The sequence below is a fragment of the Paraburkholderia sp. MM5482-R2 genome, from assembly GCF_050436125.1.
GTDB classification, from domain to species: domain Bacteria; phylum Pseudomonadota; class Gammaproteobacteria; order Burkholderiales; family Burkholderiaceae; genus Paraburkholderia; species Paraburkholderia tuberum.
The window spans coordinates 1,548,480-1,660,220 of the sequence record NZ_JBNDLP010000003.1; the positions used below are offsets into that span (position 1 = coordinate 1,548,480).

At 63.4% G+C, this 111,741-nt stretch carries 104 protein-coding genes, 1 tRNA gene and 13 pseudogenes (2 of these 118 running past the window's edge); 75 read left to right on the top strand and 43 right to left on the bottom strand.

The annotated features are described in order from the left end of the window. The 5 genes from OKW37_RS29185 to OKW37_RS29205 form a co-directional block, all read right to left on the bottom strand. A protein-coding gene (locus OKW37_RS29185) for an ABC transporter permease (RefSeq protein WP_184068798.1) crosses the window boundary here: on the bottom strand, window positions 1-759 show its 5' portion. Its footprint begins 138 nt before the window's first position; the window shows 759 of its 897 coding nt (coding positions 1-759); the start codon lies at window positions 757-759; the stop codon falls past the left edge of the window. Next, the gene (locus OKW37_RS29190; RefSeq protein ID WP_184068795.1) at window positions 759-1,703 is read right to left on the bottom strand and encodes an ABC transporter permease; all 945 of its coding nucleotides are present in this window, start codon (window positions 1,701-1,703) and stop codon (window positions 759-761) included. The genes OKW37_RS29185 and OKW37_RS29190 overlap by 1 nt, the downstream gene beginning before the upstream one ends. Before the next feature lie 6 nt (window positions 1,704-1,709). Next, window positions 1,710-3,212: an ABC transporter substrate-binding protein gene (locus tag OKW37_RS29195; RefSeq protein ID WP_184068793.1), complete on the bottom strand. Its 1,503-nt coding sequence runs from the start codon at window positions 3,210-3,212 to the stop codon at window positions 1,710-1,712. A 102-nt stretch (window positions 3,213-3,314) separates the two neighbouring features. Next, window positions 3,315-4,448: an ABC transporter ATP-binding protein gene (locus tag OKW37_RS29200; RefSeq protein ID WP_429402991.1), complete on the bottom strand. Its 1,134-nt coding sequence runs from the start codon at window positions 4,446-4,448 to the stop codon at window positions 3,315-3,317. Beyond that, window positions 4,445-5,467, bottom strand: coding sequence for an ABC transporter ATP-binding protein (locus OKW37_RS29205; protein WP_429402992.1), 1,023 nt, complete (start codon window positions 5,465-5,467; stop codon window positions 4,445-4,447). Before OKW37_RS29205 ends, OKW37_RS29200 begins: the two co-directional genes overlap by 4 nt. A 129-nt stretch (window positions 5,468-5,596) precedes the next feature. Here OKW37_RS29205 and OKW37_RS29210 point away from each other — a divergent pair, with 129 nt between their 5' ends. Together OKW37_RS29210 and OKW37_RS29215 are read left to right on the top strand one after the other, a co-directional pair. Continuing rightward, window positions 5,597-6,505, top strand: a complete 909-nt coding sequence (locus tag OKW37_RS29210) for a LysR substrate-binding domain-containing protein (RefSeq protein WP_429353535.1) — start codon at window positions 5,597-5,599, stop codon at window positions 6,503-6,505. 71 nt (window positions 6,506-6,576) lie between these two features. Further along, window positions 6,577-6,807: pseudogene (locus tag OKW37_RS29215) on the top strand (transposase); the annotation flags it as partial. 85 nt (window positions 6,808-6,892) lie between these two features. On the opposite strand, the pseudogene OKW37_RS29220 reads toward OKW37_RS29215, so the two are convergent. From OKW37_RS29220 to OKW37_RS29235, 4 genes and pseudogenes are all read right to left on the bottom strand, one after another. Further along, window positions 6,893-7,300, bottom strand: a pseudogene (locus OKW37_RS29220) (IS6 family transposase); the annotation flags it as partial. Between the two features lie 46 nt (window positions 7,301-7,346). Then, window positions 7,347-8,914 (bottom strand): IS3 family transposase gene (locus tag OKW37_RS29225; protein WP_429402993.1). Its coding sequence is split into 2 segments (ribosomal slippage): window positions 7,347-8,476 and window positions 8,476-8,914, totalling 1,569 coding nucleotides; the frame shifts between segments, so codons are not numbered across the junction. A 349-nt stretch (window positions 8,915-9,263) separates the two neighbouring features. After that, complete coding sequence (locus tag OKW37_RS29230) at window positions 9,264-9,494, bottom strand: hypothetical protein (protein ID WP_221309100.1); 231 nt, start codon at window positions 9,492-9,494, stop codon at window positions 9,264-9,266. A gap of 122 nt (window positions 9,495-9,616) precedes the next feature. Beyond that, a complete protein-coding gene (locus tag OKW37_RS29235) occupies window positions 9,617-10,072 on the bottom strand; it encodes a winged helix-turn-helix transcriptional regulator (RefSeq protein WP_184050443.1) in 456 nt (151 codons plus the stop codon). Window positions 10,073-10,139: 67 nt separating this feature from the next. On the opposite strand from OKW37_RS29235, the gene OKW37_RS29240 reads away from it, so the two are divergent. The 4 genes from OKW37_RS29240 (at window position 10,140) to OKW37_RS29255 (ending at window position 14,332) form a co-directional block, all read left to right on the top strand. Next, window positions 10,140-11,216 carry an aldo/keto reductase gene (locus OKW37_RS29240; protein WP_429402994.1) on the top strand — a complete coding sequence of 359 codons (1,077 nt, stop codon included), beginning with the start codon at window positions 10,140-10,142 and terminating at the stop codon, window positions 11,214-11,216. A gap of 16 nt (window positions 11,217-11,232) precedes the next feature. Then, the gene (locus OKW37_RS29245) at window positions 11,233-11,544 is read left to right on the top strand and encodes a high-potential iron-sulfur protein (protein ID WP_429402995.1); all 312 of its coding nucleotides are present in this window, start codon (window positions 11,233-11,235) and stop codon (window positions 11,542-11,544) included. A gap of 71 nt (window positions 11,545-11,615) precedes the next feature. Next, window positions 11,616-12,068 (top strand): (2Fe-2S)-binding protein, encoded by a 453-nt coding sequence (locus OKW37_RS29250; RefSeq protein ID WP_429402996.1) that lies wholly within the window; start codon window positions 11,616-11,618, stop codon window positions 12,066-12,068. Next, window positions 12,068-14,332, top strand: coding sequence for a xanthine dehydrogenase family protein molybdopterin-binding subunit (locus OKW37_RS29255; RefSeq protein ID WP_184059821.1), 2,265 nt, complete (start codon window positions 12,068-12,070; stop codon window positions 14,330-14,332). Before OKW37_RS29250 ends, OKW37_RS29255 begins: the two co-directional genes overlap by 1 nt. Here OKW37_RS29255 and OKW37_RS29260 read toward each other — a convergent pair. From OKW37_RS29260 to OKW37_RS29270, 3 genes and pseudogenes are all read right to left on the bottom strand, one after another. Continuing rightward, a pseudogene (locus OKW37_RS29260) lies at window positions 14,332-14,928 on the bottom strand (ankyrin repeat domain-containing protein); the annotation flags it as partial. The gene OKW37_RS29255 and the pseudogene OKW37_RS29260 sit on opposite strands and share 1 nt — an antisense overlap. A gap of 49 nt (window positions 14,929-14,977) precedes the next feature. Continuing rightward, window positions 14,978-15,292 (bottom strand): annotated as a pseudogene (locus OKW37_RS29265) (catalase-related domain-containing protein); the annotation flags it as partial. Window positions 15,293-15,373: 81 nt separating this feature from the next. Continuing rightward, on the bottom strand, window positions 15,374-16,786 hold the full coding sequence (locus OKW37_RS29270; protein WP_429404307.1) for a DHA2 family efflux MFS transporter permease subunit: 1,413 nt from the start codon (window positions 16,784-16,786) through the stop codon (window positions 15,374-15,376). Between the two features lie 592 nt (window positions 16,787-17,378). On the opposite strand from OKW37_RS29270, the gene OKW37_RS29275 reads away from it, so the two are divergent. The 12 genes from OKW37_RS29275 (at window position 17,379) to OKW37_RS29330 (ending at window position 28,023) form a co-directional block, all read left to right on the top strand. After that, the gene (locus tag OKW37_RS29275; protein WP_429402997.1) at window positions 17,379-18,251 is read left to right on the top strand and encodes an FAD binding domain-containing protein; all 873 of its coding nucleotides are present in this window, start codon (window positions 17,379-17,381) and stop codon (window positions 18,249-18,251) included. Window positions 18,252-18,258: 7 nt separating this feature from the next. Next, the gene (locus tag OKW37_RS29280) at window positions 18,259-18,747 is read left to right on the top strand and encodes a (2Fe-2S)-binding protein (protein ID WP_429353603.1); all 489 of its coding nucleotides are present in this window, start codon (window positions 18,259-18,261) and stop codon (window positions 18,745-18,747) included. Beyond that, window positions 18,740-21,094: a xanthine dehydrogenase family protein molybdopterin-binding subunit gene (locus OKW37_RS29285; RefSeq protein ID WP_429402998.1), complete on the top strand. Its 2,355-nt coding sequence runs from the start codon at window positions 18,740-18,742 to the stop codon at window positions 21,092-21,094. Before OKW37_RS29280 ends, OKW37_RS29285 begins: the two co-directional genes overlap by 8 nt. A 14-nt stretch (window positions 21,095-21,108) precedes the next feature. After that, window positions 21,109-21,990, top strand: a complete 882-nt coding sequence (locus OKW37_RS29290; protein WP_184059829.1) for an NAD(P)-dependent oxidoreductase — start codon at window positions 21,109-21,111, stop codon at window positions 21,988-21,990. A 9-nt stretch (window positions 21,991-21,999) separates the two neighbouring features. Continuing rightward, window positions 22,000-22,449: a CoxG family protein gene (locus OKW37_RS29295; RefSeq protein WP_429402999.1), complete on the top strand. Its 450-nt coding sequence runs from the start codon at window positions 22,000-22,002 to the stop codon at window positions 22,447-22,449. 44 nt (window positions 22,450-22,493) lie between these two features. Further along, a complete protein-coding gene (locus OKW37_RS29300) occupies window positions 22,494-22,805 on the top strand; it encodes an NIPSNAP family protein (RefSeq protein WP_026226227.1) in 312 nt (103 codons plus the stop codon). A 110-nt stretch (window positions 22,806-22,915) separates the two neighbouring features. Then, entirely contained in the window at window positions 22,916-23,770 is an 855-nt protein-coding gene (locus tag OKW37_RS29305; RefSeq protein ID WP_184060291.1) for an SDR family NAD(P)-dependent oxidoreductase, read from the top strand. Further along, window positions 23,716-24,186, top strand: coding sequence for an SMP-30/gluconolactonase/LRE family protein (locus tag OKW37_RS29310; protein ID WP_429509993.1), 471 nt, complete (start codon window positions 23,716-23,718; stop codon window positions 24,184-24,186). The genes OKW37_RS29305 and OKW37_RS29310 overlap by 55 nt, the downstream gene beginning before the upstream one ends. A 107-nt stretch (window positions 24,187-24,293) precedes the next feature. Continuing rightward, complete coding sequence (locus OKW37_RS29315; protein WP_311541672.1) at window positions 24,294-24,704, top strand: putative quinol monooxygenase; 411 nt, start codon at window positions 24,294-24,296, stop codon at window positions 24,702-24,704. A gap of 410 nt (window positions 24,705-25,114) precedes the next feature. Next, window positions 25,115-25,687, top strand: a complete 573-nt coding sequence (locus OKW37_RS29320) for a TetR/AcrR family transcriptional regulator (RefSeq protein ID WP_429509994.1) — start codon at window positions 25,115-25,117, stop codon at window positions 25,685-25,687. A gap of 112 nt (window positions 25,688-25,799) precedes the next feature. After that, window positions 25,800-27,155: a methyl-accepting chemotaxis protein gene (locus tag OKW37_RS29325; RefSeq protein WP_429403002.1), complete on the top strand. Its 1,356-nt coding sequence runs from the start codon at window positions 25,800-25,802 to the stop codon at window positions 27,153-27,155. A 121-nt stretch (window positions 27,156-27,276) separates the two neighbouring features. Then, complete coding sequence (locus OKW37_RS29330) at window positions 27,277-28,023, top strand: GntR family transcriptional regulator (protein WP_429403003.1); 747 nt, start codon at window positions 27,277-27,279, stop codon at window positions 28,021-28,023. 233 nt (window positions 28,024-28,256) lie between these two features. On the opposite strand, the pseudogene OKW37_RS29335 reads toward OKW37_RS29330, so the two are convergent. The 5 genes and pseudogenes from OKW37_RS29335 to OKW37_RS29355 all read right to left on the bottom strand — a co-directional run. Beyond that, window positions 28,257-28,565 (bottom strand): annotated as a pseudogene (locus tag OKW37_RS29335) (DUF3772 domain-containing protein); the annotation flags it as partial. Window positions 28,566-28,602: 37 nt separating this feature from the next. Continuing rightward, complete coding sequence (locus tag OKW37_RS29340) at window positions 28,603-28,989, bottom strand: nuclear transport factor 2 family protein (protein WP_184059839.1); 387 nt, start codon at window positions 28,987-28,989, stop codon at window positions 28,603-28,605. Window positions 28,990-29,064: 75 nt separating this feature from the next. Further along, window positions 29,065-30,411, bottom strand: a complete 1,347-nt coding sequence (locus tag OKW37_RS29345) for an MFS transporter (protein WP_429333756.1) — start codon at window positions 30,409-30,411, stop codon at window positions 29,065-29,067. After that, on the bottom strand, window positions 30,333-32,036 hold the full coding sequence (locus tag OKW37_RS29350) for a bifunctional 3-(3-hydroxy-phenyl)propionate/3-hydroxycinnamic acid hydroxylase (RefSeq protein ID WP_429509996.1): 1,704 nt from the start codon (window positions 32,034-32,036) through the stop codon (window positions 30,333-30,335). Before OKW37_RS29350 ends, OKW37_RS29345 begins: the two co-directional genes overlap by 79 nt. A 56-nt stretch (window positions 32,037-32,092) precedes the next feature. After that, window positions 32,093-32,944 (bottom strand): fumarylacetoacetate hydrolase family protein, encoded by an 852-nt coding sequence (locus tag OKW37_RS29355; RefSeq protein WP_429403004.1) that lies wholly within the window; start codon window positions 32,942-32,944, stop codon window positions 32,093-32,095. A 148-nt stretch (window positions 32,945-33,092) separates the two neighbouring features. On the opposite strand from OKW37_RS29355, the gene OKW37_RS29360 reads away from it, so the two are divergent. The 3 genes from OKW37_RS29360 (at window position 33,093) to OKW37_RS29370 (ending at window position 35,953) form a co-directional block, all read left to right on the top strand. Continuing rightward, complete coding sequence (locus OKW37_RS29360) at window positions 33,093-33,659, top strand: VOC family protein (protein WP_184059845.1); 567 nt, start codon at window positions 33,093-33,095, stop codon at window positions 33,657-33,659. 118 nt (window positions 33,660-33,777) lie between these two features. Continuing rightward, on the top strand, window positions 33,778-34,590 hold the full coding sequence (locus OKW37_RS29365; protein ID WP_090809648.1) for an IclR family transcriptional regulator: 813 nt from the start codon (window positions 33,778-33,780) through the stop codon (window positions 34,588-34,590). A gap of 301 nt (window positions 34,591-34,891) precedes the next feature. Further along, window positions 34,892-35,953 (top strand): FUSC family protein, encoded by a 1,062-nt coding sequence (locus tag OKW37_RS29370; protein WP_429509998.1) that lies wholly within the window; start codon window positions 34,892-34,894, stop codon window positions 35,951-35,953. A 49-nt stretch (window positions 35,954-36,002) separates the two neighbouring features. Here the strand turns inward: OKW37_RS29370 and OKW37_RS29375 are convergent, their stop codons facing one another. Further along, window positions 36,003-36,665, bottom strand: a complete 663-nt coding sequence (locus OKW37_RS29375) for a TetR/AcrR family transcriptional regulator (RefSeq protein WP_429403006.1) — start codon at window positions 36,663-36,665, stop codon at window positions 36,003-36,005. A gap of 135 nt (window positions 36,666-36,800) precedes the next feature. On the opposite strand from OKW37_RS29375, the gene OKW37_RS29380 reads away from it, so the two are divergent. From OKW37_RS29380 to OKW37_RS29405, 6 genes and pseudogenes are all read left to right on the top strand, one after another. Next, window positions 36,801-38,096: an NAD(P)/FAD-dependent oxidoreductase gene (locus OKW37_RS29380; RefSeq protein WP_429403007.1), complete on the top strand. Its 1,296-nt coding sequence runs from the start codon at window positions 36,801-36,803 to the stop codon at window positions 38,094-38,096. Window positions 38,097-38,179: 83 nt separating this feature from the next. Next, window positions 38,180-38,329, top strand: a complete 150-nt coding sequence (locus OKW37_RS29385; protein WP_429403008.1) for a DUF3331 domain-containing protein — start codon at window positions 38,180-38,182, stop codon at window positions 38,327-38,329. A gap of 422 nt (window positions 38,330-38,751) precedes the next feature. After that, entirely contained in the window at window positions 38,752-39,531 is a 780-nt protein-coding gene (locus tag OKW37_RS29390) for an acetoacetate decarboxylase (protein ID WP_184059853.1), read from the top strand. 28 nt (window positions 39,532-39,559) lie between these two features. Further along, window positions 39,560-40,342: a 3-hydroxybutyrate dehydrogenase gene (locus tag OKW37_RS29395; RefSeq protein WP_184059855.1), complete on the top strand. Its 783-nt coding sequence runs from the start codon at window positions 39,560-39,562 to the stop codon at window positions 40,340-40,342. A gap of 11 nt (window positions 40,343-40,353) precedes the next feature. Further along, window positions 40,354-41,703, top strand: a complete 1,350-nt coding sequence (locus tag OKW37_RS29400) for a DUF3734 domain-containing protein (RefSeq protein WP_429403009.1) — start codon at window positions 40,354-40,356, stop codon at window positions 41,701-41,703. Window positions 41,704-41,922: 219 nt separating this feature from the next. After that, window positions 41,923-42,036 (top strand): annotated as a pseudogene (locus OKW37_RS29405) (ubiquinol oxidase subunit II); the annotation flags it as partial. A gap of 287 nt (window positions 42,037-42,323) precedes the next feature. Here the strand turns inward: OKW37_RS29405 and OKW37_RS29410 are convergent. The 4 genes from OKW37_RS29410 to OKW37_RS29425 form a co-directional block, all read right to left on the bottom strand. After that, window positions 42,324-42,399: transfer RNA gene (locus OKW37_RS29410), tRNA-Lys, on the bottom strand. 48 nt (window positions 42,400-42,447) lie between these two features. Then, window positions 42,448-43,011, bottom strand: a complete 564-nt coding sequence (locus tag OKW37_RS29415; protein WP_429404313.1) for an Hsp20/alpha crystallin family protein — start codon at window positions 43,009-43,011, stop codon at window positions 42,448-42,450. 285 nt (window positions 43,012-43,296) lie between these two features. After that, window positions 43,297-43,704, bottom strand: a complete 408-nt coding sequence (locus tag OKW37_RS29420; RefSeq protein ID WP_184059859.1) for an Hsp20/alpha crystallin family protein — start codon at window positions 43,702-43,704, stop codon at window positions 43,297-43,299. Between the two features lie 28 nt (window positions 43,705-43,732). Then, on the bottom strand, window positions 43,733-44,176 hold the full coding sequence (locus tag OKW37_RS29425) for an Hsp20/alpha crystallin family protein (RefSeq protein WP_187610814.1): 444 nt from the start codon (window positions 44,174-44,176) through the stop codon (window positions 43,733-43,735). 244 nt (window positions 44,177-44,420) lie between these two features. On the opposite strand from OKW37_RS29425, the gene OKW37_RS29430 reads away from it, so the two are divergent. The 4 genes and pseudogenes from OKW37_RS29430 to OKW37_RS29445 all read left to right on the top strand — a co-directional run bounded on the left by OKW37_RS29430 (window position 44,421) and on the right by OKW37_RS29445 (window position 46,360). Beyond that, window positions 44,421-44,804: a hypothetical protein gene (locus OKW37_RS29430; protein WP_090809669.1), complete on the top strand. Its 384-nt coding sequence runs from the start codon at window positions 44,421-44,423 to the stop codon at window positions 44,802-44,804. Between the two features lie 320 nt (window positions 44,805-45,124). After that, window positions 45,125-45,569: pseudogene (locus OKW37_RS29435) on the top strand (3-keto-5-aminohexanoate cleavage protein); the annotation flags it as partial. 3 nt (window positions 45,570-45,572) lie between these two features. Next, window positions 45,573-45,863 (top strand): 3-hydroxyacyl-CoA dehydrogenase NAD-binding domain-containing protein, encoded by a 291-nt coding sequence (locus OKW37_RS29440; protein WP_429403010.1) that lies wholly within the window; start codon window positions 45,573-45,575, stop codon window positions 45,861-45,863. Window positions 45,864-46,048: 185 nt separating this feature from the next. Beyond that, window positions 46,049-46,360: a DUF4148 domain-containing protein gene (locus OKW37_RS29445; protein WP_184059863.1), complete on the top strand. Its 312-nt coding sequence runs from the start codon at window positions 46,049-46,051 to the stop codon at window positions 46,358-46,360. A 165-nt stretch (window positions 46,361-46,525) separates the two neighbouring features. On the opposite strand, the gene OKW37_RS29450 is transcribed toward OKW37_RS29445, so the two are convergent. Next, entirely contained in the window at window positions 46,526-47,104 is a 579-nt protein-coding gene (locus tag OKW37_RS29450) for a TetR/AcrR family transcriptional regulator (RefSeq protein ID WP_429403011.1), read from the bottom strand. Window positions 47,105-47,234: 130 nt separating this feature from the next. On the opposite strand from OKW37_RS29450, the gene OKW37_RS29455 reads away from it, so the two are divergent. The 3 genes from OKW37_RS29455 to OKW37_RS29465 all read left to right on the top strand — a co-directional run bounded on the left by OKW37_RS29455 (window position 47,235) and on the right by OKW37_RS29465 (window position 48,882). Next, the gene (locus OKW37_RS29455) at window positions 47,235-47,969 is read left to right on the top strand and encodes an SDR family NAD(P)-dependent oxidoreductase (RefSeq protein ID WP_187616615.1); all 735 of its coding nucleotides are present in this window, start codon (window positions 47,235-47,237) and stop codon (window positions 47,967-47,969) included. A gap of 102 nt (window positions 47,970-48,071) precedes the next feature. Then, window positions 48,072-48,269: a hypothetical protein gene (locus tag OKW37_RS29460; RefSeq protein ID WP_409259309.1), complete on the top strand. Its 198-nt coding sequence runs from the start codon at window positions 48,072-48,074 to the stop codon at window positions 48,267-48,269. Between the two features lie 13 nt (window positions 48,270-48,282). Continuing rightward, window positions 48,283-48,882, top strand: coding sequence for an NADPH-dependent F420 reductase (locus tag OKW37_RS29465; RefSeq protein ID WP_429403012.1), 600 nt, complete (start codon window positions 48,283-48,285; stop codon window positions 48,880-48,882). Here the strand turns inward: OKW37_RS29465 and OKW37_RS29470 are convergent. Then, window positions 48,846-49,130 carry a DsbA family protein gene (locus OKW37_RS29470; RefSeq protein ID WP_429403013.1) on the bottom strand — a complete coding sequence of 95 codons (285 nt, stop codon included), beginning with the start codon at window positions 49,128-49,130 and terminating at the stop codon, window positions 48,846-48,848. The two genes, OKW37_RS29465 and OKW37_RS29470, sit on opposite strands and share 37 nt — an antisense overlap. A gap of 411 nt (window positions 49,131-49,541) precedes the next feature. Here OKW37_RS29470 and OKW37_RS29475 point away from each other — a divergent pair, with 411 nt between their 5' ends. Further along, window positions 49,542-50,333 (top strand): AraC family transcriptional regulator, encoded by a 792-nt coding sequence (locus OKW37_RS29475; protein ID WP_429403014.1) that lies wholly within the window; start codon window positions 49,542-49,544, stop codon window positions 50,331-50,333. Between the two features lie 54 nt (window positions 50,334-50,387). On the opposite strand, the gene OKW37_RS29480 is transcribed toward OKW37_RS29475, so the two are convergent. Next, window positions 50,388-51,989, bottom strand: coding sequence for a DHA2 family efflux MFS transporter permease subunit (locus OKW37_RS29480; RefSeq protein ID WP_184059875.1), 1,602 nt, complete (start codon window positions 51,987-51,989; stop codon window positions 50,388-50,390). A 293-nt stretch (window positions 51,990-52,282) separates the two neighbouring features. On the opposite strand from OKW37_RS29480, the pseudogene OKW37_RS29485 reads away from it, so the two are divergent. From OKW37_RS29485 to OKW37_RS29515, 7 genes and pseudogenes are all read left to right on the top strand, one after another. Beyond that, window positions 52,283-52,946, top strand: a pseudogene (locus OKW37_RS29485) (alpha/beta hydrolase). Between the two features lie 189 nt (window positions 52,947-53,135). Then, on the top strand, window positions 53,136-54,188 hold the full coding sequence (locus OKW37_RS29490) for a rod shape-determining protein (RefSeq protein ID WP_429403016.1): 1,053 nt from the start codon (window positions 53,136-53,138) through the stop codon (window positions 54,186-54,188). Between the two features lie 199 nt (window positions 54,189-54,387). Beyond that, window positions 54,388-54,540 carry a hypothetical protein gene (locus OKW37_RS29495; RefSeq protein WP_184059881.1) on the top strand — a complete coding sequence of 51 codons (153 nt, stop codon included), beginning with the start codon at window positions 54,388-54,390 and terminating at the stop codon, window positions 54,538-54,540. A gap of 60 nt (window positions 54,541-54,600) precedes the next feature. Next, window positions 54,601-54,897, top strand: a pseudogene (locus OKW37_RS29500) (hypothetical protein); the annotation flags it as partial. 53 nt (window positions 54,898-54,950) lie between these two features. Then, entirely contained in the window at window positions 54,951-55,262 is a 312-nt protein-coding gene (locus OKW37_RS29505; RefSeq protein WP_184059885.1) for a hypothetical protein, read from the top strand. A gap of 291 nt (window positions 55,263-55,553) precedes the next feature. Further along, a pseudogene (locus OKW37_RS29510) lies at window positions 55,554-56,054 on the top strand (alpha/beta fold hydrolase); the annotation flags it as partial. A gap of 13 nt (window positions 56,055-56,067) precedes the next feature. Then, window positions 56,068-56,346, top strand: coding sequence for an alpha/beta fold hydrolase (locus OKW37_RS29515; protein ID WP_429510070.1), 279 nt, complete (start codon window positions 56,068-56,070; stop codon window positions 56,344-56,346). A 62-nt stretch (window positions 56,347-56,408) separates the two neighbouring features. Here the strand turns inward: OKW37_RS29515 and OKW37_RS29520 are convergent, their stop codons facing one another. Then, window positions 56,409-56,810, bottom strand: coding sequence for a hypothetical protein (locus OKW37_RS29520; protein WP_184059890.1), 402 nt, complete (start codon window positions 56,808-56,810; stop codon window positions 56,409-56,411). Window positions 56,811-57,191: 381 nt separating this feature from the next. Here OKW37_RS29520 and gltA point away from each other — a divergent pair, with 381 nt between their 5' ends. The 4 genes from gltA (at window position 57,192) to OKW37_RS29540 (ending at window position 62,456) form a co-directional block, all read left to right on the top strand. After that, window positions 57,192-58,490: a citrate synthase gene (gene gltA, locus OKW37_RS29525; RefSeq protein WP_184059892.1), complete on the top strand. Its 1,299-nt coding sequence runs from the start codon at window positions 57,192-57,194 to the stop codon at window positions 58,488-58,490. A 330-nt stretch (window positions 58,491-58,820) separates the two neighbouring features. After that, complete coding sequence (locus OKW37_RS29530) at window positions 58,821-61,100, top strand: amylo-alpha-1,6-glucosidase (protein ID WP_184060303.1); 2,280 nt, start codon at window positions 58,821-58,823, stop codon at window positions 61,098-61,100. Beyond that, window positions 61,097-61,723 (top strand): DUF429 domain-containing protein, encoded by a 627-nt coding sequence (locus OKW37_RS29535; RefSeq protein ID WP_184059894.1) that lies wholly within the window; start codon window positions 61,097-61,099, stop codon window positions 61,721-61,723. The genes OKW37_RS29530 and OKW37_RS29535 overlap by 4 nt, the downstream gene beginning before the upstream one ends. Before the next feature lie 22 nt (window positions 61,724-61,745). Continuing rightward, a complete protein-coding gene (locus tag OKW37_RS29540; protein WP_429403018.1) occupies window positions 61,746-62,456 on the top strand; it encodes a hypothetical protein in 711 nt (236 codons plus the stop codon). A gap of 133 nt (window positions 62,457-62,589) precedes the next feature. Here OKW37_RS29540 and lhpH read toward each other — a convergent pair whose 3' ends face one another. After that, complete coding sequence (gene lhpH, locus OKW37_RS29545) at window positions 62,590-63,597, bottom strand: trans-3-hydroxy-L-proline dehydratase (protein ID WP_184059898.1); 1,008 nt, start codon at window positions 63,595-63,597, stop codon at window positions 62,590-62,592. A 29-nt stretch (window positions 63,598-63,626) separates the two neighbouring features. Beyond that, window positions 63,627-64,748 (bottom strand): branched-chain amino acid ABC transporter substrate-binding protein, encoded by a 1,122-nt coding sequence (locus tag OKW37_RS29550; RefSeq protein ID WP_429403019.1) that lies wholly within the window; start codon window positions 64,746-64,748, stop codon window positions 63,627-63,629. Between the two features lie 92 nt (window positions 64,749-64,840). Between OKW37_RS29550 and OKW37_RS29555 the strand changes: the two genes are divergently transcribed. From OKW37_RS29555 to OKW37_RS29575, 5 genes are all read left to right on the top strand, one after another. Continuing rightward, window positions 64,841-65,581 (top strand): haloacid dehalogenase type II, encoded by a 741-nt coding sequence (locus OKW37_RS29555; RefSeq protein ID WP_429403020.1) that lies wholly within the window; start codon window positions 64,841-64,843, stop codon window positions 65,579-65,581. A 63-nt stretch (window positions 65,582-65,644) separates the two neighbouring features. Then, a complete protein-coding gene (locus OKW37_RS29560) occupies window positions 65,645-66,499 on the top strand; it encodes a MurR/RpiR family transcriptional regulator (protein WP_429403021.1) in 855 nt (284 codons plus the stop codon). Between the two features lie 224 nt (window positions 66,500-66,723). After that, window positions 66,724-66,954: a hypothetical protein gene (locus OKW37_RS29565; RefSeq protein ID WP_429403022.1), complete on the top strand. Its 231-nt coding sequence runs from the start codon at window positions 66,724-66,726 to the stop codon at window positions 66,952-66,954. Between the two features lie 5 nt (window positions 66,955-66,959). Continuing rightward, a complete protein-coding gene (locus OKW37_RS29570; protein WP_187610799.1) occupies window positions 66,960-68,288 on the top strand; it encodes an aspartate aminotransferase family protein in 1,329 nt (442 codons plus the stop codon). Window positions 68,289-68,320: 32 nt separating this feature from the next. Beyond that, window positions 68,321-68,875, top strand: coding sequence for a carboxymuconolactone decarboxylase family protein (locus tag OKW37_RS29575; protein WP_184059908.1), 555 nt, complete (start codon window positions 68,321-68,323; stop codon window positions 68,873-68,875). Window positions 68,876-69,016: 141 nt separating this feature from the next. Here OKW37_RS29575 and OKW37_RS29580 read toward each other — a convergent pair whose 3' ends face one another. Next, window positions 69,017-69,325, bottom strand: coding sequence for a DUF4148 domain-containing protein (locus OKW37_RS29580; protein ID WP_184059910.1), 309 nt, complete (start codon window positions 69,323-69,325; stop codon window positions 69,017-69,019). A gap of 320 nt (window positions 69,326-69,645) precedes the next feature. On the opposite strand from OKW37_RS29580, the gene OKW37_RS29585 reads away from it, so the two are divergent. The 4 genes and pseudogenes from OKW37_RS29585 to OKW37_RS29600 all read left to right on the top strand — a co-directional run bounded on the left by OKW37_RS29585 (window position 69,646) and on the right by OKW37_RS29600 (window position 73,261). Beyond that, window positions 69,646-70,071 (top strand): OsmC family protein, encoded by a 426-nt coding sequence (locus OKW37_RS29585; RefSeq protein ID WP_429403023.1) that lies wholly within the window; start codon window positions 69,646-69,648, stop codon window positions 70,069-70,071. A gap of 192 nt (window positions 70,072-70,263) precedes the next feature. Further along, the gene (locus tag OKW37_RS29590; RefSeq protein ID WP_429403024.1) at window positions 70,264-70,893 is read left to right on the top strand and encodes a TetR/AcrR family transcriptional regulator; all 630 of its coding nucleotides are present in this window, start codon (window positions 70,264-70,266) and stop codon (window positions 70,891-70,893) included. 58 nt (window positions 70,894-70,951) lie between these two features. Next, entirely contained in the window at window positions 70,952-72,499 is a 1,548-nt protein-coding gene (locus OKW37_RS29595) for an MFS transporter (protein WP_429403025.1), read from the top strand. 488 nt (window positions 72,500-72,987) lie between these two features. Beyond that, window positions 72,988-73,261: pseudogene (locus tag OKW37_RS29600) on the top strand (YodC family protein). Window positions 73,262-73,352: 91 nt separating this feature from the next. Here the strand turns inward: OKW37_RS29600 and OKW37_RS29605 are convergent. Next, entirely contained in the window at window positions 73,353-73,664 is a 312-nt protein-coding gene (locus tag OKW37_RS29605) for a superinfection immunity protein (RefSeq protein ID WP_184047290.1), read from the bottom strand. 168 nt (window positions 73,665-73,832) lie between these two features. Between OKW37_RS29605 and OKW37_RS29610 the strand changes: the two genes are divergently transcribed. Beyond that, complete coding sequence (locus OKW37_RS29610; RefSeq protein WP_184060305.1) at window positions 73,833-75,293, top strand: M20 family metallopeptidase; 1,461 nt, start codon at window positions 73,833-73,835, stop codon at window positions 75,291-75,293. A 123-nt stretch (window positions 75,294-75,416) separates the two neighbouring features. Continuing rightward, window positions 75,417-76,520: a malate/lactate/ureidoglycolate dehydrogenase gene (locus OKW37_RS29615; protein WP_429403026.1), complete on the top strand. Its 1,104-nt coding sequence runs from the start codon at window positions 75,417-75,419 to the stop codon at window positions 76,518-76,520. Window positions 76,521-76,538: 18 nt separating this feature from the next. Here the strand turns inward: OKW37_RS29615 and pdeR are convergent, their stop codons facing one another. Next, the gene (gene pdeR / locus OKW37_RS29620; RefSeq protein ID WP_187610803.1) at window positions 76,539-78,545 is read right to left on the bottom strand and encodes a cyclic di-GMP phosphodiesterase; all 2,007 of its coding nucleotides are present in this window, start codon (window positions 78,543-78,545) and stop codon (window positions 76,539-76,541) included. 205 nt (window positions 78,546-78,750) lie between these two features. Next, the gene (locus OKW37_RS29625) at window positions 78,751-83,430 is read right to left on the bottom strand and encodes a DEAD/DEAH box helicase (RefSeq protein ID WP_429403027.1); all 4,680 of its coding nucleotides are present in this window, start codon (window positions 83,428-83,430) and stop codon (window positions 78,751-78,753) included. Window positions 83,431-83,701: 271 nt separating this feature from the next. Between OKW37_RS29625 and OKW37_RS29630 the strand changes: the two genes are divergently transcribed. Then, window positions 83,702-84,757: an aldo/keto reductase gene (locus tag OKW37_RS29630; RefSeq protein ID WP_018425310.1), complete on the top strand. Its 1,056-nt coding sequence runs from the start codon at window positions 83,702-83,704 to the stop codon at window positions 84,755-84,757. 170 nt (window positions 84,758-84,927) lie between these two features. Here the strand turns inward: OKW37_RS29630 and OKW37_RS29635 are convergent, their stop codons facing one another. The 3 genes from OKW37_RS29635 to OKW37_RS29645 form a co-directional block, all read right to left on the bottom strand. Next, the gene (locus OKW37_RS29635) at window positions 84,928-86,265 is read right to left on the bottom strand and encodes an AAA-associated domain-containing protein (protein ID WP_429403028.1); all 1,338 of its coding nucleotides are present in this window, start codon (window positions 86,263-86,265) and stop codon (window positions 84,928-84,930) included. Between the two features lie 10 nt (window positions 86,266-86,275). Next, window positions 86,276-88,027, bottom strand: coding sequence for an ABC transporter permease (locus tag OKW37_RS29640; protein ID WP_429403029.1), 1,752 nt, complete (start codon window positions 88,025-88,027; stop codon window positions 86,276-86,278). 214 nt (window positions 88,028-88,241) lie between these two features. Then, window positions 88,242-88,382, bottom strand: a complete 141-nt coding sequence (locus OKW37_RS29645; protein WP_184009884.1) for a hypothetical protein — start codon at window positions 88,380-88,382, stop codon at window positions 88,242-88,244. Window positions 88,383-89,441: 1,059 nt separating this feature from the next. Between OKW37_RS29645 and OKW37_RS29650 the strand changes: the two genes are divergently transcribed. Continuing rightward, on the top strand, window positions 89,442-90,938 hold the full coding sequence (locus tag OKW37_RS29650; protein ID WP_429403030.1) for a carbohydrate porin: 1,497 nt from the start codon (window positions 89,442-89,444) through the stop codon (window positions 90,936-90,938). A 141-nt stretch (window positions 90,939-91,079) separates the two neighbouring features. On the opposite strand, the gene OKW37_RS29655 is transcribed toward OKW37_RS29650, so the two are convergent. Continuing rightward, window positions 91,080-91,421, bottom strand: coding sequence for a carboxymuconolactone decarboxylase family protein (locus tag OKW37_RS29655; RefSeq protein ID WP_184009880.1), 342 nt, complete (start codon window positions 91,419-91,421; stop codon window positions 91,080-91,082). Between the two features lie 117 nt (window positions 91,422-91,538). Here OKW37_RS29655 and OKW37_RS29660 point away from each other — a divergent pair, with 117 nt between their 5' ends. Next, window positions 91,539-92,519 carry a cupin domain-containing protein gene (locus OKW37_RS29660; protein WP_429403031.1) on the top strand — a complete coding sequence of 327 codons (981 nt, stop codon included), beginning with the start codon at window positions 91,539-91,541 and terminating at the stop codon, window positions 92,517-92,519. A gap of 25 nt (window positions 92,520-92,544) precedes the next feature. Here OKW37_RS29660 and OKW37_RS29665 read toward each other — a convergent pair whose 3' ends face one another. Together OKW37_RS29665 and OKW37_RS29670 are read right to left on the bottom strand one after the other, a co-directional pair. After that, window positions 92,545-93,117: an FUSC family protein gene (locus OKW37_RS29665; protein WP_429403032.1), complete on the bottom strand. Its 573-nt coding sequence runs from the start codon at window positions 93,115-93,117 to the stop codon at window positions 92,545-92,547. A gap of 71 nt (window positions 93,118-93,188) precedes the next feature. Continuing rightward, window positions 93,189-93,614 (bottom strand): annotated as a pseudogene (locus OKW37_RS29670) (PLP-dependent aminotransferase family protein); the annotation flags it as partial. A gap of 16 nt (window positions 93,615-93,630) precedes the next feature. Here OKW37_RS29670 and OKW37_RS29675 point away from each other — a divergent pair. The 4 genes and pseudogenes from OKW37_RS29675 to OKW37_RS29690 all read left to right on the top strand — a co-directional run bounded on the left by OKW37_RS29675 (window position 93,631) and on the right by OKW37_RS29690 (window position 98,560). Further along, window positions 93,631-93,939, top strand: a complete 309-nt coding sequence (locus OKW37_RS29675) for a hypothetical protein (RefSeq protein WP_429404425.1) — start codon at window positions 93,631-93,633, stop codon at window positions 93,937-93,939. Between the two features lie 119 nt (window positions 93,940-94,058). Beyond that, window positions 94,059-94,462: pseudogene (locus OKW37_RS29680) on the top strand (YadA-like family protein); the annotation flags it as partial. Between the two features lie 387 nt (window positions 94,463-94,849). After that, the gene (locus OKW37_RS29685; protein ID WP_184059936.1) at window positions 94,850-95,635 is read left to right on the top strand and encodes a response regulator transcription factor; all 786 of its coding nucleotides are present in this window, start codon (window positions 94,850-94,852) and stop codon (window positions 95,633-95,635) included. A 159-nt stretch (window positions 95,636-95,794) separates the two neighbouring features. Further along, complete coding sequence (locus OKW37_RS29690; protein ID WP_429403033.1) at window positions 95,795-98,560, top strand: LuxR C-terminal-related transcriptional regulator; 2,766 nt, start codon at window positions 95,795-95,797, stop codon at window positions 98,558-98,560. 38 nt (window positions 98,561-98,598) lie between these two features. Here OKW37_RS29690 and OKW37_RS29695 read toward each other — a convergent pair whose 3' ends face one another. After that, window positions 98,599-99,012 (bottom strand): DUF3175 domain-containing protein, encoded by a 414-nt coding sequence (locus OKW37_RS29695; RefSeq protein ID WP_429403034.1) that lies wholly within the window; start codon window positions 99,010-99,012, stop codon window positions 98,599-98,601. 62 nt (window positions 99,013-99,074) lie between these two features. After that, entirely contained in the window at window positions 99,075-99,578 is a 504-nt protein-coding gene (locus OKW37_RS29700; RefSeq protein ID WP_429403035.1) for a PRC-barrel domain-containing protein, read from the bottom strand. 300 nt (window positions 99,579-99,878) lie between these two features. Between OKW37_RS29700 and OKW37_RS29705 the strand changes: the two genes are divergently transcribed. Further along, the gene (locus tag OKW37_RS29705) at window positions 99,879-100,190 is read left to right on the top strand and encodes a hypothetical protein (protein WP_187616656.1); all 312 of its coding nucleotides are present in this window, start codon (window positions 99,879-99,881) and stop codon (window positions 100,188-100,190) included. 87 nt (window positions 100,191-100,277) lie between these two features. Beyond that, on the top strand, window positions 100,278-100,574 hold the full coding sequence (locus OKW37_RS29710) for a hypothetical protein (protein WP_429403036.1): 297 nt from the start codon (window positions 100,278-100,280) through the stop codon (window positions 100,572-100,574). 27 nt (window positions 100,575-100,601) lie between these two features. Here OKW37_RS29710 and OKW37_RS29715 read toward each other — a convergent pair whose 3' ends face one another. Further along, window positions 100,602-101,909: a DNA topoisomerase IB gene (locus OKW37_RS29715; protein ID WP_429403037.1), complete on the bottom strand. Its 1,308-nt coding sequence runs from the start codon at window positions 101,907-101,909 to the stop codon at window positions 100,602-100,604. A 172-nt stretch (window positions 101,910-102,081) separates the two neighbouring features. On the opposite strand from OKW37_RS29715, the gene OKW37_RS29720 reads away from it, so the two are divergent. The 6 genes from OKW37_RS29720 (at window position 102,082) to OKW37_RS29745 (ending at window position 105,583) form a co-directional block, all read left to right on the top strand. Next, complete coding sequence (locus OKW37_RS29720) at window positions 102,082-102,426, top strand: chemotaxis protein (RefSeq protein ID WP_429403038.1); 345 nt, start codon at window positions 102,082-102,084, stop codon at window positions 102,424-102,426. A gap of 202 nt (window positions 102,427-102,628) precedes the next feature. Continuing rightward, entirely contained in the window at window positions 102,629-103,180 is a 552-nt protein-coding gene (locus OKW37_RS29725) for a type 1 glutamine amidotransferase domain-containing protein (protein ID WP_429403039.1), read from the top strand. 60 nt (window positions 103,181-103,240) lie between these two features. Continuing rightward, on the top strand, window positions 103,241-103,813 hold the full coding sequence (locus tag OKW37_RS29730; protein WP_429333800.1) for a DUF4142 domain-containing protein: 573 nt from the start codon (window positions 103,241-103,243) through the stop codon (window positions 103,811-103,813). Next, the gene (locus OKW37_RS29735) at window positions 103,810-104,154 is read left to right on the top strand and encodes a DUF1488 domain-containing protein (RefSeq protein WP_090809747.1); all 345 of its coding nucleotides are present in this window, start codon (window positions 103,810-103,812) and stop codon (window positions 104,152-104,154) included. The genes OKW37_RS29730 and OKW37_RS29735 overlap by 4 nt, the downstream gene beginning before the upstream one ends. Before the next feature lie 97 nt (window positions 104,155-104,251). Then, window positions 104,252-104,833 (top strand): hypothetical protein, encoded by a 582-nt coding sequence (locus OKW37_RS29740; protein WP_184059954.1) that lies wholly within the window; start codon window positions 104,252-104,254, stop codon window positions 104,831-104,833. A 297-nt stretch (window positions 104,834-105,130) separates the two neighbouring features. Further along, entirely contained in the window at window positions 105,131-105,583 is a 453-nt protein-coding gene (locus OKW37_RS29745; RefSeq protein WP_090809752.1) for a PA2169 family four-helix-bundle protein, read from the top strand. A gap of 94 nt (window positions 105,584-105,677) precedes the next feature. On the opposite strand, the gene OKW37_RS29750 is transcribed toward OKW37_RS29745, so the two are convergent. After that, on the bottom strand, window positions 105,678-106,016 hold the full coding sequence (locus OKW37_RS29750; protein ID WP_184059957.1) for a BON domain-containing protein: 339 nt from the start codon (window positions 106,014-106,016) through the stop codon (window positions 105,678-105,680). Between the two features lie 509 nt (window positions 106,017-106,525). On the opposite strand from OKW37_RS29750, the gene OKW37_RS29755 reads away from it, so the two are divergent. Both OKW37_RS29755 and OKW37_RS29760 read left to right on the top strand, forming a co-directional pair. After that, window positions 106,526-108,013, top strand: coding sequence for an RNA polymerase factor sigma-54 (locus OKW37_RS29755; protein ID WP_187613571.1), 1,488 nt, complete (start codon window positions 106,526-106,528; stop codon window positions 108,011-108,013). Window positions 108,014-108,230: 217 nt separating this feature from the next. After that, complete coding sequence (locus OKW37_RS29760) at window positions 108,231-109,406, top strand: pyridoxal phosphate-dependent aminotransferase (RefSeq protein ID WP_429403040.1); 1,176 nt, start codon at window positions 108,231-108,233, stop codon at window positions 109,404-109,406. A gap of 86 nt (window positions 109,407-109,492) precedes the next feature. Here OKW37_RS29760 and OKW37_RS29765 read toward each other — a convergent pair whose 3' ends face one another. Further along, window positions 109,493-110,482 (bottom strand): ferritin-like domain-containing protein, encoded by a 990-nt coding sequence (locus OKW37_RS29765; protein WP_429403041.1) that lies wholly within the window; start codon window positions 110,480-110,482, stop codon window positions 109,493-109,495. A 215-nt stretch (window positions 110,483-110,697) separates the two neighbouring features. Between OKW37_RS29765 and OKW37_RS29770 the strand changes: the two genes are divergently transcribed. Then, on the top strand, window positions 110,698-111,741 hold the 5' portion of the coding sequence (locus tag OKW37_RS29770) for a S10 family peptidase (RefSeq protein WP_429403042.1). 771 nt of this gene lie beyond the right edge of the window; only the first 1,044 of its 1,815 coding nucleotides appear in the window; it begins with the start codon at window positions 110,698-110,700; its stop codon lies beyond the right edge, outside the window.

A 111,741-nucleotide genomic window follows, 5' to 3' on the forward strand; every position in this document is an offset into this window, starting at 1 on the left:
CATCGAACCCCACGACGGCGCGGGCGGCAGCTGGCCGAGCCCGAGGAACGACAGGCTCGCTTCGGCGATGATCGCGGTCGCGATCGTCAGGCTGGTCTGCACGATGATCGGCGGCAGCACGTTCGGCAGGATGTACCGCACGATGATCCGTGCGTGGCCAAGGCCGATTGCCCGCGCGCCTTCGACGTATTCCTCGGCCTTCACGGTGATCGCCTGGCCGCGCGTCAGCCGGACGAAGCGCGGCATCGCGGAGATGCCGATCGCGGCCATCGCGTTGGTCAGGCTCGGTCCGAGGAACGCGGCGAACGCGATGGCGAGGATCAGGAACGGAATCGACAGCAACGCATCGGCGATTCGCGAGATCACGCCGTCGACGAGCTTGCCGAAATAGCCCGCCAGCAAGCCGAGCGGCACGCCGATCACGACCGCGATGCAGACCGACACGACGCCCGCCAGCAGCGACGCGCGCGCGCCCCATAGCAGACGGCTCAGCACGTCGCGGCCGAGTTCGTCAGTGCCGAACCAGTGCGCGGCCGAAGGCGCCTGCCGCACGGTCATGAAGCTGGCCTGCACCGGGTCGTAGTGTGACAGCCACGGCGCGAATACCGCCATGAAGACGATGAGCAGCACGAGCGCCGCGCCAAACACGGCGGCGCGATTGCGCATGAATTTCACGAGTCCGCGGCGCTTGCGGCGCGGCAGTACCGTCGTCTGCGACGCAGCGGCCGATGCGTGAACGGGGGTGGCGGGAGTAGCCATCAGCTGCGTCTCAGTCGGGGATTGAGAAGGACGTACAACACGTCGGCGCACAGGTTCACGACGATGAAGCACAGCGCGGTGACGAGCACCACACCCTGCACGACCGCGTAGTCGCGATTGAACACGGCATCCACGATGAGCTTGCCGAAGCCGGGGATCGTGAAAACCTGCTCGGTCAGCACCGCACCCGCAAGCAGTTCGCCGAACAGCAGCGCGAGCACGGTGACGATCGGAACCAGCGCGTTGCGAAAAGCGTGCTTGATGACGACGGTGCCGCGCAGCAGCCCTTTGGCACGCGCGGTCCGGATATAGTCGGTGCGCAGCACGCTCAGCATCGCGCTGCGCGTGTGGCGCATCAATTGCGCGCCGAGCGAGGCGCCGAGCACGAAAGCGGGCATCAGCATGGTCTTGATGCTGAGCCAGAAGTTTTCGGTCGGCGACACGTAGCCGGACGACGGCAACAGATGCCAGCGCACCGACACAATGAAGATCAGCATGATGCCGAGCCAGAAGTTCGGAATCGACATGCCGGATAGCGCGAAGATATTCGCGCCGTAATCGAGCGCGCCGCCGCGGCTTGCGGCGGAGATGACGCCCGCCGGAATACCGATACCGATCGCGAAGGTCATCGCCATCGCCGCGAGCTGTAGTGTGACCGGCAGCTTCTGCGCGATCAGCGACGTCACCGGCACGTCGGTGCGCAGCGACGCGCCGAGATCGCCATGCACGACGTCACGGACCCACAGCGCGTACTGCGTCGGCACCGGCTCGTCGAGGTGGTACTTGACGCGCAGCGACGCGATCAACTGCGGATCCTGATCTTCGCCGGCCATGGCCGTCACCGGATCGCCAGGCAGCAGCTTTTGCAGGCCAAAGATCAGCATCGACACGAGAATCAGCGTCGGAATGGCGACCAGCACGCGATTTGCAATGATCGGCAGCATGATCGGTCAGCCCTTGATACTGACGCCGCGCAGGCGGATCAGGCCGTCGGGATAGGGCGTGAAGCCTTGCACCTTCTTCGACAGCTCGAACGGCCACGGCTGGTTATAGACATAGATGATCGGATCATCGTCGGCGAGCAGCTTCGACGCCGCGTCGTACTCTGTTTTGCGGTCCGCGGTGGTCAGTTTCACGCGCGCGGCGTCGAGCAACTGGTCGACTCCGGGGTTGCAGTAACGCGCGTAATTGAGGTTGCCGGCGCACGTGTTGAACTGATGCAGGTTGCCGTCCGGATCGACACGGCCCGACCAGCCGAGATACATCGCCTCGAAGTCGCCGGTGTGCGCGGCATTGAGTTCGGTCGCATAGTCGGTCGGCCGCAGCTTCAGGTTGAAGCCGGCTTCGCTGACCATCGCCTGCATCATCTGCACGATCTGGCTCGACACCGTGTTGTTCGGGTAAGTGAACTCGATGTCGACGTGCTCGTGGCCCGCCGCCTTCAGCAGCGCCTTCGCCTTCGCGATGTCGCGATGCTGCATTGGGAGCGACGCGTTGTAGTACGGGCTCGACTTCGGCACCGCCTGATTCGCCGGCGCGAAGATACCCGCGCCGATCACCTGGTTGATCGCGTCGCGGTCGATCGCGAGTTCGAATGCCTGCCGCACGCGCTTGTCTCTCAGCACCGCGTTGCTGCGCTTGCCGTTACCGATGTTGAACGTAACGTAGTAGTAGCCGAAGCCGCTGACCGGCGCGAACTTGAAGTTGGTGTCGCTCTTGACCGACGCCACATCGGACGGCGCGAGGCGCTCGAGCATGTCGAGCGAACCCGAACGCAGATTGGCGAGGCGCACGGTGCTGTCCGGAATCGGCAAGAAGATCACGCGCTGGATCGGGTATTTGTCGGCGTCCCAGTAGCCAGGGAATTTCTCGAGCACGACGCGATCGTTCTGCACGCGCTGAACGAACTTGTACGGACCCGAACACACCGGATGCGCGGCAACGCCGGCCGGATCGGCGAACGTCTTCGGCGCGAGCATCATGCCGGCGCGGTCGGTCAGCGTCGCGAGCAGCGCGGCGTCCGGCTGCTTCAACACGATTGCAACCGTGTAGTCGTCGATCACGTCGACGTGATCGACCGACGCGAGTTCGCTCTTGCGGTTGCTCGTCTGCAGCGTGCGGTCGCGGTCGAGGTTTGCCTTGACGGCGGCCGCATTGAACGGCTCGTCGTCCTGGAACTTCACCCCTTGACGCAGCTTGAACGTCAGCGTCTTGCCGTCGGCGCTCGTCGTCCACGACGTTGCCAGCATCGGGACGATCTTCAGATCGGGCGTGATATCAACCAGCGCGTTGCACATCGACGCAAACACGATCCGGTCGACGAGCTGCACGCTGCGAGCGGGGTCGAGCGAACCGATGTCGTCCTGCAAGCCGATCCGTATCGTCTGACCGGTCTGGGCCATCGCGGCGCTGGCGCTGAGTGCGAGCGCTGCGGCAATCAACATTCTTCGCATGAGGAGTTCCCTTTGTTTCCAATTCATAAAATGGTTTGGTGAAGGGGCAGCGGCGCGGCGCGCGGCTCGATTCTTCACTGGAATTTCATCTCGACCACCGGCTCAGTCGCCACCGGCCGCGGCCAGCGTCGTTTGGCGGTTGCGGTAGATCGCGAGCCGTTCGATCAATTTCGGGCTGACGCTCGTGGCCAGCGGCGCGCCGCCGCCGGCGTTCTGGATCTCGCGCCAGAAGTGGCACGCGACCTGCCGTCCGTCCTCGAGTCGTTCGCTGGTTGGCCGCGCTTGCGCGCAGTACGGCTTCGCATGCGGACAGCGCGTATGGAAACGGCAACCGGAAGGCGGCGCGGTCGGACTCGGCAGATCGCCGGACAACGAAGGCTTCGCACGCCGCTCGTGCGGGCTACTCGCCGGAATCGCGCGCAGCAGTGCTTGCGTGTACGGATGCAGCGGCGCGTCGAACAGTGCATCGACATCGGCCAGTTCGACGATCTCGCCGAGATACATCACGGCGACGCGGTCGCTCATATGGCGGATCACCGCGAGGTCATGCGCAACCATGATCAGCGTGAGGCCGAGGTCCTGTTTCAGTGTCTCGAGAAGATTGATCACCTGCGCCTGCACCGAGACGTCGAGCGCCGACACCGGCTCGTCGCCGACGATCAGCTTCGGCTCACCGGCCAATGCGCGCGCGATGCCGATCCGTTGTCGCTGGCCGCCGGAGAATTCGTGCGGGTAACGGTCCGCGTAGGCCGGTTGCAGGCCGACCGTGCGCAGCAGTTGGGCGACGCGCTCGCGGTGCTCGGCGTTGTTGCGCGCGAGCCCGTGCAATGCGATCGGCTCGCCGACGATCTGGCCGATGGTCATGCCCGGATTCAGCGACGCGAACGGATCCTGAAAGATGATCTGCATTTCGCGGCGCAGCCGCCGCAGCGGCGCGCCTTGCTGATGCGTGATGTCCTTGCCTTGATAGAAGACGCGGCCGTCTGTCGAGTTGATCAAACGGAGCAGCAAGCGGCCCAGCGTGGACTTGCCACAGCCAGATTCGCCGACGATCGCGAACGTCTCGCCGGGGTGGACCGCGAACGACACGTCGTTGAGTGCATAGACGGTTGGCGTGCGCGTGAAGAGCTGCCGCGTACCGCCAAAATGCTTTGTCAGTGAGCGCGCCTCGATGATCGGCGTCGGCGAATTCGAGGCCGGGTGTGCGTGCGGCGTCGGTTTAGTGGGCGTCGTCATGCAATTTCCTTGCGCAATAGCGGCGCGGCGATCTGGTCGACCGGAGCGAGCCAGCACGCGACGCGATGCACGCCGGCGATCACCCTGTCGGGCGGCGCGGCGTCAATACAGCGTTGCTCGGCGAACGGGCAGCGCGGCGCGAAGCGGCAGCCGTGCGGCATCAACTCGGGCGACGGCACTGAACCGCGGATCGTCGCGAGCGCGCCTTCGCGCTTGCCGACCGACGGAATTGCGCCCATCAGGCCGATCGTGTAAGGATGCTGCGGGTCGTCGAACAGATCGGCGACGGTACCGTATTCGACGATGCGTCCCGCGTACATCACCGCCACGTGGTCGGCGACTTCCGCGACGACGCCGAGGTCGTGCGTGATCAACACCATCGCAGTGCCGGTCTCGGCTTGCAGATGTTTCACGAGCGCCAGCACCTGCGCCTGGATCGTCACGTCGAGCGCGGTCGTCGGCTCGTCGGCGATCAACAGGCGCGGGCGGTTCGCGAGCGCCATCGCGATCATCACGCGTTGGCGCATGCCGCCGGAAAGCTGATGCGGGTACGCATCGAGCCGGGTTTCCGGCGCCGGGATCCGCACTAGCCGCAGCATCTCGAGCGCCTGCTCGCGCGCCTGCCCGCGCCCGATATCGCGATGCCGCCGGATGCTTTCGCCGATCTGCTCGCCGACCGTGAACGCCGGGTTCAGCGACGTCATCGGCTCCTGAAAGATCATCGACAGCCGGTTGCCACGAATGTCGGCCAGTTCGCGCTCCGACAGTGAGAACAGGTCCTTGCCTTCGAAGTGCGCGGTGCCGGCGACGCGTTGCGCAGGCGGACTCGCGAGCAGCCCCATCAGTGCGAGCGACGTCACGCTCTTGCCGCAGCCCGATTCACCAACGATGCATAGCGTCTCGCCAGTGCCGACTGAGAACGACACGTCGTGGACGAGGTTCGGCACCTCGGCGGCGCGCGAGAACTTCAACGAAAAGCCGCGGACCTCCAGAACCGGTCGGCGGGCGGCATCGGTCATGCTGGGAAACTCCATATCGTGCTGCTAGTCCTGTTCAAAGGCTGTGCTGGCGGAAAGTATGTGGTGCGCTTCACGATGGAAAATATTAATATTTCTTACCGATACTTAACTTTTCCTTGAGCATGAGCGATGCCGACCCTCCGCATGTTAAGAACCTTTCGAGCCGTCGCGCGGACCGGATCATTCGCGGCAGCGGCCGGGAGCGTCGCGCTGACCCAAGCGGCGGTCAGCTTGCAGATGCGCGGGCTCGAACAGGCGCTGGGCCGGCAGCTGTTCGACCGCAGCGGTCGGCAGATTGCGCTGAGCCGCCACGGACAAGAGATCTGGCCGAAAGTCGAGCAGATTTTCGACCTGCTGGCCGAACTCGAGGCGACGCCGGCGGGTTCGATGGTCGGGCCGGTGACCATCGGCGCGATGGTGTCGGTGATCGGCGCGCTGTCGCTGGTCGTCGCGCATTTGAAGGCCGCGCATCCGCAACTGGACGTGCGGCTGCTGTCGTCACGCTCCGACGAACTGGCGCGGATGGTGGAGGCGGGTGAGGTCGATATCGCGGCGATCGTCGCGCATGCCGACACGACGCTATCCGACACGCTGAAGTGGACGACGCTATACACGGAGCCGCTGATGCTGGTGGTTAGCCGCGAAATCGGCGACAACGATCCGCAGAGGGTCCTGCGCAGCCACCCCTTTCTGCGCTTCGACCGGCGGGTGCGCACCGGGCGCGTCGTCGAGCATGCACTGCAGACAGCCGGCGTGACGGTCAACGAATTCCTCGAACTCAACTCGATCGAGACGATCGTCGCGCTGGTGCGCGAAAATGTCGGCGTCACGGTGCTGCCGCTTCTGCATCGCGGCAACTGGCAAAACGATCCGTTACTACGCGTGCTGTCGATTTCGGATCCGCCGGTGTTGCGCACGGTCGGCATGATCCAGCGCGCGTCATATGACCGGCCCGGCATCACGCAGGCGATTATCGATGCGCTGCACAGCGACTGGGCGCTTGACCCTTCGATATCCAGGCCGCTTGCGGATCCGTGAAGGACTAACTTTACTCTGTCGATAAATTCATGCCATTGCAGAAACTCCTTCAGACGTGGCATGAGGAAGCGATGGTCGGGAAATTGTCGTTCGATGAGTACCTGGAGCATCTTTGCGAGGCACTCGGGCACAGCGATCGCAACGCTGGGCTGGTGGGATACTGCCAAGGCTTGATGTTGCCGTTGCGGCGTAAAAGCGTGGAGCCGCTGCCCGCCCACCTCGAACCTGAACGTGTCAGCGCGCGGCACCAGTCGTTGCATCACTTCGTTTTGAAATCAGAGTGGTCAAATACTGCTCTGCTTTAGCGAGTAAGACGCTGGGTGTTGCCGCATATGAATCCTGCCAACGGGCTGTTCTGATAGCTTATGAAACCAACGAGTAAAATTGCTAGGCGGCAGACAGCGGGCTGTTGCCAGAACATTGCAGCTGTCCTTTCTTGATCATGTGCATTAATTCGACGCTACTCAGAATGACACGCGCACAGTTGAGATCCTTGAATCCGAGCATCGGTCGGGTTCGGCGTTTGATGGCCCGATGGTACTGCTCCACGATGTTGTTCAAATACTTGATCTGAAGAACCTTGACGGGCATCTCGCGCTCGGCATTCACCGCGTTAAGCGCGGGGCCGCTTTTGTCGATGGTCACCGTCTCGTGCGAACCGTTCTGACCGATTGCCTTTTTGAAGAAACGCCGCGCAGCAGGCTTATCCCGCCTTGCTCTGAACAGAAAGTCAATGGTATTGCCCGCCTTATCCACTGCGCGGTAAAGATATTTCCACGAGCCCTTGACCTTGATACTTTCGGTAACCATGCGGCGCGCGTCAAGCAAGTTGTCGCCTCACTCATGCAGCCAGAGGCTGTTTATTTGCGCTGATCGACGCCATCTCGACGACTGAGTCGCGTTCGGGGTTAAGCGTCACGGCACCAACCGGTGTCCAGTTGCGCGTGTGGCGCGACCAGCGGGCCGGATTGCGCTCGCGGGCCCTCTCGTACAGTGCATGCCGAGCGGCGAGAAGCGCACGATCGTCACCGGCGTGACGCTGCGCAGGCGTCACGTAGTGGATGCCACTATGACGATGCTCGAAGTTGTACCACTGCACGAAGCCGGCAGCCCAGGTGCGAGCAGCGTTCAGGTCCTCGAAGCCTGTGACCGGAAACTCCGGCCGGTACTTCGCGGTTCGGAACAGCGCCTCGGCATAGGCGTTGTCGTCGCTGACCCGGGGGCGCGAGTACGACGGCTTGATGCCCAGCCAGTGCAGCATCGCCAGCACGGTAGTGGCCTTCAGCGTCGCCCCGTTATCGCCGTGCAGCACCGGCCGGGCCTCAAGGGCGGCAATGCCTTCGGAGAGCGCCGTACGACGTACGAGATGAGCAGCGTGTTCGGCCGCGTCGCTGTCGTGCACCTCCCAGCCGACAATCTTGCGGCTGTACAGGTCCAGAATCAGGTACAGGTGGAACCATCGCCCTGTGACCGTTGCCGGCAAATAGGTCATGTCCCAGCACCACACCTGGCGCGGCGCGGTTGCAACGTGCGTGGTCGGCGGCCGGCCGCTCGAAGGAGTTCTGGCACGGCCACGGCGCCTCATCTGCCCATGCTCGCGCAGCACGCGTGCAAAGGTCGATTCGCTGGCGATATACACGCCTTCGTCAGCCAGCATCGGCACGATGCGCGCCGGTGGCATGTCGGCAAAGCGCGGCTCGCTGGCTACGCGCAGCACGTTTTCCCGCTCCTGCGGGCTCAAGGTGTGCGCGGGCAGCAGGCGCATCGCGCCGGGCCTGGCGTCGCCAGTGACGAGCCCTTGATTGGCCCTCCAGCGCTGCAGGGTACGCACGTCGATTCCGGCCACCTCGCAGGCCAGGCGCAACCGTGCGCCAGCCAGTCTTGCCGAATCGATTTCCCGGGCCAGGAACTGGCGATCTTCGAGGCCGATCATTCGTCCTCGCCCTTGTCCGTGTTGAAGATCGCCCCGAGTTTTTTTGAAAGAACCAGCAATGCGGCTGCCTCGGCCAGTGCTTTCTCCTTGCGCCGCAGTTCGCGTTCCAGTTCCTTGATGCGACGCTGGTCCTGCTTCGTCTGCTGTGGACTCGCACGGGCCTCTTCGGGCTCGGCCAGCGCCTGCGTGGCCGCTTGCCGCCACTGCGCCAGTTCCTGCGGATACACGCCATGCTCGCGGCACCACGCATTGCGGGCCGTCTCGTCCATCGCTGCCGTGCTCAACACCGCTTCGAAACGCGCGGCCGCTGTCCATGCCCGCTCGCGAGCGGGCATGGACAGCGCATCACTGCGCCAGCGCTCCAGCGTCTGCGCGCCCACACCGATCTCTCGCGCAACCTCTTCCACTGATGCGCTCTCCGGCGGCAGCAACCGCGCCACTGCTCTGTCCTTGAATGTCTTTCCGTAACGCGCCAACTTGTTCTCTCTTTATCGCCCCCAGATTCCAATTTTATCCAGGCGACAACCATTGTGACGCGGGGGGCATGGTCACGTACACTTTCAGCGGAACGATTACGGCAACGGACCTTCCAATGTTTGCCGTAGTGGCGCCGGCAATGGTCGTCCCATCCGTAATCGGCGCACGGCTTTACATTGGCATGAGTGAAGTCGCGTTCCGGAAAATCGTGCTTGGACTGCTAACAGTGTCGGGGGCGGCCTCTCTCGCGTCTGCTATTCCTTGGCTCATCGCGTGGGGTCGATGAATTCATCGATGTCCGAAAGACTTCGTCGCTAGCTCGAGCGTCGCATTGGTGCATGCCTTCACTTAAATCAGACGGGTGGAAGGCCTTACTGCGACAGAACCCTCACCAAAACGTGCGAACACGGTGCGCAATGCTCCGACGACGGCTTCGTCGGGGTGCAGCCTGACCTCGCCGTCGGCTTCGCCCCACACCCATCCCGGTGGGCAGGCCGCGGCGCAATTCGCCACGGGCGGCCTTGTTGCGAATATCCCGTCCAGCCGGGCACGCAGGAGATGCAGTTCGGCCTCGCTCATGGTGGCCTTCAATCCGAGCAACAGCCGCTATCGATCGTGGCCGGCCTCGCGTGTCTTGAGACGGTTCAGGAAGACACCGGCGACTCGACCACCCATGGCAAGCGCGCTGCGAACGCGTTCGGCTATTCCAGGCGCGTTTGTGAGCCGGACTCCGCGTCACGGTTCGAAGGCGCGCGATCGGTACGCTTTTCGCCGAGATCGAATTGCCGTCGCGCCGATTCCATTTCCGTCATATGCGCTTCCACCCAGTCCCAGATCCCACAGATCTTGTCGAGCAGACTGCGTCCTAGCGGCGTCAACTGATAGTCGACACGAGGCGGTATCACGGGATGCACATAGCGCGTGACGAGACCGTCGCGTTCGAGTTGCCGCAAGGTCTTCGTGAGCATCTTCTGACTGACGCCCCCCACCTCGTCGCGTAGCCGCGAGAAACGCATCTCGCCATGGGTGCCCAGCGCATCGATCACGAGGATCGTCCACTTGTCGGCGATCTGCTCGATGACGTTGCGCGCGAGGTCATCGGTTTTCTTCTGCGGGTTCTCGGCGGCGTGAGGGCCGTCGTAGCAATTTGTTTCCATGGGGAAAGTATGGAACCTTCAGGTGCCTTCTTGTGATCGCCGGATGCGGCTGAAATAATCGACTCGCTTGCCCGTCCTTTTGGCACGTCGCATTTTCTCGGACCGCATTCGACATGGATGCGGCGCTTTAACCAGAGAGCATCGCATGACTATTGAAACAATTGAAGTTGAGGGTTTATCGACGCCTGTATCGCGTATCGGCCTGGGCACGTGGGCGATCGGCGGATGGATGTGGGGCGGCACTGATGAGAAGGACTCGATTGCGGTGATCCGCCGGGCGCTTGACAGCGGCGTGAACCTTATCGACACGGCGCCGGCGTACGGCTTCGGCGCGTCGGAGGAAATCGTCGGCAAAGCGCTGGCCGATGGATATCGCCATAAGGCAGTCATCGCGACTAAAGTCGCTCTCGAATGGCAGGATGGCAAGGTATTTCGCAACGCTTCGCCGGAGCGTATTCGTCATGAAGTAGAGGATACACTTCGGCGCTTGCGGACAGATTACATCGATCTGTACCAGGTTCACTGGCCCGATCCGCTCGTGCCAATCGAAGAGACGGCCGCGGTGCTGAACGACCTACGCAAGGAAGGCAAGGTTCGCGCGCTTGGCGTCAGCAATTTCTCTGCGGCGCAAATGGACGCGTTCCGTCGCGTGGCGCCGCTGTCCGCCACCCAGCCGCCTTATAACCTGTTTGAACGCGACATCGACCGCGACGTGCTGCCTTATGTGAAACAGCATGGGCTGGTTGCACTCGCCTATGGCGCACTGTGCCGCGGATTGCTGGCAGGGCGCATCGGCGCCGAAACGCGTTTCGAGGGCGACGATCTGCGTCAACATGACCCGAAGTTCCGTGCGCCGCGTCGTCAGCAGTATGTCAACGCTGTGAAAGCACTGAACGTCTTCGCGCGCGATAACTTCGACAAGTCGGTGCTTGCGCTTGCCGTGCGCTGGGTGCTGGACCGCGGCCCGACGATCGCGCTGTGGGGTGCGCGCCGTCCGTCGCAACTGGACGGACTCGAAGCCGCGTTCGGCTGGCGACTCGACGACAAGGCCTTTGCGCAAATCGACGCGATCGTCTCGCAATTCGTCAAGGACCCGGTAGGTCCGGAGTTTATGGCACCGCCGCAACGTGTTCTGGTGTCGTGAAAGGAGTGTATTGAACATGCGAACCAATCGACGAAACTTCATTGTGCATACCGTTGGCGCCGCGGCGCTGGCAATGACCGGCGGCGCTGCGTGGGCCGCGCCCACGCAGCTTCAGGAAGGCGATCCGGCCGCGCAGGCGCTCGGCTACCGGACCGACGCATCGCGTGTCGATCACGCGGAATATCCGCGCTTCAGCGCCAACCAGCACTGCTCGAATTGCCAGTTTTATCAGGGCAAGCCAGCCGACACGAGCGCGCTTTGCGCGCTGTTCGGTGCGAAGCAGGTGAGCGGCGCGGGATGGTGCAACGCCTATCAGGCGAGAGCCTGATCGGCTTGTGCGGGTAAAGCGATACGGCGCATGACGACGTTGGGCCGTTCGCGTCGACTACGAGGAATCAGTTGATGGAACTCATTGTGAACGGCGTGCATCACAACGTCGATGCGGATGCGAATATGCCGCTGCTGTGGGCAGTCCGTGATCTGCTCGGGCTGCACGGGACCAAGTTCGGTTGCGGGGTCGGTGCGTGCGGCGCATGCACGGTCCATCTGGACGGTGTCGCTGTGCGTTCGTGTGTGACCGCACTGGCGGATGTTCAGGGCAAGCCCGTAACGACCATCGAGGGACTCGGCAAAGGCGGCGATCACCCGGTGCAGCGCGCGTGGAAGGCCGCCAATGTGCCGCAGTGCGGTTACTGCCAGCCGGGACAGATCATGCAGGCCGCGTCGTTGCTCAAGCAGGCGCCGAAGCCGAGTGACGAGCAGATCGTCGAAGCGATGTCCGGCAATGTTTGCCGCTGTGGCACCTATCAACGCATCAAGGCCGCCATCAAGGCGGCAGCGTCGGAGGCGTGATGGGCGAAATCGTCAATCTGAGCCGGCGCGGGGTGTTGAAAGGGACCTTGGCGGGTGGGGTTGTGCTGGGCTTGCAAATCGGCGGCGCGGGCACCGCGCTCGCGGCGAGCGTGCTGTCATCCGCGAATGGCGCGAAAGGGGCTTTCGCACCGAACGTGTATGTCTCGGTCGCGCCGTCCGGCGAGATCATTCTGGTCGTGCATCGTTCGGAGATGGGGACCGGTATCCGCACCAGTCTCGCGATGATTCTTGCCGACGAGCTCGACGCCGACTGGAACGCCGTCAAGGTCGTGCAGGCGCAAGGCGATGCGAAGTATGGCGACCAGAATACCGATGGCTCGCGCAGCATCCGCCAGTTCTTCCAGCCATTGCGCGAAGCAGGGGGCACGGCCCGGCAGATGCTCGTGGCGGCGGCCGCCGTGCAATGGCGCGTGGCGCCAGCGACCTGTCACACCGAGCCGGGTCATGTCGTGCATGCGGCGAGCGGGCGGCGCGTCGCCTACGGCGCGCTCGCAACGGCGGCGGCGCGTCAGCCGGTGCCAAGCCGTGACACGCTGCATCTGAAAGACGAGGGTACATGGCGCTATATCGGCAAGTCGCTGCCGATCGTCGATCTCGACGACATCGTCCACGGCCGGGCGACGTACGGTATCGATGTCGTGTTGCCCCGAATGACGTACGCGTCGATCGAACATTCGGCGGTCTATGGCGCGACGCTCAAGAGCGTCGATTCGACCGAAACGATGAAAGTGCCCGGCGTGCTGCATGTGGTCCGCATTCCCGCTGCGCCGTTGCCCGCCGGTTTCCAGCCGCTGGGCGGCATCGCGGTGGTGGCAACCAGCACCTGGTCTGCGATGCAAGGGCGGCGGAAATTGAGGCTCGACTGGGACCTTGGGCCGAATGCATCGTATGACAGTCAGGCTTATCGCAAGGCGCTCGAGGACACCGCGCGGCAGCCGGGCAAAATCGTTCGCAACAACGGCGACACAGCGGCTGCGCTAAAGAGCGCCGCCCACCATGTCTCGGCGGACTACTACGTGCCGCACCTGGCGCATGCGGCGATGGAGCCGCTCGCCGCGACCGCGTCCTATGCGAACGGTGCGGTTGAAGTCTGGACCGCGACGCAGAATCCACAGCAGGCTCGCACGACCGTGGCACAGGTGCTCGGCGTGCAGGAGCGGGCCGTGACGATCAATGTCACGTTATTGGGCGGCGGCTTCGGCCGTAAGTCCAAGCCTGACTACGTGGCCGAGGCGGCGTTCCTGTCACGCGAGGTCGGCGCGCCCGTGAAGCTCACGTGGACTCGCGAAGACGATGTGCACAATGACTATTTCCATGCGGTGTGCGCCCAGCACATGGAAGGCGGGCTCGATGCGCAAGGCAAGACGGTCGCGTGGTTGCACCGCACGGTGTTTCCGTCGATCAGTTCGACATTCAAGGCTGATGTCCGTTACGGGGCGGCGGGTGAACTGGGGCAGGGCGTGACCGACATGCCTTACGACATCGCCAACGTGCGGTGTGAGAACGGCGCCGCCTCTGCACACACGCGCATCGGCTGGTATCGATCGGTATACAACATTCCCCACGGCTTCGCATTAGGGGCGTTCGTCGATGAACTTGCCGCGGCCGCGCGGCAGGATCCGGTGCAGCACCTGCTCACGCTGCTCGGCACGCCGCGGCATGTCGATCTGCATGCACTAGGGGTCGATTACCCGAACTACGGCGCGTCGATCGACGAGTATCCGATCGACACCGCCCGCCATGCGGCCGTGGTTCGCGCGGCCGCCGTGCGCTCCGGGTGGTCGACCGTATTGCCGGCGCGGCATGGGCGCGGGATTGCGGTACATCGCAGCTTTCTGAGTTACGTGGCGGCGGTCGCGCATGTGCAGGTGGCCGACGACGGTTCGGTGCGTGTGACACGCGTCGATCTGGCCGTCGACTGCGGGCGCATCGTCAATCCCGATCGGGTTATTGCGCAGTTCGAGGGTGCGGTGGTGATGGCGCTCGGCAACACGTTATACAGTGAACTCACTTTCCGGAACGGCGCGTCGGAGCAATCGAACTTCACGGACTACCAGGTTGCCCGTATCGATTCCGTTCCCGAGACACACGTGTATATCGTGCCGAGCGATGCGCCGCCGGGCGGTGTTGGCGAGCCGGGCGTGCCGCCGACTTCAGCGGCCATCTGCAACGCGATCTTCAATGCGACCGGCCAGCGCATTCGTGCGTTGCCGGTGGATACGTCGCTGTTGAAACGGACGTAGCGGCGCAACGCATCGGTTGCGGCGGTATTGTGTTGCGAAATGGCCATTTGCAGCGCGGTGCCTCCGCGTGCGTCGACATGATTGACGTTCGCTCCGTGCGCCACCAGCACCGCAAGCATATCGAGCTGGCCGAACAGCGCAGCAAACGATAGCGCCGTTTCCCCTGCGTTGTTGGTTTGATCGATAGGGCAGCGCGTCCCGAGCAATATTTGCGCAATGTTCGTTTCGCCCTTGAAAAGCGCACCCATCAACGCGGTATTGCCGTGCTTGTCGGCGGCGCATGCGTTGGCGTGTGCGGCAAGAAGCGCCTTTAGCGTGTCCGGGTGATTGTCATACGCGCTAAGAATGAGCGCCGTATATCCGTCAGGCGTTGCGGTTTCGATCGGATAGTGTGCGTCGATCAGCAATTGAACGATATCGGTGCGCCCTTCGCGCGCCGCGGCGAACCAATCATCGGTGTATCCCCGCGCGTCGACCGTGCCGGAATACGTTGCTGGCCGATAAACGTGCTCCGCACAACTCGCGGTCAGGAGTGCGGCTATCGCTGCCACGGCTGCGTTTCGAACTACTCGCCGCGCAGTAGAGAAACCTCGCATGACATTCTCCGTCGGAAATCGTATTCAGGCAACACGGGGCCTACTGGCTTCAGTTATTGCCAAGGTGCGACGCCATATCCTGCACGCGTGAGAGATCCGCATGTGTGGCGCGCGCGAGGCGGGTACCGTAATCGGAATCAGCCTTGTAGAAGTACGACAGCATCGTGTACTTGTTCGCGTCGTTTGTTACACGGCCCAGATCGCCCGACAATGCCGTGACCCGAACCGCCTTGTTGGCTTCAGGTAGCGTCCGGTAGAACTCGCCAGCCGGACGGAAGTCGAGCGTCTTGTGGATCGCCATTTGCTGCGTCGTTCCGCTGAGCGGCGTCTGCACGGACTTGTACCTGGCCTGCTGCGAGATCTCCGCTACCCGGGTCATTCTGCACGGACTCTCTCTGTTTAATTTGGATCGGTAGCCGTCAATGCGCTCGATACAATTTCCGCACTACTGCGATGCGGCTTGCGCATGGCCGCTAACCTCGCAGCCGGCGTCGGGTTCGATGCCGATAAAGTAGAGTATGGAGATCAGTACCAACGCCGCGACAAGCAGAAACGCGACCCGGAAGTCAGCGAGCGAAAGCTGCGCGTGGCCGCCATGTATCAGGACTGCAGCATGGAGCGCGATCGCACCGAATGCGATGCCTAGACCGATGGTCATCTGCTGGACCATGCTGAAAAACGTGCTCGCCGAACTCATCCGCGCCGACGGCACGTCCGCGAATGCGAGCGTGTTGATGCTGGTGAACTGCATCGATCGGCATAGCCCGCCGATCAGCAGCACCAGCATGATCAGCGTGCGTGGCGTGTCCGGCGAGAGTAGGGCGCACAGGGCGATGGTGGCGGCAGTGAGCAGGCCATTCACGATCATTACCTTGCGAAAACCAAAGCGCTTGAGAATGGGCGTGGTGACGGTCTTCATGGCCAGATTGCCGGCCGCGTAAGCGAGCACGAGCAAACCGGCGGCGAACGCGTTCAGCCCGAAACCGAGTTGGAAGAACAGCGGCAACAGGAAGGGCGAAACGCTGACCGAGACGACATACAACGAACCTCCTTCGAGGGTCACGCGAAAGGTCGGGATTCGCCACGGCGCAAGATCGATCAGCGGATGTTCGGCACGCCGGAAATGCCGTACCGCGAAGGCTGCGGCGACCACGCCACCCGTCAGGGCGGCGACCGTGATGTGCCAGTCGCCATACGGTTGCCCAACGAGCTCCATGCCATACATGAGGCAGGTTAGCGCGACTCCGCTAAGCACGAATCCGGGCACATCGAACGGCCGGCGGCTGGATTCGCGGTAGTTCGGAATGAAGGTGGCGGTCAGCACCAGACCCAGCAGACCGATCGGTACGTTCAGCAAAAAGATCCACCGCCAGCTGAAATAGGTCGAGATAAAGCCGCCCAGCGCTGGACCCAGCACCGGTGCGGCCAACCCGGGCCAGGTAATGTAGGCGATCGAGCGCATCAGATGACGCTTCTCAGTGCTGCGCAGCACCGCGAGCCGGCCTACCGGCACCATCATTGCACCGCCGAGTCCCTGCAGGATCCGCGCGACTGTGAATTCGACGAGACCGTTGCTGAGTCCGCAAAGTATCGAGGCGCCCGTGAACACGACGATGGCGCTACCGAACACAGAGCGTTGCCCAAAGCGATCCGCCACCCAGCCGCTGATCGGGATGAAAACCGCGAGCGCGAGCAGATAGGCGGTCATGCCGATACTCAACCTCACGGGCGTGACGCCGAACGTAGCGGCCATGTGGGGCAGCGCTGTCGCAATCACCGTAGCGTCCAGGTTCTCCATGAAATAGGCACTGGCGACGATCAACGCGATGATGACCGATTGACGGCTTGACAAAGACATGAGCGGAGAACCGATACGGGTTGAGTGGCAGACTCGCAAACGCCCTGGCGCGGGTATTTGCCGATGCCGGTAGTCACAGATGAAGCTCGCTTCGCGATGGCACTGAGATAGTGCATGGCTAGACCGGGAGCATGGCGACACCGGTTCATGCTTGCGGACGATGTACTCTATCAAATCATAAATCGTCATGTGAAGACGTATTTGAAAAACCCGTTCACAAGGGAGGGGCATGAAGGCAGGGATGGCGCCGATCAAACGGCCGATAAAAAAACGCCACATCGCGATTTCCCTTACAAACAGGCAAATACACGAGCTTGCATGCTGGATCGACGTCGAGCCTGTTCATGGAAATGTAGTCGTCAATTGACGATTTAATTTATCGGCGATATCCTCGTTGCCAATGCGATGGCTGAAGCAGTAGCTATCCAACGGGGTGAACAGCGCCGCACGCGCGGCTGGAGCGACTCATGAGCAGCGTCAAGCGAATCGGGAATGGCCGACGTCGATTGCCTCGGTTACCGGCGGGCGGGGGCTGTCGCGGGTTGCCGGTCTTCGCCCGGAATTGCGGCCGGAGTCCGCGGGCGCAACGCGTATGAAGCCCACCGCATTTTCGTATCACCGGCCGAGCACGCTCGACGACGCGCTGTCGCTTCTTGCTCTTCACGGTTTTGACGCCAAGCTGATCGCCGGAGGACAAAGCCTCGCGCCGATGATGAATATGCGCTTCGCGCAACCGGCGCACCTGGTCGATCTGAATGCGCTGCCTCAACTCAAGGGCGTCACGCTTGAACCCGATACGCTAGCGGTCGGCGCCATGACGCGCCATCACGAGCTGGCCACCAGCAACACAGTACGCGCTGCTTGCCCGCTACTGGCTGAAGCGGCGGCGACGATCGGACATTACGCCATCCGACAGCGCGGGACACTCGGCGGCAGTCTCGCGCATGCGGACCCCGCGGCGCAATTACCGCTCATTGCGAGCACGCTAGGCGCACGCATCGAGATTGTCGGGCCGGCCGGCAGCCGGGAGGTGTCGGCGGCACAGTTTCTGATCGCGGTGATGACCACCGATCTGGCGGTTGACGAAATCATTCGCACGGTGCGCTTTCCGACGGCGTTGTCCGGCGAGCGGCATGCCTTCGAAGCATTTAGCCGACGGCACGGCGATTTCGCGATCGCGGCTTGCGCTGTCACCGCCGTGCTCGCGGATGACAGGTTCGCCTCGTTGCGGATCGGCGTAGGCGGTGTGGCAGATGTGCCGCTGGTGCTTGACGATCTCGCTGCGGGATTCGTCGGCGAAACGGCCGATGCGCCGAGCGTCGGCAGGATTGCCGAGGCAGTCGCAAACGCCGTCGAGGTGCACGATCAGCCAGGTATTAGCGCCGCGTATCGGCGCGATCTCGTCAAGGCGCTCATCGCGCGAGCATTGCAGCGGATAACCGCCGGCGTTACGCAACCCGATTAGGCCGTTCATGGAAAAGACAGCAATTTATCTGAGTGTGAACGGTGCGCGCCATGATGTGCATTGCGAGCCTCGCAAGCTATTGTCCGATGTGCTGCGCGAAGATTGCCGGCTGACGGGCACGCATGTCGGATGCGAGCACGGTGTGTGCGGCGCATGCACCGTGTTGATCGATGGCCGCCCGGCACGCTCATGTCTGGCTTACGCCGTGCAGATGGATGAAGCGCAAATCACGACCATCGAGGCGGTAGCGCAAGACGGTCGTCTGTCGCCGCTCCAACAGGCGCTGCATGAGTGCCACGGTCTGCAGTGCGGTTTCTGCACGGCCGGCATCGTCATGACATTTGAAGCGTACCTGCGCGAGAACCCGTGGCCATCCGAGGCCCAGGTGCGCGAGGTGCTGTCGGGCAATCTGTGCCGCTGTACCGGATATCAGAACATCGTGCGGGCGATCCTGCTCGCGGCCGAGCGGATGCGCGCGGAGACGGTCGATGGCTGAGCAGACGTTTCGTTATTTCAACAAAGCGACGCCTCGCACCGAAGACTATCGGCTGCTGACCGGCTATGGCCGGTATCTCGACGACATCGAGATACCCGGTGTCCTTCACGTGTGCTTTGTTCGCTCGCCGCACGCGCATGCGCGGATCGTCTCCATCGATATTCACGGCGCCGCCGCAATGCCCGGCGTCGTCACCGTCATCACGGGCCTGGAGCTCGCGCAGTGGACGACGCCGTTCCGTGTCGCACCACCCGTCGAAGGACTGAAGCCCGTCGAATTTGCGACGATGCCAGTGGACATAGTGCGTTTTCAGGGCGATCTGGTGGCTTGCGTCGTCGCGACGGATCGGTACCTCGCTGAAGACGCCGCCGAGCAGGTGCTCGTCGAGTTCGAACCGCTGCCCGTGGTGACAGACATGTGGCGGGCGCTTGCACCCAACGCGGCGCAAGTCGACCCGGCCGTGCCAGGCAACCTGGTCTCGCACCAGACCTACGTGCATGGCGACCCTGAGCGCGCCAACAGCCGGGCCTTCCGGGTAGTCGAAGCGACCTTCCAGCAGCAGCGCCAGACCCATGTGCCGATCGAAACCCGCGGCTGTGCAGCGGTCTGGGACGCCGGACGGAACCACCTGACGTTCCATATTGGAACGCAGGTGCCACATCCTTTGCGCACTCAACTGGCGCAGCGCCTCAAGCTCGACGAGTCTCAGGTGACCGTGATTTCGCCCGATGTCGGTGGAGCGTTCGGACAGAAAATCGCCTTGTACCGCGAAGAGTTGACGGTTGCTGCGCTGGCTCGCCAATTGAAACGGCCCGTGCGCTGGCGTGAGGATCGCCTCGAGAACCTGACGGCCGCCGCCAATTCGCGTGAGGACTTCTGCCGCACCCGCGCGGCGGTCGATGAGCGCGGCACGCTGCTCGCTCTCGAACTCGAACTCCGCGAAGACTTTGGCGCCTATTGCTTCTTTCCTGCCAACTATCTGGCGCGCGTCGTTGCGATGATCCTGAGCGGACCGTACCGGCTGCAGGACTACGCTTTCGATGTGAAGGTCGTGCTCAGTCATAAATGTGGCAATGCACCGATGCGCGCGCCGATGTCCATCACCAGCTGGGTGATGGACGGCACGCTGGATGCAATCGCGCGGGAACTGGCACTCGACCCGGTCGAGGTACGCCGGCGCAACCTGCTGAGTCCGGCAGAACTGCCGTACCGCACTGCTACGGGAGAATGTCTGGACGACATCACGCCGACCCAGACGTTCGAGGCCTTGCTGTCGGCGCTCGACTACGCGGGCTTTCGCGAGCGCCAGCGGGCGGCGCGCGCAGATGGCCATTACCTGGGGCTTGGCCTGTGCAACGTGGTCGAACCGACCACGTATGGTTCGCGCTTCTATAAGGCTGCGGGAATTCCCGGTTCGGGGCACGAGGCAAGCTGGATCCGTATCGAACCAGGCGGGGTGGTGAACGCGTCGGTCGGTCTAGGGCCCAGTGGTCAGGGCTATGAAAGCGCGATGGCCAACGCGGTGGCGGAGGGCCTGGGCGTGCCGCCGTCGAGCGTGCGCATTCATATGGGCCACACTGATATCGCACCATACGGTATGGGCAGTCGTGGCGCCCGCAGCGGCACGGCAGGCGGCGGCGCGCTTTACCTGTGCGCACTCGACGCACGCCGCAAGGTTCTCGCGATCGCCGCCGGTTGCCTTGGTTTGCCTGACGAGCAGTCGCTGCGCCTGATCGACGCGAGAATCGAGCGTCGTCGCGCGGACGAGTGGATCGACACGGGTTTGAGGCTCGCCGACGTCGCCCGCCGTGCGTATCTGGATCCCACCGCGTTGCCGCAAGGTTTGACGCCGGGCCTCGAATTTCACCTGACTTACGACCCTCCGGCCATGACCTATTCGAATGCGGCTCATGGATGCGAGATCGAGGTGGACGTCTTGACCGGCGCAATCCGTATCGCGCGTTACGTCGTCGCCGAAGACTGCGGCACGCTGCTCAATCCCACCGTGGTGGAAGGGCAGCAGCATGGCGCCGTGGCGATGGGACTGTCGGGCGCGCTGTTCGAGCAGATGCGTTACGACGACTCAGGACAGAACGTGACCGGCTCACTCGCCGACTACCTGATTGCTACTTCAACTGAATTGCCCAACTTCGAGATCATCCCGCTGCATACGCCTGGCAAGTCGACGGCGGCCGGCATCAAGGGGATGGCCGAAGGCGGGGTGATGGGAGCGATCGGCGCTTTGACCAACGCGGTCAATGATGCGCTTGCGCCATTGGGCGTCGTTGCCGACCGTCATCCACTGACTCCCATGCTATTGCGCGACTTGCTGCGCGACAAACTCTGAACGGACCAACCATCATGAATCAATCTACAGGCAAACCCGCGATTGGCTTTATCGGCCTTGGCATCATGGGTTTCTCGATGGCCTCGCGGCTCGCCGCCGCCGGCTATCCGCTGCACGTCTATAACCGTACGCGTGCGAAGGCTGAGCCGCTCATCGAAGCCGGCGCGAGCTGGCAAGCGACCCCGCGGGCGCTCGCCGAAGTATCGGACGTCGTGTTCACGATTGTCGGCACCCCCGCGGACGTCCGCACACTATATCTGGGCGACGACGGTCTGGTCGCGCATGCGCGGCGCGATGCGGTGCTGGTCGACATGACGACGTCGAGTCCAAAACTGGCCGAAGAGTTGGCCGCGCTCGCCGCTGAGCGCGGGGTGCACATGCTGGATGCGCCGGTATCGGGCGGCGACATCGGTGCGCGCGAAGGGCGCCTGTCGATCATGGTCGGCGGCGCACGCGCTGTGCTCGCACGCGTGGAACCGATGTTGCGCTGCCTCGGCACCAACATCGTCCTGCAAGGCGGCCCGGGTGCGGGTCAGCACACGAAGCTGTGCAATCAGATCGTCATTGCATCGACAATGGTGGGCGTGTGCGAAGGGCTCGCCTATGCGCACAGCGCCGGGCTGGACGCCGACACCGTATTGAGCGCGATTGGCGGAGGCGCGGCGGGTGGATTCCAGCTGAACAACCTGGGGCCGCGCATTGCCAAGGGCGATTTTGCACCCGGTTTCTTCATCGAGCATTTCATCAAGGACATGCGGATTGCGCACGAGGAAGCGCGGAGCATGGGACGTGAATTGCCGGGTCTGGAACTGGTGCGCGTAATGTACCAGGAGTTGGCCGAGCGGGGCTGCGCGCGCAACGGCACGCAGGCGCTGTTCAAACTATACGAGCGCTGAGCGGCGGCGATGAAGCTGACAGATCAAACCATCCTGCCCGTGCCCCCTGAAGCCGCATGGCGTGCATTGAACGATCCCGTCGTACTCGAAGCATGCCTGCCTGGCTGCAAAGCGCTGAAGAGGCTCGACGACCTGCATTTCGAATCGACCGTGCAGATTCGCGTCGGCCCGATGGCGGCGACCTTCAAAAGCAACGTCGAATTGTCGGATCTCGATCCGCCCAGGGCCTATACGATTGCCGGTATGGGCAGTGCAGGTGCGCTGGGCTTTGCCAAAGTCACTACGCGCCTGCAACTTGAAGCGCAAGGCAATACGACCGTGCTGGTGTACGACGCTGACGTCGAGATTGGCGGGAAGCTGATGAGCGTGGGCTCGCGCCTGATTCAGTCCGCCGCGAGCAAGAATCTCGACGAGTTCTTCAGCGCGCTGAAGGTGCACGTCGAAAGCCACGCGGTCTGACGGCGGTGTGCTGCGAGAGAGTACCGATCGAAACAGAGGGAACCATGTTGGTAGAAATGCGTACGTATCAGATAACGGCAGGAAAGGCAGGCGAGTTCCTGGACATCTACGAGCGCGAAGGGCTCGGCATCATCAGTCAGTACGCCCGGCTCAAGGGTTGCTGGACGAAGGACTCAGGCACGTTGAACTCGATCGTGTTCTGCTGGGGCTACGAGGACTACGCGCATCGGGCCGCGCAGCGCGCGAAACTCGCAGCCGATCCACGCTGGCAAGCTTTCACGCCGCGCATCCTGCCGTATCTCGTCCATCAGGAATCGGTGTTTCTGTCGCCAGTGCCGTTTTGCCCGATGGACTGAGGTGAGTGACGAATTTCCCGGCCGCGCGACCTATCGACGTACCTGCCGTTTGGCGGTCTGCTTGTGAGGTGGCGGGCTGACGTTTTATGACGTATCAGAAAGGACTATTGATGACACACTTTACTTTCACTCCCGGCGCCGTCGCCGTCGTGACAGGCGGCGCTGCCGGCATTGGACTCGCTGCTGCGAAGCGGTTCGCGCAGCTCGGGCTTCGCGTGTGCATTGCGGATCTGGGTGAGGACCGCCTGGCGCACGCGAAGCAGGCGATTGCCAGCGTGGCTGCTGAAGGCGCGAAGGAGGTACTGGCCGTCGAGACGGACGTCAGCCGCATCGAAGACCTGGTCCGCCTCGAAGCAGCCGTTCGGGATCGCTTCGGCGGCACGGATATCCTCATGAACAATGCGGGGATTCAACCGGGTAGCGCCATGTTCGGCGCGGCCGCTAACTGGGAGCGGGTGCTCGACGTCAACCTATGGGGTGTCATTCGTGGCACTCGGACCTTCGTGCCCGCGATGATCGCGCGCGGACGCCCGGGGCTCGTCATTAACACCGGTTCGAAGCAGGGCATCACGACGCCGCCCGGCGACCCGGCTTATAACGTCTCCAAGGCCGGCCTGAAGGCGTTTACCGAAGCACTGCAGCACGAGTTGCGCAATACGCCGGGCTGCCGGATCAGCGCGCATTTGCTGATCCCTGGCTTTGTGTTTACGGAGCTTGCCGCTCAAGGTCGTACCGAGAAACCGGCCGCCGCCTGGACGCCCGAGCAGACTGTCGATTTCATGATCGAGCGACTGGGTGCCGGCGATTTCTACATTCTGTGCCCCGACAACGATGTGCCTCGCTCCCTCGACGAGCGACGCATCCTTTGGGCTGCGGGAGACATTGTAGAGAATCGCCCGGCGCTATCGCGTTGGCATCCGGACTACGAGCAGGCGTTCGCAGCGTATATCCGGAAGAACGACTGACTTGCCTGGACCCGCGCTCCGGCGGAGCAGAGATCGTCGCTGGCGACATCGCCAATCCGAACGGCCTTTGTTTTTCGCCGGATGAAAGCCGCCTCTACATTGTCGAGTCCGGATCCACGCCAAGACGCGTCCGGGCGTACGACGTCGAGGATGGCCGACGCCTCGTCAACGGCCGCATCTTTGTCGACGGCGGCGAGCACGGCGCGCCGGATGGCTTCCGCTGCGACACCGACGGCAACCTGTGGGCCGGCTGGGGTACAGGACCGACATTGAACGGCGTGATGGTGTTCGCACCGGACGGCGAGGCCATCGGCCGCATCGCGCTGCCTGAACGCTGTGCGAACCTGTGCTTTGGCGGCGCTCGCCGCGCCACCGCCGCGAGGGTGAGTAAGCTCTATTGTCCGCGGATGGGGTGACGCCAGGCTGACCTCCGCATTACGCCGCTGTCATGTTCAGATAGGCAAGAGCGTGCTGAGCGTCGCGATGTAGTGACGGATCGAATCGCTGACGAGCCACGTCGGAAGTGCGGTCTGAACTCGATGAGGCTCTTTCAGCAAACGTACGCAAACGCGGCTATGATTTCACGCGGCGATCGGCGCCGAAACAGAAAAGGAGAAGTACCCGGATGATCCATGTCATTGCCACAATCACCGCACAGCCCGGTCAACGCGAAGCCGTGCTGGCACTTTTCAACAAGAACCGGCCGGCGGTGTTGGCCGAAGAGGGGTGCATCAGCTACGAGGCCGTCATCGACGTACCTGAGTTCGGGACGATTCAGACACCGCTCGGCAAGGACACGTTCGCTGTCATCGAGCGCTGGGAAAGCGCGCAAGCGTTGAGGGCGCACGGGGCCTCCGCGCATATGGCCGAATATGGACACAATACGCGCCCGTTGCTCGTGAGCCGCGTCATCAACGTGCTTCAGGCTTGCTAAAGAGAGCGTTCGTGGCGACCCGCCATCGGCTGGGCGGGATTCGATGCCAATGCGGGCGCCGTCACGCCGGCTCCCATCACGATGCCTCCGTGGCAACGCGGACATGGACGAACATCCGGTTCCAGGTTAGTTGGCAGCAGCAAGGACGACGCTCGCTTCGCAACGGCTGAGATAATGCGAGGGTCACGCAGGGCAGCGCGGGACTGCCGCCCACGCCCGGGGCGTATACTTTATCAAAACGTAAATCGTCAGGTGATGATAACAGCTATGATCCGAGAGCGCAGGGAGCTATGAAGACCAAAGGGACTATCGAGAAGCCGAGCCGTGGAACCGGCGCCGACCGCGTGGCGGTCAAGCGGCCGATGAAAAAAGCGCCGCAGCGTTTGCCGCGTGCCGAGCGTCAGGCGCGCGTGCTGGAGAAGGCCGCGGAATATTTCGCGGAGCATGGTCTCGGCGCACAGACCCGCGCCATCGCGGAAGCCTGCGGCGTATCGCAACGCTTGTTATATAGCCTGTTCCCGAGCAAGGCCGCTTTGATTGATGAAGTCTACAAGCGGGAAGTCGTCGGAATCTTCGACGCAATCTGGTTTGTTCAATTGCAAGACCGAAGTGTGCCGATTGAAAGCCGACTCAACCGCTTTTATTGCGAGTACTATGACACGCTCCTGACGCGCCGCTGGCTGAGGCTCTTCCTTTATTCGTCGCTCGAGGGCCTGCACACGGCGCCGGCCTATACGAACGCGATCGTCAGCCATGCGCTCGAGATCATCGTCACGGAGACCGCGTATGAACTGGGTCTACGCATGCCCGCCGACCCGGCTCAACTGGGCGAAGTGGGTTGGCTGTTACATGGCGCCGTGTCTCATCTGGCGATTCGCCGCCGCATCTATTCGAATGAAAACAGCATGCCCGCCGAAGCGGTGATTGCCATGCACGTGCGCGCCTTCCTGACGAGCCTGCCGAGCCTGCTGCCTGCGCTGTAAGCGCATTGCGAGTCGGCGCCGGGCGGCTCGCCGGTGTTATCGCTGCGATCGTCCGAGTCGTCTCCAGCGCAACTCGTCAGGTGACGATATAAACCTACGAAATTGAACTGCGTTGCCGCGCAGGCGCCGTGGCGGTTGCTCATTTCAACTTGCGGCGGATTATGACGAGGCGGCAAAGCCGCTTGCCGCCGTCTACGCGCAGCGCACCGACATCACCGCAGCCGAGCGCGCTATCTATTCGCGCGTGATCGAGGCGGGCAACAAGGCCACGCCGTTTATCGACGAGGTGATTGCACGGCAAACCTCCGGCGACACCGAAGGGGCACGCACTGTGCTGCTCCAGCAAGCGCGCCCCGCGCTGGTCGAGTGGCTCGCGGCAATCAACCAGTTGATCGACTTTCAGGAAGCACTGAACCGGCAGGGCGGCGCCGAGGCACGCCAGATAAGCGTCGATTTCCGCTTGATGATGCTCGCGCTGACCGGGCTTGCGTGCGTGATCGGTCTTGGCGTTGCGGTGCTTGTCGTGCGCAACATAGGCCGGTCGCTCGGCGCCGAGCCGCGTGAGCTGATCGCGTTCGCCGATGCGATCCGGCGCGGCGATCTTTCCCAGTGCGCCGACTTGCGCACCGGCGATACGGGTAGCGTGATGGCGACTGTCGTGCGGATGAGAGAAGCGCTCGCGGACATCGTGGGACAGGTGCGCGAGGGCGCCGATGCAGTCGCCGACATGAGTCACGCGATTGCCGCCGGCAATGCCGATCTTGGCGCGCGCACCGAGCTCCAGGCCAGCGCGCTCGAGCAGGCCACCGGCGCACTCAAGGAATTCGACGCGAGCGTGGCCACCAACGCTGCGAACGCGGGACACGCGGACGAGCTTGCCAGGCACGCCTCGGAAACGGCTGGGGAAGGCGGCATGGTGGTCGGCCGGGTGGTGGAGACGATGCATGGGATACGGGCGTCGTCGGCGCGCATCGCGGAGATCATCTCGGTCATCGACGGGATCGCGTTCCAGACCAACATCCTCGCGCTGAATGCGGCGGTCGAGGCCGCGCGGGCAGGTAGCCAGGGACGTGGTTTTGCCGTGGTGGCCGGCGAGGTCAGAGTCCTCGCGCAACGTAGCGCAGAAGCGGCCAAGGAAGTCAGGCAACTGATCGTGGCGAGCGACGCTCGCGTGAAAGACGGCGCTACCCAGGTCGATGACGCGGGCTCGACCATCACCGCGGTCGTGGGTTCGTCGGCGCGCGTCACGGGCATCATGAGCGAAATCCATGACGCATGTCAGCAGCAAACGCTTCAGATCGGCGAGGTCCGCGAGATGATCGCTAGCCTGGAGCACAGCACGCAACCCGGCGCTTTCGCTCGCCAGCAGCTACTCGTGAGCGCGTGGCGGCATAACCCGATTTTCAATTCAATCGAAATCGTCCGTGCTGCAGGCGCGCGGACATCGATACGTTTCTGTCGGCTGTAAAGGCGTATTTCGCTCGCGGCTGATGTCCGGGCGATGCCGGTTTTTTCATCGCGTGTTGACATGGCGCGTTCGGGTCGGACAATAATCTCAGCCCCGACACTCGCCAACTCAGGTTCCAAGCGTGAACGACATCACCGGCATTCCCCCCTCGCGGGCTGATCATGTCTATGTCAGTGTCCGCGAAGATATCTTCGATATGCGCCTGCTGCCCGGCGACCGCGTGACGGAAGGCAGCATCGCCGAGCGCTTCGGCGTGTCCCGCACGCCTGCGCGCGAGGCCTTGCAGCGCCTGCAAAGTGACGGCCTGATGCGCGGCTATGTACGCGGCGGCTGGGAAGTCGTGCCGGTCGATTTCAAGCGCTTCGAAGACCTGTACGAAATGCGCAAGCTGATTGAAACCTTTGCGGTCTCGAAGCTTGCGAGTGCCGAAGGAGAGCTCTCCGAAGGCGTCGCACAGATGCTCGGTCAGCTCGAACAAATCTGGAAGATCCCGCCTGCTCATCGTCGGCGTGACGGCCGCGAGATGGTCGCGCTCGACGAAGCGTTTCATCACGCCCTCGTGCAGGCCGCCGATAACGCCGAACTGACCAATGCGATGCAGCGCGTGACCGATCGCATCCGGGTCGTGCGGCGGCTCGATCTCGTGTACGGCGACTGCATCGACGAAACCTACGACGAACATGTCGCGATCCTCGATGCGATTCGTTGTCGCGAAACGGATCGTAGCGTTGCGTTGATCGCGCGCCATATCGAGGGTAGCCGCGTTGCGGTGCGCACCTTGACGGGCGAGCGCCTGCAACGCGCACGCACTGCAATGGGGCCGAATACGGTCCCCTATGCACCACCCAGATTGCGGGGCACCAGGTAGCGACATCGCCGCGCGTACCGAGCCGTGCGAAACCCTATCTGGCGCGCATGAGCGGGCGACTCGCGTGCTGGCATGCTTTTCGCATTAGTGATCGACGATCTGCAGTCCGAGAAGCATTATTAGTCCGAGCGGACCGCGTGAGTTGGACGCACTATGCCGCCGGATTTTTCGACGAAAACGCGCTGATCCCGCCTGGTTTCTTGACCTCCGGCTCGTTCCTGCTCCGGGGGACGCTAGACCGATAAGCTGGTTGTGGCAAAGGCGGCGCGACTCTGGTCATGCAGATTCCCGACCATAACGGTTTGCGGCTTCGACAGTGGGATCTTCGCCGCACGTAATCGCTTGAGGATTTCGAACAGCAGATCGCTCTTGATATCCCCTGTGATCCGGGGGCTGCGGACATAACCGGTGACGCTCAGCGTAATGCCGTCGGGCATCAGTTGACTGAACATGACGGATGGCGCCGGATGGTCGAGAATCGACGGGTGCGCCTGATAGGCACGCAGCATAAGTTCGCGAACCTGTTCAGGATCGGTGTCCAGGCTTACCCCGAGATGGACGGCAAGATAGGGATCTGCGTCAATCCGGCAAGCGCCCGGAATGGAGATGCAGCAGTTTCCAGCCGCCCTCGCGTTTGACCCAGATTTCAGTTATGAGCGCGCGAATGTTGAGCTCAGATCCATCGGTCCTGCGCACCAGGGATTGCTCGAGATGGCCCGTCGTGATCACGGTGTCTGGCAGGAACCTATATGCGAGCGGTTGCGGACGCACGATTTGACGCACCTTGATCTTCTCGGTAAGGAAGGACAGATACTCCGACTTGCCATGAACGTAGCCAGCTGAATGGACGAACGTCAGATCGTCGTCGAGTAGCGACGCGAGTTTGAGCAGGTCTCCAGCCACCGTGGCGTCGCAGCGCTGTTGTTCCAGCGCCTCGACGGCGGCCTGAATGGACGCATCTTTCATCGTAAATCTCCCGAAAATACTGCATGGATACCTCTTGTCGGAGACGGTGCCGGCCGCGTCGTGGCTCGATTCGGCTCAACGCAACAGTTCGCCGCTCAGTCCATCTGTCTTCGAAGGCGACCCGGCCCGAGACTTTCCCGTCGGCAACCCATAGCTCGCAAGCAGCGCGACCGTGCATGCGGCGATGACATACCAGGCTGGCGCTGCCAAGGAGCCGGTCATGCGAATCAGCATGGTCGCCAGCAAGGGCGCAAAGCCGCTGAATACGACAACGGCCAGGTTGTAAGCCAGCGCGATTCCGCTGAATCTGACCTGGACAGGGAATTGGTCGGCGAGCACCGACGCCCATGTCCCGCTTGCCAGTGAAAAAACCACGCCGGCAAGCACAAACAGCACCACCGGATTGACGGTGTGACTCGCCAGCGCTTCATAGAACGGGTAGCTCAATGCGATCAGCAGCGCCGCTGACGCTCGAAGCAGGTACCGGCGTGGAATCTTGTCCCCGAGCCAGCCTGCGGCGAGGAGGCCGAGGGAACTGACGATCAGATAAGCGTTCTGGGCAATTGCCGCGGTCCGTGGTGCGTAGTGCAACTGCTGGACGAGGTAGGCGGGCATGTGGCCATAAAGTATGCCGTTGACGCCGGCCATCACGGCGATCGCCAGTGCCCCCGTCGCGACCGCTTTGCCATGACGTCGCAAGGTCTCGCGAAACGGCTGTTTGACGACAGCTCCTTGCATCCTCTTGAACTCGGGCGACTCGTCCAGATTACGGCGCATCAGGTAGGAAGCGATCCCGCAAACGCCGCCGAAAAGAAACGCGATCCGCCAGCCATACGCCGCCGCGTCCGTGGCGGACAGGTAGGTCTGGATGCCGAGGTTGACGAATGTGGCCAGCAAAACACCCAGGTTCACCGCGCAGATAATAATGCCCGCGGCGAGCCCCGCCCGATGCGGCGCGGCTTCCACTGCATAGGTAATCGCGCCGGGCATTTCTCCGCCGACGCAAAAACCCTGAAGCATGCGCAGCAGGATCAACAGGATCGATGCGGTCATGCCCCAGCTCTGAAAGTTGGGCAGCAGACCAAGACAGATCGTCGCGGTCGTGACCACAATGATTGAGCCGAGAAACACTGGACGCCGGCCATACCGGTCGCCCCAGCTACTGAGCACAATTCCGCCGAGCGGTCGGATCACGTACCCGATTGCGAGCACGGAGAAAGTAGCCAGCATGCTGACCAGCGACGACGAGTTCGGGAAAAACTGGGCCGCGATGTTATGGGCAAAAAAGCCGTAGACGATGAAATCGTAAAACTCCAGCGAGCCGCCAAGGCTTGCGATGAGAATCATCTTCCACTGCGACGGGGACAAGCCGGATGGCTGTGAACGGTCGGCGCCGCCGACCGGGTTGTGGGATATTCCCATGACTCCTCCAATTTGATTATCGGATTCTTTGTCCGATGGTCTACGTGCGTCGACCGCGAGACATTTCGCGTGACAACGGGGGTTGCGGGCTCACATGGCCACAGCACCTTCGGTTGTTGCAAGCCGGGTACGGCGTGGTGCAGAAGGTTTTGCAAGGATTCACCGTCCTGCGCGACGCCGTACACATACCGGTCGGGGCGTACAAGCACCGCTGGAGCGTTGATCGACTCCAACCACTCGCGAACAGCCGCTCCATCGCTGGCCACAATCCCGACGCCCGCTTGCGCAGCGCTATTGGCGACGTCGGGGCATTTACGGAGCAATTCGGGTCGCGCAAGCAGCGCAAACCGATAGCCGACCACGTCGTCCACGAGTTGTCCGTCCAGCAGGCGGGGTTGCGGTGCAATATGCCCGGCCACGCCCGATGGTTCATCGATCCATGCGCCCGGGCCAAGCCTGGGTTGTGGGGTCACAAAATTGCGAATCGCTGCGCTCATTTCTTCATCACGGACTTCGGCCAGGTCTGACCTCGTCGTTTGAATGACTGAGCCGAGCTGTACCGCCGTTTCGATAAATAAGCGCACGTGCGGCGAGCGTTCGGATTCGTAGCTGTCGAGGAGGGTATCGGGCGCTTCGCCATGAATGACGGCAGCAAGCTTCCACGCGAGATTCGACGCGTCGCGAATGCCGGCTCCCATCCCCTGGCCCATAAAGGGTGGCGTCTGATGTGCGGCATCGCCTGCAAGCAGCAGTCGGCCACGGCGCCAACCGTTCGCCACGACCGAGTGAAATGTATATATGGCAGAACGTTCGAGGCGCGCATCGGCCGGAGAAATCCAGCGAGCGAGTTTGTCCCACAGCCATTCGGGGGACGTGAGTTGCGTCACGTCATCACCGGGCATCACCATGATTTCCCAGCGGCGCCGATTTCCGGGACCACGCGTGTAAGTGGTCGGGCGCGCCGGGTCGCAGTATTGGACCGAGTAGTCGCCAAGATCGGGCCGCGGTGCATCGAGCAATACGTCGACCACAACCCAGCGTTCATGCGATTTCAGATCGGTCAATTCGGTGCCCATGAAGCGTCGCGCAATCGAGCGCGCACCGTCGCAGCCGACTACATATCGCGCGGTGGTACGTCCAAGTTTGCCGCAGCACGTATCCTCGAAGCGCAACTGGACGCCATCGCTCGCCTCGTCAAGCGCGAACACTTCGTGGCGCAACCGGACGTCAACGCTCGATTGCTGCGCAAGACGCTCGCGTAACGCATTCTCGAGATCGGGCTGATGGAACTTGTAACTCGCACTCCACCCCTGTGGTCCGATACAGGTTGGCCGTTGCCAGTCGATCAGCAACTTGCCTTCCCCGTTCACGAATTTCATGCCGGGACCCACGAACAGCTTGGGTAGCAGTTTGTCGGTTAAACCGAGGGTTTGGAACACGCGCATGCATTCGCCGTCGAAATGTACCGCGCGAGGAAGCGCGAAAATCTCCTTGTCTCGCTCCAGCACCAGCACCCGCAAACCTTCGATTGCCAGCAGGTTCGCGAGCGTCGCCCCGGTGGGCCCGAGACCGATAACGGCCACGTCGTAGTCGCACGCGTGCGTCGAAATAGTTTTCTCTAACATGTCTTGTTCCGCCAGATAAGACGCCGAGCGCACATGAACGCGCCCGGCTACGACTTTTACGCTTCGTCGGCGATTGGATTGGACAGAACGCCGATCCGATCAACCTCCACTTCCGCCACGTCGCCGGCCTTCATGAACAGCGGCGGATTGCGCTTCGCGCCGACGCCGCCAGGCGTGCCGGTCACGATCACGTCTCCCGGAGAGAGCGGGGTGAACGTCGACAGGTAGGCAATCTGTTTGGCAATGCCGTGAATCAGCATCTGCGTCGTCGCGCGTTGCACTTCCTGTCCATTCAGGCGGGTGACGAGCGTCATCACCGCGTTGGGTTCGATCTCGTCGCTCGTCACCATCCACGGTCCGAACGCGCCGGTGCGATAGAAATTTTTGCCCGGGCCCCACTGGCCCGTATGAAGCTGCCAGTCGCGCACGGAACCGTCGTTGTAGCAGGCGTAGCCAGCGATGTGATTCCACGCGTCGGCCTCGGCGATGCGTCGTCCACCGCGCCCGATGATGACGGCAATCTCACCCTCATAGTCGAACTTCTGCGACTCGGGCGGACGCAGCATCGGCTGGCCATGGCCAACCTGGGAAGCCGGCACCCGCATGAAGATGACCGGATGCTCGGTGGTTTCGCGGTTGGTTTCCTTGACGTGGTCTGCGTAGTTGAGTCCCACGCAAAAGATTTGTTCGGGGTTCGGAATCACAGGCAGCAGCGTGACTTCCGACAGCGGGTAGTCGCCCTGCGTGCCATCGGCGGCCTGCGCGGCCTCGCGGAATGCGTCGGCGGCAATCAGTGCCTTCAGATCGGCATAGCGGCCGCCAAGACGCTTGCCAAGGTCGAACACGGTTTCGTCGCGAACGATGCCGAACGATGAGCCAAGGTGGGTGGAGAAGCTGGCGAGTTTCATTGATGCTCCGGATAGATAAAAAGTAGGTAGGATCAAGGCCAGGATTCGCAAAAAAACCGGTGCATTTATCTTATGGTGAGAATAGACTAAATATACATAAGGTCACAATGTGTTTTTTGCTAGGGTTTATCACTACTTGGAGACAGGCATGAACGGTATGAAGAAAGCGAGGGCAGGGCTGTCGCTCAGTCACATGGGCTTCTATGTGAGCGACATGGCGCGCGTGGAAGACTTTTATACGCGGGTGATGGAATTCACCGTGACGGATCGGGGTTCGCTGCAGACGCCGCACGGCGCTGTGCAGTTGGTATTCTTGAGCCGCGATCCCGCGGTGCATCACCAGATCGTGCTCGCGAGCGGCCGCCCCGAGCACTTGGCGTTCAATCCGATCAACCAGATTTCGTTCACAGCTGACAGCCTTGCCACGTTGAGGCGGTTTCATCGGCAGTTCATTGCGGAAGGCCTGCAGGAAATCAACCCCGTCACCCACGGCAATTCGGTTTCGATCTATGCGCGCGATCCCGAGGGCAATCGCCTCGAGCTCTACATCGACACGCCGTGGTACGTCGACCAGCCGATGCGGGTGCCGGTGGACTTCGGCTTGCCCGATGCTGAACTGATGGCGGCTGTCGAACGCCACGCAAGAACGCTATCGGGATTCAGGCCGCGAAGTGTCTGGCAAACCGAAATGGCCGAGCGCATGGGGCTTGCATAAGCGTGGCGCTGCGTGGCTCGCGTGCGACTGTTTCCGCACGGTGGTCGTTGAAGGCGTCAATGGCGATCTTGCCAGTGCATATAATTCCGTTCACACACGAGGAGGCGCAGCGCAATAGATGTCGAGCATTACGAGACTTTTATCCATACTCGAGCTGTTTTCGGAGGCGAAGCCGTTCCTGTCCGTCGAAGACGTTGCCGCCGAACTCGATTGCTCAACCCCAACGGCTTATCGCTATGTACGCGAGCTCCTGGATGCTGGCTTGCTCATCCGGTTTGCAGGAGGAGACTATGGTCTCGGCCCTCGCATCATCAAGCTTGATTACCACCTGCGCATGTCGGATCCGCTGCTTGCGGTCGGGCAGCCGATCATGCGTGAGTTGAGTGAACACTCCGGCTTCGATGTGGTGATGTCGCGCTGGTACGGTAACGAACTCGTGGACACGCATCGTGAGACTCACGGCGCGGCGCTTGACCTCCGGTACGGCCGGGGCCGTCCTCGCCCCCTGTTTCTCGGCGCCGCTCCAAAAGCGATCCTGTCCACCTTTCCGAAGGCCAAGCTCGCGGTCCTGTTCGATCAGTATGCTGACGAGATCGCGCAAAGCGGCCTTGGGGCGACACTCGACGAGTTTCGCGCGTCGCTGCTCAAAATCCGGCGTGCCGGTTTTTATCTGTCGAGGGGCGAACTGGAAAGCAGCGTTTCTGCACTGGCGTCGCCGCTATTTACGGACGACTCCAGTGAAGCAGTCGGTTCGCTTGCGGTGATCGTGCCGACCCAGCGACTCGAATTTGCCAATCTGGACCGTCTTGTCGAATCGATCCGGGAGGCAGCGGCGCGAATCTCGCAGCGTACGCGTGCGTTGGTTGAAAGTCGGAGGACCGGAGCCATCACGTCGTCGCACACCGTTGCGCGAGGCAAGCGGTCCGCATGATGGCCGTCACGTGAACGTCATTCGATCGCGCTCGCGCACTTGAACCTCGGTGGGTTCGGGGGAAGCGGCACTTGCGACAAACGAACTGGTAGCACGAACGCGTAGACCGACGTCGTCAGGAGAGGGCCGTCTTGAAGCCGCAAAAAGGCGGTTGGTCACTTGCGACCCTGCGGGATGCGGCTCTGAAGTGTCGACAGACAAGACGTGCAAACCGGAGCGCCGTCGGAGCGAAAACGCGATCTCCGCCTTCGATTCAAATTTCATTATCCAATCGCCTGGCCGCTTCACAAAACAATCCCAAATGAGAAGACCTTTCTTGCCGCCCCGCGTACTGAAAAGCCTGCTCGGCTTCAACGACGGCCCGTGGCGGTGGTCGGCCGGCGTCGGAGGGGGCGTCGCGATGGGCGTGCCTCTGAGCGCGTTCATGCTGGCCGGCCACCAGTCACTCGGGCTCATCACTTCTCTCGGCGCCTTCACGGCTCTCTACAGCTCGACGCTGCGCCTGGGCGACCGGCTCCAGGCCTTGCCGTTCGTCGCGGCGGGGTTCGTGGCCGCCTCCACGCTGGGCGTACTGTGCGCGACGAATGCGTGGCTGACCATCGCCTGCCTCGTCGCCGTGGCTGCGCTCGCCAGCATCATTCTGTTCGGTGTCGGAATGGGTCCGCCCGGGCCGATGCAGTTCGTGCTGGTCGCCGGTGTCAGCGGTCATCTGGCCGCTTCCGCGCGTTTCAGCGGTTCGCCCCTTGGCGTCTTTATGATCCCCTCTCTGGTCGCGGTCGGCGCGCTCAGTGCGTACTTGCTCGTGATCGCACCCCTCGCGCTGCCGCTTGTGCACCAGCGCAAGGGCGAAGCGTCCAGCTTGCGGATGCGGTTTCCTCCCAGCTCGCTCGACGGGGAAAAGGCCACGATCGCCGCGAGGGTGATCGTTGCGGTTGCCAGCGCCGGCTTGCTGAGCCTGTCTTTTGGGGAGCACCGTGCCTACTGGACGGTTATGGTCGCGGGTGCGGTGCTGCAGGGCAGCCACGTCTCGCGCTCAAGTGCCATTCGGGCCGTGCACCGCGTTGTGGGCACGGTCCTGGGCGCGGCTGTCTTTGGCTTGATCCAGCTCGTCGACCCGAAAGGCCTCTGGCTCGTCGGGGTCCTCGCGCTGCTCCAGTTCGCGATCGAAGTCGTGGCCGCGCGGCACTACGCCCTGGCCCTGACCTTCATTACCCCAACCGCGTTGACCATCTCAGCGGTGGGCGGGACGAGCGCTCCCTTCGCGCTCGTCGGCGAGCGGATCGTGGACACGTTCCTTGGGGCGGTCATCGCCATGGTAGTTCTCTTGGGCAGCGAATGCGTCAGGGGACGACGCGCACGATAAGCAGGTGGAGGATTCTGGGCTTGTCGCGAAGGGCATTGGGTCTTGCTGATTACTTTCCGATCATGTTCAGCGCCGTGTCCCGCACCGCGCGCTTGAACCTGGTCTGATCTTCAGGAAGTGACGAGAAAGCCCGCAGCATATGGTGGTAAGCCACGGTATTGCTGATGGCGTTCATCAGCATGGAAAACATGACTTCGGGGTGGTGCGGTTTCAATTCCTTCGCCCTCGATGCATCTTCGAGCAAAGGCACGAACACGTCGTGATAGGGGCGCACCAGACGCCCGATGAGTATGTTGAAGCGCTCGCCTTCTTCGGTCGCGGCAGTCGAAAAAAACATACCAAGGTCGGGTTCGTCGAAAACCTGATCGATGAAAAGAACCACTGCGTGTTCGACACGCTCACGCGCACCTAGCGTGGCCGAGCGCAACCTGGCTGTGGCGTCGATCATTGGCGCAGCCTGATCCGCGATCTGCTCTACCACCGCAAGCCATAGCGCTTCTTTCGACCCGAAATGATGCGCGATCAGCGCCGGGTCGACACCCGCGTCGCGCGCGATTTCCCGCACGCTGGTAGCGTCGAATCCACGCTTTGCGAAGGTGCGCCGGGCATGTCGCAGGAGGACGTCGGCACCGACGGAAGCGCTGTACGCGGGTCGTCCGCGGGTACGCTTTTTCTCGATCAGCTTAGCGGGTCCTGACGTTACGTCGTTCATTTGGGTGTGAGTTGTGGATCGTCAATTCAGCCGAAGTTTAACTGACGGCGCGTGAGACGCTGAGGAGGGCCGCGGTTTGACGGAGCTCGTGCTTTAGGCTACGATGCGATTTATTCATCATGCGTTGAATTTATTATGTCACAACCAATACGGATTGTCATCGTTGGCGGCGGGATTGCGGGAATTTTGCTGGCTACCCGACTCGGCGACCTGTTAGGGCGCAGCGGCCGGGCCAGCGTCACGCTGATCGACAGCAGCCCGACGCACATATGGAAGCCGATGCTGCACACTATTGCAGCCGGCACGCGCGATGTTCAGCAGCAGCAGCAGGTGATCTACCTCGCCCATGCCCGCGATCACGGCTTCACCTATCAGCCCGGCGCAATGAACGGGCTCGATCGAAGCCGGCGGCTGGTCCAGCTCGACGAGCTCAGGACGCCGGAAGGTGAAGTAGTGCTCGGTCCGCGAACGGTCGGGTACGACGTGCTTGTGCTGTCGCTGGGTAGCCGGGCGAACGATTTCGGCGTGCCGGGCGTGAAAGAGCACTGCCATTTCATCGACAGTCAAAAACAGGCCGAAGCGTTCAACGCCGCGTTGCGAGCGCGCGTATTTCGAAGCGTCGTGAAGGACGAACCACTGCGTGTGGCGATCGTCGGCGCGGGTGCAACGGGTGTTGAGCTGTCCGCTGAACTGAGCCGCTTGCTTGACGTTGCGTCGAGTTACGGAGACCCGACTGTGCGAGAGCGGCTGAGTCTGACGCTGCTCGAAAGCGGCCCGCGCGTGCTCGCGGCGTTTGCGCCGGAGATATCGGCATCGAGCCAGTCGCAGCTCGAGCATATCGGTTTTCGCGTGCTGACTTCGACGCGCGTTACCGCGGCAGAGGCGAATGGTTTTCGCCACGGCGACGGCGCGCTTGCCGAGGCCGATCTGATGGTCTGGGCAGCGGGCGTCAAGGCGCCGGATTTCATGAACAATCTCGACGGACTCGAAACGAACCGGTCCAACCAGATCGTCGTCGGAGGGAGTCTGCAGTCTTCGCGTGACGATCACGTGTTCGCGCTCGGCGATTGCGCAAGCCTGACACTTGCCGGTCACGAACGGCAACTTGCACCGACCGCGCAGGTCGCCACGCAGCAGGCCGAGCATCTCGCGCGTCACCTTCCGGGGTGGCTTGCAGGCAAGCCACTTGCCGATTTCCGTTTCCGCGATTTCGGTTCGCTCGTCTCGCTGAGCGACTACAACGCGTTCGGCACGCTTGGGCGCTTCGGACTCTTTCGTGGCGGTTTCGTGCGCGGACGTTTCGCTCAACTGAGTCACGCCATGCTCTACCGGCGCCATCAGCAGGCTCTCCATGGCTTTCGAAAGGCGACGCTGCTGTGGACAGCGGAACAGATCAACGGTCTCGTCCAACCGAAGATCCGCCTGACCTGAAAGTGGCGCCGAACCCTTTGCAGACCCGGTCGGTTTCCTCGTGCGATTCGTGCAGCGGTCGCTGTGATTACCAGCCCTGACGGGTGTTCATCGCGAAGGGGCCGGGGACGTGCGTGTTGAGCGGTCATCCGATTGAGGCGGGCGACGCCGTGTACTCTCCCAGAGGAGGCGATCCGCCGCCGCGAAACGCAGGCGCAATGATGGTCGCGGCTTCCGTTAATGTCCAACTGTGACCTTGCACGCGTTTATATTCTCGGGGACGCGGTTTCGAATCGACATGCCTGAAGCAAGCGAGGCATCGGGGACGAAACAACGAGCCATGTGGCAATTAATACGTACGCCTATATGTGCGACATTGCCTATCACGAAGCGACATCGCTACACGCGGCGTTTCGCCGATGAGAAGCGGGCGCGCACAAGGATCGAACCAATTGTTGCGGCGAGGGGGACAGTGTTTTACGGCCAGCAAGGACACCGATGCATGGACCAAGGCGCTACTATTGCCCGTGCTCTGTACAACGATGCAAAGCACAGGGCCACTCGAATCCGACACGCTGTGATAAGGCAGAGGCGCGGTGTGCAGCACAGCACCTCTGGTGCGCTTGCGTGGGCTTTAAAGACGCGACGTCATTTGACGTCACTACTGGAGAGATAGTTGAAAATCGAAAAAATCCGCAAAGATGCTTTTGCGATGCCCGTCCACAATCCTTCCTACCCCCGCCCGCCGTTTCGCTTCCTTGATCGCGAGTACTTCATCATTTCGTACGAGACCGACATGGACGCTTTGCGCGCCGTGGTGCCGGAACCACTGACAGTCGCAAGCCCCCTCGTGCATTACGAATTCATTCGCATGCCAGACTCGTCGGGATTCGGCGATTACACGGAAAGCGGCCAGGTTATCTCGGTAAGAGATGATGCCGGCGCGCCAGGCAGCTACACACACGCGATGTACCTCGACGACGAAGGCCCGATTGCAGGCGGTCGTGAGATTTGGGGCTTCCCCAAGAAGCTGGCGAGTCCGAAATTGCGTGTTGACGGCAACGACACGCTGCTTGGAACGCTCGACTATGGCACCCAGCGCATTGCCACGGGCACGATGGGCTACAAGTACGAGCCACTTGACCTCGAGGTCGAGCGCAAGAAGCTGGCGGACACGCCGAACTATCTACTGAAAGTCATTCCGCACGTCGACGGTTCAGCCCGCATCTGCGAGCTCGTGCGCTACTTCCTGCGGGATGTCACGGTGCTCGGCGCGTGGGGCGGTCCGGCCGCGCTTGAGCTGCACCCCCATGCCTTGGCTCCGGTGGCGGATTTGCCGGTGCGCAAAATCGTCGGCGCGCGGCACGTTATCGCCAATCTCACGCTCGACATCGGGGAGGTGGCTTTCGATTACCTCGCCGAGGCGCCGGCACTCAAGCTTGCCGCGAATCAGTAAGCACCCTCTGACATATTAAGGAAAAGGCATGTCCGTAACAGACAAGGTCGCGCTCGTGACGGGCGCTGCAAGTGGTATCGGTGAACAGTGCGCACGCAAGCTCGCGGCGCTCGGCGCGTCGGTGGTAATCGCGGACCTGAACCTCAAGGCTGCTGAGAGCGTGGCCGAGAGCATCCGCAAGGAGGGTGGCAAAGCGCTGCCTGTATCAATGGACGTGACGAGCGAAGAAGCGGTCAACGCCGGCATCCAGCAGGCTGTAGACAGGCTTGGCAGCATCGATGTGCTGGTCTCGAACGCGGGCATCCAGATTGTCAACCCGATTGAAGATTATGCTTTCTCCGACTGGAAAAAAATGCTCGCAATCCATCTGGACGGCGCGTTCCTCACGACCAAAGCTGCTGTCAGGCACATGTACGCTGCGGGCAACGGTGGGTCGATTATCTATATGGGCTCGGTCCACTCGCACGAAGCGTCGAAGCTGAAGGCTGCCTACGTGACGGCCAAGCATGGACTGCTCGGTCTCGCACGCGTGGTAGCCAAGGAAGGTGGTTCGCGCGGTGTACGGGCCAATGTCGTGTGTCCGGGGTTCGTGCGCACGCCGCTTGTCGACAGGCAGATTCCGGAGCAGGCGATAGCGTTGGGCATTTCGGAAGCAGACGTCGTCAAGAACGTGATGTTGAAGGAAACGGTCGACGGCGAATTCACGACGGTGGAAGACGTCGCCAACACCGTGGCATTCCTCGCCGGCTTCGAATCGTCCGCATTGACGGGCCAGTCCATTATCGTCAGCCACGGCTGGTCGATGCACTAAGGAGCCGCCCAGTGCGTCAAGATCAAGAAACATCAGGCACACCTCGCAAGACTTTCAAGCTTCCGGCCTATGACGAGGTCGCTCTCGTGCTACAGGGTGGCGGCGCGCTGGGCTCCTATCAGGCCGGCGTCTACGAAGGCCTCGAGGAAGCTGGCATTCATCCGGACTGGATTTCCGGCATCTCCATCGGCGCGCTTAACACAGCCATCATCGCGGGCAACGCTCCGGGCAAGCGTACCGAGGCATTGCATGGATTCTGGAACACCATCTGCCAGCCGGCGGACATGCTTGGGAACCTTGGCGCGTGGCTACCCCGCGCCGCGGGCATGCACGACCTGTCGCGCAAGTGGTCGAGCTGCTGGGCGGCAGGCCGCGCACTCACCGAAGGGCAGCGAGGCTTTTTCTCGCCGCGCCTTCCGGTGCCCATCCCAGGGATGGGCAAGCGCTCGCCAGAAGAAGTGAGCTTTTACGATACCACCGCGCTTCGGGCGACCCTTCTGCAATTCGCCGATTTCGACAGAATCAACGACGGCGATATTCGCGTCTCCGTCGGCGCGGTCAACGTGCGCACGGGTAACCTGGTCTACTTCGACAACACCCAGATGCGCCTTTCGCCAGAGCACTTCATGGCCTCGGGTGCGCTCCCTCCGGGCTTTCCTGCCGTCGAGATTGATGGCGAATATTACTGGGACGGCGGTCTTGTGTCGAACACCCCGTTGACTGAGGTTGTAAGCGACCCGCAGCACAAGGACACCCTGGTCTTCCAGGTTGACCTCTGGAGTGCGAGCGGTGGCCTCCCGGGCGACATGCTGGATGTGTCCGAGCGCGCCAAGGACATCCAGTATTCCAGCCGGACCCGCGCTATCACCGCGATGCTCGGGTCGACCCAGCGTCATGCACAGCTCATCAAGGAGCTATTGAAGCATGTGCCGCCGGGCCTGGAGAAGCAGCATCCGCTCATCCGGGAGGCGCGGGAAGTTGCCGATGGCAGTACGGTCAATGTTGTGCACCTCATATACAAGAACAAGGCGTATGAGGGGCACTATAAGGATTACGAATTCAGCATCGACACGATGAGCGAGCACTGGCAGACGGGCCTGGACGACATTCGCGCATCGTTTGAGCATCCGGACTGGTTCGCGATACCGGATCACGATTCGGGATTCGTGACGCACGACGTGCATCGTCCCGGGGGCGCGCCTCACGCGACGCGACTGGAGGGTGCTAGCAAGCCAGCGCATTACTCGCGCAGGCGCCATAAAGCGGGCGTCGCGCAACCACATCTCGAAGTGGCAGCGCCGAACTCCGCCCCACTTGGGGAAACCACGAAGGAAGCTGTGCAGGATGCGACAGGCCGCTAGCCATCGTGGGGCCGGCCGGGTTCAGTTTGGCCGGTCCCTTTCCACGCCAGCCAAAGGGGCGCTACCGCAGGTGAGTTCGTCCGCCTGTGGTGTTACCGGCAACCAGGGTACATGACATGCAGAATCCCAGGTTTATGTAGAAGAAATCGCTGTATCGGGTCAAGTGCGCACGGTCAATCTGATACCGTCAAACGGTTTTGCGTTGCCGCAGCCCGCGTTATGCCGCTCGGCGCATTCGGCCTGCTCGGCGGATGCAGCATGACTTCATTCAATCCCAAGGGCGACATCGGTGCACAGGAGAAGCGTCTGATCCTGCTTGCGTTGGGTCTGATGCCTTCGAAGAGGTTCATCGAAAAACCGACATCACATACAACGCGGCGACGCTTGAAACGATCCTAACCGACAGGGAGGTCACTTCATGGAAAAAGTCCAACGATGAATCGCCTCCGGGCCGAAGCCATCTTTGGGAGACGCCCCGAGCCCCCTTGAGATCGCAAGAGGTTCAATCATACTCGGCGAATCAAGCCAAATCGCGGGCCGCCACAACAATGCCGTTGACACTTCGTTGACAGTCAGAAAAGAAAAAGGGCCTAGCGCGAACGCTAAGCCCTTGAATCTTTTGGTAGGCCGTACTGGATTCGAACCAGTGACCAACGGATTAAAAGTCCGCTGCTCTACCAACTGAGCTAACGGCCCGTCTCGCCCGATGTCCACCGCGACCAGCGCACTTCTTGCCTGTTTGGCCTAGCCGATATCGATCGTGCGGCTAGTGGATCGCGCCGGCTCCGATTTCGGCACGGTCAACGTGAGCACACCGTTATCAAATTTTGCCAATGCGTGATCGGGGTCGGCGTTTTCCGGCATCGGGATTGTGCGCATGAAGCTTCCATAGGCGCGCTCGAGCCGGTAGCAGCCGTCTTCCTCGCTGCGCACGTCCTGTTTCTTTTCGCCGCGCAACACGATCGCCCCGTCCTCGACGCTCACACTCAGGTCTTCGCGCTCCATCCCGGGCAGCTCGGCGGTCACGCGCAACACCTTTCCTTCGTCGACCACGTCGATGCGCGGCTGGAAGCGCGATGAACTGAAGTCGCCAAACCATCGTTCGAGGGCGCCGCGACCTGCAAACGGGTCATGGAAGAACTCTTCCAAAGCACGCCACGGTTCGCGTGTGAACAATCGCGGAATGTCAGGCCACGAGTCACGCCACTGTTCGCTCGCCGGGGGGCTTTCCGAGGTGTCCGCATCGGACTTGCGAGCCGCCCCGCGTAGGAACTTGAAGGGATTCCACTTTTTCGGATCCGTATTCATCGTATCCTCCTCTACAGTCTGGCCGGAGAACCGGATTCCTGTCATTGCGCTGAAGTCGCGACTCTGCCCTCGACGTTCCCGACTGCATCTGCGGAACGCCGCCACGGCCGCCTCGCGATCCGCGGCGCGTCCTGAGCTCGCGTACCGGCACCGCGCCGTATGCTGAGCGTGCGTCCGCGCCAGCATTCATGTATGACGTCCGCATCCAGGCCTCCGCAGTCAGTAGGTGGCGGCCAGACGACCGCCACCGGTTTTCTCCCTGTCGTTGCTGCCCACCTGCCGACTTCAGTCCGTCCGCACCTCGATCCGACGCGGCCGGGCTTCGTCGCGGCGCGGTATGGTCAGCTTCAGCACGCCGTCTTTCAGGTTCGCATCGATTTTCGTTGCGTCGAAGTCAGCCCCAAGAGCGAACGCCCGCGCGAAATGCGGCTGGCGGATCTCCGCATGTTGCAGGCGCAGCCCCGCCGGCGTGGGCACCACCGCCTCGGCCTCGATGTACAGGTTGCCATCGTGTACCTTCACATCAAGGCGGTCCTTTGTAACGCCGGGCAGATCGGCCCACAGGGTGATGCCCTGGCTGTCCTCGAAGATGTCTACGGGCGGCGTTAGCGTGATCGGGCGTTGCGACTGCTCGTCTTCCTGACGGGCCACCGCCGTTTCGTCTTTCCTGGCAAGTTCTGTCGTGTCGTTCATGATGTCCTCCTCAGTTCTGCGACCGGTTTCATTGAACAGTGATGGCCCGCGGCTTCGACGTCTCCCGCTTGCCGATGCTCACGGTCAGGCACCCATTGGTGTACTGCGCCGTGACCTTGTCAGGGTCCGCATGCTGCGGCAGTTCAATGACGCGCCGGAAGGTGCCGACGAACCGCTCCTGCGCATAAGTACGCACGTCGTCGCCGGCCGCTTCCGGCTGTCCCGTCTGGCGCTCGCCGCTGATGGTCAGCAGCCCTTTGTCGATGGATACGTCGAGACGCGCCGGATCGATACCGGGCGCGAACGCAACGATCTCGATAGAGTCGTCGGTCGAACCGATGTTGACCTGCGGGAAGGCGCCCAGGCGCCCCGAGCGGATGCTGGACGGGAAACCGCCGAAGAGACTCGCCATCTGCCGTTGCAGACGGTCGAACTCGCTGAAAAGGTCGGTCCCGAAGTAGAGATCACTCATGATCGTTTCCTCCTTGGATGCAGCAGGAAAACGAACCGGCATACGCGCTCCAGTCCGTCTGCCATGCTGCGGCAAACAAATCGAAACACGCAGCGCGCCGGAATGCCGGCGCGACTGCCTGAGCGATATTCAAGATAGGACTGAAAACAGAAATTTCAAGTGGGCCATGGCGACTTTTTGTTCTTGAATTTGGATTGTCACACCCCTACGTTCACGACACCCTGCAACACCGTGCGAGGACACCATGGAATTCGAATACGATTGGCTCACTCTTGGGCGTCACCGTATCCGGTTGCGCTCAACAAAGGGGTTCCCGACTGAGACGATGCGCACGGCGGTCGAAGTCATCCGGCTGGCGATCGACAGCAACATGAGCGCCCGGGCGCGGCTGGTTGAAGTGGTGTTCCGGCAGGAGTCCGCTTACGAGATTGCGGTCGGCACCACGTTCGCCGATGACCGGCTATGCGCGCCCCAGCTGGAAGCGGCGATCGCGACGGTGCTGGGCCTGCAGCCCGCGCAGATCACTATTTTCGTGACCGTGGTCACCCAGGAAGAGGTCGATCTGCACTTTGGTGTCTACGAAAGGATGCTGGCCGAAAAGCTCGGCGTGGTGCCGCTGATCCAGTGACGTCGCGGCAGGCAAGGAGCGGGGGATCGGCAAGCGGCGAACTGCGCGCCTGCCGGTGCGGACGGCGGCGGCGCCTTTGCTGCAATGCAATGAGGAGTGTCCGACCGGATTCGGCCGCCCTCGTTGCGGAGCATCCTGCAGCCGGATGCGGGAGGTCTCGAAGAGCGTGTCATATCCCTGATAGCGCATTCGAACGCAGATTGTTCGCCGCCTGGATTCGATCAATCGGCTTCCGGAACGGCGCGACACAACTGATAAGACGCCCGCATGCGTCAAATTTATGGCGAATGTCGACGATGTAGCCTACGTCGTCGAGGGTTCCCTTGTGGCCGGTCAGCCTCGCCGACTTCGTCCAGGATGTTCAGCGCGCCATCAACGAGGGGCTCGACGACGCGCCGCACTTTATCAATATCGTGATCGGCGCCAATGCGTTCCAAGGCGCGTTGCCCTACACGCCCCGGCTGTTGCAGATGATGATCGATCATCTGCCCCGCAATGGCGTCTTCAACGTCAGCGCTATCGGCGCGGCGCAGTTGCCTGCCGCGATGAACTCGCCGTTGCTGGGAGGGGACGTGCGCGTCGGACTCGAAGACAACTTCTACTAACAGACAAGGTCAGTTGGCCACCAATGTTCACCTGGTCGAGCGGCTTGTTCGCCTGGTCCGCGAGATGGGTTACGAGCCGGCCACGCCGGCTGAAGCACGGAAGATCATTGGGCTGCGGCCGTTGCGCGAAACAATCCACGCTGCCTGCCAGGAGGGCTAACCGATGACAACGCGAGCCGTCAACGTCGCCGTCGTCGGCACTGATGTCATTGGCGCGGGTTGGGTGACACACTTCCTGGCTCATGGTTTCGCCGTCACGGCGACCGATCCCAGCCAGGGGGCCGCGTCGCGCCTGCGCAACTGGATCGACGATAGTTGGCCTGTAGTGGAGAGGCGCGGGCTTGCAGACGGCGCCTCGCGGGACAAGTTGACGTTCACGCCTGACGTGGGCTCCGCGGTAGCCGGGAGGAACGATGCTTGCTGCTCCCGCGGCGGATCAACCGAAGGAGCGTGATAGGGCCGAAGGGCACAAACCGGGCGAGAAGGTTCAGACGCGTGGCATCTACGAGGTGGTGAGAGAAGGCGACGCCGGTTCCGGCTTCGAAGTGACATGCGTCGAAGGCGGGCATTTTCACCCGCAGCGGCAACGGTGCGCACTACGAGTTGGTTCACGGCGCGGCGCAGGGAAGGAGACGTACTATGAGAAATCGGCCTGGAACACAGTCAATACTTCCCGCTCTGGTGATTTTGCTCACCGGCTGTGTCGCTGGTGGCATGCCGTATACCGGGCCGCACCTCACTCCGACAGAGTGCCGCGACCTGGCCGCGCTCAAGACAAACGCGCCCCCTACGATGGCGCAGCACCAAAGCGAACTCGCTGCCTTGAGGAAAGCGGGCTACGACCCGTCACCGTGGTTTGATGATCCGTATTACCCGGATGATCTACAAGCGGCACAGCGCCTGGTCGACTATTGGTTCCAAACGGAGTGCCAGCACCTTCAACCCGGCTGAGATAGAGAGATCGAGGACTGACCCGGATGTCACCGTGCGGCCAGAAGCGGCCGATCGATCAAGTGCGGTAATGGCCATTCGACTGTCGGCTCCAGTCAGCTTTCCGCCGTCTGGTTCGAATCCCCGGGGCTTTCCTGGTAGGAAAGTATGCGTCGGCGATCTGATTCAACACGTTGCCTTCTCGACATCGTTGCTCGACCGGTTTGTCAGGATGGCGCTCGTAATAATATGAAAGAGATGATCCCCGCGTGGCGCGAATCCGGATTGGCCGTCGAGCCAGCCGAGCGCCGACATCAGGGCGAACAGGTCGACCCCATCCATATCGGCGCGCGCCGTTCCCTCGGCCTGAGCACGGCGCAGTAGTCGCGCGCCCGCTGAACGCAGCGCCGTGCTCGAAGCGTGAAGCGCGGAGTCAGGGTCCGCGTGCGCGGTCGCGAACAGGGCGCAAATGCCGCTATAGCTACGAACGAATGCAACCCCTTCGCGAAACCAGGACACCAGCGCTTCGTCAGGCGGATTCGACGTTTCTAGTTTGGCTGCCTGCTGTATCAGTTCGTCCACGTTCATACGCAGCAACGCTTCGAACAAGGCTTCTCGTGTCGGGAAATGGCGAAACAGTGTGGCCAACCCGACGTCGGCCCGGCGGGCGATATCTCGCATGGACGCATCGGCGCCATGCTCGGTGACTACGTCACGCGCGACCGCAAGTAGATGGCTGTAATTTTTTCTGGCGTCGGCTCGCATAAATCGCCTTGACAATCGGATCGGTGATCCGTATAAAATGAAGCTGTATCTGGATCAGTGATCCACAAGATACAGCACATCCGTGCAAATGGGAACCGAGACGCTGTCCGACACCACGAAAGGAGATGTCATGGGAAAGCTTGAGGGTAAGGTTGCAGTCATCACGGGGGGATCGAGCGGCATGGCGCTGGCGAGCGCCAAGCGGTTCGTCGAAGAAGGCGCCTATGTTTTCATCACGGGCCGGAGGCAGGAGGTGCTCGACGAAGCCGTCAAGCAGATTGGCCGGAACGTGACCGGCGTGCGCAGCGACGCGGCCAATCTCGACGACCTCGACCGCCTGTTCGATACAGTCAGGCGTGAAAAAGGCAAGATCGACATCCTGTTCGCGAGCGCTGGCATGGGCAAAGCCGTCCCATTGGGCGAGATTACCGAGCAGCACTTCGATGCGGAATTCGGCCTGAATACGCGCGGCACGCTGTTTACGGTTCAGAAGGCGTTGCCGTTGTTCAACGATGGCGGATCGATCTTCATGACCGGGTCAGTTGCTTCGGTGAAAGGTTTTCCCGGTTACGGCGTGTATGCGGCGAGCAAGGCGGCGTTGCGCTCATTCGCACGCACTTGGCTCAACGAACTGAAGGGCAGGAATATCCGGGTGAACGTGCTGAGCCCGGGGCCGATCGCCACACCGATGCAGGACCAGGTTCTCACCGAGGAGGCGAAGCGGATGTTCGAATCCCTGATCCCGCGGGGAAAGATGGGTCGTCCTGAGGAAATTGCGACGGTCGCGCTGTTTCTTGCTTCAGATGATTCGAGCTTCGTGAATGGGGTGGAATTGTCTGTCGACGGCGGCTTCTCGGCTATCTGAAATCGCGCCGAAAAGCGTGTAGGGGGCCTGTCAACTTGACGAAGATGGTCCGTGTTGCGTCTATAAATATGAAATCCTGATCAATAACCTGGATTGGTTTCGGTGATTGTCCAGCGGGTATTGTCACGTCTGCTCGCGCTGTCGTCGCTGCAAACGGCGTCGAAGGCGCTCGGCTCCGCGTGTCTGCTGTGGCTCGCATGGCGCATCGCGCGCAGCGGGCCGCCTAACGCGGGCAACGCTCCCGCGCGCCCGGTTGCCAATAATCACCATGGATCCGTGGTTGATCAAAACGTCACCTGAATGGAGAGTTCGCATGAGCTATTCGATTATTGGCTTTGGCGCGGTAGGCCAGGCACTCGCTCGAGCGTTTGCGAGAAAGAACATCGACGTAACGGTCGCCAGCCGGCGTCCTCCCGAGACGTTGATGCAGCAGGCACGAGCGATTGGCCCTACCGTCGTCCCCAGGACGCTGCAGGATGCAATCGAGTCCGACACGATCTTCCTGGCGGTTCCTTTCTGGGAGCACCGCGAGGTCGCGAAGCAGATCAAGAGTTGGAAGGGCAAGACGGTCATCGACGCGACAAATGCTTACGGCGTTCCCGTCGAAGAGCTACAAGGTCTGCCGTCCTCCGCAGTTGTCGCCAAAGCGTTTGCCGGGTCCAGATTCGTCAAGGGTTTTAACCATCTGCCCGCCGCCGTTCTGGCCGCTGATCCGAGTGTGAATGGCGGCAGCCGCGTCGTGTTTTTGTCGAGTGATGACGAAAGTGCGGTGGCACCGGTCGCGGCTCTGGCTGAACAACTCGGTTTCGCGCCGATTGCGCTAGGACCGCTCAAGGAGGGCGGTTCGCTCGTCCAGGCCAGGGGGAATACCTGGGCTCAACTGATCTTCAAGGATCTCGTCAAGTTCAAATAGCGGCGCGTCACGGCAAAGTCACGTCCGCCCAGCATTTCCGAGCGAGTCCAGCTACCGAACTCGAGCCTTCGGTAGGCGCGCCGGTGCATCCCTTGAGGCGGTATTTCCGGGTTCAATTCGAACGGAAGATAACGAACATCTAATTCGGGAAGATCGTCAATGGCCTTGCCGGCCTCCAGATTTCGATGTCCGATCCAGCACCATGGACAAATGAAGTCGTAGGCGATCGTGATTTTTGCGCGTTCCATGGCATGCCCCGTGGGCAAGTTGCGATGCTCACCAAGCAAAACAACACGAGCTCCCAGCTGAATATACTCAGCGCGCGAGCTCGTGTTGCGCGTGGTGCAATGGCCCATTCGGCGATCAGGCTCGTGGCGATCCCGGCAGCGTGAGCAGCGTTGCCGGGATCGCGCCATTTGTCAACCTTGTTCAGGCTCTGATTACGGCTGGCCCGATGGACGAAGGGGCTCGTTGTTCAGGTGCTCAAGGCTAACGGCTTGCCGAGAAAGTTAACATCGCCTTCGAGAGATTTTTGAGCTGCCCGCTCTAGGCGGGATGCGCTCACGGTGGCCGGACCCTGTTAGCCCGCCTCGCAGCCGGGCCCCGCGCGCGTGCTAATCTTGCTCCCTTCGCGGACGTCCCGCGTCAGAGCAGACACCATGACGGAAGCCTTCGATCCGGACGGCATCGAGCAAGCGGTCTTCGTGGTCGGCGAGCGCCATGCGACGCTGGACGAGCCGTGGCGCGCGTATCGGCGCGCGCGTCTGATTCATGTCAGCGAAGGCGTGCTGACCGTGCGCACGGCATCCGGCCGTTGGGTCGTGCCGCCCGCCCGCGCGCTGTGGATCGCCGCGAATACGCTGCACTGCCTGCACGCGACGCGGCCGGTGCAGTCGTATTCGCTCTACGTCGCAACCGATGCCGCAATGGACGCCACCGACGACTCCGCAGCCGACTCCGCCGCGCCGCTGCCCGCGCAGACCGGCGCGCTGATCCCCGACACACTGGTGCAGGCGCTGCTCGCCGCCGCGGCCGATCTGCCGCACGATCACACGCCCGATGAACCCGCCCGCCGTCTGCTGCAGGTGCTGCTGGATCGCGTCGCCGGCTTGCCCGCCGCGCCGCTTGGCTTGAACTGGCCGGGCGATCCGCGCGCGCGGCGCATCGCCGAGGCGCTCAGCGCGAATCCCGCGCAATCGCTGGTGCTGGAGGAACTCGCCGCGGCCGCGGGCGTGACCGCGCGCACGGCCGCGCGTTTGTTCGCGAAGGAAACGGGGCAGACCTTCGGTCAATGGCGCCAGCAGTTGCGTCTGCTGGCCGCGCTCGAACATCTGGGTGCCGGTGAGAGCGTCACGCAGGTGGCGCTCGAAGTCGGCTATAACGACGTCTCGTCGTTTATCGCGGTGTTTCGCGATGCGTTCGGCGACACGCCGGCGCGCTATTTCCGCTGACGCCGCTTCGTGGCCACCGCGCGAGCGTCGCCGTCGCGCGAAAACGAATCTGCCTCAATGGGCGCCGGCCGCATCCGGTCCACCTCCGCCCTTGGCCGGCCGCGTGATCCAGATCAGCGGAATGATCAGCAGGAAGATGATCGCCGACACAAAGAAGACGTCGTTCAGGCCCATCATCGCGGCCTGCGTGTTCACGGTGAAATCGAACAGCGCATTCGCCGATTGTGGATTCAGATGCAGCACCGACTGCGTGTTGTCGATCTGCTGCGCGAACAACGGGTTGTCGACCGACGCCTGCTCGGTGAGCCGCACATGATGCAGTATCGTGCGGTTGTTCCACGCGGTACCCGCGATCGACGTGCCCACCGCGCCGCAGAACACCCGCACGAAATTCGACAGCCCCGCCGCCGCCGGAATCCGGCTCTGCGGCTGGCCGGACAGGATGATCGCCGTTAGCGGCACGAAGAACAGCGCCATCGGAATGCCTTGCAGCAGCGTCGGCAGCACGAGGTGCCACGTGTCGATCTCGATCACGTACTTCGAGCGCATATAGAACACGATCGCGAAGCCGACGAACGCGACCGTCGAGATCACGCGCGCGTCCGAGTGCGGCAGCACGCGGCCGAGTATCGGCGCAAGAATGATCGCGAAGATGCCGAGCGGTGCGGTGACGAGGCCGGCGTCGATCGAACGGTAGTTCAGGTACTCCTGCATCCATTGCGGCAGCAGCACGAGATTGCCGAAAAATACCCCGTAGGCGATCGAAATCGCGATCGTGCCGCCGAGAAAATTGCGCTGCTGAAAGAGCCGCAGATCGACGATCGGGTGCTCCTCGGTCAGCTCCCATACGAGGAAAAACGCAAAGCTGATCAGCGCGACGAGGCCGAGAATCGCGATCACCGGCGACGAGAACCAGTCGAGATCCTTGCCCTTGTCGAGCATGATCTGCAGCGACGCGACCCACGTGATCAGCAGGCCGAGGCCGACCACGTCGATCGGCGGCTTGCGCGTCGGCGATTCGCGGGTGCGGTAGATCATCCACGTGACGCCGGCCGCGAACAGGCCGACCGGGATGTTGATGTAGAAGATCCACGACCAGCTGTAACTGTCGGTGATCCAGCCGCCTAGCGCCGGGCCCGCGATCGGGCCGACGGTGGCGGTCATCGCCCACAGCGCGAGCGCGGTCGACGACTTCTCCTTCGGATACGAGCCGAGCAGGATCGCCTGCGACAACGGAATCAGCGGCCCGGCCACCGCGCCCTGGAATACCCGCGCGAGCAGCAGGATCGGCAGCGTCGGCGCGATGCCGCACAGCCATGACGCGAGCGTGAAGGACAGGATCGCGCCGACGAACAGCTTCACCTGGCCGATGCGCTGCGTGAGCCAGCCGGTCAGCGGAATCGCCACCGCGTTGGAGGCCGCGAACACGGTGATCACCCACGTGCCTTCGTCGACCGAGACGCCGAGGTTGCCGGAAATGGTCGGAATCGCGACGTTCGCGATCGAGGTGTCGAGCACGTTCATGAACGTGGCGAGCGCGACGGCGATCGTCGCGAGAACCAGCCGGCCGCCTTCGAGAGGCGCGGGCGGTGACGGTGGCGCGGGTGGCTGAGGCGGCGGCGACGCGGAATCAGGCGCGGCGTTGGGCTGGCTCAAAAGGCGTTCTCCGGAGGTTTTGCGGCGGACGGCGCGAACGGCGTGAGGACGGACGGCGAGGGCGCGCGATTCGCAATGCATGGTCGGCGCAGGATGCCGTGGACCGTGCACCGCGGCGGCGGGTCCGTCGATGCGCAAAAGCATACCCGCAATCGCCGGCCGGCGCCGGCCACGGCAGCAGCCGATGCGGCGCCCGACGGCGCGAACGCGGCACGCGGCGTATGCTCGCGGCTGAGGTTGCGTCAGCAAAGGCCGAAACGTACACCCAATCCCACGGAAAAAAGGACCCCACCATGAGCTGGCAACAATTCGAACACGGCTGGCGGCGCGCGCCGCAAAACGCGCCCGCGACGAGCCTCGTCGTGCTGATGCACGGCGTCGGCAGCAACGCGCGCGATCTGATGCCGCTCGCCGACATCTGGAGCGAGGAGCTGCCCGGCACGGCGTTCGTGTCGCTCGACGGCACCGATCCGTTCGACGGCGGCTTCGGCGGCCGCCAGTGGTTCAGCCTGCGCGACGTCGGCGCGGCGAACCGCGAGGGCGCGCGTCGCCGCCGCCTATCCGGCGCTGCGCCGCGTGCTCGACGCCGAGCTCGCGCATTGGCAGCTGTCTTTCGATCGGCTTGCGCTGGTCGGCTTCTCGCAAGGTTCGATCATGGCGCTGCATCACGTCGCGTCGAGCGTTGAGGGCGCGGCGGGCGTCGTCGCGTATTCGGGGCGGCTCGCCTCGCCGATCGTGTCGTCGAACCGCGCGACGCCGCTCACGCTCGTCCACGGCGAGAACGACGAGGTGATCCCGGTGCGCGAACTCGAATCCGCGGCCGACGCTTTCAACTCCGCCGGCTATGCGGTCGACGCCTACGTGCTGCCCGGCGTCGGCCACACGATCACCGCCGACGGCGTCGCGCTCGGCCGTGACGCGCTGGAACGCGCACTGGGCGAGCTGTCGCGCGATTGACACAAACCCACTAGAAAGTGGCCCTAAAGATTCTGACGGGCTTGCCGTCATACGGGCAATAGCTTGAAAATCACCCCCGCCGTGCGGGAAGCGCAACGCCCAGCGGTGCGTGTCGCGCGGCTTCGGGGTACCGGGGGCGCATTTCCAGACCGCCTTGGACGGCGCATAACGACACATCAGAGCCTGCATATGGCCAGACCGACGCCGCATTACCCGCTCTTTGAGCGATTGTTCCGCCACGCCGTGGCGGTGGATCTCGGCACGGCCAACACCCTTATCTATACCGACGACGGCGGCATCGTGCTGAACCAGCCGTCCGTCGTGTGCTTCGAGACGCAGCCCGCGAGCGGGTCGAAGCGGATCGCCGCGATCGGCGCCGAGGCGCGCCAGCTGCTCGGCCGCGTGCCGCGCAATCTCGAAGCGGTGCGGCCGATGCGCCACGGCGTCATCGCCAATTTCTCCGCCGCCGAACACATGATCAAGCAATTCGTCGACATGGCGCGGCCGCGCTCGCTCTTCAGCCGGCGCGCGGCATTCACGCTGTGCGTGCCGGCCTCCGCGACCCACGTCGAGCGCCGCGCGATCCGCGAAGCGGCCGAGGCGGCTGGCGCGTGGAAGGTCAGCCTGATCGGCGAATCGCTCGCGTCGGCGCTCGGCGCGGGCCTGCCGGTGGGCGATCCGACCGGCTCGATGGTGGTCGACATCGGCGGCGGCACCACCGAGGTCGGCGTGATCGCGCTGGGCGGCACCGCGTATAGCGGCTCGGTGCGCGTCGGCGGCGACAATTTCGACGCGGCGATCATCGGCTACGTGCGCAATCTGTATGGCGTGCTGCTCGGCGAGCAGACCGCCGAGCACGTCAAGAGAGCCATCGGCTCGGCCGTGCACGACGTGCCGCTCGAGCAGATGAACGCAACCGGCCGCAGCGTCGACGATGGGCTACCGCGCACGGTGCAGTTGAGCAACCGCGATATTTCGGAGGCGATCGAAGGGCCGCTGAGCCAGGTGATCGGCGCGGTGAAGCGCGGGCTCGAATTGGCTCCCGCTGAACTCGTGACGGACATCGCGCACAAGGGCATCGTGCTGACCGGTGGCGGCGCGCTGCTGCGCAATCTGGGGCGGCGTTTGAGCCGGGAAATCGGCCTCGACGTGCACGTCGCCGACGAACCGCTGACCTGCGCGGTGCGCGGCGCGGGCGCGGCGGCCGCGGCAGGGTGGGTGGACGAAGCCGGGGGCACGTGAGCGGTGGATAAGGGCTTCACTACAGCTCGGCAAAAACCCGGCATTCGGTGGCAAGGTAACCGGGCTGCTGCTCACCCTTGGCAAGGCGGGCTGCAAATGGACGCTGCGCTTTACCGGCCCTGTGACGGGCAAGCGACGCGATGCGGGCCCGGCGTGTCTCCCGAGGTCTCTATTGCGGACGCACGTGAAGGCGCTTGCGATGGGCCGTTCGATCGACGCTGGCAAACACTCAATTAACGAACGCGACCGCGAACAGGAAGCGGCCAGCGTTGCCGCCGCAGCGCTCCCGTTTCAGAATGCCGCGCACGCGCTTCCCAGTGAACTGAGACCCTCCGACGCGGACAAATATTGACACTTCGTTGACCGAAGCGGAATCCAAAAATCATCCATCGCCCATTCCATACCCCTGTGGATGCCTGCTAGCGTAGCAGCCCTAACAACTACAGAGGACACCGGAACGTCGTATCAACAGGATTCGGACGGCGTGCGGGTGGTGCTCAGTGCGCCGCAACTGGCGGCAGTGCTCTCCCGCCAGTCGATCAGCCCCACGGAGATGCTTTCCAACCGGCTATGGGGCGGTTTGCAGGTGGTCGGCGGGGTGCTGGAAATGGTCGGGGCGGCGCCACTGTGTGTGCTGCCGGAACCGACGATGGCCAGCAAAGCCGCGTGTGTCGTGTTCGGCGTGCATGGCTCAGATACGGCGTCGGCTCACAGCGTATCTTGAGCTTTGACGCCAAAATTTTTGGCCGGCAGGAGAAAGTAATGAAAGTAATTGTGAGCCACCATATCGACTGCAGTGACCGCGATGAAAATGGAATGTATGAATATTATTACGAGTGCGATATCTATGAATTTGTCGAGGGAAATGTCAGTTATATAGTCAGGGCCTATATGGACGAACCAGGCGACGCACACTTCTTAAAGACGAAAGGAGACGGCGACCAGGATTGGCGAATAATGATGGAGCCAGACAAAGATGAGCCTCTGTTTAAAGAGGTCGTCGAACATCTAAAAAATATCGGGAAACCCAATATACGGTGCTTTATGGGGCGCACCGGTTATATTGATCTTTAGGAAACGGCCTGACTGATGAAGTACTCTCCAGGCGAGTAATATCCTTGTCGCCACGCGTCAGTGGTTTGATGAAGACGCCTGCCCGACGCGTCGCTGACGCATATGTGACAATACGCATCGCGTCCCGTTTTCAGGGACACCGGTACGCTCATTTCCCAATGCCTGTTGCCGGCTCCGCGCGCATTCGCGCGCCGATGCCGCGCCGCCCGTAGCTCATCCGTGAATCAATCCGTTTCCGCTTCGTCGCTGTCGTCATCGCCATCCTTCATCGGACTACGCAGCGGCTTGCGCATGCCTTACGGCGAGGCCGGCGAGGGCGACTTGCTGCTGTTCGTGCACGGTTCGTTGTGCGACTACCGCTACTGGCAGCCGCAACTGGCCGGCCTGTCGAAGCGCTATCGCTGCGTCGCGGTCAGTCTCACGCATTACTGGCCAGTGACCGATAGCGCGCGGGTGGACCTGCCGTTCAGTTGGAGCAGCCACGCCGATGAAGTGGCGGAGTTCATCGCGCGTTTCGGCGCGGGGCCCGCGCATGTGGTCGGGCATTCGCGCGGCGGCTGCGTCGCCTATCATTTCGCGCGACGCCATCCCGAACACGTGCGCACGCTGACGCTCGCCGATCCGGGCGGCCCGCTGCAGATCGCCGGACGTCCACCCGCGAGCGTGCCGGAGACGGTCAACGCATTGCGTGCGAAAGCGGCTCGGTTGATCGAAAGCGGCGAGATCGAAGCAGGCTTGCAACTGTTCGTCGATTCGGTGAGCCGCCCCCGGCTTCTGGGCGCTGAGCACCCCGGGTTTTCGCCGCATGGCGACGGACAACGCGCACACGCTCGCGCGGCAATTCCGCGATCCGCTGCCCGCCTACATGCCCGAGGACACGGCCGATCTGCGCTGCCCGGTCCTGCTGATCGACGGCGAGAAGAGTCCCGACATGTTCCACCGCACGGTGACGGCGTTGCAGGGATGGTTGCCCGATGCGCGCCGCGAAACGGTACGCGGTGCGTCGCATGGCATGAACCTCGCGCACCCGTCCGCGTTCAATCGTTACGTGGATGATTTCATTCAGGCGATGAGCGCGCGCTGAGCAAGTGAAGCGAAGACCAAGGGCGATCGGCCGGCGCGCGCCGCCGATCGCCCGTTACTGCATCAGGCCTTGCGATGCGCGTCCTTGTCGAGCGCGCGTTCGGCCGCCTCGCCGACGAGCCCGTGATAGTACAGATGTACGCCGATCGCGAGCGAGTCGTTGCGGATTTCGTGGAACACCCTCCACGCCTTCACCGGGTCCTTGAACAGTAGATAGTGCGCTTCCTGCGCGATCAGATCCGCGACTTCATGCAGGCCGTGTCCATGCAGCACGTCGACGAGCGTGTCGAGACTGCGATGCGTGCGCGCGTCGGTGCGCGGATAGAGCATGTGCAGCACCGCGACGTCCTGCGTCTTCAGCGCCGCCGACAACGCGACGACGATATCCTGATGATTCAGCGCGGTGACCGTGTGGTCTTCGGTATGGACGTGATCCGGAAACAGCGTTTCGAGAGAGACATTCATTTGTATTCGTCCTGCTTTTCTGTGTGATCAAAAAAACCCGCTTCGAATCGCGGGCCGCAAGCATCAATGCACGGACTGAGTATCGCAGATGGATCCCGCCCGACGCAGTGTGCTGGCAGCAAAACATTGTTGCGGCTGGTGTTCCGACTTTCGTGCAACTTTCAACGGCATCGCGATGCACCCGCCGCGTGCCGACAACGAATGTTGCGCCCAGGGAGATGGACTGTTGCGATCAATCGACGCAATCAACGACACGCCGACCCGTAGAATGCGCAGCGGAGCCTGAGCATGCCCGTCTTCGGGAGCGCCGATGTCGCGCCTCGCCGTACGAACGCGATGCATGCCGGCGCGAGTGCGGTATCAAGCAAAAGGAAGACGTACATGAACTCGAAGTCACACGCAACGCTGAGCTTTTCCGACAGCGACCAGACCATCGATCTGCCGATCTATCAGGGCTCGCTGGGCCCCGACGTCATCGACATCCGCAAGCTGTACGGCCAGACCGGCAAATTCACGTACGATCCTGGATTCATGTCGACGGCGGCGTGCAACTCCGAGATCACATATATCGACGGCGACAAGGGCGAACTGCTCTACCGCGGCTACCCGATCGACAACCTCGCGCAGAACGCCGACTTCCTCGAAACCTGCTACCTGCTGCTGAAGGGCGAACTGCCGAACGCCCAGCAGAAAGCCGAGTTCGAGAACACCGTCACGCAGCACACGATGGTGCACGAGCAGATGCACTTCTTTTTCCGCGGCTTCCGTCGCGACGCGCACCCGATGGCGATTCTGGTCGCCGCGGTCGGCGCGCTGTCCGCGTTCTATCACGACTCGCTCGACATCACGAACCAGCAGCATCGCGACGTATCGGCGATCCGCATGATCGCGAAGCTGCCCACGCTGGTCGCGATGGCGTACAAGTACAGCGTCGGTCAACCGTTCGTGTATCCGAAGAACGACCTGTCGTACAGCGCGAACTTCATGCGCATGATGTTCTCGAATCCTGCCGAGGAGTACGAGGTCAACGACGTGCTGGTGCGCGCGCTCGACCGCATTCTGATCCTGCACGCGGACCACGAGCAGAACGCGTCGACGTCGACCGTGCGGCTCGCCGGTTCGTCGGGGGCGAATCCGTTCGCGTGTATCGCGGCCGGTATCGCGTGTCTGTGGGGCCCGGCGCACGGCGGCGCGAACGAAGCCGCGCTGAACATGCTGGAAGAGATCGGCTCGGTCGACAACATTCCCGACTTCATCGCGAAGGTGAAGGACAAGAACTCGGGCGTGAAGCTGATGGGCTTCGGCCACCGCGTGTACAAGAACTACGATCCGCGCGCGAAGCTGATGCGCGAAACCTGCCACGAAGTGCTCGAAGAGCTGGGCCTGCACGACGACCCGCTGTTCAAGCTCGCGATGGCGCTGGAAAAGATCGCGCTCGAAGACGAATATTTCGTGTCGCGCAAGCTGTACCCGAACGTCGACTTCTACTCGGGCATCGTGCAGCGCGCGCTGGGCATTCCGACGTCGATGTTCACGTGTATCTTCGCAATGGCACGCACGGTCGGCTGGATCGCGCAGTGGAACGAAATGATCGCCGATCCTGAGCAGAAGATCGGCCGTCCGCGTCAGCTGTTCATCGGCGAGACGCTGCGCGAGGCGAAGCCGGTCGCGAAGCGGTAACAGGCCGGATAGACGCCCGACAACGCGTTCAACGACGGTCGCCAACCCACGGCTCACGAGGCCGTGGGTTTTTTTACGTTCCGCGCATCCTGCCGCCTGCACGTCCCGTGCCACCGGAAACGCCGTCAAAAAACGGCGCAAAAAGCCGAAACTCCGAGGCGATAAGCTCGTCTCACGCGGAAAGAGCCTCTACAATCGGATGGGCCGGCCCATCGGGGAGCAGGCCAACCGGGGCCCCGGTGACGGGGCAACCGGGCAATCCGGCGGCCGATCCGAGGCGAGACCCGAAGTGCAACCAAACGCAGCAGCGAATCCATAGGAGCGACCTTGATACAGCAGCCAGAAGCCCTCGGCGGGCTGACCCACTCCGGCGGCGTCGATCATCGCGAGCCCGAGCAGGACGGCGTTTTCATCCCGACGGAAAACCTTAACGTCGCGAGCGTTACGCAGCACGTGCTCAAGTCGGGCGACACCTTCGTCGTCAACGATCCGCTCGGCGATATCACCGGCCACGACGATGGCCTGTTCGTCAACGATACGCGCGTGATGTCGCAACTGCGGCTGACCTTCGGCGGCCGCGCGCCGTCGCTGCTGTCGGGCAGCGTCAGCAGCGACAACACCAGTTTCACCGCGCATCTGACCAACCGCCCGCTGCCGCCGCTCGGCGGCGACAGCACGCCCGAAGGCGTGATCCACGTCGAGCGTGTGCGCGTGCTGTCGGGCACCGTGCTCAACGAGGCGATCGAGCTCACGAACTACGGCACACACGATGCGACCGTGCCGCTGTCGATTTCGTTTTCCAGCGATTTCCGCGACATGTTCGAAGTGCGCGGCCTGAAGCGCGACAAACAGGGTCGCGTGCAGCCCGCGCGCATCGAGAATCAGGAGGTGCTGCTCGGCTACATCGGTCTCGACGACGTGGCGCGCAACGTGCGGATCGCGTTCTCGCCGCAGCCGGACAAGCTGTTCGCCGACCGCGCCGACTACACCGTCAAGCTGCCCGCGCAGGCATGCGTGTCGATCTATCTGTCGATAGCGGTGCATGTCGTGCCGATGACCGGCAAGCCCGGCGCCGACGTGTCGCAGCCGATGCATGCGTTGAGCGAAGCGCATCTCTCGCAGATCGATGCGGAGCGCCCGCGCGTCGGCCGCACGGCGGTACGCGCGGCAATGGTGGATGCGCACCTGGTGATGCGCGAGCGACGCAACGCGAGCGCGCGCGTGCGTTCGAGCAATCCGCTGTTCAACGCGTGGATCGACCGCTCGTTCGCCGACCTCGGCCTGCTGACGACGGATCTCGCGACCGGCCCGTACCCGTACGCGGGCATCCCATGGTTTTCGACCCCGTTCGGCCGCGACGCGGTGATCACGTCGCTGCAGACGCTGTGGCTGCAACCGCATCTCGCAGCCGGCGTGCTGCGTTTTCTCGCCGAGCATCAGGCGCGCGAGAACTCGCCGTTTCGCGACGCCGCGCCGGGCAAGATCATGCACGAGATGCGCAAGGGCGAAATGGCCGCGGCCGGCGAAGTGCCGTTCGCGCTGTACTACGGCGGTGTCGACACCACGCCGCTGTTCATCGTGCTGGCCGGCGCCTACGCGGCCCGCACCGGCGACGTCGGCTTGATCGACGAACTATGGCCGGCGCTCGAACGCGCGGCGCAGTGGGTCGCGGGCGTGTGCGACAAAAACCGGCACGGGCTGCTCGATTACCAGCGCGAATCGGATGGCGGCCTCGCGAACCAGGGCTGGAAAGACAGTCACGATTCGGTGTTCCATGCGGACGGGCGCTTCCCTGACGGCCCGATCGCGCTCGTCGAAGTGCAGGCCTATGCGAGCGCCGCGTTCGACACGATGGCTCACTACGCGAAGTTGCGCGGCCTGCGCGACGCGGCCGCGCAATACGCGGAGCGCGCGAAGAAGATCCGCCGCTGCGTCGAAGAAAAGTACTGGATGGACGAGGTCGGCTTTTACGGCATCGCGCTCGACGGTCATGGCGAGTTGTGTCGCGTGATGGCATCGAACGCGGGGCATCTGCTGGCGTTCGGCCTGCCCACGCGCGAGCGCGGCGAGGCGGTGGTGCGGGCGCTCGACTCGACGCTGTTCCACACCGGCTGGGGCGTGCGCACACTGGCCGCGAGCCAGGCGCGCTTCAATCCGATGGCATATCACAACGGCTCGGTCTGGCCGCACGACAACGCGCTGTGCGCGCGAGGGCTGTCACGCTATGGCGGCAAGGCGTCGGCCGTGAAGCTGCTGCAGGCGCTGTTTCAGGCCGCAGTCAATTTCGACATGCGCTTGCCCGAGCTGTTTTGCGGCTTCCCGCGACGCCGCGGCGAGCCGCCCACGGCCTATCCGGTCGCGTGTTTGCCGCAGGCATGGGCGGCGGGCTCGCCGTTCATGATGCTCGAGGCGTGTCTGGGCATCACGATCGACGCCGAGCGCCGCGAAGTGCTGATCGAACAGCCGATGCTGCCCGAAGGTATCGACTGGCTCGAGGTCGGCGATCTGCGGGTCGGGGATGCGTCGGTGTCGATCACGTTCCGCCGGATCGGCGAGAAGGTGGTGGCGTCGGCGGAGCAGGGCGATGTGAGGGTGGTGGCGCTGCTTTGACGCCGACCACGGTAGCGGGCATCGATGTTGGCGGCGACCGGAAGAGAAACCATCTGGTCGTCCTGCGCGGCACCGAGATCGTGAGCCATCTCGGCAACGCGACCCCCGAACAGATGCTCGAACGGTGTCGCGCACTCGAGGTGGCGGCGGTCGGCATCGATGCGCCGTGTCGTTGGCGAACAGGCGCCGCGGGACGACTAGCCGAGAAGGCGCTCGCGCGGCAGCGAATCTTTTCGTTTGCGACACCGGCTCGCGAAACGGCGATCGCCAGCAAAAGCGGCTTCTATGGATGGATGTTCAACGGCGAGCGCGTCTACGACGCATTCGTCGCGCACTTTCCGCTTTTCAGCGGCGGCGAAAAAATCAATGGTCGCGTGTGCTTCGAGACATTCCCCCACGCGATCACGTGCGCTTTCCTCGGGACGGACGTCGCATCCGCGAAGCAAAAGGGTCCGCAGCGCCGGGCAATCCTCGAACGGGAAGGTATCGCAACAGCGTCGCTGACTTCGATCGACGACGTCGACGCGGCGCTATGCGCGTTGGCGGCACGTTATCTGCTGGAAGGCAGAGTCGAAACATACGGTGACGAGCCAGGCGGATTCATAGTGGTGCCTGGACTTTGACACTCACATTCTGGGAGGACGGGTGCACCTGGCACGACGATTCGGAGTATTGCTGCTATCCATGGCGGCGTTGGGTTCGACCGCGGCATCGGCGAACGACATTCAGTGTGCAACCTCGCAGCAACCCGCTGAGCGCGTCATTTGCGATCACGCGATCCTGAACAACGAGTACGACGACATCTTCGCGCAGCAACAGGCTCTTCTGAGCAGCGGGAAACTCTCGTCCGTGCAACTGGCGAAGTGGCGGCAGGCGCGAAACGCCTGTATCGATGTGCACTGCGTGGATGGCGTGTTCGCGCAGTGGAAGGCGATGGCCCGGTCCGTCGACGTCGCTCCTCAGGCGGCCGCGCCTCAGCCGGCCGCGCCTGTCATGACGGCCTCGGAAGCGGCGATGGCACCTGTCGGTCCCAATCCCGAAGCGCCTCCAGCCGTATCCGCCTCTGATGCATCTCAGGTGTCCCAGGCCTCGCCGACATCGGAGGCTTCTCTGGTGCGTCAAGGGAGTGCCGCCGGTGTGGCGCTTCCGCAGCCCGTCGCGGCGGAGGCTTCCGCGCCCGTGGCTGCCTCGGCGGCGCCCAGCCAGAGCGAATCTCGTGGCATGACCGGCATGAGCGACATCAGTGGCGGCCTGATCGTGGTTCTGCTCGTCGCGCTCGGAGCCGGTGTGTTCTTCGCGCTTCGGAACCGAAGCAGAGCGACCGCAAAGAAGACGCAAGGCAAGAACGGGCGATGAGGTGATGCCAACGCGCTGGCCTCGCGCACGAAACCGCGCTTTGACCTACCGGTCGGGCCGCTCGATTCGCCAATCAAACAACGCGGAATGCCTGTCACGGCGTTCCGCGCTAAAAGCGACTGCAAGGAACCGATTATCGGACGAGGAAACCGTAAGCCAGCGGGTCACGCTCGTCCACGATCCAGGTTGCGAAACCGCAAACGTATGCGTTGCCCTGGACCTCGGGGACGACGGCCTTGAAGTCGCCGACGGTCGTCTCACTGAGTACACGCCCCTTGAAGACCGTGCCGATGATGGACTCATTGACGAGCGTCTCGTTGCTCGCCAGTTCGCCGCGCAGATAGAGTTGCGCGACGCGTCCGCCCGTCCCTGAGCCGGTGGGCGAACGGTCCACTTCGCGGTCGGCGAACACGCAACAGTTGGCTTGCGTCGAGCCTTCGTGCCGTGGTGCGTTGGCAATGATGGTCCCGTAGATGTGGTTGATCTCCGGGATATCGGGATGCTCAACCGGGTACGCGTCGTTTGCAGCTTTTTTGACCTCGGCGCCAAACTTGATCAGTTCCTCGACAGAAGACTCCCGGACTGCGAGACCGTGCGGCGCACCGTCCGTATAGAAGTAGAAGGCACCACCGAAGGCGATGTCACCCTTTACCGTGCCAAACGACGGCGTCTCGACCGTGACATCCCGTTTCCAGATGAACGACGGAACGTTGACGAAGCGTACGTTGCCGGCGTGTTCACCGTCCCATTGCACGAACGCCTCGATGAAGCCACATGGAGCGTCGATGCCGATTCGCGTCTCGGGAATCTGGCGCTGAACCCAGCCCAACTCGACCGCCGCGGTAGACAGCGCGATCACGCCGTGTCCGCAGTGGTCGCTATAACCCTCGTTGTGGACGAAGATGATTCCGAAGTCTGCCGTGGGACTAACGGGTTCGGTCAGGTATCCACCGTACATGTCAGCATGACCACGCGGTTCGAACATCAGCGCGGTACGAATTTCGTCGGCGTTCTCCTTCAGCCACGCTCGACGCTTGACGATGGTGTCACCGGGAAGACGAGGAAGCCCGCTCGTCACGATACGGAACGCTTCGCCGCCGGTATGGACCTCGACCGTCGAAATAGTGCGAGTGATTTTCATGTGTGCGTTGGGGGTTATTCGATTGAACGTCACTGCCCGTAGGGCACCGGAAGGCCGTTTCTGATCACATAGACGGTCGTGGGTGCGCCCTTCAGATCGCCGTTTTCATCGAAAGAGTAGGTGCCTGCCACGCCCTTATAGTTGGTCTTTGCCAACTGGGCGGTGAGCTTTGCCTTGTCGGTCGTGGTTCCCGCTTTGACCATCGCATCGGCCAGCAGTTTTACGCCGTCGTAGTAGCTGACCGCATAAACCTGCGTGTCGGTGTTGAACGCGGCTTTGTATTTCTGCAGAAACTCACGCCCGGCTGGGGTCTTGTCGAGCGCGATGCCGCCCTGGGCGCAATACACGATAGAGGCCGCGTCACCGGCAACCCTGCCCATGTCGGCCGAGCAAATGCCATCACCGCCAAGCAGCTTGGCTCGCAGTCCGCGTGCGCGCATCTGCCTGGCCATCGGCGCGCCTTGAGCAGCGTATCCGCCGAAGAAGACGACATCCGGATTTTTGGCCTTGATGCTGGTGAGAATGCCGAGGAAGTCAGTCGCCGACGAGTTCGTGAACTGTTGGTCCACGATTTGAATTCCATTTGCCTTCGCCTCTTTGACGAACTGCTCGGCCACACCTTGCCCATATGCCGTGCGGTCGTCGATCACCGCGGCGGTCTTGGCCTTCAATGTTTTGGCCGCAAACTGACCCATCGTTCCGCCTAGCTGCTCGTCACTCGCGCCGATACGGAAGATGTTTTTGAAGCCTTGCTTCGTCAGCGCCGGATTGGAGGCAACCGGCAGCATCGGTACCCCGCCGGCGTTATAGACGCGCGATGCCGGAATAGCCACACCTGAGTTGTAGGGGCCGAGGACAGCAATCACGCCGCTGTCGACGAGTTTCTGCGCGACCTGAACGCCAACCTTCGGATCTGCCTGGTCGTCCTCGGAGTCCAGTTTGAAAGTTACCTTCTGGCCAGCGACCGTGACACCGCTCCTGTTGAGTTCATCGATAGCAAGGCGGGCGCCGTTCTCGTTGTCCTTTCCGTTCGGCGCCTGGGGGCCCGTAAGCGGAGCCGAGTGACCGAGGGTGACCACCGATTGAGCATTGGCGGATGCGGTGATGCCGGCGGCTGTTAAGACAGCCATTGTTAGGACGAGGTGGCGCATATAGTCTCCAGGTATTGGACCCGTGTTTGATCAGATTAGCTGCGCTTCGGCATGGGTTCAACCTTTGAGCACGCCATCCGACAGGAGGAGTCGTGAAACTGACCGATTTCGATACACTGACTTTTGACTGCTACGGCACCTTGATCGACTGGGAGAGTGGCATCCTTGAAGGCCTGAGGCCTCTGCTGGAGCGAGCCAGGACGCCGCTCACGCGTGACGAGGTTCTCGAAGCGCACGCTCGCCACGAGTCGTCGCAGCAGAACTTCACCCCTGCGAAGCGCTATCAGGAACTGCTTCCCATCGTATATAAGCGCATGGCTGAAGAGTGGGGCCTGCCCTATACACACGAAGAATGCGTGGCGTACGGCCAGTCGATCAGAAACTGGCCGGCATTCGCCGACTCCGCGCTCGCGCTGCAATATCTGAAGAGGCACTACAAGCTGGTCATCCTGTCGAACATCGACAACGAAAGTTTCACCTTCAGCAACGCCAGGCTGCAGGTTGAGTTCGACGCCGTCATCACAGCGGAGGACGTCGGGTCCTACAAGCCGTCGCCGCGCAACTTCGAGTACATGCTTCAGAAGCTCGATCAGCGCGGCATCAAGAAGGAAAAAATCCTTCACACGGCAGAAAGCCTCTTCCATGACCACAAGCCTGCAAACGAGTTCGGCCTGGCGTCGTGCTGGATTTACCGCCGTCATTCGCAGCCGGGCTTTGGCGCGACGATGAACCCGGGCTCGCAGCCTGACATCGACTTCCGCTTCGACAGCATGGCGGACTTCGTCGACGCGCATCGGGAAGCGCTGGTGAACCGAGCATCTTCGCGCCGTTGAAACGCGCCTGCCCGGTGGTAACATTTGTTGTCATCTCTCACCTCGGCGCCGACCCACCTCACCATGCCAGACAGCTTCGATCAGCTCGTCGCCCTGATTCGGGCGCGCTTTCCCGAACTGAGCCCGCAGTTCCAGATGGGAGCGGGCTTCCTGCTCGATCATCCCGACGAGGTCGCGGTGTCGTCGATGCGCAAGGTGGCCGAGCGCGCGCAGGTGCAGCCCGCGTCGCTGGTGCGGCTGTCGCAGCAACTGGGGTTTCCCGGCTGGAACGAATTGCGCGATCTGTTCGTCGCGCGCGTGCGCACGCGGCCCGAGCCGTTGACGAGCCGGGCGCGCTCGATGGTCAAATCGAAAGATGCGCTCGCGAACGATCTTCTCGTCGCGCAGCAGCACAATCTCGAAACGACCGCCGCGCATAACGGCCGCGTGATCGTCGAGGCCGCGCGCGTGTTGCGGCGTGCGTCGCACGTGCACGTGGCGGGCTTCCGCTCGTGTTACGCGGTGGCGTTCGGTCTCGTCTATGGCTACCGGCTGTTTCGTCCGTCGGTGTCGCTGCTCAACGGCGAGGCCGGCACGCTCGAAATGCAACTGCGCACGATCGAGCGCGACAGCGCGACCATCGTCATCAGCTTCGCGCCGTATTCGGTCGAAGCCGCGCGCGTCGCCGAGGCCGCGCTCGAAAAAGGCAGCAAACTGATCGCCATCACCGACAGCGCCGTGTCGCCGATCGCGTTGAACGCCGACAAGGTACTGATCTTCTCGCACGAAAGCCCGTCGTTCTTTCCGTCGCTGGTGGCCGCCACCGCGATCGCCGAAGCGCTGGTCGCGCATTTGCTCGCGCTCGAAGGCGCGGATGCGCTCGAGAAGCTTGCGCTCGCCGAACAATCGTTGCATGCGAAGGGCGCGTACGTGCCTTGAGCGATTGCGTGAGGCACGCCGCGCTCCGCTCGATATCGTTCAACGGCATTTGACAACAAATGTTGTATTGGCGTATAAATACGTACCGATTGTTGAATATGGTGCGACCCGTGGCGTCGATGCAGGAATTCAGTGTTTTTTCAGGTCAGCGGCGAGCCGTACGACATCGGCTACCGGCTTGGCGAAATCGCCTCGCCGCGGCCGGCCCGCTCCAACCGGCGGCCTTGCTCGACGTACTGCACGATCGCGCGCCGTCGGGCTTGCCGATCTACCGCGACGATCCTTACGATCCCGACGACGAAAACACCCTCGCCACCGCGCTGTTCGAAATCGGCAACGCTGGTGTGTCGATGAAAGCGTATCGCCAGAAGCAATGCGCGTTCGACACTTTCGTCGCGTGCGCGACGCCCGAACCGGCCCGCGTTTCAGCGCCCGCCGCCCTCACCAGGAACTGAACATCATGTCCACCGTTTTTCATCGCTCTCCGAAGCAATCCTTGCCGGTGGCCGTCGCGGGCGACGGCATCGAAATCATCGACTCCACGGGCAAGCGTTATATCGACGCGTCGGGCGGCGCAGCCGTGTCGTGCCTCGGTCACAGCAACCAGCGCGTGATCGACGCGATCAAGCGGCAAGCCCAACGGTTGCCGTACGCGCACACGTCGTTCTTCACGACGGAGCCGGCCGAGCAACTGGCCGACCGGCTCGTCGCGAGCGCGCCGGCCGGACTCGAGCACGTGTACTTCGTGTCGGGTGGCTCGGAGGCGATCGAGGCGGCGCTCAAGCTCGCGCGTCAGTATTTCGTCGAGAAGGGCGAGACGCAGCGGCGCCATTTCATCGCGCGTCGGCAGAGCTATCACGGCAACACCCTCGGCGCACTCGCGATCGGCGGCAATGCATGGCGCCGCGAGCCGTTCCTGCCGATCCTGATCGAAGCGCATCACGTGAGCCCGTGCTACGCATATCGCGAGCAGCGCGCGGACGAAACCGAAGAAGCGTTCGCTCAGCGTCTCGCCGATGAACTCGAGCAGAAGATTCTCGCGCTCGGCGCGGACACGGTCGCGGCGTTCGTCGCGGAAACGGTGGTCGGCGCCACGGCGGGCGCGGTGCCGCCGGTGCGCGAATACTTCCGCAAGATCCGCGCGGTGTGCGACCGCTACGGCGTGCTGCTGATTCTCGACGAGATCATGTCGGGCATGGGCCGCACCGGCTATCTGTACGCGTGCGACGAAGATGGGGTGGCGCCCGATATGCTGACCATCGCCAAGGGCCTTGGCGCGGGTTATCAGGCGATCGGCGCGACGCTGGTCAGCGACCGCATCTATCAGACCATCGTCGGCGGCTCCGGCTTCTTCCAGCATGGCCATACCTATATCGGCCATGCGACCGCGTGCGCGGCCGCGCTCGAAGTGCAGCGCGTGATCGCGGAAGACGATCTGCTGGCGAACGTGCAGGCGCGTGGCGAGCAGTTGCGCGGCCGGTTGCGCGAGCACTATGCGCAGCATGCGCATATCGGCGACGTGCGCGGGCGCGGCTTGTTCGTCGGCGTCGAACTCGTCAAGGATCGCGTTACCAAAGAGCCGTTCGACGCCAAACTGAAACTGCACGCGACGATCAAACGCGAAGCGTTCGCGCGCGGCCTGATGGTGTATCCGATGGGCGGGACCGTCGACGGCGAGAGCGGCGACCACGTGCTGCTCGCGCCGCCGTTCATCTGCACGGAGCGCGACATCGACGAGATCGTCAGCCGCCTCAGCGATGCGATCGGCGCGTCGCTCGCCGCCCGCTGAGATTCGACCCACCGACTTTTGCGAGAACGATGATGACCGAGCGCTTGCCTCACTTCGACATGTCCACTGCCACGCCCGAACAGAAGGCGGTGCTCGACGAAATCCTGTCCGGCCCGCGCGGCAACCTGAATGGGCCGTTCCTCGGCTGGATTCACAGCCCCGATCTCGCGCAGCACGCGCAACGCCTCGGCGCGTTTTGCCGCTACCAGACCGGGCTGCCGCTGCGGCTGTCGGAACTCGCGATTCTGGTGACCGCTTCGCGCTGGCAGGCCCAGGCGGAGTGGTACATCCACTATCCGATCGCGCTGCAGGCGGGCGTCGGCGAAGCGGACGCCGAGGCGATCCGCCAGGGGCGCCGCCCCGAGTTCGCCGATGCCGACGACGCGCTGATCTACGACTTCGCGAGCGAACTGTACGAGACGAAGCGCGTCACGGCCGCGACGTATGCGCAGGCGGTCGGGCGTTTCGGGCATCAGGTCGTGATCAACCTGGTCGGCCTGCTCGGCTACTACGCGCTGGTCGCGATGACGCTGAACGTGTTCGACATGCGCGCAGTGGGGCAGCAAAGCCTGCCGTTTCCCGAATAGCGCTTTTGCCAACGAGCGGCTGCGCAGCGGCGCCGCGCGCGCCAACGAAAAGCCCCGGTTGCCGAACTTCGCAACCGGGGCTTTTTACTGCACGATGCATTAACGACTTGCGCGCTCAGTTATCACGATCAGTTACCGCGATCAGTTACCGCGATACGTCGAAAAGAGACGTTGCTGCACCGTCGCCGGCGCGCCCGCGTCCGACGAACTGGCCTTCGCGCCGCCGACGTCTTGCGAACCTTGCGCCGAAGCGGTGACGATCGTCGAGTCCTGGGGCACGGCCTTCGGATAGGTGGTGTCGTTCTGGTTCAGGAGGCCTGCTTTTTGCGCGGCTACGAGTTCGGCGCGCACCTGAGCGCGCGTGACCGGACCGTTTGTCTGCTGGGCGAACGACAGTGCCGGAACGATAAGAGCGGATGCGACGACGACTGCGGAAAGAAGCGATTTCATGACGACCTCCAATTGATTGTGTGGTGGATCGGTGTGAACCGCGTTCCCCGATCCGTTGAACGCAGTCTATTTCTTACGAGGTCAGCAAAAAAGCGGCTTTCTGGCGAAATATTATTGCCAGTTTTGAGATAGTGAAAAAGGCGCATTTCCGCGCCGGGACGCGGAAGCGCCTATGATGAAATCCGGTCCACGCCCGCGCCTGCAAACCGCGCGGCACCTGCGACCGATGCCCAGGCGCGGACACATCCGGGCGGACCGCCGCGGCGGGCATCATCTTTGGTCGAGCAGCGTGCGCGGCAAGGCACAAACAGGAGAGAGCAATGAAGCGCAAGGCATCGGCAGTCTGGCAAGGCGGCCTGCAGAACGGCAAGGGCTCGATTTCCACCGACAGCGGCGTCCTGAAGGACACCCAGTACTCGTTCGCGACGCGCTTCGCGGACGGCATCGGCACGAATCCGGAAGAGCTGATCGCGGCTGCGCATGCGGGATGTTTCTCGATGGCGTTGTCGGCGGAGCTGGGCAAGGCCAACATCACGCCGGAGCACATCGGCACCACGGCCACCGTCACGCTCGACAAGGACGGTGGCGGCTTCGCGATCACCGCGGTGCATCTCGACGTGACCGTGAAGATTCCGGGCGGAGACAAGGCCGCGTTCGACAAAGCCACCGCGGACGCGAAGGCCGGCTGCCCAGTGTCGAAGGTGCTGAATGCAACGATTACGATGGATGCGAAGCTCGAGACCTGAGCCCCTGCTGTGACTGTGAGCGCGCAACGAAGCCGGCGACGGGCCATGTCCGCCGCCGGTTTTTTGATGGCGGTTGTCGAATGAACGGATGACCCCGACGCGAGTAGGCCTTCCGAATGTCATCCTTGATTTATTGAACATCCAGTCATAATATCAACGGACCGACGCAACCAGGCAACAAGGTCATCGCAATTGAGTCATTCAAAGCAAGCCGCGAAAAAAGCTGGCGAAACATGTCAGCGCGGCCGTCCGCGCGAGTTCGACACGGCCACCGTGCTGGCGAACGCGAGCCAGGTGTTCTGGGATCACGGCTACCACGCGACGTCGATCGACGATCTGTGCAAGGCCACCGGTCTGCTGCGCGGCAGCCTGTACGGCGTGTTCGGCGACAAGCACGGCATCATGCTCGCCGCGCTGGATCATTACTCGGAAGGCGCGGTCGCGCGTCTTGCGCAGCGACTGAGCGCGACGGCCGAGCCGGAGCAGGCGCTGCGCGACGCGCTGCTGCACTACGCGAGGGTGTCCTGCGCATTGAGCGGCCGGCGCAGCTGTTTCATTACGAATACGACGCTCGAAATGCAGCCCGGTGACGAAGTGCTGCGCGCGCGCGTCGCCGCGATTCAGCGCCGCATGGCGACTTTGCTCGCGGCGGCGGTGATCCGCGGTCAGGCGAGCGGCGCATTCGATTCGACGCTCGACGAACAAGCCGTCGGCGATTTCCTGCTGTGCGTGATGCAGGGCTTGCGGGTCATGGGGCGGGTCGCGCATCAGCAAGATGCGCTGATCGGTATCGTCGATGTGGCGATGCGCGCGCTGGTGTAACGCCTCGTCCGCGAGCAGTGGCGCAAAAATTTTTTAACCAATTTTTGAACGATCGGTCATGAAACGTGAGGCAATCAAGTCCGCTCCGGCGGCATTCGGTGGATCCGTCAGCTGCGCGGCGAGCGCGGCCGTGACCGGTCCCGGCCCGGCGATGGCCGGCATGGCTGTCGCCGCCAACGCGTCGGCGCCCGGCTTTCAGCGCCAGGCGCTCGCGCTCGCCGTGCTGTTCGTCGGCGCCTTTCTCGCGCCGCTCGATTACTTCATCGTCAATCTGGCGCTGCCGTCGATTCACACGGGCCTCAACGCGAGCGACGCGCAACTGCAACTCGTCGTGTCGGCTTATGCGTCCGCCTACGCGGTGCTGCTGATCACGGGGGGCCGCCTTGGCGATCTGTTCGGCCGCCGTCGCATGTTCATGACGGGCATGGCGGCTTTCGTGATCGCGTCGGCGTTGTGCGGCTTCGCGACGAGCGGCCACATGCTCGTGATCTCGCGCATCGTGCAAGGCATCGCGGCCGCGGTGATGGCGCCGCAAGTGCTCGCGACGATTCGTGCGGTCGTGCCGTTGCATCAGCAGACGCGCGTGATGAGTCTGTATGGCTTCGTGTTCGGCTTGTCGTCGATCGTCGGGCAACTCGGCGGCGGCGCGCTGATCACGTATCACCCGTTCGGGCTCGACTGGCGCGTGATCTTCCTGATCAACATCCCGATCGGCATCGCGGCGTTCGTCGGCACATGGAAGTTCGTGCCGGAGAACCAGCCAGCCACGCATACCGGCGTCGATCTGAAGGGCGTCGCGCTGCTGTCGGCGGTGCTGCTGCTCGTCATCTATCCGATGACGCATGGCCGTGAAGCGGGCTGGCCCGCGTGGACCTTCGCCATGTTCGCACTCGCGGTGCCGGTGTTCGCGCTGTTCGTCGCGACCGAGCGGCGCGTCGAGCGCGCTGGCGGCCATCCGCTCGTCGACCTGCAACTGTTCCGCAATCGCGCGTTCGCGCTCGGTCTCGTGCTCGCGTTCCTGTTCTATTGCAATAGCGCGTTCTTCCTGACCTACGGCATCTTTCTGCAAACCGGCCTGCACTGGACGCCGCTCGCGTCGGGCATCGCGATCATGCCGTTCGCGCTCGGCTTCGTGATCGGGCCGTTGACGTCGCCGGCCGTGGTCAAGCGCATCGGCGCCCATGTGCTGACGCTTGGTTTCTCGATGATGACGCTGGGCTTCACGGTGACCGGCTGGTCCGCGACCCAATCCGCGACGCCCGATCTGCTGTTCTACTGCGGGCTAGTGTGCGCGGGCGTCGGACATGGTCTGCTGTTGCCGTCGATCATGCGCATCGTGCTGCAGGAGGTGGTGCCCGAGAAGGCCGGGCTTGCATCGGGTGTGGTCTCGTCGACGTTGCAGATCGGCTCCGCGTTCGGCACCGCGGCGATCAGCGGCGCGTTCTTCGGGGCGCTCGGCGGCAGTTCGGCACCCGCCTCTTATGCGCACGCGTTCCAGCTGAGCCTCGCTATCAATGCCGTGCTGATGTTCGTGTGTATCGGCCTTAGCGTGCTGCTGGTACGTCATCAGCAAGGCGTGCCGCGCTCGGTGGCCCCGGCAGTTTGAAATTAATCCGCTGGTAATCGTTTTCATTTGTTAGCTTGCTGAAAAAAATCGTTCAATTTGAACGAAGCGGTATAACGAACTGCATGGTATTTACCGGCGATCTACTCGTTCACAGGTAATTCTGATTTAGATCAAACTGGCTCATTCAGATTAACGGCTCGACGACATCGCGTCAGCTTTCTCTAATCAGACGAAACCGGCCTTGCATTTTCTACCGGTCTGCAAACGGCCTGCAGTAAGTGTTGCGTTTGTGCGGTAGCGCACATAGGGTTAGCCGCAAGCTGTCGCGATGATTGTTTTCGGTAATGCCGGGAACTTTAGCCAGCGAGCATGGACTGCGGGTCTAATGGAAACGGTATCAATAAAAAAGCGCTTGCCGCGTTTAAATTCGATTGTTAATCTGTCTTAACTTTAGAGTGTACGTTCAACAGGTCGGAGTCGATAAAGCCGGGCTCAAGTTAATAACGCTCAAGATAGGGGGACCCAATATGCTGACCGCTACCATTGACGCATTCCAGACAACATCCGCCCGCCGCCTTCAATGTGGGCGACGTCGTCAAGTTAAAAGAAGGGGGCCCGCGCATGACCGTGACGTACGCAGGTCCGGTCGCGCTGAATCCCGGCGACTGGGTGATCTGCGAGTGGTTCGACGAACACGGCGAACTGCGCCACGAAAGCTTTGCGGCGCAAGCCGTGCGGGCGGAGCCGCGCTCCATTCCGGCGGGCTCGGTACAGTGGAGTCGCATCGGGCGCGCGGCCTGAGTGACGCCCCTGAGTGACGCCCGTGCACGTCAATCAATCGGTTTCCTGTTGTTCGTTTGTTGCTCGTATTGGTCGAGCCGCCCGAATCGTTTCAGCGCTCGGGCCGGTCGCGCGCGGCCTGGCGTCGCCGCACGCGCAGCGTCAGCGCCGATGAAAACGCGCGCAAGGTCGACACCTTGCGTGTCTCCACGACGTCCCGCGCGAGGCTCTCCGCCGGATTCGGCTGTAGCGCCCAATACAGCGCGAGCACCCAGCCGAGCACGGTCCAGCCGAGGCAGGCATTGAAGAGCGCGAGCGTCAGCACGTCGCGGCGCTTGCGCCGGTCCGCGATGATCGCCGGCAGAAAATACAGCGCCAGCGCGAACGCCGCACCGATGGCCTGAACGGCCACGTTGCCACCCATACAAGCTCCTGATGCGCGATGCATGTAGCGATTGTCGCGCGAATGGCGGCCGCGCGCCTCGCACCTGCGGGTTCCAGTCTCCACCCCAATCACCGCAAGGGGTTCAGCCCGACACGCATCGGGACTATCATGATCGTTTCGACCGAACAGTACTTCACGGACCCGATCATGATCACCGACGACACGACCCAGCAGGCTCAACTCAACCCGGACACGCTACGAGAATTCGTCGAGCGCAAGTGGAACGACGAGATCGTGCCCGCGCTGACGGACTACATCGCGGTGCCGGCCAAGAGTCCGGCGTTCGATCCCGACTGGGCGAAACACGGTTATCTGGAGCGCGTGATCACCGACGCCGCGCAATGGGCCGAGCAGCAGCCGGTGCGCGGCCTGAAGCTCGAGGTGATCCGCCTGCCGGGCCGCACGCCGGTGATCTTCTTCGAGACGGCCGCGACGCGCTCGGGTAGCGACGAAACCGTCGTGCTCTATGGCCACCTCGACAAGCAGCCCGAGTTCGATGGCTGGCGCAACGACCTCGGTCCGTGGACGCCGAAGTTCGAAGACGGCAAGCTTTACGGCCGCGGCGGCGCGGACGACGGCTACGCGATCTATGCGAGCCTGACGGCGCTCGCCGCGCTCGATGCACAGGGTGTCGAACGTCCGCGCTGCGTCGGGCTGATCGAAACCTGCGAGGAGTCGGGCAGCTACGATCTGCTGCCCTACGTCGACGCGCTGCGCGAGCGGCTCGGCAACGTCGGGCTGGTCGTGTGTCTCGACTCGGGCGCGGGCAATTACGATCAGCTGTGGCTGACCACGTCGCTGCGCGGACTCGTCGGCGGCGATCTCGAAGTGCAGGTGCTAGACGAAGGGATCCACTCGGGCGTCTACGGCGGCATCGTGCCGTCGAGCTTCCGCATCATGCGGCAACTGTTCGACCGTCTCGAAGACTCCGCCAACGGCACGCTGCTGCCGAAGGGCTTCCACTGCACGGTGCCGGCCGATCGTCTGCGCGAAGCGGAGGCCGCCGCAAAGATTCTCGGCGATGACGTCTGGAAGAAGATGCCGTGGGCGTGCGGCCAGGACGGCCGTCAGGTGCTGCCCACCACGACCGATCCGCGCGAGGCGCTGCTCAATTCGACGTGGCGTCCGTCGCTGTCGGTGACGGGCGCGGCTGGCTTGCCCGCGCTCGCCGACGCCGGCAACGTGCTGCGTCCGCGCACGGCGTTCAAGCTGTCGCTGCGGCTGCCGCCGACCATCGAAGCGGAGAAGGCGGTCGCCGAACTGAAGGCGCTGCTCGAATTCGATCCGCCGTACAACGCGAAGGTCACGTTCAAGCCGGATGCGGGCGCGGCGAGCGGCTGGAACGCACCGGAGGTCGCGCCGTGGCTCGCCACCGCGCTCAACGATGCGTCGCGTCAGCACTTCGGCGCCGACGCGGCCTACATGGGTCTCGGCGGCACGATCCCGTTGATGAACGTGCTGAAGGCGGGCTTCCCGAAGTCGCAGTTCATGGTGTGCGGCGTGCTCGGGCCGAAGTCGAACGCACATGGGCCGAACGAGTTCCTGCACGTGCCGTACGGCAAGAAGCTGACGGCCGCGGTTGCCGAAGTGATTGCCGCGGCGCCGTGAGTTCCGGTTTCGTTTGAGTGGGGCTCGGGCGTGACCCGGGCCCGCTGTTTATCGATGCTGCTTTGATGCAGCTGTTTTTCCCGCCGTTTCATTCCTTCCGTTCGAACCTCACCGACACGCTGAATGACCGACTCGCAGACTGCCCAAACCACCACGCCCCGGATTCCGGCCGATCAACTGCATGCCTACGTCAGGGCGATCTGGGAGCGAGCGGGCAGTACGCCGCGCGAAGCGGAGCTGGTGGCCGATCATCTGGTGGCCGCGAATCTGACCGGGCACGACTCGCACGGCGTCGGCATGATCCCGCGCTATGTCGAATCGCTCGCCGACCAGCAACTGCAACTGAATCGACACGCCGACGTCGTGAAGGACGCGGGCGCGGTACTGACCGTCGAAGGCGGCAAGGGCTTCGGTCAGGTGATCGCGTTCGAGGCGATGGAGCGGGGCATCGAGCGCGCGCGGCGGCTCGGCGTCTGCGCGGTGGGCTTGCGCGGCGCGCATCATATCGGCCGCATCGGGCATTGGGCCGAGCAGTGCGCGCGCGCCGGGCTGGTGTCGTTTCACTTCGTCAACGTGGCGGGCGATCCGCTCGTCGCGCCATTCGGCGGCGCGGACCGGCGCATCGGCACGAATCCGTTCTGCGCCGCTTATCCGCGGCCAGGCAAACCGCCGCTGGTGCTCGACTTCGCGACCAGCACGATCGCGTTCGGCAAGACGCGCGTCGCTTATAACCAGGGCAAGCACACACCACCCGGCGCGCTGATCGATCACGAAGGCATGCCGACGCTCGAACCGAAAGTCATGCACGAAGCGCCATTCGGCGCGCTGACGCCGTTCGGCGGCTACAAGGGTTTCGGGCTCGCGGCGATCTGCGAGATTTTCGGCGGCGCGCTGTCGGGCGGCTTCACGACGCATGCGGACACGCTCGGTACCACGCACGCGATCATCAACTGCATGCTATCGGTGATCATCGATCCCACCGCATTCGACGCGCCCGATGCGCAAGCCGAAGCCGATGCGTTCCTCGCGTGGGTGAAGGCGTCGCCGCTCGCGGCGGGCGCGGAGCGCATCTACGAACCCGGCGAGCCCGAGCGCGTGACGCGCGCGCAGCGCGAAGCCGCCGGCATTCCGATCGACGCGGCTACGTGGACGCAAATCCACTGCGCGGCGCGCGCCGTCGGGATGGATGAAGACGAAGTGGGTGGTTGGTCCGCGCGCCTCGGCTGAAGCGCGCGACAGCAGGGCTCAGGCGATCAGCCTGAGCTTGCTGCGCCTATCGAGCAGCCAGCGCTCGAACTCGGTGGCGGGCATCGGCTTCGCGTACAGGAAGCCCTGCACGTAATCGACGCCGAGCCCCTTCATGAAGGCTTCTTCCGCCTCGGTTTCGATCCCTTCGGCGACCACCTGGAAATCGAGCTCCTGCGCGACGGCGACCATCGAGCGCACCAGCGCCTGTGCCTTCATATCCGCGTGGATCGAGCCCGTGAAGCTGCGGTCGAGCTTGATCACGTCGAGCGGAATACGGCCGAGTTGCGACAGCGACGAGTAGCCGGTGCCGAAGTCGTCGAGATGCACCTGCGCGCCGAGTTGGCGGAACTGCTTGATCAGCTCGATCGCGGCCGCTTCGTTTTCGATCAGGCAGCTTTCGGTCAGTTCGAGGTCGACGAGGCATGGATCGAGACTCGCGTGCTGCAATGCCTCGGTGAAATGGCGGACCACGGCTGTATCCGTGAGCTGTCGCGCCGACACGTTGATCGCGACGCGCAGGTCATAGCCGGCCGCTTTCCAGCGGGCCGCCTGTTTCGCTGCGGTTTCCATCACCCAGCGGCCGAGCACGCCGATCAGTCCGGATTCCTCGGCATAACGGATGAATTCCGCCGGCATGATCTGGCCGCGCTCCGGCGAATTCCAGCGCACCAGCGCTTCGGCGCCTTGCACGGCGCCCGTCGCGAGGTTCAGCTTCGGCTGATAGTGCAGCGCCAACTGGCCTTCGTCGAGTCCGCGGCGCAGATTCGTGTCGAGCCACATGAACTCCGCGACGCGGCGATTCATGTCCGGCGAGAACACGCGATGCGTGCGCTTGCCTTCGTCCTTCGCGACGTACATTGCCGTGTCGGCCGAACGGATCAGCGATTCGAGGGTTTCGCCATGCTCGGGCGAACGCGCGATGCCGATCGAGCAGCCGGTATAGACCTCGACGAGCCCGACAGCGAACGGCATGCGCATACGATCGAGAATGCGCTGCGCGGTGTTTTCCAGCTCATGCGCGGAGCCCTTCGCCGCGAGCACGATGAATTCGTCGCCGCCCAGACGCGCGAGCGAGTCGCCCGGATTCAGGCAGTCGCGGATCGCGTCCGACACGTCGCAGATCAGGCGGTCGCCGAACACGTGGCCGTAGTGATCGTTGACCTTCTTGAAGTTGTCGAGATCGAGAAACAGGATGCCGACGGTTTCGCCCGGCGCGGCCAGTTCGATCGCGATCTGGATGCGCTCCTGGATCGCGTTGCGATTGGCGAGGCCTGTGAGCGGGTCGGTGGTGGCCTGCTCGATCAGGCGGTCCTGCGCGAGCCGTTGTTCGGTGATGTCGGTGCCCGAGCAGATCAGGAACTGCTCTTCGATGCCGCTGCCGCTGCGCACGAATTTGTTGCGAAACAGGAACAGCCGTTCGCCGTGCACCGTTTTGATGCGCCGTTCGATCTCGTACGGTTCGCCACGATTGAAAAAATTCGCGCTGACCTCGTTCGAGACCCGGTCGTCGTCGGACGACATGAACAACGTCCAGACGCTGCGGCCGATGATGTCCTCTTCCCTGAGCCCGGTCAGCTCCTCGGCGAGCCGGTTGAAGCGCTGTATCCGGCCGTTCCGGTCGACGATCACGACGACCGAATTGACCTCCGAGACGACCTGTTCAGCGAACGACAGACCGTGCAGCAGCGCTCGCGCGACCGATTCGGTGTCGCCATCGGCCGACGCGGTGCCGCCCCAGCGATGACAATCGAGTTTCTTGCCGACCAGATGCAGCCGCAGCGGCGCGGCGTCCAACTGAACGTCGACGACGACGTGGGAGGTCACGCCGCTCAGCGCGCGGACCTGGGAAGCTTGAGAAGAGGTGAGGGAAATGGCGACGCCGACAGCCGCGTGGCCGTGCGCAGGCACGAGTTCCAGTATGTTGCTGGCCGCCGCCAGGCCCCAGCGAGGGCTGCTCGTGCCGAACCGCGCGTGAAGCACCTGGTCGTGTAGCTGGTCGCTCATGGAATCCCCGGAGTGTGCCGGCGGTCCCTATCAAGGCGGGCGGCGGCAGACAGTCTTCCTCATACTAAAATGAAACTGCCTCATTGTATCTAAGCGTGACAATTCGAGCGAAGAATCATTAACGTTTTGCTAAGCATGAGTATGGGCCTGCGCGGCCGCGCGCGGCGCGATTATTACCCGCCAGAACGACGCCACGATGACGTCGCTAGAGGCGGCGCGCCAGCAGCGCGCGGGCGCGTTCGCGTTCGGGCGGGTTGGCGTCGAGCGCCGCGTCGAACCGGAACTTGCCGGCCACCAGCGTGGCCGCCACCACGCCGTCGCGATACAGCACGCGGTTTCCGGTCACGGCCGGCACCTTGTCGCCGACCAGCAGCGTGCCGACGAGATTCAGCGGATCGGTCCCAGCAACGCAGATAAGAGCACCGTCGTTCGGCTGCCGGCGCACCTCGCGCAGCAGCGCAATCGCCTCGGGCAGCGCGAACTGCTCGCCCGCGAGTCCGTTGACGAACCGCCCGCCGCGGATCACGCCGCGCGCCTCGAGCCGCTGCAGAACGCGCAGCAGATCGCGCCACGGCGGAAGCCATTCGGCCTCGCGTTCGAGCAGGCGCCAGAACACGACACCGTAGCGGCGCAGCAACGTCATTGCGACGTGTTCGAGCGCCTCGGGCGGTAACTGGCGCTGCCGTTCGGATGGATTTTCCGGCGCGACGGCGGACGGACGGCTCACGAGCGCCCAACGCCCAGCGTCGTCCATGCCGCCGATCAGCGCGCTCGCTCGCGCGCGCCGGCTGCTGGAAAACGCGTTGCGTTTGGCGACCGGCTTCAGCAACGCGCGCAAGCCCGCGAAGCTGTCGGAGTTCGCGAGGCCGGCCGCGACCAGCTCGCCGAGCGCGTTTTCGAGCTCCATGCGCAGCACGCGCACCTCGGCGAGCAGTTCGTCGAAGAACATCGCGCCGTGTTGCGCGAGGGTATCGTGCACGCTTTGCGCGAGCGCCGACAACTCGACCTGGCGCGCCGGATCGAGCAGCGCGCGCCACGCACGCAGCTGGACGCGCGGCAGCAGCACGATCGGCGTGCCGCGGACCGGACCGGCGGCGCCGCGCGCCCGCTCGGTCAGGCGGGTCCAGACGAGCTTGCCGGCGCGGCATAGCTCATCGAGCGAACTGCTGGTGTAGGCACGCACGCGCGCGGGCAGGATGTCTTCCTCCCACGCGCCGGCCGCGGCCTGGAAGCCTTCGAGCTGGTCGAGCGCGGCGGCGAGCGCGTCGCGGCCTTCGGCGCGTGTGGTCGGCGTCAGATGCTGCCATTCGAACAGGAAGCGCATGAAGTCGTGCCGCTCGACCGGCTCGATCTCACGCCGCAGTCGCCTCACCGTGTAGCGGTGGATGCGTGCGAGCAGGTGTCGTTCGCACCATTCCTCGTCGCTCGTGTGCGGCGTGAAGCGGCCGCGCAACAGATAGCCTTCGGCTTCGAGCCGGATCAGCGCCTGTTCGATCCGGTCGGCCGGCAAACCGAGCGGACGCGCGATCGCCTCGACCGTCAGCGGGCCGAAGCCGGTCAGCCGCGCGCGCAACACGTCGACGAGCGCGTCGTCGGCGCTCCAGCTCTCGGTGTAGCCCTTCGGGGCGCTCAGCGGCGGCATGTAGCGATTGCGCGCGATGCCGGGGTACAGCGCTTCGAAACAGGTGAGGCGTTCGGCGGGCAGCCACAGTGCGCTGTCGCTGGCGTTGTCGTTGCCCGTGCTCGCGTTAGCTTGCGCGGCCAGCGGCAAGCGCGTCGCCCGGCCGGCTTTCGCCAACGCCGCAAGCAGCGTCGGCCAATCCTCGTGCGCGAGCGCCTCGGCCCCGGTGATGCACGCGAGGCCCGTCAGCGCTTCGTGCATTTCGTCGGCGTTGCGCGCCTGCGGCCACGCCTCGTCGCGCACGCTGTCGATCGCGGCGGCGTCGAGCGCGCCAAGATCGTCGGCGCTTTCAGGGTCCGTCCAGCGGCGGTTCAGCACCGCCTGGGTGCGGCGCTCCTCGATCGGCGCGTCGTCGAGATACGCGTAGGGCTTCGCGGTCAGGATTTCGGCGGCGAGCGGCGACGGCGCCGGCAGATCACGCGCGACGAGCCGCAACTCGCCGCGCTCGATGCGGCGCAGCAGCGCGAGCCAGCGTTCGCTGTCCATCGCGTCGTGCAGACAGTCGTCGATGGTTTGGTCGACTAACGGGTGGCGCGGCACCTCGCGTTCGCCGACGACGTTCTCCAGACACGCGGCCTGCTCGGGAAACACGCTCGCGAGCAGATCCTCGCTGCGCATGCGCTGCAGTTGCGGCGCGGTCTTGCGGCCGCCCGTGTAGCGCGGCAAGCAGAGCGCGGTCGTCGCGTTCCAGCGCCAGCGCACGCCGAACAACGGCGCATCGAGCAGTGCCTGGATCAGCAGGTGTTCGGCGCTGTTCGAATGCAGATAGCGCCAGACCTCGTCGAGCACGAACGAGTGGCTGCCGGTCAGCGACAGCACGATCGCGTCTTCGGTGGCGGCGGCCTGCAACTCGAAGTTGAAGCTGCGGCAGAAGCGCTTGCGCAGCGCGAGCCCCCACGCGCGGTTCACGCGGCTGCCGAACGGCGAGTGGATCACGAGCTGGGTGCCGCCCGATTCGTCGAAGAAGCGCTCCATCACCAGCGTGCTCTGCGTCGGCAGTACGCCGAGCGCGGCGCGCGCACGCGCCAGGTATTCGACGATCTGGCGCGCGGCGGGCTCGTCGAGCGCGAGCTCGTCGGCGAGCCAGGCGATGGCGCGGTCGAGGCGCGCGGCCGTGGGTTCGGCTTCGTTCGCGGGCAGCGTGGCTGCGGCGGGTGCGGACGCCGTTGTGGTCTGCGTCGGGCTCTGCGCCACGGCAGCTTTCGCGTTGCGTCCTCTCTGTGCCGCGGATTTCGCGGGCGTTGCGGCTGCTTCGAATTGCGCCGCGGCGATTGGCACCGACGCAACCGCGTGTGACGCCGGCTCGCCCTCCGTCAGCAAACGCTCGACCTGCTCCCGCAATCTCGTGACCGCGAAAGACAGCTCGTCGCTGCGCCCCGGCGCCTCGCCGAGCCAGAACGGAATGTTCGGCGGTTGCCCTTGTGCGTCCTCGACACGCACCCGGCCACTCTCGATTCGCAGAATCCGATACGACGCGTTGCCGAGCTGGAACACATCGCCGGCGAGGCTTTCGACCGCGAAGTCCTCGTTGACGGTGCCGATGTTGATCGCCTGCGGTTCGAGCACGACGGCGTAATCGGCGTTTTCGGGGATCGTGCCGCCCGACGTCACGGCGACCAGCTTGCCGCCGCGCCGGCCGCGCAGCGTGCCGCTTACCGCATCGCGATGCACGTACGCGGCGCGCGGACCGTGGCGGCTCGTGTAGCCCTCGGCGAGCATGCGCAGCACCGCGTCGTATTGCTCGCGCGACAGATCCGCGTACGGCGCTGCGCGCCGCAGCATGTCGAACAGCGCATCCTCGCTCCACTCGGCGCTCGACACTTCCGCGACGATCTGTTGCGCGAGCACGTCGAGCGGCGCGCGCGGGATGCGTAGCGCATCGAGTTCGCCACGCCGCACGCAATCGAGCAGCGCCGCGCATTCGAGCAGGTCGTCGCGCGAGGCTGGAAAGAGCCGCCCCTTCGGCATGCCGCCGACGTGGTGGCCCGAGCGGCCGACGCGTTGCAGGAACGGCGCGATCGCGCGTGGCGAACCCATCTGGCAGACGAGGTCGACGTCGCCGATATCGATGCCGAGTTCGAGCGAAGCGGTCGCGATCAGCACGCGCAGCTCGCCGCGTTTCAGGCGCTGTTCGGCGTCGAAACGATGTTCTTTCGCGAGACTGCCGTGATGCGCGGCGACCGCGTCCTTGCCGAGCCGCTCGGTCAGATGACGCGCGGCGCGCTCGGCCATTCGGCGCGTGTTGACGAAGATCAGCGTCGTGCGATGCTGCGCGACCAGCTCGGCGAGCCGGTCGTAGACGCGCTCCCACACTTCGTTGGCCATCACCGCTTCGAGCGGCACCGGCGGGATCTCGAGCGCGAGGTCGCGCGCGCGGACGTGGCCGACGTCGATCACCGCGCACTCGGCCGGTACGTCGCTCTCGAGGCTCGCGCCGCCGACCAGAAACCGCGCGACCGCGCTGACCGGCTTTTGCGTCGCCGACAGCCCGATGCGCGGCAGGCGCCGGGCGCAGAGCGCGTCGAGCCGTTCGAGGCTCAGCGCGAGATGACTGCCGCGCTTGCTGCCGGCGAGCGCATGAATCTCATCGACGATCACCGTGCGCACCGTTGCCAGCATGCGGCGGCCAGAATCCGAGCCGAGCAGCACGTACAGCGACTCGGGCGTCGTCACGAGAATGTGCGGCGCGCGCTTTTTCAACGCATTGCGTTCCTGCTGCGTGGTGTCGCCGGTGCGCACCGCGGTGCGAATGTCGAGCGGCGGCAGGCCGAGCCTGTCGAGTTCGGCGGCGATGCCTTGCAGCGGCAGTTGCAGATTCAGGCGGATGTCGTTCGAAAGCGCCTTCAGCGGCGACACGTAGACGACCAGCGTTTCGTCGGGCAGCGTGCCGCCGTTCGCGAGGCCTCGCGAGACCAGGTCATTCAGCGCGGACAGGAATGCGGTCAGCGTCTTGCCGGAGCCCGTCGGCGCGGCGACCAGCGTCGAACGGCCGCTTCGGATCTGCGGCCACGCGGCGGCTTGTGCGTCGGTCGGGGCGGCGAAGGTTTGCCGGAACCAGTTGGCGACGGCTGGGTGAAAACCGTCGAGTGCCTGCTGGGCTGGCGGTAAGGCTGGCGCGGCGGCGCGCGCCGCGCTCGCGGTGGAGCGGGCCTTGCGGGAGCGAAGCGCCGCGTCGAGTGCGGCGGAAGTCTTTGCCGAAGTCATGCTTGTGCAGATGAGGGCGGCGCGGGCGATATCCAGTCGGTACCGGGCAATGTCGACCGTTTTGGCGGTTGTGGGTCATTCCACGCTGATCCACGCTGACGGCGCAATAGCCGTCAGTCTCGCAGGTTTTCGCCGCTCGTGCGCGGCGCATCGGGCTTCGCGCCGCTGCTGGAATTCGTAGTCTTTTGCGGCGTGTGCGCCACTCCTACCAACCTCCGCCAATTGCAGTACGCTTGACGACTCTTCCTGCACCCACGATGGAGCGTCGACGATGCGATATAACCAGTTGGGCCGTACCGGTGTGTTTGTTTCAGAGTTGTGTTTGGGCACGATGACCTTCGGCGGTGGCGAAGGCATCTGGCGGCAGATCGGCGATCTGCAGCAGAACGACGCGGAGCGGCTGGTCGGCCGGGCGCTCGACGCGGGCATCAATTTCATCGACACCGCCGACGTTTACGCGGGCGGCCTGTCCGAGCAGATCACCGGCCAGGCGCTGAAGAACCTGCAAGTACCGCGCGACAAGGTCGTGATCGCGACCAAGGTGTTCGGCCAGACCGGCGAGTTCGCAAACGCGCGCGGCGCGTCGCGCTATCACATCCTCGACGGCATCAAGGCGAGCCTGAAGCGTCTGCAACTCGATCACGTCGACCTGTATCAGATCCACGGTTTCGATCCGGCCACGCCGATCGAAGAAACCGTGCGCGCGCTCGATACGCTCGTGCAGCACGGCCACGTGCGCTACGTCGGCGTGTCGAACTGGGCCGCGTGGCAGATCGCGAAGGCGCTCGGCATCGCCGAGCGGCTCGGCACCGCGCGCTTCGAAACGCTGCAGGCGTATTACACGCTCGCGGGCCGCGATCTCGAACGCGAACTCGTGCCGATGCTGCAAAGCGAAGGCCTCGGCCTGATGGTGTGGAGTCCGCTCGCGGGCGGTTTGCTGAGCGGCAAATACGGACGCGAGCAGCAGGCCGAAGCGGGCAGCCGTCGCACGAACTTCGATTTTCCGCCTGTCGATCGCGAGCGCGCGTATGACTGCATCGACGTGATGCGCGAAATCGCTGCAGCGAAAAACGTCTCGGTCGCGCAGATCGCGCTGGCGTGGCTGCTGCATCAGCGTGTCGTCAGCACGGTGATCGTCGGCGCGAAGAAAATCGAGCAGCTCGACGACAACATCGCGGCGACCAACGTCGCGCTATCCGCCGATGAGCTCGCGAAGCTGGCCGAAGTCAGCGCGCTGCCGGCGGAGTACCCCGGCTGGATGCTGGAGCGGCAGGGCGAGCAACGCCGGCAGCAGCTGGCCGAGGTTCGGCACGTCGTGCAGCGATGACGCGACGGCGTACTCGCGTTCGCCCTGGAAGCCCGAATCTTCATCGATGGGCCGCGCGAGTTTCATGCTCGCGCGCGTGGGCCTGAGGCGGTCGACTGGAAAAACCGCCAACTCGTGAAGACGATCCACCGCTCTCAGGTTCTGCGCGGCCTTTTCGTTTCGGCACTCGCTCAGGTCTCGACGTCCGCGAGACTGAAAGTCTCCGTCTTGTCGTTGTACGAGAAGATCTCCGCGTAACGACCCCAGTCGATCACCGCATCGAGTGTCTCCTGCGCCGCGCTGTCGGACAGCAGGTCCTCGAGTTCCTGCTCGAAGCGCACGCGCGGCGCGCGATGTCCGGGCCGTTCGTTGAGCACCTTTCTGATTCGCGCGGCGAGCGGCACGCGCTGCAATAGATGATCGGCGAACATGATCTTGCGCTCCTGCGTGCTGCCCTCGGCGAATCGATGCGCGGGTGGCGTCAGGAACACGTCACCCTCGCTGACTTCGGCAAAGCCGAGGTACTGCAGCATCTCCGCGATCGGGAACAGTTCGTCGACTTCCAGCTGCAGTGTGCGCGCGATCTCGGGCATGTCGGCGCGGCCGTTGTAGGGCGCTGCAGCGAGCGTTTCGAGCAGACCGGCCATCAGGTTGGTCGACACGTTCGGCAACCAGCTGCCGGGTTCGAGTTCGCGTTTGGCCGCAGTGTCGCTGGGGCGCGCGGTCATCTTCGCGTAGATTTCGTCGACGAGCGCGCGAAAATCCGGGTCGAGCCGGTTGCGCGGATGCGCGAACGGCACTACGGTCTGGGCCACCACGCGCCCGGGGTTCGACGACAGCACGAGAATGCGATCGCACATGAACACGGCTTCCTCGATGTTGTGCGTGACGATCAGCACCGACTTGATCGGCATGCGGTCCTGGTTCCACAGGTCGAGCAGGTCGGTGCGCAGCGTTTCGGCGGTCAGCACGTCGAGCGCGGAGAACGGCTCGTCCATCAGCAGGATGGTCGGATCGACGACGAGCGCGCGCGCGAAGCCGACGCGCTGCCTCATGCCGCCCGACAGTTCGCGCGGATACGCATTTTCGAAACCATCGAGGCCGATCAGATCGATCGCGGCGAGCGCGCGCGTGCGCCGCTCCTCGACGCCGACGCCGAGCGCCTCCAGCCCCGCTTCGACGTTCTGCAGCACCGTCAGCCACGGAAACAGCGCGAAGGTCTGGAACACCATCGCGACACCCTCGGCGGGACCGTCGAGCGGCTTGCCCAGGTAGGTCACATTGCCGCTCGTCGGCCGGATCAGACCGGCGATGATGCGCAGCAGCGTCGACTTGCCCGAGCCCGAGCGGCCGAGCAGTCCGACGATTTCGCCCTCGTGCAGCGTCAGATTGACGTCGTCGAGTACCAGCAGGTCGCTCTGGTTTTTATGGAAGCCGCGGCTCACGTGCTCGATGTTCAGCACTTGCGCGCCCACGGGCGGCGGCGACTGGAGCCGGTCGGCGGGAATGGCTTGAATGACGTTTTGCATGGGTTCACTCCTAGTCGAGTCGCAGCCTGATTTCGGCAAAGGCATACAGGGGGCGCCACAGCGCGCGGTTGAATAGCGTGACGAATAGCGACATCACGGCGACGCCAAGGATGATCTTCGGAAAGTCGCCCGCGGCGGTCGTCTCGGCGATATAGGCGCCGAGGCCGTGCGCGACCACATTGGTATCGCCCCACTGGACGAACTCGGACACGATGCTCGCGTTCCACGCGCCGCCCGATGCGGTGATCGCGCCAGTTACGTAGTAAGGGAATACGCCCGGCAGCATCAGCTGGCGCCACCATTGCCAGCCCCGGATGCGGAAATTGATGGCCGCCTCGCGGTAGTCGTTCGGATAGGCGGTCGCGCCCGCGATCACGTTGAACAGGATGTACCACTGCGTGCCGAGCACGATCAGCGGCGACAGCCAGATATCCGGATTCAGATGAAAGCGCACGATCACGATCACGAACACCGGGAACAGCAGGTTCGCGGGGAACGCGGCGAGAAACTGCGCGAGCGGCTGGACCTTCTCGGCGAGCGCCGGACGCAGGCCGATCAACACGCCAATCGGTACCCAGATCACCGAGGAGATCGCGATCAGCACGGCGACCCGCAGTAGTGTGATGAGCCCGAGCACGAACACGTGACCGACCTCGTCGAGCGTGACGCCGGCACGCACATAGGCGACGACGCGATAGATCGCATAGACCGTCAGCGCGAATACGAGCACGCCGCACACGATGTCCCCCACGCGCGTCGATTTCTCGCCGCGCGGTCCGCTGGCGCGTCGCGCGCTCGCGAAAGGCACACGGAACGGAATGCGTGCGGTGGTCGCGAGCATCACGCCCGCCGGCGTCAGCAACTGATGAATCAGACGTGTGCGCCGCATCGTGTCGAGCAGCCACGATTCCGGCGCATCGCCCGAAGTCGTGGTCTCCATGCGGAACTTGTCGGCCCACGCGACGAGCGGACGGAACAGCAACTGGTCGTAGGCGAAAATCACGACCGTCATCGCGAGGATGACCCAGCCGATCGCGTGCAGGTTCTTGTCGCTGATCGCCTGCGCCAGGTAGGCGCCGATGCCCGGCAGCGTAACCGTACGATTGCCGACCGTGATCGCTTCGGAAGCCACGACGAAGAACCAGCCGCCCGACATCGACATCATCATGTTCCAGATCAGGCCGGGCATCGAGAACGGCACTTCGAGTTTCCAGAAGCGCTGCCATGAAGTCAGATGAAAGCCGCGCGAGACTTCGTCGAGATCGCGCGGCACCGTGCGCAGCGACTGATAGAAGCTGAACGTCATGTTCCACGCCTGGCTCGTGAAGATCGCGAAGATCGCGGCGAGTTCGGCGCCGAGCACGCGGCCCGGGAACATCGCGAGGAAGAACGTGACCGTGAACGAGATGTAGCCGAGCACCGGCACCGACTGCAGGATGTCGAGAATCGGCACCAGCACGAGACCGGCGCGGCGGCTCTTGGCGGCCAGCGTCCCGTAGACCAGCGTGAAGATCAGCGACGCGACCATCGCCGCGAGCATGCGCAGCGTGGTGCGCATCGCGTACTCGGGCAGGTTGGCCGGATCGAGCGAGATCGCCTGCGTCTTTAGCGTCGACATCGGCGCGAGCGTCTCGTGAAAGCCGATCGACGCCATCGCGATCAGGCAGATGATCAGCGGGAACGCAACGAAGTCCCATCCGTTTGGACGCAGCCGTCGTGCGGATGCATTGGCGGTGCGGTTCAGGTTGAAACCGAACTCCATCAGTAACCTCCGGGGCCTTGGGTATTTGCGCACAGCGAAGTCGTGCCGCCGTACAGGGCGGCGACACATGCATCGATTCGCGAGGGATTGTTGAGTTGGAACATGACGAATCGCAAGTTGATGAAAGGGCACATTCAGCAAGCAACGGCCACGACGAGGCAACGCCACAATCTTTCGATAATGGCGTTGATTCGTGACAGAAACCTGGCAGGACTTAAGAGAGCAGCGACCCGATTCGGCGCCACAGCGTGACAAGCCGATTCGATTGGACCGGATCGAGCGACAGAAGCGACTCGTAGTGAGCGCGCGACTCGTTGCGATAGGGCAGATGCGGCAAAAGCAGAGCGAAATACATGACGTTTCTCCGCGCGTCGTAGGTGACGCGGCAAGCGGAAAGCGGGCAGACGGTCCAACGTCGCACGCTTGGCGCGGCGTCAGGTTGCTAGCTGCTTTCCTTCTCTAAGGCTGAAGGGAAGGGGCATAAACAACAACTGTCACTGTCGGACATGGGGCTCCTCGTCGGGTTGAACTGCGCTCAGGCACGCAGCGTGGTTTTACCGGCCTCGCCAGAACCCGCGACCAGGCGCGGGTATCGGCGAGCGTCGGCCGCAAACCCGAAGGCTTGCGAGGGCGTGCCAGTGTGGACGAGCGAAGGCCGCGTCCACATGGCGCTCATGATCGAGGTGCACGAAGAAGATTTGCTACGGCGCGCACCGTTCTGCCTGCTGGCGGAACGGCGGCGCGGGGAAGGGGCGCGGACGTTCTGCCGGTCAGGCAGTGAAACTGTTCGAAGATCGACTACTGCAGGTGTCCAAGGCATCAGCCCCATTTGAGAAGACGGGCGAATTCTAGACGCGGTAAAAACCCGGAGTCAACCAGATTCTGTAAGCAGAGCCAACATTTATCGACGAAGGCTTGCGCAACGAGTTCGAGAATCATTGCGTGCGGCCCCGAGAACCCGACGTTGTCTTTATGCGTTTTTTTACTTGCGCTTTTTCGGGCGACGTCAATACAATTCGCCCCAACGTATCGAAGGAGTCACCCATGGACGCATGTTCAGGCAGTGGAAGTCCGATGCCGGCCAGCGCCGGCAACACAACCGCGAGATAGTCGCCGCAGGTTCACTCCTTCGCCGCTAACTCGCCCCATTCGGGTTAGCGCGCTTCAATTCTGACCGGCCTTTGCTGCCGGTTTTCCGTAGCACGCTTCCTCTTTTCTGACCGTCGTCTGCAACCTCTGCTTGCAGAGGCGGTTGCGCTTTCGCATTGCGCTCGTTGTGCGCCGGAGTGCGTCACGGTAACGTCGCTGGCTCGCGCGAGCTTGCATGCCGGCAATGAATTGAACACACGTTTGCCATCTGCGTGTGCGAACAACAACGGAGCGATCCGCCTATAACTTCAACCCCAGATACGTGATGGAAAATATCTACAAGCGCAGACCGCAGAGCTCCGGCGGTGCCATCGCCGTGAGCGCGGTTCTTTCTCTCGGCCTCGTTCCTTGCGCGTTCGCGCAGACACCCGGCGAAGCCGCGCCGACGCAAGCGGCGCCATCGACCGCCCCGGCCGCCCCGGCTCCCGGCGCCACGGACAATGCGGCGCCCGCCGATCAGAGCGTCGCCGCGCCCACGGGATTGTGGGAGCGCCCGAACCTGCTCGGCGACATGGGCGGTTTGCGTCCGTGGCTCGGCAACTACGGTGTGACTTTCAATCTGCAGGAGACCGGCGAGTACATGGGCAACCTCTCGGGCGGGACGAATCGCGGCGGTGCTTATCAAGGCTTGACCGAGTTCGGACTCGTCGTCGATACGCAAAAGGCGTTTGGATTGCCAGGCGGCACTTTCAACGTGTCCGGTCTGCAGATTCACGGCACGAGCCTGACCGCCAGAAATCTGCAAACGCTGCAAACCGCGAGCGGCATCGAAGCCGACGCCGCGACCCGTCTGTGGGAACTGTGGTATCAGCAGTCGCTCGGCAACGTCGACGTCAAGATCGGTCAGCAGAGTCTCGATCAGGAGTTCATGGTCAGCCAGTACGCGGCCACCTTCATGAACGCGACGTTCGGTTGGCCAGTGCTGCCGTCCGTCGACCTGCCGGCGGGCGGCCCGGCCTATCCGCTGTCGTCGCTCGGCGTGAGGGCGCGGGCGTCGTTCGCGAACGGAGTAACCGTGTTGGGCGGCGTATTCGACGGCAATCCGGCGCCAGGCGTCGGCGATCCGCAAAAGCTCAACGCGAGCGGCACGAACTTCAATCTCGGCAACGGCGTGCTCGTGATCGGCGAACTGCAGTACGCGATCAACCAGCCGTCGGCGAATGCGTCCGATCCGAAGCCGGCCGGCCTGCCGGGCACCTACAAGCTCGGCTTCTGGTACAACAGCAACCACTTCGCGGATCAGGGTTTCGACACGAGCGGCCTGTCGCTAGCGAATCCGGCGAGCAACGGCGTGCCGACGAGTCATCGTGGCAACTACAGCTTCTACGCGGTCGCCGATCAGATGGTGTGGCGCGCGGGCTCCGACAGTCCGCGGTCGCTCGGTGTGTTCGCGCGCATCATGGGTGCGCCGGGCGATCGCAATCTGATCGATCTCGGCGTGAATGCGGGCGTGACGCTCAAGGCGCCGTTCAAGGGGCGCGACAACGACGTGGTCGGGCTCGCACTCGGCTATGCGAAGATCGGCTCGCACGCGCAGGATCTTGCGAGCGCGCAGCCGCTGTACACGCCGGGCTATCCGTCGCGCAGCGCGGAGACGATGCTCGAAGCCACCTATCAGTATCAGGTCGCGCCGTGGTGGATGCTGCAAGCGGACTTCCAGTACTTCTGGCGGCCGGGCGGCGGAATTCCGCATCCGGACGATTCGTCCCAGCGCATCGAGAACGAAGCGGTTCTCGGTTTGCGCACGACGATTCAGTTCTGAGGACCGGTCACCAGGCTGGTACGCGTTTGATCGATCGCTGCAACAAGGGCCGCGCGCCGCATCGCCGGACATGATCGGTCGATGCGGCACGTAAGGACGGACGACGACTTGGCGATCGCTGCGGCTAATCATCAGTCTCGCTTACCCCTGCGTGTGCGCGGCGACCGCGTCCAGCGTGCGCGCCGAGTACACCAGCGTCGCGCCCGCGTTGATCGCCATCGCGACGCCGAGCGCTTCGGCGATTTCCTCGCGGGTCGCGCCGTGCTTCAGCGCCTCGGCCGTATGGACCGTGATACAGCCGTCACAGCGCAGGCTGACCGCTACCGCGAGCGCAATCAGCTCGCGCGTTTTCGCGCCGAGCAGATCGGTCTTCTGACCGGCGCTCGACATCGCCTGATACGCCTTCACGCTTTCGGGCGCGAGCTTTGACATTTCGCCGATACGGCCGAACAGTTCCTTGCGGTAATCGATCCAGTTCAACATGGCAGTGCTCCTTGGTCCATTGCGCGCCGGCGGTTGCCGGCGTCGTGGGACAAAGTATTGCGCCGCGCCGCGATATCCTGAATACTGATTCGACTCAACTTTTAGCGCGCTCGTCTCATGGACACGCTCAGTCGCCTGATCGACCTTGCCCGGCCGCAAGCGAGTCTCGATCTTCGCTGCCTGCTATCAGGCGCATTCGACATCGATCACGCGCCGCTGGAGGCGGGCGTCGCGCCGTTTCATCTGGTGCTCGACGGCAGCTGTGTGATCGAGACCGCCGCCGGCGAGCCGCTCGAATTGCAGGCCGGCGATTTCATGCTGTTTCCGCGTGGCGCCGCGCATCGCATGCGCGACGTAAAGCGCTCGGCGGGTGGCCTGCCGTTGACGCTCGGGCATGACGGCATGCTGCCGGTGCGGCGCAACGATGGCCACGAAACCACTGCCACGGCCGCGCACGCGCCCAACGACAGCGCGATTCATGACGGCGTCGATCTGCTGTGCGGCCGCTTCGTCTATGCACCCGGTTCATCGGCGTTGCTGCTCAATGTGCTGCCCGATCCGCTGCACGTATCGCTCGGGGATGCGCAAACGCTCGATGCGTTGCAGGCGGTGATCACTCTGATGCGCGGCGAAGCGGAGCGGCGTCAGCCTGGCGCGCTCGCGATCGTGACGGCCTTGAGCCACGCGCTGTTCGCGATGGCACTGCGCGTGCACGGCGAGCGCAATGCGAACGGCACCGGGATGCTCGCGTTGCTGACGGACGCACGCCTCGGCGCATCGGTGCAGGCCATGCTCGACGCGCCCGAACGCGCATGGACGATCTCTGAACTCGGCGAGCGCGCGGCGATGTCGCGCGCGACCTACGCGCGCCACTTCAACGAGCGCGCGGGCGTGACCGTGATGGATTTTCTGACGCAGATCCGCATGGCGATCGCCAGCGATCTGCTGTTGCGCACACAACGCAGCGCGGCGGACATCGGCGAGGCGGTCGGCTATCAATCGGAGGCGGCGTTCGGCAAGGCGTTCGCGCAAAGCGTCGGTGTGACGCCGGGACGTTACCGGCGCCGCACGCCAACGGACGATGCTCTGGATGACTGACTAAAGACTCAACGCGTGGGCGATTCTATCTGGGCGGTCCGCCCTTGCTGAACGCGCGCCTTTCGAACGACGCCATCAGTCGCGCGACCACGAGCGCGCAGACCGTGCCGAGCGTCACTTCGGCAAGCCGCAGCAAGGCCTTGTCCCACGCCGGGCCGATGCCTGGCGCCAGCAGCATGATCGTCGCGGTGATGCCGCCGAGGCGCGCTGCGCTGCCGACGTTGACGACCCAGCAGATCAGGATCGCGACCGCCACGGTCGCCGCGTACGCGGCAAAATGGCCGCCGCCCGCGAGCGTGCCGATCAGCCCGCAAATACCGCCGACCATCGCACCGATGAACTGGTCGCGCGACAGCTTGCGGGTGTCGATATAACTATGCTGGCTCACCGCGATCGCGGTGATCGCGGCCCAGAACGCCTGCTCGGTGTGCAGCGCGCGAGCGATGCCGAACGCGAGACTCGCGCCCGCCACCGCCTGCACGGCCATGAAGCCGCCCTCGATCAAGCGGTCGCCGAGCGGCAGCGTCTTCAGGAAAGCGAACAGCGCATCGGCGGCGTGCGTGCGTGAGGAAGGGCTTGAATCGTCGGACGGAGTCATCGGATGAAGGCGGCTCGGCTGGGCAGGGGGTGCCGTATTCTAGCGGCTCCGCTTTACGCTTCCACTGCTAGCTAGATCGTGCCGAACAGCGCGCGCGGCCGGTCGCGTAGCGTGTGCGCGAGAATCTGCAGGCCACGCGTCAACTGCTCGCGCGACTCGGCGCAAGCGAGGTTGATGCGCACGCCGTGCTCGACCGTCGAGCGATCGACCGCGAACGCGGATGCGGGCATCGTGTTGACCCCGCGCGCGAGCGCGTTTGCCGCGAAGTCGTCCGAGCGCCACGGCGGCGGCACGCGCAACCACACGAACATGCATGCGGGGTCGCTCTTCAGATGCTCGGCGGGCAATAGTTCGCGCGCGATCTCCTGGCGCGCGCGCAACTCGGCGCGCTGCGCGTCGAGGATCGTCTGCGCGGTGCCGTCCTCGATCCAGCGCGTTGCGATCAGCGTCGACAGCGGCGCAGGCATCCATGCGGTCGTTCGCACCGCTTCCGCCGCATGGGGATCTGATCAGATGCCTTATACGCTGTTCGAGGTACAGCAGGGGCAGTGGAAGAGTCAGCGGACCGTGGGCGGCAGTGTGGGGTGTGAGCGTTGTTCAGACCTGGCCGGCTGTCAGCAGCGCGCGTTCACCGGCGAGGCGATCCGCTTCTCGACATCCGACGTTGCGATCGCGGCGATCAAGGACGGCCGCGTGCAACCGGGCAAGGTCGTCGTGATGCGCGGCGCTGGCGTGTGCCCGACCGATGCCGTCAATTTTAGGCAATTGACTTCGTTGTCGACGTCGACCTCAACTGACATCAGCACGCACAAAGCGACGTAACGTCGCTTTCCGCCGCGCTGAGCACGACCAACAGCAGCCTCGCTTCCCTGTCCACCGGCCTCGGCGACGCGGTCCAGTACGACGACCCATCCCACACGAAAGTCACGCTCGGCGGCGCGGGTTCGTCGGCGCTCGGCGCGAATGCGGTTGCGGCCGCGCCCAACTCGGTCGCGCTCGGTGCGGGCTCCGCCGCCAGCGACGCGAACTCGGTGTCGATCGGCTCGCTCGGTCACGAACGGACGATCTCGAACGTCGCGCCGGGCGTCAGTCCGACCGACGCGATCAACATGCAGCAGTTGGACTCGGTTCAGCAGGGGGTGAACGCGGCGGCGCGCCAGGCCTATTCAGGCATCGCCGGCGCGACCGCGTTGACGATGATCCCGGACGTCGACCCCGGCAAGACCCTCGCGGTTGGAATCGGCTCGGGCAACTACAAGGGCTACACGGCCGTTGCAATCGGCTTTCCGCGCGCGTGACCGCCAACCTGAAGGTCAAGGGCGGCGTCGGTACGAGCGCGACGGGGAAACCGGCTGTATGTCCGCGACGATCCCGATCCATTACCGCCGCCGACGCGCGGCCGGATGCTCGCGCGCCAGATCGAATCACTGATAAGGGGGGATGATCGTGCAATATGACCCCCCCTTCGAAAACACCATCCCCCCCTCCGAAAGGGGGGGATTTGAAAAGCGACTGGCTCTATCTTTCTTCTCGAAATTCACAACGCATACGGAGCCGGCGCCGCTGGCCGCTCACGCCGACCTGGTGCCGTATGCGATTTTTTTATGTTGGCTTTTTCGTCCTGTTTGAACTGGTTGCTCGTGTGAGTGGAATTCCAGATGCGAATGTCTTTCGCAGCATCTGTCGAGCGGGCCGTCTTCAAGTCGCCAGGGCGAGAGAAAAAAGGTGATAGATGAATATCCTGTTGGTGGAAGACGATCCCGCGCAAGCTGATTCGGTCGAAAGGGAAATCGGGCAATCCGGGCATCGAATAAACAAGGTCGAGCGGGGCAAGGACGCAATCAGTTTTCTTCAGGCCAACGAGGTCGATCTCGTGGTGCTCGACTGGGAATTGCCGGGCATGAGCGGTTTCGAGGTGCTGTACTGGATACGCCGTCACCTGGGCCGCGAACCCGCGGTGCTGTTCGTGACCAGCCGACTTCTGGAAGTCGACATCGTGCAGGCGCTGGACGCCGGCGCGGATGACTACGTCGTCAAGCCGTTCCGGGCCAAAGAGCTGGGGGCACGGGTAGGCGCGCTGTTGCGTCGCACAAGACGCAGCATCAAGGTGGAAAGTGCAATCGCGGTTGGGCCGTACGTATTCGACGTCACGCAGCGCAGTGTTTTTCTGCACGGCGAATCGATCTTGTTGACGGAAAAGGAATTCGACGTGGCGGCCTATTTCTTCGCGAACGTCGGACGGGTCGTTTCCAAGCGGCTTCTGGCGAAGCTTGCGTGGGGCCGCGAGCTGGATAGTACGTCGCGCACGATCGACACGCATATCTACCGGCTGCGACGCAAGCTGGCCCTGCATCCGGACAACGGCGTGCGATTGACGACCGTCTATACGCACGGCTACCGCCTTGACGAGGCCGATGCTGGCAGCGCGGAAGCGCAAGCGCCGGCGAGCACCGAGCCGGAAGACGCTGTCGCGAAGAACGACGGGTCCGAGCAGGGCGCGCAAAGCGATCTCCGCTAGCGATCCGACACGAGACCATGAGCGACCTGAAGCGGATTGCGCTGGTCGCGCCTCGTTGCGCGGCTCCTCATTGAGTCCTCACACGGTTCGGCGTATCTTGAAAACAAATTCACAACGATCCTCCATGCCTCTCACGGATAGCCGATGAGAGGACAACTCATGAATACAACCGCTGATAGTTTCGAGCGTGAATGGATCGTGTCGCTGATCCAGACCAAGATGATGCCGCCGCGTCTTCCCGCGGGTTGCGTGCAACGGCCGGGATTGCTCCGGCGACTCGATGAACGGCGTCCGGGTCACATTACGCTCGTGACCGCGCCCGCGGGTTTCGGCAAAACGACCTTGCTTGCCGCGTGGAGCGAAGCGCAAACGAGAAAGAAGCGTCCCGTTGCGTGGCTCAGTCTCGATGGAGAAGACGACGATCCGCAGCAACTCGGGGCCTATCTGGTGGCGGCGCTTTGTCGCGCGTCGAAGGAGATCGCGTGGCAGGCACAGCAACTTCTCGATAACGATGCACACACACCGGTCAGAACGGTCATTTCAGTGCTGATCAATGGCATTGCCGCATACGGCCGCGGTGTTTTCCTGGTGCTCGACGACGTCGACCGTCTGAGCGCGAAACCCGTTCTCGCGATCGTGTCGCGCCTGCTGCGCTACGCGCCCGACAACCTGCACGTGCTGCTCGGCGCGCGCGGTGAACCGGCGCTGTCGCTGAGCGGGCTGCGCTCGCCCGACAAACTTTCGCGTGTGAATGTCGACGATCTGCGCTTTTCGCTCGACGATGCTCAGGCGTTTTTCGACCACACCGGTAACGCGCTGCTCAACCGCAACAGCGTCGAGTTGTTGAACAGCGCGACCGAAGGCTGGGTGGCCGGTTTGCAGCTGGCTTCGCTCGGACTGAACCGGATCGATGACGTGGCCGCGCTCGCCAGTCATCTCGCCGGTTCCCGCTTCGGCATCGATCGCTACCTGAACGATACGGTGTTTGCGCATTTGCCGCCGCCCATGCTGACGTTTTTGCTTTACACGTCGATTCTCGAGCGGCTTACGGGGACGCTGTGCGACGATGTCATGGGCGGTGAGGGCGAAAGCGGAGAAAAGCTGGACTGGCTCGAGCGGCATAACGTGTTCATCCGGCCGCTCGATGAGACGCAGAACTGGTATCGCTATCACGCATTGCTGAGCGATGCGCTTCGCCGCCGTCTCATGCGTCAGACGCCACGACAGGTTCCGTTGCTGCATCGCCGGGCCAGCCTGTGGTTCGCGCGGGCTCGCCTGTGGCGCGAAGCCGTGCGACATGCGCTGGCAGCGGGCGACATCGGGCAGGCGGTGCAGTGGGCCGAAAACTGTGCGATGGAGATGCTCCAACGCGGCGACCCGTTCATGCTGCCGGGCTGGATTCGCAAACTGCCGCCGGACGTGATCGCGGGTCGACTGCGCTTGCGTCTGGTGAAAGCCTGGGCTCTCGCGATGTCGCTTGAGACCGCGCGCGCGTCGAAGGAGATCGGCGAGATTGCCGACGAGTTCGAACGAATGGCCCGTGATGATCGGTCGGTAGCCGACGAGGTCGCATGGGCGGAGATCAACGCGATCCACGCGGTGATCGCTTGCGTGAACGACGACAGCGAACATGCGCTGGAACTCGGGCGTGCCGTTGAGGCATCGACGGCGCCTGCGGAACCGTGGGTACGCCATTACGGGCAAAGCGCGGAGATTTTCGGCTTGATGTATAGAGGGCAGTTCGCCTACATCTCCCGCGTATGGAGAGCGCGGGTCGATCAGGTGGGACTCAGCCGGAAACCGAACAGCGCGGATATGTTGCGCGACGCGGTGTACGGCATCGCCGCGCTGATACACGGCGAACTTCCCGATGCGAGGCGGGTGATGGAGGTCGCGATGCGGTACTCCGAAGACAAGCTAGGAGAGTGGTCGGCGGGCGCGGCCGCGGTAGCCGGTTGCCTTGCGTCGATTTACTACGAGTGCAACGAGCTGTCCAAGGCGCGGAAGTTGATCGACGGTCGCATGACCATCGCGCTGGAGACTTCGCCGCTCGCCGCATTGATGCGCTATATGCTTACCGCGTCGCGCCTGCTGTGGCGGGATGGCAAAAAAGGGCCGGCGCTCGCCGTTCTCGAGGACGGTCGACAGCTCGCGATAACCCGTCGATGGTTGCGTCTGAAGCTCGCGTGCGATGCGGAAACCGTCAGACAGCTGCTTGCCGACGGTAGGGTGGTCGAGGCGCGACAGGTCACCGACGAACTGAGCGCGAGCGTACCGATGATGTGCGAAGGGCGACGGGGTTCGGCGATGGAAACGTGGGCAAGCTACTGCGTGCTGCAAGCCCGCGTTCTGCTCGCTGAAAATGCCGCCGGCGGCGCGGTTGGTTTTCTCTCGCGCTCACTCGACAATCTGGTTGCACTGGGCTGGCGCTATGCCGAGGCCGTCGTTTCGCTGCTGCTTTCTCTCGCGCATGAGCAGAACGGTGCTTCGGAACAGGCGTTCGCCGCGCTGGGAAACGCGCTGCGGATCGGCGGCGCGATGGGGATGATCAATAGCTTCGTGGACGAGGGGCCGCCGATGCGTGCGTTACTGGAACGCTTTCGCCGCACGCCATCGGAAATCGCGACCGGGCACGCCACGTATATCGGCACGGTGCTGTCGGCTTTCGACGAGGCGGATAACGCGCCATCTTCTTCGTCGAGCTATGCCAACACGAAGATAACGCCAGGCACACTGAGCGCGCGAGAACTCGAAATACTGGGCTACGTCGCTCGCGGGCTGTCCAACAAGGAAATCGGACGATCATTGAATCTGGCACCCGAGACGGTCAAATGGCACATGAAGAACGTGTTCGAAAAACTGAACGTCAATTCGCGGTACGAGGCCGTGCAGAGTGCCTTCGGCATTCAGCCTGGAGCCGACTGAAGCGCCGTGCCGCGTGATGGCGCCGTCATCCGGTCACCTCACCGCGGCTCTCGTCCAAACGCTTCGCGCAGCTTGCGCTTGGCCCGCTGCAACGTATCGCGCCGCTCCTTCGGCAGGTTTCGGCCCGCTCGATTGATGTAGAAATTGAGCATCGACATCGCCGATTGAAACGGCGTGCCCTTGCGTCGACGGCTCGCCGTCGACGAGTGCTTCAACGATTGCGCGATGGACTCCGCGCTGCCGGTTTTGAAAATATCCTTCTGGATGTCCATCGCGTCGCTCGTTTCCATTACGTGATGCGACCATCTCTTCGCGCCGGATACGCTGCTCGACTTCGCGGTTTTGGCGCGATGTGCGGCATGCGCCTGCGCATGCCGCTGACGCGCTGGCCGTCCCGACTTGCCACGAGACACAGGGCGTTTCGATTTGCTGCTGGTCTTTCGGGTCGCCATTGTGTTGTCTCCTGAAGCGGAATGTCGGACTCGCCACACGTCGAAAATGGTCGATTTGGCGATCAGAGCTTCACGCCACCGGCCTCGGGCGCATCCGACGAACCCGCGGGAATGTCACCGACGCCGAGGTCGTCGCGCCTCGTATAGACGTCGCCCCAGTACGGTTCGCTGCCGTAGTACTGATGCACGGTGGTGGCCCACGTCTGATCCGCCATCGATGGCCAGTGATCCTTATCAAATCCCGGTGCGTTCTTCACGCGCTCGGCCACCATGTTCAGCACGAAGCATTTTTCCTGCGTATCGAGTGTCAGCGCACTCCACGGAATCGCGAGCAGCTTGTCGCCGATGCCGAGAAAACCGCCGCTCGACAGCACCGCATACGCGACGCGGCCCGAACGCACGTCGAGCATGATGTCCTTGATCTTGCCGATGTGCTCGCCGTCGCTGCTGATAACCTTGTTGCCGTCGAGCGTAGCCGCTGCCATAACATTCGGACCTGGGCCTTCCGCGGTCGCGGCGCCTTTACCGACGATGTTCGCACCTTGTGTCTGGGTCTGCATCACCATGATGGGCTCCTTTTTGAAGGGGTGAATGTACCGAGGCATTTAGCAACGGCCGTTCCATCTAGCCATGCGGCGCCGTTACGCCGTGGCGCGCGGCGCATCCGCGCGACGAGGCACCGCGTGCGTAAAGGATGCGAGCGCGTTTGCAATTATTTCGTCAGTGCCGACGCCAGCGCTGATCAGCAAAGCGCGATGCGCGCATGCGACGACTGCATCGCGCGGCATAGGCCTTGCTCGACTCTCAGTGATGGCAGCAGGGAACCGAAGGATCGCATCCGTCCTTTTACTTCAGGGAGAACCCAGATGAGCAAGTATCCGAAGGCATGGCTGTTCGCGGCATGTGTGGTCGCGTCGGGCGCCGTCGCGTCGGGCGCCGCGTTCGCGCAGGCGGGCGGCGGTAACGGCAATAGCGGCACCGGCGGCGGCAACGCGCATGGCGCGGCGACCGCGGCGCCGACGGCGGGCAACGAGCCCGCGTCGAATGTCACGGGCAGCACCATGGGATCGACTTCGTCGATGAAACATCATCACAAGAAGTCGAAGGCAAACAAGCCGATGACCGATACGACGAACACGCCCGGCGCCAATGCCAGCAGCGATACGAAGGGACAGTAACGCTGGATCGATGCGGGCGCGGCCATGCACCTGTGCGTTCATCGTAACGCGCCGGCGGTATCGCGCTCCCCATCGAGGGAGAAAATCGTGACTAAGAAGATTCATTATCAGGCGAACATCTGCGGCGGGGACTTCGCGCATGTTCGCGAGTGCTTCAGCAACTGGAAGGCCGAGACGCTCGTGTATCGTCGGCAACAGCCGATGTTCGAAGGCAAGCAGGAAGTGCGGCCGTTGACGGAGCGTGTGTTCGACAACGGTGAAGTCGCGCATAGCACGCTCGCGCGCGTATGTTCGCCAAACGATGCCTATGCGCTGGCGGCGGAGATACGCGACGGCGAACGCGACGTTTGGCTCGTGATGGCGGCGTTCGAGGAAGACGTTTGAGCCGGGGTCGATTCGGCGCTGAGCCCGTCACTGGGCCGGCGGTTTCGGTTCGGAGGCCATTTCCCGCGCAGCGCGCCGCATGCGCACGCGTGCCGTGGCTCGCAAATGTGCCGCGGCGCTTTTGTCTTTCGCGGCGGTGGCTTTCTTGCGCGCCACGCGCGACTTTTTTAGCAGACTCGTCAACGAACCGTTGATACTGTCGTCGACCGACGACTCCCGCGTCTTGCGTCCTTTGTCACCGGATGCGCGCGCGAGTTTCGCCGCACGCTTTTCCGCCTGCGCGAGCAGCACCGCAAAGGCCACTTCATCTACCTTGAGTCCGCGGCGCGATTGGCCTGGCGCGAGGCTCTGCAACTCGTCGGCCTCGAACGCGCTGATGATCGCTGGGTGGATATAACAGCGCCGGCAGACGGCGGGCGTATTGCGTAGCAGCGTCGCCACTTCTTTCACGATCGCGACGATATGACGACGCGCTTCGGCCGCGCTGCTGCACATCAAGCGGCGCAATGCCGCCAGCGCGTACACGCTGCCGGCCCACGTGCGGTAGTCCTTGGCGGTGAAGTCCGCGCCGCTTACGCGGCGCAGGTAGTCGTTGATATCCGTCGAGCCGACGCTGTGGCGCGTGCCGTCTTCGTCGAGATACTGGAACAGGTCGTGACCGGGCAGCTCCGCGCAACGTCGCACGATGCGCTTGATGTTCGGATTGTCCACTGTCACGTCGTGCTCGATGCCGCTCTTGCCGCGAAACTGGAAGCGCAATTGACCGGCCCTGATCTTCACGTGCTTCTTGCGCAGCGTCGTCAATCCGTACGAGTGGTTATCGCGCGCGTATTCTGCGCTGCCGATGCGGATCAGCGTCGTGTCGAGCAACTGCACGATGGCCGCGACGACCTTGTCGAGCGGCATGCCGGGCAGCTTCAGATCACGCGCCACGCGCGCGCGGATTTTGGGCAATGCGCGGCCGAACTCGGCCATCCGTTCGTACTTGTCGGCGTCGCGCGTTTCGCGCCAGCGGGGGTGATAGCGGTACTGCTTGCGGCCGCGCGCGTCGCGGCCGGTCGCCTGCAGATGACCGCGCGGATCGGGGCAGATCCACACGTTTTCGTACGCGGGTGGAATCGCGAGCGAATTGATGCGTTGAATCTCGTCCTCATCGACGATGCGCTTGCCGTCGACGTCGAAATAGATGAAGCCGTTCCGCTCGCGCTTGCGTGTGTAGCCGGGCCTCGTGTCGTCGGCGTGGCGCAGTCCCGGCGGCATCGGTTGGGGTGCGGTGTTGCCGTTCGCGGTGGTCGGGCTACGTGATGTGGTCGTGGAATGAGTCGCGGTAGCCATTGTTGCAGGTAGAAGTTTCAAACCCGGTTCGAACCGGTTCGCCGAGTAGGTGCGATGTGCGCCGTGTGATTGGCGGGAAGCAAGGGGGATGCCATCGACAAGTGACCCAGCGCGCTGAGGCGGAACGGTCCTTGCGGAAAAGTCGACGTGACCAACCGGAAAGGGAGCTTTCATGAGCAGCACACTCAACCCCGATGAAGAGCCGCAGCAGACCGTCAAGCAAACGTCCGGCACGACGGGCGCGCTGGGTCCCAGCGACTCGTCCGATAGCGGCAGCGACGTGGCGGGCGCGAGGCGTCACGATTTCGACGTCGATACGGAGCTCGACAATCATGCGCTCGAAGCCGGCGACGCCGCACTCGGCAGCGATACCGATCGCTCAGGTACAGGCGAGCGCGCGTCGGCCGATGGCGATTCGACGTTGGAGATGGACCGCGATATCGACACCGACCACGTCGTCGATCCGCAAGTGCCGCCGGGCGCGGAACGCTCCGACGAAGACGAAAACGACGTCTGACCACGGCGCTTTTGCACACGCGGCGGCTCGAGCTGAACGGCGCAACCGCAGCGTCGGTGCATCGCCAACGTAATGTCAGCCCGCTGAACACTGCCTCAACCAGGCACGTGTTTTGCGTAACCACGCTTAGCGAAGGCGCAGACCTATGCACATGCATCACGGGCAAGTGCATGAGCGCGGCGCCGCATGAAGGAGAGCACGCATGACTGATGCACTGAATGGCTACAAGGTAGCGGTACTCGCCGTAGATGGTTTCGAGCAGGCAGAACTCATGGAGCCGAAACGCGCGCTCACCGAGGAGGGCGCGACGGTCCATGTGATCTCGGCGAAGCCGGGCAAGATCCAGGGCTTCAAACACGTCGACAAGGGCGATACCGTCGACGTCGATGCGACCTTCGACAAGGCCAGTCCCGACGACTACGACGCGCTGGTGTTGCCGGGCGGCGTCGTGAACGGCGACGCGCTGCGACTGCTGCCGCAGGCGCAGGCGTTCGTCAAAGCGGTCGACAACGCGAAGAAGCCGATCGCGGTGATCTGTCACGGCACGTGGCTGCCGGTATCGGCGGGGATCGTCAAGGGGCGCACGGTGACGAGCTGGCCTAGCCTGCAGGACGATATTCGCAACGCGGGCGGCACGTGGGTCGATCAGGAAGTGGTCGAGGACGGCAATCTTATTTCGAGCCGCAAACCCGACGACCTTCCCGCGTTCAACAAGGCGCTGATCGCGCAACTGACGAAGCGCAAGGCGGCTTGATCGCGGGCGGCGCGTTGGCTTCGGAGCCTGCGCATCGGTGATTCAACAGGGAGAAAATGCATGAAATTCCGGTATTCCCTACAAGTGTTGACTGCCGCGCTGGCCGTGTTGGGCGTGAGCGCGGCATCGATCGACACGGCCTGCGCGCAGGCGAGCGATGCGCCCGCGAGCGCAGCGCCGACCGGCAGCACGACGCTGTCACCCGCGGATCAGCAGTTCGTGCTCGAAGCGTCGAAGTCGGACGCCACTGAAATCGCCGCTGGCAAGGTCGCGCTGAAGAACTCCAACGATCCGCATGTCAGGAAGTTCGCTCAACAGATGATCGCCGACCACACGAAGCTGTCGCACGCAATGGCCGGGCTGGTCGCTAAGAAGGGCTTCAAGCCGACGCCGTCCGCGGATTCCGCGCTGGTCGGCAAACTGCAGACGTTAAAGGGCACCGAGTTCGATCAGGCCTATGTCGAGCAGGTCGGCGTGGAAGCGCATCAGCGCGCGGTCGACCTGTTCCAGCAGCAAAGCGAGAGCGGCACCGACTCGCAACTGAAGGCCGCGGCCGCGCAAGCGCTGCCAACCATCAAGCATCACCTCGAGATGGCGGAGCAACTGGCCGGCAAATTGAAGGGCTCGTCATGAACGCGATCCTGCCACGGCCTGCTTATGAGGACTCTCTGATGCAGATCACTTTCCCCGATGACGAAGCGGCCTTCGACGGCGCCAATCTGACCGTGCGCTTTCTTGCGCGCGTCGATGGCGAGCCAGTGGTTTGCGCGATCACTGCCGAGGCTCTGGAAGATCATTTCGGCGCGGAGTCCGCGCTTGAAGCGGCGTTGATGGCCGCTTTCGACAGAGGCCGTCAGCGCATCCGCTCGGTCTGCGCGGAAGCGCTCGACCAGAACAACGGAGAAGGCGTAGTGTTGCATAGCGGACTGTTCAGGGTGGAAGGCATGGAACCGGATCGCGGCGCCGCGGCGTAGCGCCGCTGTGTGTCGCATTGACTGGGCGCGCTGCTTCCGACTCGCGCCACCGGCGCCAGGATGGTCCACGAACGGCAATTAACGATAAGGAGGCCGTATGTCACTCATCGTCGCGGCACGCTTCACGACTTTTCCCGCTGCGGAAAGCGCGGCGCAAAAACTGTTCGATGCGGGTTTCGTGGAAGAGGACGTCACGCTGTTTTTCGTCAATCCGCGCGGCCAGCATGCGCGTTTCCCGATCGGCGGCGACACCGATACCGACCCCGGCGCGCGAGAAGCGCCTAAAGGCGCGGGCATGGGCGTGACGATCGGCGCGGTGATTGGCGCGGTGATTGGCGTGGCGATCTTCGCGGTGTTTTCCGCGCCGCTGCTGGTGTCGCTGATCGCGGCCGGCGTCGGCGCGTATGTCGGCTCGCTGGTCGGCGCGATGTCGCGCACCACGGAGCGCGGCAAATCGGACCATCGCGTGCCGTATCACGAGGAGTCGCGCGATTCGGGCGTGCTCGTCGCCGTGCACGTGTCGCCCGACAATCAGCTGGACGCCGCGCGCGTGCTACGTGAAGCGGGCGGCCTGTCGATCGAGAAGGCGACCGGCCGCTGGCAGCAGGGACGCTGGGCCGATTTCGATCCGCTGAAGACTCCTGAGCCGATCAAGGAATTCGCGGAGAAGCGCGCGTGATATGAGCGACGCGGCATACCAACAAAAACGGCCCGATGACGATCATCGGGCCGTTTTCCGTTTTCCGTTTTCCGCGCTGTTTCGACGTCGCGCGACACCCGCGGTTGCCGCGCATCGCGCGGCGGCTGCGCTCGTTCGAGCTGCCTTTCGCTACGCATCGGCTCGCGCGAGGTGCCGGGCACGCGTGATGCTTGCTATCAAATGCAGCCCGCCGCGCGTCGAACCGATTCATCGCGAGGCACATAAAAAGCCCCGCGCGGCGGATTCCGCGATGAACGAAACCCTTGGAGGTATTGAATGGCTACCAACGTTGTTTCCGTATTGAATGAACTGGTCGAAACGTCGAAGGATGGCGAAAAGGGCTTTATGAAGGCAGCCGAGGATGCGCACGACGACCAGCTGAAGATGCTGTTCCGTTCGAGTGCCGAGGACTGCTCGCGCGGCGCGCGTGAGTTGCAGGATGCCGTTCAGACCCTGGGCGGCAAGCCCGAAACCGGCGGCAGCATGAGCGGTGCGCTGCATCGCGGCTGGGTCGACGTGAAATCGGCGGTAGCGAATCGCAGCGACCATGCGATTCTTGCCGAGTGCGAAAAAGGCGAGGACGTCGCGAAGAAACGCTATCACGACGCGCTGGAGAAGGATTTGCCGGCGGACGTGCGGGCAATCGTCGAGCGGCAGTACCAGGGCGTGCTGCAAACGCATGACCGGGTGCGCGATCTGCGCGACCAGTATGCGGCGATGAAGCATTGATCGACGCGCCAGTGCAATAAGGAAGAGCCGGCTCTGCCAGCCGGCTCTGTTACGTTCTGTTCAGTCGAATCGGTGCGAACCCATCGCGCGGATATCAGTCAGCCGCGACCTTCAGATGGTTCTTCACGCTGGTCACGCCCTTCACGCTTTGCACGACATCTTCGGCGGCGGACTTGTCGTCGGCCGAAGGCACCGAACCCGTGAGCCACACGACGCCCTTGCGGGTCTTCACGTGGATATGCGTCGATTTGACGTTCTTCGCGGCAAGCAGATCAGCCTTGACCTTGGTCGTGATGGTGCCATCGTCGATATGCTGGCCGATGCTTTCCGACGACGCTGGCGGGGCCGAAGCGCTGGTCTGGGCGTTCGCGTTCAGCGCGAACGCGACGACGGCGATGCTGCCTGCGGTCTTCAGAAGCTGGATCGTCTTCATGGTTCTCTCCATCAGGTGGTAATGAAAATGGCGGTCTTGTTGGCCGGTGGCCGATCGCGGCCGAAGCCGCTGATGAGACACGTGGGGTCGTCGCCGCTACGGTACCGTCAGGGGCCCGTTTCTCGACACCGGACGCTGTACTCGCATCCGCGCTCGATCGAGGCGTTTGCGAAGGGCGGCGTCCGTCCACACACCGTCGCTCCGCAACCATCGTGCCTGCCGGCTGCGAGCCAATCCATGCCGCTCGCGAAAGCCGCATGCACCGGGGAGTTTCGACTGACGAATAGGGCCGCGGCGCGGCCATGCGCGAGGCCGCCGGAGAGGTGAAGAAAGGGACCGGAAATTGCCTGCCGTTTGTAAAAACCGGCGCGCCCGGTCAGGGCAATTCATCCGCCTGAATAAACAAAGCGCAATCAAAACAGCGTCTTGCGCGAACTGGTACGGACGTTGCGTTGGTCAGTGAACTCGGCTCGTTGAGTCTGAGGCTATTAACGAACGGGATCACTCCAATGCCTTCAATCGAACTTCGTACAAGGCAGTCTCTCGCACTGACGCCTCGTCTTCAGCAGTCGGTGCGGCTCTTGCAGTTGTCGGCGCTCGAGTTCCAGCAGGAATTGCGCACGGCACTCGATACCAATCCGTTCCTCGAATACGACTCATCCGAAGCTGAGGACGTCGCGCTCGCCGGCACGACGCCAGGCGAAGGTGAAGACGCCAACGCGCCGCCCGCCGTCGATACGCTTGCCGCCGCCGAGCCGGACGGACTGCCGGCGGAAAGCGCCGGTAGCGATACGCTCGAAAGCGCGGGCCAGGACGACATGCCCGCCGATTTTTCCGGCGACTACGGTTCGCGCAACTCGATGCGCCAGAACGGCGATGCGGACGGCAGCGACCCGGCCGATTGGGCTCGCTCGCAACCCACGCTGCGCGAACAGTTGCATGACGCGTTGCGCCTGTACCGGCTAGACGACCGCGATCGCGCGGTGGCCCGTTTCATCATCGAGGCGCTCGACGACGACGGCTATCTGCGGCAGTCGCTGGCCGACCTGGCCGATAGCGTCGATCTGGAACCCACGCTGACCGAGGAAGAACTGCTGGTGGCGTTGCGCCTCGTGCAGGCGCTCGATCGTCCGGGGCTCGGCGCGCGTTCGCTATCGGAATGCCTCGCGCTGCAGATCAATGCGCTACCCGCCAATACGCCGGGACGTGACGTCGCGCGGCAGATCGCCGAGCATCATCTGGAAAGGCTCGCGCGCCGCGAGCAGGCCGAGTTGCAAAAACAGATCGGCTGCAGCGCGGAGGAATTGCGTGTGGCTTGCGCGTTGGTGCGCAAGCTCGATCCGAAGCCCGGCAATTGCTACGGCCGCACTGAGGACAACTATGTCGTGCCCGACGTGATCGTGCGTCAGGTGCGCAACAAGTGGGTCGTGTCGATCAATCCGGCGGTGCAGCCGCGGGCGCGAATCCATCGCATGTATGCGCAGCTGTTCGCGCAGTCGGCCGGCGCGAGCCGTTCGCCGCTCGCGCAGCAGCTGCAGGAGGCGCGCTGGCTGATCCGCAACGCGCAACAGCGCTTCGATACGATCCAGCGGGTTGCCGAATGCATCGTCGCGCATCAGAAGGCATTCTTCCTGTACGGCGAGATCGCGCTGAAGCCGATGGTGCTGCGTGACGTGGCTGACGAGCTGGGCCTGCACGAATCCACGATCTCGCGCGCGACGGGCAACAAATATATGGCGACGCCGCGCGGCATCTTCGAGTTCAAGCATTTCTTCCCGCGCGAGCTCGGCACCGAAAGCGGCGGAACCTGCTCGGCCGCCGCGGTGCGCGCGCTGCTCAAGGAGATGATCGCCGCGGAAAATACGCGCGATCCACTGTCGGACGTGACGCTCGCGAAGATGCTCGCGGATCAGGGCGTGCTCGTCGCGCGACGCACGGTGGCGAAATACCGGCATCTGATGAAGGTGCCGCCGGCTGAACTGCGCCGGCAGCTTTGACGCGCCGAAGTTTTAACGGGGGTTTGAAATAAAACCTGGCGGGGGTTTGAAGCAAAGCAGTCATTCAAACAGCAGTACATTGCGCACAGGGTCATGCGAGGTTATCCGCTCGCATGACCCTTTTTCGTATCTGGACGTTTCGCCGGCGTGCCTTTACATTGGCGGGTCAATTGGAAAGAGATCGGCGGAACGGGCCGCACAACAACGGGTGAGCGCAATGAAGTATTCGAATCTGGTCGAGCGACTGCAAGGGCGGCGTACGTCGGCGTGGGAAATTCATCGGGTCGCGCAGCAGGCGGCTGCCAGGGGCGAAGACGTGATCGTGCTGAGCGTTGGCGATCCCGAGTTCTCGACGCCCGCGCCGATCGTCGAGCGCGCCATCGATGCGTTGCGGGCCGGCGATACGCACTATACGGCGATGGCCGGTCGCGAGCCGCTGCGCGCCGCGATCGCCGCCGAGCACGCGCGCACGACGGGATGCGACGTGAGCGCCGCCAACGTGGTGCTGACCGCCGGCGCGCAAAACGGCGTGTTCGCGGTGTCGCTGTGCCTGCTCGAAGCGGGCGACGAAGTGATCGTTCCCGAGCCGATGTACCTGACCTACGAGGCCTGCGTGCGCGCGGCGGGTGCGACGCTCGTCGCGGTGCCGGTCGATCCGGCGCGCGCGTTTCACGTCGACTGCGACGCGCTCGAAGCGGCGATCACGCCGCGCACGAAGGCGATTTTCTTCGCGACGCCGTGCAACCCGACCGGTGTGGTGATGCAGCGCGCCGATCTCGAGCGCATCGCGCGGCTCGCGTGCGAGCACGACCTGTGGGTGCTGTCCGACGAGGTGTACGCGGAACTCACGTTCGAACGCGATCACGTGAGCATTGCGTCGCTGTCCGGCATGGCGGAGCGCACGGTCACGCTCGGCAGTCTGTCGAAGTCGCATGCGATGGCGGGGTGGCGTGTCGGCTGGACAATCGGGCCCGCGACGCTGATCGAGCACATGGCGCGGCTCGCGCTCGCGATGCTGTACGGCCTGCCGGGTTTCATCCAGCAGGCCGCGTTGACGGCTCTGGAGAACAGGGCGGAGATCGTCGCCGATATTCGCGAGATCTACCGGCGGCGGCGCGACGTCGTGTTCGAGCGTTTGCATCGTGTGCCGGGCTTGCGGTGCCTGTTGCCCGAAGCGGGCATGTTCATGATGGTCGACGTCAGCGGGACCGGGCTCGATACGACCGAGTTCACATGGCAGCTGTTTCGCGCACAAGGCGTGGCCGTGCTCGACGCGAGTGCGTTCGGGGAGACGGCGAACGGCTTCGTGAGGTTGGGGCTGGTGGTGGGCGAGGATCGATTGATCGAGGCGTGCGAGAGGATCGCGCGGTTCGTGGAAGGGGGGCGGGGCTAAGAGGGCGGTGGGTTGTAGATTGCGACGATCCGGTCGGTGGGCATCATGGCCAGCCGAAGGTGGCTGGGCAGTGCGTTCGGCGCGGCTTACTTTTTCCTGCGCACGAATTTCAAGCCGAAGCGCACCAGCCGAGGCATCGTTTCGGGCCGCAACAGCCGAGGGTCATACCCAACAAATCGCCGCTCATTCTCCTGAAGACACAGTTGCATCAATTCGGGCACGCTGATATCGACATCCGTTACCGACTGCGCGCCGTTTACCGTGAAGTTGTTATCGTGCTCATGGACGTTGCCGTCAGCATCCATCGCACGTGCAAGCCCAATGCGCTCCCACACCAGAAACGCCCACACGCCCGCCACCTTGAGCTCGAAGCGGATGCGCTGCCACCATGAAAGCTGCGCGCGATGCCAGGCGACCCAGTTCGCGAACAGCAGAATATGGCGGCACTCTTCCTGCATCACCGGCTCGAATGTCTCGGTCAGTGCCGGCGGGAACAGGCCCGAGCGCCGCGCCACCTCGAACAGGCCGAACGCGAAGAAGCTGTCGATACATTCGCTATAGCCGGTCACGAGGTAGGCCCGTTCCGTGTCTTTCGGATAGACGTACGACGGCTCGTTCGCGAGCGCGATGCCATACGCATGCACCATGCGCGACAGCACTTCCTTATGGCGGTTCTCTTCCCACGCGTTCAGCGCAAGTGCGTCGCGCAGCTCCGGGCTGTCAAGCGAGGCCGCGTAGGCGGCCATGCGCAGCCGCGCCCTGCCTTCGGTTTGCACGGCGATGTCCCAGATCGGCAGATCGACGATGCGCTTGAGCGTCGCGGCTTCGAGCTGCGGCCATGCGAGCACGGACGGGCGATACGGATTGAAGGTCTCGCGAAACATGCGGCACATTTCCTGCCGGTGCACGTCGGAGCCGGGCGCCAGCGGGCCGCTGACGGTGCTAGTCCAGTGCCGCATCGCGTGGTCGGCGGCGTCGAGGGTCGAGGGGTCGGGCTGCTCGTGCGGCAGTTGCGGCGCGCGAAAGCCGGGGATCAGCGCGGCAGCGTCGAATGCATCCAGTACCAGTTGGTCCATTGGGTATTCTCGACAAGGCGACGAAGGCGCTGTCGATTCTGCCATGACTGCGCAGGTCTGCGCCACGTCGAGGAAAAAGCGCTTTGTAATGTTGGGCGTGCGGTGACGCCGACGGTTGACGCCGCGCAAACTTGCGTCAAGAATCGAGCGCCGGGTGTGCTCCCGAACCCGGCTAGCCCGATTCCAGCGCGTTTCGACTCGTCGCGGAAAACTTCATGATCCATCGCTTCTCTTCTTCATTGCGCCGCTTGCGGACAGCCGGATTACCGGCCGCCGCGCTGACGGTGACGCTTTCTGTCGCTGGTGTGGTGCCGTTCGGCGAACGGTGCATGGCAGCCGAACAGGCCGATGCGTCGAGCACTTCGGAAAGCACGGCAACGGGGGGAAGCACGGACGCCGCCGCATTCGCGCCGATCGCACCACGCCAGGGGCCGCAGGCGAACGCGTCGCCGGTCGGCGAATCGAGCGAGCCGCACGCGATGACGGCGCGCCCGAACGGCGAGCCGCGCAGGCGGACGGCTGCGCGTGGCGACACGCAGGCTGCATCGAATGCACCGGACTCGGCCGACGCGACGGCAACGCCTCGCAACGACAGGGCCTCGACGCCCGCGATTCCCGTGCCGCCCGAAACCACCAGCGTCACCACGCATTCGCTTCGCCTGAACGGCCGCAAGCTCGACTACACGGCGAGCGCGGGCAATCTGTTGCTGCACGACAAGACCGGCGCGCCGAACGCGAGCGTGTTCTATGTCGCGTACACGGTGCCGAGCAGGACGCCTGCGACGCGTCCGATCACCTTTCTGTTCAACGGCGGCCCAGGCGCCGGCAGCGTATTCCTGATGATGGGCTCGGTCGGCCCGAAACGCGTGCGCACCGCGAGCCCCGCGAGCACGCCGCCCGCGCCGTACACGCTCGACGACAACCCCGATAGCCTGCTCGACACCAGCGACCTCGTGTTCATCGACGCGGTCGGCGCGGGCCTGTCGAGACCGGTCGGGCATGGCACGGGCAAGGACTTCTGGGGCGTCGATCAGGACGTCCGTGCGTTTGCGCAATTCATCGACCGTTATCTGACGGTGAATCAGCGCTGGAATTCGCCGAAGTACCTGCTCGGCGAATCGTATGGCACCGCGCGCGCCGCGATGCTCGCTTATCAGTTGGGGCAGAACAATATCGCGCTGAACGGCGTGATCCTGCTGTCGTCGGTGCTCAATTCCGCGGCGTTCGCGCCCGGCAACGATTTCAGGAGCGAGAGTTAT

What these genes read in the sequence shown, in the direction of transcription:
- OKW37_RS29455 (WP_187616615.1), top strand. Translation starts at nt 47,235, where the DNA reads ATGGGAAAGCTTGAGGGTAAGGTTGCAGTCATCACGGGGGGATCGAGC.
- OKW37_RS29280 (WP_429353603.1), top strand. Translation starts at nt 18,259, where the DNA reads ATGGAAAAGACAGCAATTTATCTGAGTGTGAACGGTGCGCGCCATGAT.
- OKW37_RS29615 (WP_429403026.1), top strand. Translation starts at nt 75,417, where the DNA reads ATGACCGACTCGCAGACTGCCCAAACCACCACGCCCCGGATTCCGGCC.
- OKW37_RS29750 (WP_184059957.1), bottom strand. Translation starts at nt 106,016, where the DNA reads ATGAAGACGATCCAGCTTCTGAAGACCGCAGGCAGCATCGCCGTCGTC.
- OKW37_RS29305 (WP_184060291.1), top strand. Translation starts at nt 22,916, where the DNA reads ATGACACACTTTACTTTCACTCCCGGCGCCGTCGCCGTCGTGACAGGC.
- OKW37_RS29715 (WP_429403037.1), bottom strand. Translation starts at nt 101,909, where the DNA reads ATGGCTACCGCGACTCATTCCACGACCACATCACGTAGCCCGACCACC.
- OKW37_RS29270 (WP_429404307.1), bottom strand. Translation starts at nt 16,786, where the DNA reads ATGTCTTTGTCAAGCCGTCAATCGGTCATCATCGCGTTGATCGTCGCC.
- OKW37_RS29470 (WP_429403013.1), bottom strand. Translation starts at nt 49,130, where the DNA reads ATGGAACGCGCAAAAATCACGATCGCCTACGACTTCATTTGTCCATGG.
- OKW37_RS29635 (WP_429403028.1), bottom strand. Translation starts at nt 86,265, where the DNA reads ATGCAAAACGTCATTCAAGCCATTCCCGCCGACCGGCTCCAGTCGCCG.
- OKW37_RS29255 (WP_184059821.1), top strand. Translation starts at nt 12,068, where the DNA reads ATGGGCGAAATCGTCAATCTGAGCCGGCGCGGGGTGTTGAAAGGGACC.
- OKW37_RS29570 (WP_187610799.1), top strand. Translation starts at nt 66,960, where the DNA reads ATGTCCACCGTTTTTCATCGCTCTCCGAAGCAATCCTTGCCGGTGGCC.
- OKW37_RS29560 (WP_429403021.1), top strand. Translation starts at nt 65,645, where the DNA reads ATGCCAGACAGCTTCGATCAGCTCGTCGCCCTGATTCGGGCGCGCTTT.
- OKW37_RS29640 (WP_429403029.1), bottom strand. Translation starts at nt 88,027, where the DNA reads ATGGAGTTCGGTTTCAACCTGAACCGCACCGCCAATGCATCCGCACGA.
- OKW37_RS29430 (WP_090809669.1), top strand. Translation starts at nt 44,421, where the DNA reads ATGGAATTCGAATACGATTGGCTCACTCTTGGGCGTCACCGTATCCGG.
- OKW37_RS29755 (WP_187613571.1), top strand. Translation starts at nt 106,526, where the DNA reads ATGCCTTCAATCGAACTTCGTACAAGGCAGTCTCTCGCACTGACGCCT.
- OKW37_RS29370 (WP_429509998.1), top strand. Translation starts at nt 34,892, where the DNA reads ATGAGAAGACCTTTCTTGCCGCCCCGCGTACTGAAAAGCCTGCTCGGC.
- OKW37_RS29760 (WP_429403040.1), top strand. Translation starts at nt 108,231, where the DNA reads ATGAAGTATTCGAATCTGGTCGAGCGACTGCAAGGGCGGCGTACGTCG.
- OKW37_RS29700 (WP_429403035.1), bottom strand. Translation starts at nt 99,578, where the DNA reads ATGGTGATGCAGACCCAGACACAAGGTGCGAACATCGTCGGTAAAGGC.
- OKW37_RS29440 (WP_429403010.1), top strand. Translation starts at nt 45,573, where the DNA reads ATGACAACGCGAGCCGTCAACGTCGCCGTCGTCGGCACTGATGTCATT.
- OKW37_RS29650 (WP_429403030.1), top strand. Translation starts at nt 89,442, where the DNA reads ATGGAAAATATCTACAAGCGCAGACCGCAGAGCTCCGGCGGTGCCATC.
- OKW37_RS29205 (WP_429402992.1), bottom strand. Translation starts at nt 5,467, where the DNA reads ATGACCGATGCCGCCCGCCGACCGGTTCTGGAGGTCCGCGGCTTTTCG.
- OKW37_RS29705 (WP_187616656.1), top strand. Translation starts at nt 99,879, where the DNA reads ATGAGCAAGTATCCGAAGGCATGGCTGTTCGCGGCATGTGTGGTCGCG.
- OKW37_RS29465 (WP_429403012.1), top strand. Translation starts at nt 48,283, where the DNA reads ATGAGCTATTCGATTATTGGCTTTGGCGCGGTAGGCCAGGCACTCGCT.
- OKW37_RS29445 (WP_184059863.1), top strand. Translation starts at nt 46,049, where the DNA reads ATGAGAAATCGGCCTGGAACACAGTCAATACTTCCCGCTCTGGTGATT.
- OKW37_RS29300 (WP_026226227.1), top strand. Translation starts at nt 22,494, where the DNA reads ATGTTGGTAGAAATGCGTACGTATCAGATAACGGCAGGAAAGGCAGGC.
- OKW37_RS29675 (WP_429404425.1), top strand. Translation starts at nt 93,631, where the DNA reads ATGCCTTATACGCTGTTCGAGGTACAGCAGGGGCAGTGGAAGAGTCAG.
- OKW37_RS29490 (WP_429403016.1), top strand. Translation starts at nt 53,136, where the DNA reads ATGGCCAGACCGACGCCGCATTACCCGCTCTTTGAGCGATTGTTCCGC.
- OKW37_RS29655 (WP_184009880.1), bottom strand. Translation starts at nt 91,421, where the DNA reads ATGTTGAACTGGATCGATTACCGCAAGGAACTGTTCGGCCGTATCGGC.
- OKW37_RS29595 (WP_429403025.1), top strand. Translation starts at nt 70,952, where the DNA reads ATGAAACGTGAGGCAATCAAGTCCGCTCCGGCGGCATTCGGTGGATCC.
- OKW37_RS29550 (WP_429403019.1), bottom strand. Translation starts at nt 64,748, where the DNA reads ATGCGCCACCTCGTCCTAACAATGGCTGTCTTAACAGCCGCCGGCATC.
- OKW37_RS29365 (WP_090809648.1), top strand. Translation starts at nt 33,778, where the DNA reads ATGTCGAGCATTACGAGACTTTTATCCATACTCGAGCTGTTTTCGGAG.
- OKW37_RS29210 (WP_429353535.1), top strand. Translation starts at nt 5,597, where the DNA reads ATGCCGACCCTCCGCATGTTAAGAACCTTTCGAGCCGTCGCGCGGACC.
- OKW37_RS29295 (WP_429402999.1), top strand. Translation starts at nt 22,000, where the DNA reads ATGAAGCTGACAGATCAAACCATCCTGCCCGTGCCCCCTGAAGCCGCA.
- OKW37_RS29720 (WP_429403038.1), top strand. Translation starts at nt 102,082, where the DNA reads ATGAGCAGCACACTCAACCCCGATGAAGAGCCGCAGCAGACCGTCAAG.
- OKW37_RS29375 (WP_429403006.1), bottom strand. Translation starts at nt 36,665, where the DNA reads ATGAACGACGTAACGTCAGGACCCGCTAAGCTGATCGAGAAAAAGCGT.
- OKW37_RS29605 (WP_184047290.1), bottom strand. Translation starts at nt 73,664, where the DNA reads ATGGGTGGCAACGTGGCCGTTCAGGCCATCGGTGCGGCGTTCGCGCTG.
- OKW37_RS29200 (WP_429402991.1), bottom strand. Translation starts at nt 4,448, where the DNA reads ATGACGACGCCCACTAAACCGACGCCGCACGCACACCCGGCCTCGAAT.
- OKW37_RS29745 (WP_090809752.1), top strand. Translation starts at nt 105,131, where the DNA reads ATGGCTACCAACGTTGTTTCCGTATTGAATGAACTGGTCGAAACGTCG.
- OKW37_RS29475 (WP_429403014.1), top strand. Translation starts at nt 49,542, where the DNA reads ATGACGGAAGCCTTCGATCCGGACGGCATCGAGCAAGCGGTCTTCGTG.
- lhpH (WP_184059898.1), bottom strand. Translation starts at nt 63,597, where the DNA reads ATGAAAATCACTCGCACTATTTCGACGGTCGAGGTCCATACCGGCGGC.
- gltA (WP_184059892.1), top strand. Translation starts at nt 57,192, where the DNA reads ATGAACTCGAAGTCACACGCAACGCTGAGCTTTTCCGACAGCGACCAG.
- OKW37_RS29380 (WP_429403007.1), top strand. Translation starts at nt 36,801, where the DNA reads ATGTCACAACCAATACGGATTGTCATCGTTGGCGGCGGGATTGCGGGA.
- OKW37_RS29735 (WP_090809747.1), top strand. Translation starts at nt 103,810, where the DNA reads ATGAACGCGATCCTGCCACGGCCTGCTTATGAGGACTCTCTGATGCAG.
- OKW37_RS29585 (WP_429403023.1), top strand. Translation starts at nt 69,646, where the DNA reads ATGAAGCGCAAGGCATCGGCAGTCTGGCAAGGCGGCCTGCAGAACGGC.
- OKW37_RS29345 (WP_429333756.1), bottom strand. Translation starts at nt 30,411, where the DNA reads ATGGGAATATCCCACAACCCGGTCGGCGGCGCCGACCGTTCACAGCCA.
- OKW37_RS29190 (WP_184068795.1), bottom strand. Translation starts at nt 1,703, where the DNA reads ATGCTGCCGATCATTGCAAATCGCGTGCTGGTCGCCATTCCGACGCTG.
- OKW37_RS29725 (WP_429403039.1), top strand. Translation starts at nt 102,629, where the DNA reads ATGACTGATGCACTGAATGGCTACAAGGTAGCGGTACTCGCCGTAGAT.
- OKW37_RS29630 (WP_018425310.1), top strand. Translation starts at nt 83,702, where the DNA reads ATGCGATATAACCAGTTGGGCCGTACCGGTGTGTTTGTTTCAGAGTTG.
- OKW37_RS29660 (WP_429403031.1), top strand. Translation starts at nt 91,539, where the DNA reads ATGGACACGCTCAGTCGCCTGATCGACCTTGCCCGGCCGCAAGCGAGT.
- OKW37_RS29730 (WP_429333800.1), top strand. Translation starts at nt 103,241, where the DNA reads ATGAAATTCCGGTATTCCCTACAAGTGTTGACTGCCGCGCTGGCCGTG.
- OKW37_RS29695 (WP_429403034.1), bottom strand. Translation starts at nt 99,012, where the DNA reads ATGGCGACCCGAAAGACCAGCAGCAAATCGAAACGCCCTGTGTCTCGT.
- OKW37_RS29690 (WP_429403033.1), top strand. Translation starts at nt 95,795, where the DNA reads ATGAATACAACCGCTGATAGTTTCGAGCGTGAATGGATCGTGTCGCTG.
- pdeR (WP_187610803.1), bottom strand. Translation starts at nt 78,545, where the DNA reads ATGAGCGACCAGCTACACGACCAGGTGCTTCACGCGCGGTTCGGCACG.
- OKW37_RS29355 (WP_429403004.1), bottom strand. Translation starts at nt 32,944, where the DNA reads ATGAAACTCGCCAGCTTCTCCACCCACCTTGGCTCATCGTTCGGCATC.
- OKW37_RS29275 (WP_429402997.1), top strand. Translation starts at nt 17,379, where the DNA reads ATGAAGCCCACCGCATTTTCGTATCACCGGCCGAGCACGCTCGACGAC.
- OKW37_RS29415 (WP_429404313.1), bottom strand. Translation starts at nt 43,011, where the DNA reads ATGAATACGGATCCGAAAAAGTGGAATCCCTTCAAGTTCCTACGCGGG.
- OKW37_RS29230 (WP_221309100.1), bottom strand. Translation starts at nt 9,494, where the DNA reads ATGAGCGAGGCCGAACTGCATCTCCTGCGTGCCCGGCTGGACGGGATA.
- OKW37_RS29740 (WP_184059954.1), top strand. Translation starts at nt 104,252, where the DNA reads ATGTCACTCATCGTCGCGGCACGCTTCACGACTTTTCCCGCTGCGGAA.
- OKW37_RS29765 (WP_429403041.1), bottom strand. Translation starts at nt 110,482, where the DNA reads ATGGACCAACTGGTACTGGATGCATTCGACGCTGCCGCGCTGATCCCC.
- OKW37_RS29610 (WP_184060305.1), top strand. Translation starts at nt 73,833, where the DNA reads ATGATCACCGACGACACGACCCAGCAGGCTCAACTCAACCCGGACACG.
- OKW37_RS29350 (WP_429509996.1), bottom strand. Translation starts at nt 32,036, where the DNA reads ATGTTAGAGAAAACTATTTCGACGCACGCGTGCGACTACGACGTGGCC.
- OKW37_RS29395 (WP_184059855.1), top strand. Translation starts at nt 39,560, where the DNA reads ATGTCCGTAACAGACAAGGTCGCGCTCGTGACGGGCGCTGCAAGTGGT.
- OKW37_RS29425 (WP_187610814.1), bottom strand. Translation starts at nt 44,176, where the DNA reads ATGAGTGATCTCTACTTCGGGACCGACCTTTTCAGCGAGTTCGACCGT.
- OKW37_RS29625 (WP_429403027.1), bottom strand. Translation starts at nt 83,430, where the DNA reads ATGACTTCGGCAAAGACTTCCGCCGCACTCGACGCGGCGCTTCGCTCC.
- OKW37_RS29340 (WP_184059839.1), bottom strand. Translation starts at nt 28,989, where the DNA reads ATGAAAGATGCGTCCATTCAGGCCGCCGTCGAGGCGCTGGAACAACAG.
- OKW37_RS29575 (WP_184059908.1), top strand. Translation starts at nt 68,321, where the DNA reads ATGACCGAGCGCTTGCCTCACTTCGACATGTCCACTGCCACGCCCGAA.
- OKW37_RS29285 (WP_429402998.1), top strand. Translation starts at nt 18,740, where the DNA reads ATGGCTGAGCAGACGTTTCGTTATTTCAACAAAGCGACGCCTCGCACC.
- OKW37_RS29505 (WP_184059885.1), top strand. Translation starts at nt 54,951, where the DNA reads ATGAAAGTAATTGTGAGCCACCATATCGACTGCAGTGACCGCGATGAA.
- OKW37_RS29685 (WP_184059936.1), top strand. Translation starts at nt 94,850, where the DNA reads ATGAATATCCTGTTGGTGGAAGACGATCCCGCGCAAGCTGATTCGGTC.
- OKW37_RS29360 (WP_184059845.1), top strand. Translation starts at nt 33,093, where the DNA reads ATGAACGGTATGAAGAAAGCGAGGGCAGGGCTGTCGCTCAGTCACATG.
- OKW37_RS29495 (WP_184059881.1), top strand. Translation starts at nt 54,388, where the DNA reads ATGGGCCGTTCGATCGACGCTGGCAAACACTCAATTAACGAACGCGAC.
- OKW37_RS29420 (WP_184059859.1), bottom strand. Translation starts at nt 43,704, where the DNA reads ATGAACGACACGACAGAACTTGCCAGGAAAGACGAAACGGCGGTGGCC.
- OKW37_RS29290 (WP_184059829.1), top strand. Translation starts at nt 21,109, where the DNA reads ATGAATCAATCTACAGGCAAACCCGCGATTGGCTTTATCGGCCTTGGC.
- OKW37_RS29515 (WP_429510070.1), top strand. Translation starts at nt 56,068, where the DNA reads ATGGCGACGGACAACGCGCACACGCTCGCGCGGCAATTCCGCGATCCG.
- OKW37_RS29520 (WP_184059890.1), bottom strand. Translation starts at nt 56,810, where the DNA reads ATGAATGTCTCTCTCGAAACGCTGTTTCCGGATCACGTCCATACCGAA.
- OKW37_RS29580 (WP_184059910.1), bottom strand. Translation starts at nt 69,325, where the DNA reads ATGAAATCGCTTCTTTCCGCAGTCGTCGTCGCATCCGCTCTTATCGTT.
- OKW37_RS29195 (WP_184068793.1), bottom strand. Translation starts at nt 3,212, where the DNA reads ATGCGAAGAATGTTGATTGCCGCAGCGCTCGCACTCAGCGCCAGCGCC.
- OKW37_RS29665 (WP_429403032.1), bottom strand. Translation starts at nt 93,117, where the DNA reads ATGACTCCGTCCGACGATTCAAGCCCTTCCTCACGCACGCACGCCGCC.
- OKW37_RS29450 (WP_429403011.1), bottom strand. Translation starts at nt 47,104, where the DNA reads ATGCGAGCCGACGCCAGAAAAAATTACAGCCATCTACTTGCGGTCGCG.
- OKW37_RS29245 (WP_429402995.1), top strand. Translation starts at nt 11,233, where the DNA reads ATGCGAACCAATCGACGAAACTTCATTGTGCATACCGTTGGCGCCGCG.
- OKW37_RS29235 (WP_184050443.1), bottom strand. Translation starts at nt 10,072, where the DNA reads ATGGAAACAAATTGCTACGACGGCCCTCACGCCGCCGAGAACCCGCAG.
- OKW37_RS29645 (WP_184009884.1), bottom strand. Translation starts at nt 88,382, where the DNA reads ATGTATTTCGCTCTGCTTTTGCCGCATCTGCCCTATCGCAACGAGTCG.